This is a genomic window from Flavobacterium sp. LC2016-12 (genome assembly GCF_015351595.1).
GTDB lineage: Bacteria > Bacteroidota > Bacteroidia > Flavobacteriales > Flavobacteriaceae > Flavobacterium.
Genome location: NZ_JADKPT010000011.1, coordinates 1 through 115343, shown reverse-complemented (window position 1 = coordinate 115343; position 115343 = coordinate 1). Strand labels below are relative to the sequence as shown.

The following is a 115343-nucleotide window of genomic DNA, read 5'->3' as shown; positions in this document are numbered from 1 at the left end:
TTTGAATCTATAAACAGCAGCCAGGATTCCTGTTCTGCTTTTTTAGTGATTTGATTGTAAATGGAGAAATTCTGAATGGCTTTTGAGTTAGGATCAATACGGCAGACGCCGCCTTTCCACATCGCAACCCAGATGGCATTATCAGAATCCCTGACGATGCTTGTAACAAAATTGCTCTGAATTTTTCTGCTGGCAGATGAGGTTGTAGAGTAAACATCGTAAGTATTTTGTTTCCTGTTCCAGTATCTCATTCCGGCGCCATCAGTACCAATCCAGATATTTTTCTTTTCATCTTCGCAGAAAGAAAGCATGAAGTTGGCGGCAGGATCTTCATCTTCTTTATTGGTTAGCGGATCTTTGCTTTTAAAATGATTAAAATCGAGCGGTTTTTTGCCCATCATACTTACGCCGCCACGAAGGGTTCCGAACCACATTTCGCCATTTTTGCTTTGGAAGATATCATACAAAGATTTACTGTTAAGTAATGAAACAGGGCCGTTAGCACGATACAGAACAGGAACAGTCTGATTTTTTGTAATGGTATAAAGACCAGCTCCATCAGTGGCAATCCATAGTCTGTTTTCCTGCTGATAAAAATCGCGTACAACCGTTTTTTCCGAAAAGTAATTTTCAGAATAAGTATTTAGATTGTCATTATATAAGTAGGCGCCTTCGTCTGATCCAATCCAGAGTCCTTCATTTGTCAGCTTAATACAATTGGCTCCTGTAATGGTATTATTGAGAAGTGTTATTTTTTTTGATTTAATATCGTACTGGCATAGACCCGTTCCAGTAATAAAAACATAGAAGATTTGTTTTTTCGCATTATAAGCTATTGATCTTGCGATATAATTTAATTTTCCTTTGAAAGGTATCGCTGTTCCAATTTTCTCACCTTCTTTATAAAGTACGATCGCCTCTTTTGCAGCGACGAGAATGATGTGTAGAGAATGTACCGCAATTATTTCGTAGGCAGTAACGTTTAAGGGTTTGATTTTTTTGTTCGTATCATAATATTGCAGCGGACTAAAAGAAGAGCGTTCCGCATTAAAAACTACTGGTCCAGCTGTTGTTCCTATCCACAAATTGTTTTCAAAGTCACCTTCGATGCAACTAATAGCATTTCCCTGAATAGAATTTGGATCAGTGTGAATATGGCGGTAAATTTTAAAATCATTTCCATCATATCGGTTAAGCCCATCAAAAGTTCCAAACCACATATAACCGTTTTGATCCTGATATATAGAGGCAACAGAATTGTTCGAAAGTCCTGATGAAATATCAAGATGTCTTATCGGGTAATTCTGTCCTGATGCATTTATGTGCAAAAGACTAATAACAAGAAAGAACATTAACTTATTCATAGAAAATTTTTTAAAAGCATGCTGTTCTCTGATATATGAAAAATAAAAGGGATGCGATCTAAAAGCGGAATCAATTTTTTAAGTGAATATATTTGAAATCTGATACTTTGCGAAATTAACACAATTATTATCTAATGTTCAAAAACACTACTGGTTTTTTTAGATTAACGGTAACCTGTTCGTTGTGCATAAAAAAATTAATTAAACACGTAGAAACATAGATTTTATGATCTTGAAAAAGGTAAATCAAAAGAAACTAGTTTCTCACACACAGTCCCAAAGTACAATGTAAGTAGGTTAAGCGGAAATCTATAAAATTACTACAGTTTAATCAAAAAAGTAATTAGAAAAATTCGTTTTTATCAGCGTTTTCGCTTTAGCGAATCAGTAAAATCAGCGTATAATTTTGACGCGGATAAAACAGATTTACTTTGTAAAAACGCGGATAAAACGGATTTTATTTACAATAATTCCATATTTCTATGTGTTAAAAATAAAAGCAACCAAGGGTAATTTATATTTCTGATAAATCTATTATTATAAAGGTTAATTATTTATAAAATCATTTTTTTTAAAGCAAAAAAATACAGAATATGCTTTTATAAAGTGTCGTGTGTACACTTTTACGAAATTGTCCCCTTTTATAAATGATTTTTTCCCTGTCTTAATAAGCTGCTCTGTACTTAATTTGCAGACTGCATTGATAAGCGATAACGTTTGAGTAATAGTGTATTATTTTTTTGTTTAGCGTAAGTCAATGAAAACAAACTAACCAATTATCCTAACCAAAAACAATTTAAACATGACCAACATTTCAATTAAAATTGACATCGGGAAACCTTTTCTCATTGTAAAAGAAAGAGCAGACTAATATTCTTTCGATCATTTTGTAACCAACACTTAATAGTAATAAACACTAACTTAAACCAACCCAATTTAAAAAGTATGAAAATAATTAAAACCAAATTTTTACTTTTATTACTCTTACTTCCTTTTTGTGTTTTTGCCCAGAACACAATAGGCGGAGTTGTCCTGGAAAAAGCGTCCGGACAGCCCATACCAAGAGTAAATATAAAAGTAGTAGGAGCAAACATTAGTGCTTCTACTGACTTCGATGGAAAATTTCAATTATCCGGAGTAAAAGCAAATAGTCAAATTACGTTTTCTTATACCGGTTATTCCACTCAAACAATTCCCGTTAGTACACAAAAAAACATGACAGTTTATCTTGAAGAAGATACCAATCTGTTAAAAGAAGTAGTGGTTCAGGTTGGGTACGGAAGCGTGAAAAAGAAAGATGCAACAGGATCTGTTACGGCACTTACGACCAAAGAATTTAACAAAGGAAACAATATTACAACAGAAAATCTGCTTAACGGTAGAGTAGCGGGTTTAACCGTAAATTCAACAGGTGCTCCGGGTTCTAGTTCTCAAATTAGAATTCGAGGAGGAAGTTCGCTTTTTGCAAGTAATGATCCTCTTATTGTTATCGACGGATTACCGCTTGATAATACTACCAATACGGGATCTTCTTCCTTTTTAGCCTCATTAAATCCTGCAACTGTAGAATCTATTACGGTTTTAAAAGATGCATCGGCTTCTGCGATTTATGGTTCGCGAGCTTCAAATGGTGTTATTATTATAACGACTAAAAAAGGAAGCAAAACATTATCGGTAGATTATAATGTTCAATATGCAGCTGGTACATTAACTAAAACGGTTGACGTTTTTAGTGCAGATGAATTTAGAAGTGTTATTGCAGATAGAAGAAGTGATGATCTGAGTAAACTGGGAACAGCAAATACAGATTGGCAAAAAGCAATTTACAGAAACACCGGAACGGTCGATCAAAGTTTAGCTGTTAGAGGAAGTTTATTCAATATTATTCCAACAAGTTTAACGCTGGGAAATACAGATCAGCAAGGATTGCGTTTAACGAATACTTTCAAAAGAAACACAGTTGGTTTAGTCATGAATCCGGCTTTTCTTGACAATCATTTAAAATTAAGGCTTTCAGCTAATTATACAGACGAAAAAAACAGATTTACAGATGCTGTTGAAGGAGCTGCTATTGGTTTTGATCCAACTCAGCCAATAAAAGTGGAAGGCGCACCTTATGGTGGTTATTTTGAATATACTACCGGAATTGATGCCAACGGAAATTATCCATTAGTATCAACTGCGGCAAGAAATCCTGTTTCGCAATTGTTGAATACCAACGACAGAGGAACGAATGACAGAATTTTTGGGAATTTTGAAATAGATTATAAATTTCATTTTTTACCTGCTTTAAGAGCGGTTGTAAATGTTGGTTATGATGAATCAAATGGAGAAAGAACAAGATTGGTTGGTGCTGATGCCGGTTCTGCTCCATCAAACAACAACATTCCATACGGGACAAATGAATATACAGAAGCAACCAGAAAGAATAAATTATTAGATACTTATTTAGTGTATAATAAAACTTTTAGTTCATTGAATTTTGAAGCGACGGGTGGTTATTCGTATCAAAAATTTCAAAGTTCAAGATTTGAAACAGGTAATATCCTAAACCCGGATTTGCCATCAACATTTCCTGAAACCACTCTGGATACAGATGTTGTTTTAATAGGATTCTTTGCCAGAACAAATCTAAATTTTAGAGATAAGTATTTATTAACGATGTCTTACAGACGAGATGGTTCTTCTAGATTTGAAGAGGCGAATCGTTGGGGGAATTTTCCATCAGCAGCATTTGCATGGAAAATCAAAGAAGATTTCTTTAAAGACAGTAAAACATTATCTGACTTAAAATTAAGACTAAGTTGGGGTATAACAGGACAACAGGATATTCCGGAACCAAATGGATACTTGCAAAAATACCAGGTTGGTGGTGGAAATTCTGAATACTACTTCGGCGAAAGCCCGGTTCCGGTTGCACTTCCATCAAAAAGAACAAACAATTTGAAATGGGAGGAAACCACTTCATACAACGCAGGTCTTGATTTTGGTTTCTTAGACAATCGCTTATCTGCCGGACTTGATGTTTATTACAAAGAATCTAAAGATTTATTAGTAAACGCAGCAATATCTGATGGTAGTAATTTTTCTAATCGCGTGTATCAAAACGTAGGTAGCTTTACCACAAAAGGTGTCGAGTTTACGATTAATGCGAATGCCGTTAAAACAGAAAATTTTAATTGGAACATGAACTTTAATATGGCCAAATTCGAAAGAAGAATCAAAAATCTGGTAAACGGAACCGATATCTTTTTAGGAGACAATATTGCAGGAACAGGAACTCCGGGGCAAATTTTCAGAGAAGGTTATACTCCTTATTCTTACTATGTATACAAACAATTATACAACAACGAAGGAAAACCAATTGAAGGCGCTTTTGCAGATTTAAATGGGGATAACACCAAAAACGATTCCGATAAATACATTTATAATAATCCGGATCCTGATTTTACATTAGGATTTGCATCTAACATGAATTATAAAAAATTCGATTTTTCACTCAATTTAAGAGCAAGTGTTGGTAACCGAATTTTTAATGCCGTAGACGCCAGCAGAGCACAATATGATGCTATGGAAAATGGGGGAGTTTTAAGTAATATTCCATCTCAGGTAACAGAAACTAATTTTCAGACTACCTCAAATGTTGTGTTGTCAGATCTTTATATAGAGAATGCCTCTTTCTTAAAAATGGACAATATTACGTTAGGATACACTTTAAACAACTGGGTAAACAGTAAAGCTTCATTAAGAGTATCAACTGGAGTTCAGAACGTTTTTGTAATTACAAAATACAGTGGTTTAGATCCTGAAATCACAAATAACGGTGTAGACAAAACGATTTATCCAAGACAACGATCAATCTTATTTGGTCTTAATCTTAAATTTTAATAACGAAAAGATGAAAAAATATATTTTAATAACAATTTTAGCATTGACTACTGTTTTTCATTCTTGTACTGATGACTTAAACGTAGTCTCTGAAGATGACGACGTTCTCTCTTCTGATGTTTTATTTTCTACACCTGAAGGATACAAAAAAGCATTTGCAGGAGTATACGGAAATCTAACTTTAACGGGAGTATTGGGGCCTGATAATTCATCGCTTGAAGGTGTAGATGCAGGAACAAGCCAGTTTACAAGATGTTTATTGTACTTGCAGGAATTAACTACGGACGAATTGGTTTGGAGTTATGAAAATGACGGAGGAACGGCAGAATTACAACGTAACATCTGGACAGCCGCAAATCCGGTTATTTTAGGAATGTTTAGCAGAACTATGGTTTCTGTTTCTTATGCAAACGAGTTTTTACGTCAGAGTACACCGGAAAAGTTAAGTTCAAGAGGAATTACTAATGCTGCGACGTTGGCCGATATAGCACTTTACCGCCAGGAAGTTCGTGTTTTAAGAGCGTATGCGTATTATAACATGATGGATTTATTTGGAAAAGCACCAATGTATACTGAAAATGATCCAATAAATTTTACAGGACCTGAGTTTAACAGAAAACAATTATTTGATTTTGTTGAAACGGAACTTAAAGCGGTTTTACCCGATTTAAAAGCAGCGAGAACAAATGAATACGGAAGATTAGATCAATCTATGGCGCGTATGATTTTGGCAAAAATGTATTTGAATGCTGAGGTTTACATTCAGGCGGATCGTTTTGATGATTGTATTACAATGTGTAATGAAGTTATTGCAGGCGGTTATACTTTGAAACCAAAATACCTGGACAACTTTAAAGCAGATAACAATACCTCTGCAGAAATCATTTTCGGAATCCAGTCAGATGGAGCAGTTTCTCAAAACTGGGGAGCAACAACTGTTTTAACAAACGGACAAATTGGGGCATGGGAAAACAATGGTGCCGATTTTGGAATTGGCGGCTGGACAGGAGCACTTAGAATCAGAAAAGAATTTGCTCAAAAATTTGACGGAACAAAATTCAGTCAGGATACCAGAAATACAATAGGAAAAGGTGTTCAGGGCGATCCTGCAAAACAAAGATCGATTGATATTGAAGATATTGGGGTGAAAACGCAAGGTTACATTTTATCTAAATTTTCTAATAAAACGTCAACAGGAGTGAACGGAATAAGTTCTACTTATGCTGATACTGATTTTCCATTATTCAGATTAGCCGATGTGTATTTAATGTACGCAGAAGCCACTTTAAGAGGCGGAAACGGAACAACCACTCAGGCATTAAATTATGTAAATGCTTTAAGACAAAGAGCGAATAGTAATTCGACTGTTGGAAACATTGCTCAAAGCGAATTAACGCTTGATTTTTTAATTGATGAAAGAGCACGTGAATTACACTGGGAAGCACACCGAAGACAAGATTTAATTCGTTTTGGAAAATATACCGGAGGATCTTACAATTGGGCGTGGAAAGGAAACTCTTCAAAAGGAATCTCTATTCCTTCTTATATGAGTGTTTTCCCTATTCCGGAAGGATCATTGGGAGCCAATAGAAATTTGACTCAAAATACGGGTTACTAAAACTTTTTTTTAAACACAAACGATACGAAAAATGAAACACATATATAAAATTTTTATAGCTATTGCTTTAGTTACAGGACTTTGGTCTTGTGAAAACGAAACAGATTTGATGATCTTAGAGCCTCAGGAAGCGGCTTTTGCAATCATTACACCTGATAATGGTTCTTCGACTATTTTAAATAAAGACACACCAAACAACACTGCCCTGACTTTTACCTGGGAAAAAGTGAGTTACGGAACACCAACAATTGTTACCTATACCGTACAGTTTGCAGCCAGTAATACAGAGTTTGCAGCGCCGATAGATATTACAACTTCTACAAGTACACATGCGTCTATTTCAGTTGCTGAGCTTAATGCAAAAGCACTTGAATTGGGCCTTACGCCTGATGTTGAAGGAACAATTGATGTTAGAATTAAATCAACGGTTGGAACAACACTTTCAGAGCCAAAACTTTCTACACCAATTACGATTGCATTGACTCCTTACAGAGGTGTATTCCCTAAAATTGATTTGTTTTTAGTAGGACCTGGTACTGCTGCAGGATGGAGTGTAACGAGCAATAACATGCCAATTTACAGAGATACAAAAGAAAACGCAAAGTTCTATTATACAGGATTTTTTAATAAAGACGGTTTCAAATTAATTGAGCAAATTGGTTTCTGGGCTCCGGCTTACGGAACAAATGGTGCCAAAGTACAATACAGAGCAACAGAAAGTGATCCTGATCCGGGTGTTTTCCCAACGACAGCTTCAGGTTATTATAGTTTTGAAATTAATCTTGAAGAACTTACTTATAAAATAGAGCCTTATACAGGACCAATGACAACGTACGCAACAATTACCATGACGGGATCTGTATTAACAGGCGATGATACAGGTTGGGATACAGAAGTTCCTTTAGTAAAATCTGATTTTGATGCCCATATCTGGAAAGTTACTCAAACTTTAAAAGCAGGAAAAATGAAATTCAAAGCCAACAATAGCTGGGATGTTAGTTGGGGTGATAATGGCGGAGATATTATTGTTGAAGCTGGAAAGTATGAAATCTGGTTCAATGATATAGATGGACGTTATATGTTTATACCAACTCCATAAATTGAATTAAAAAAAGAAGAGAAGCCTCAGCTTATTTTGAGGCTTCTTCTAAATTCAAAATTTCAATTACTATAACTCCTATCATGAAAAAATATATAAAAATTCTTGGTTTACTTGCGATAACGGCAATTCAGTTTTCATGCTCCAGTAATGATGCTGCAGACACAGAAGCGGTCAACCCACCAGATGCAAGTGATACTTTTATCAGGGCATCAGATGTTTCTTTTCTTCCACAAATGGAATCGTTGGGAACTAAATTTTATAGCAATGGCAAAGCCGAACCAATGCTTACAACACTAAAAAATGCAGGTTGTAATACGGTCCGAATTCGTTTATGGAAAAATCCTGTAAACGGCCGTTCTGGTTTAAACGAAGTCAAACAATTGGCTCAAAAAGCAAGACAAGCAGGTTTAAGAGTCTGGCTAACTGTTCACTATTCGGATAATTGGGCAGATCCGGGAGTTCAGACTACTCCTGAAGAATGGAAAAATTTATCTTTTGCCGATTTAAAAACGGCAGTTTCGGATTATACGGCGACAATAATTACAGAAATCAAGCCGGATATTATTCAAATTGGTAATGAAATCAATAGTGGATTATTATGGCCACAAGGAAATTTAATCAGTAACGAACAACAATGTATCGCTTTATTAACTGCTGCAAGTACAACAGTTCGCAGTAAAGCACCAAACACAAAAATAATGATTCATTATGCCGGTGTAGATGGCGGTGCTACAGATTGGTTTTTTACCAAAATGAAAAGTGTTGATTACGACTATATCGGATTATCGTATTATCCTGTTTGGCACGGTAAAGATTTAACAGTAGTAAAAAATACTATTGATGCTTTAGGAAAGAAATTCAGTAAAAAAGTCCTGATTGCAGAAACGGCTTATCCTTTTACTCTGTTGTACAATGATCAGACTAATAATATTGTAGGAACAAACGATCAGCTGGTACCCGGCTATCCGGCAACGCCAACAGGACAAAGAACTTTTGTTATGGATATTAAAAACATCGTAAAAACATCAGAATTTGGACAAGGATTTGCGTACTGGGGAGGAGAATGGGTTGCTTTTAAAGGGCCACAATCGGCAAGTGGTTCTACCTTCGAAAATCAGGCTTTATATAGTTTTGATAATAACGCCCTATCTGTAATGCAAGCTTTCAGTAAAGACTAAAACATGAAAAAATCACTTCAAATTGTATCCTTTTTGATGTTAATTATATTTGGATTTACTTCTTGTAAATCAAAAATGATTAGCGAAAAAAACTCCTTTTCAAAAGGAGCAGATGTAGGCTGGCTGCCACAAATGGAAGCAACAGGCTATAAATTTTATGATACAGACGGTTCTGAAAAAGACTGTCTGCAATTATTAAAAGACCGCGGAATAAATACCATTCGTTTGCGTGTTTGGGTAAACCCTAATGATGATAAAGCCAGCGGACACTGCAGCCCTGAAGAAACAGTGGTCATGGCGGTTCGCGCGCAAAAAATGGGAATGCGTATCATGATCGATTTTCATTACAGCGATTCGTGGGCAGATCCCGGAAAACAAAACAAACCTGCAGCATGGGCAAAACATTCTTTTTCGGAATTGTTAACCGATGTGTACCAACATACTTACGATGTTCTAAAACTGTTGAAGAAAGCAGGAGTAACGCCGGAATGGGTTCAGATTGGAAATGAAATTCCAAGCGGCATGCTTTGGCCGGAAGGACATACAGACAATTTTAATCAATTGGCACAATTACTCGATAAAGGATACGAAGCTACAAAAGCCATCGACCCAAAAATAAAAGTAATTGTTCATTTAGACGAAGGAAATAAAAGCGAAAAATTCAGATGGTTTTTTGATAAAGCCACTGAAAATAAGGTCAAATATGATGTAATCGGTTTGTCATATTATCCGTACTGGATCAAAACCGATTACCAAAGCACCATTTTAGATTTAGAAAATAATCTAAAAGACATGGCCTCCCGCTATAACAAAGAAGTAATGGTAGTCGAAGTAGGTGGTGATTATACATTAGAACAAAACACCAAAGAAATGCTTGAAGCTACAATAAAAGCCGTAAAAAGTGTACCTGATAAAAAAGGCTTAGGCGTTATTTATTGGGAACCACAAGGCGAAAAAAGCTGGAGCCATTATCAGTTAAACGCCTGGCTCCCTGACGGAAAACCTTCGCCGGCATTGGATGCTTTCAAAAATTAAATAAACAATTAAATTTTACCATAAAAAACTAAGTTAACCTATTAGGTTTAATTATTTTTAACACATAGAAACATAGCATATTGGACTCAAAAAAGGCGTTTCACTTGCATTAACACACATAGCTATGTGTGAGAAACGAGTTTCTTTTTGATTTACTTTTTTCAAAATAATAAAATCTATGTTTCTATGTGTTTAATTAAATTTTTATGCAGTATACATCCAAAGGGTTAAGGGATTTAACCTCTAGGAGCTTAGTTTTCTGATGGTAAGAGAACAAAACGAAAATGAAATTAATTTTTAAATCAATAGTATTCTTATTTCTACTAGTTTTTTCATCTGGAAAAATGAGGTCACAATCAACTACAGTTACTTTAAAAGATAACTGGCGTTTTTCTAAAGAAGTGAAAGAAGAAGCATCTTCAGTAAAATTCAATACTTCCAAATGGGAAAAAGTGAGTGTACCGCACGATTGGGCCATTTACGGACCATTTGATAAAGAATGGGACAAACAAGTTTCCGCAATTGAACAAAACGGAGAAAAAGTTCCTACCGAAAAAACCGGTCGTACCGGTGCGCTGCCACATATTGGTACAGGCTGGTATCGCAACACCTTTTCTATTCCCGAGTTTAAAAAAGGAAAAAAAGCACTCCTTATTTTTGAAGGTGCCATGAGCGAACCTCAGGTATATTTAAATGGAAAAAAGATAGGAAACTGGGGTTACGGATACAGCTATTTTACCATTGATATTACCAATGATCTACTTGCGGGTTCAGAAAATGTATTGTCTGTGAAATTAACCAATATGCCGTTTTCATCGAGATGGTATCCCGGAGCAGGTTTATACAGAAAAGTGAGTATTGTGGTAAAAGAAGAAGAAAACTTTGTACAATGGGGAACGTTTATTACAACCCCGGACATTACCGAAAATACCGCTGTTGTTGATCTTAAAGCTGAGGTTAATGGCGATAATTTGTCGATGTTAACCGAAATAAAAGATGCAGACAATACTATTGTAGCAACACAGAAAGTCACAGAAATAAAGGATGGAAAATTTCATCAGACTATTAATGTTGCCAAACCTCATTTATGGAGTCCGGAAACGCCTTATTTGTATACAGCAATAACCAAATTATACGCAGCTGACGGAACATTAAAAGACGAACAAAGCATAAAGTTCGGAATTAGATCAATCAAATACGAACCTAATAAAGGATTTAGCCTTAACGGAAAAGTGACAAAATTTAAAGGCGTTTGTCTTCATCATGATCTTGGACCTCTTGGTGCTGCTATAAACAAAGCGGCGCTTCGAAGACAGCTTACGATTTTGAAAGACATGGGATGTAATGCAATCAGAAGCTCTCATAATATGCCTTCTTTTGAACAGCTTGAATTGGCTGACGAAATGGGATTTATGTTTCTGGCTGAAAGTTTTGATGAATGGGCTAAGCCAAAAGTACAAAATGGTTACCACCGCTTTTTTGAAGAATATGCAGAAAAAGACATTGTAAATTTAGTAAGAGCCACACGAAATCACCCTTGTATTGTAATGTGGAGTTCAGGAAATGAAGTTCCGGATCAATATGGAGCCGAAGGTTTGACCAGAGCTAAATTTTTACAGGATGTTTTTCATAGAGAAGATCCTACGCGTCCGGTAACTGTTGGAATGGATCAGGTAAAACAAACTATGGCCTCAGGTTTTGGATCTTTATTAGATGTACCTGGGCTGAATTACAGAGTGCATCTTTATGAAGAAGCTTATAAATCATTTCCACAAGGATTTATTTTGGGTTCAGAAACAGCTTCAACAGTGAGTTCAAGAGGAATTTATAAATTCCCTGTTGTTCAGCAAAAAGAAAAGCAATATGATGATTTTCAAAGTTCATCTTATGATCTCGAAGCGTGCAGTTGGTCGAATGTTCCTGACGAAGATTTTGTGCTTCAGGATGACAAACCATGGGTTATTGGAGAATTTGTCTGGACTGGTTTTGATTACTTAGGAGAACCAACACCTTATGATGAAAAATGGCCTTCAAGAAGTTCTTATTTTGGAATTTCAGATTTGGCAGGACTTCCCAAAGACCGTTTTTATCTTTATAGAAGCAGATGGAATAAGGAGGATAAAACGCTTCATATATTACCACATTGGAACTGGAAAGGAAGAGAAGGAGAGGTTACGCCCATTTTCGTTTACACGAATTATGACAGTGCAGAACTTTTCGTCAACGGAAAAAGTATGGGCGTGCAGAAAAAAAACAATTCTACTCCACAAAACCGCTATCGTTTAATGTGGATGGATGTTAAATATGAGCCAGGAACAGTAAAAGTGGTAGCATTTGATTCAAATGGAAAAATAGCTGCCGAAAGTGAAGTTAAAACGGCTGGAGATCCGTATAAAATTGTTCTCGAAGCAGATCGAAAAGTTATCAAAGCCGATGGCGAGGATATCTCTTTTGTAACGGTTTCAGTTGTAGATAAAAACGGAATTCCGTGCCCAATAGCAGTGAATGAACTGCAATTTAAAGTAACTGGCGCAGCAACTTACAGAGCCGCTTGTAATGGTGATGCAACTTCGTTAGAAATATTTCATCAAAACAAAATGAAACTTTTCAGCGGAAAACTCGTGGTTTTGGTTAAAGCAGTCAAAACTGCAGGTGCTATTCAATTGGAAGTAACTGGTAAAGGACTTCAGAAAGGTAAAATAAATTTGAAATCGGAGTTATGAAAACTGGATTGCTGTTAAATTGAAACAATGTTCTTATGAAAAAATGTGCAAAGTTATTTGCGCATTTTTTTGTTTTGTAGAAATTCTAAACCTGATGGAAGCTTCTTGACTTTACGAATAGTTCTGACTTTTTATTCGTTTAAAGAACAGGAATAGTGAAGTGTTTCAAAATTCAACCAATATTTTTTGTAATTTTTTTCTTTGTTTTTACGTGATAAGTGATATTTTCGTACAAAAATAAATTAGTATGTTAAAAGTTGCAAAATTGTGTAAGAACTTATTTCTTGTAAGTTTTTTATTTTTAATGACAAATTGCTCTAATGAGCAAGTTTTGCAAAATGACACTTCGCAGTATTCTGAAGCTAAATTGTGGTTCAATAATCATAAAGATGATTATAGTGCAACAGTTTTAAAATATGTCAAAAATTTGCAATGGGAAGATGCTATTGTCACTGATGGTAATATTGGGGAGGTTCTAGAAATACCATTTTCTTTTGAAGATAATTTAAGTGTTTCAAATAAAAAGGGAAATTTGCGTAATGTTAATCATCGTTTAATGTTTGTTAAAGACGATGAAAAAGGGTATAAATTATTTTACGTTCAAATATTTACAGATCAGGAAAAGTCTAAAATTTTAGATAAAAATTTCAATTACTACAATATTAAAAATAATTTTGATGGTAAAGTTTTTCTTCAGGAATTAGCCACTAATATTACGAGTAAAATTGAGTTTAGAAATGGTAATAAAATAATGCCTTCATTAACTTCAAGAATGGCTGAAGAAGTAATAGAATGTGTGTGGTTAGGTTATTGGGATGAAAGCGGACATTTTGAACCTATCGAGTTGGTGTATTGTGATGGTGGAGGAAGTGAAGAATTGCCAACTCCTGGCTATGGCGGTTCTGGAGGCGGATCATCAAGCTCGGGTGGAACTACTACCAGTACTACGATAGCACAGAAGATTGAAAACAGGATTGTTAGCGATAATTTGAAGCCATGTCAAAAAGAAATTTTAGAAATGTTAAAAGGCGCTACAAATGCAGATATCGCATCAATGTTCACGAAGCTGGGAACAACCAAAATTTACACTGTAACTTTTAATGCAGAAAATCCTATTGACGGAACGCCTGCATCGACTACGCGTGTTTCACAGTATAATTATAAAATTCAGATTAGTAATGATTATACAAGTGCTACAAACCTATTTCGAGCGGGAAATATGCTGCATGAATTGGGACATGCTTATTTTATGAGTATAAAAGATGATTATTCAAGTACAACTCCACCTAATCCGGCTGTCTTTAATGATTTTCCTACTCTTTTTAAAGGTTATGTTGAAAAAAAATACCCAAACATGTATGATGCGCATCATATAGAAATGGCAAATCAATATATTGATGCAATCGCGGTGACGTTGCGAGAATATAATAGATATGCAGACCCTAATGGTACTGTTCCATACCAGGTTTATACTGATTTGGCATGGGGAGGTTTAAAGGGCACTCCCGTATTTGAAGAAAAATTTCCTCTAGGAACTCCTGAGAGGTTAAGAATTGATAATAGATATGCAGCCGAACAATCAGGAAATCCTGTCGGGTATAGTAGTGGACAGCTCCAAAGCGCAGTTGGAAAACCTTGCAATTGATTTTATTATGAAAAATTTTAAATATTTATTTTTAATCATTTTCTATTGTAGCTGTTCGGCAACAAAAGAAAACAACGCACCTATAAATGATTATCTTGAATCCCAAAAATTAGGAGATCAAAAAATAATGATTATTCAGGAAAAAATAAACAATAATATTACTATTGACATTTTTAAGGGTAAAATTTATTTTGAACCATTGTCACATAAATATGAACGGGATGAAGGTATACAGAAGCCATTATACGATCAAGTGAAATGGGAAAGAATGAAAGCAAAATATGAAAATAATTATATTACAGATTTTTGGATTCGTAATAATAATTGGACTTCAAAAGATTTCAAACTTCAAAATATTCTCTTTTTTGAACGCTCCAAATTCCCAAATCCTGGAAAGTATGAAAAATTTAGTTTGCAAGACTATTATACTATTTTTTCCTTTTCTGATCCTATATATTATAATAAAAAATATGCTGTTTTTACTATACAGAAAACGAACACAAGTGATATGATTCTTGGAAACACTTCGATTTTAGTTTTAGAAAAGAAAAATGGAAAATGGGTTGTCGTAACAGGCGCTGTAGGTGGTGTGTACAATTAATCATTTCAGTGTAATTTATAATATTATCTACAATAAAGTAAAATCTAAGGGGCTTTTTTAAACAAAAATCCCGCGACGGTATTAATTAAAATTATAGATAACCTGACGGGAAAAGCAAAATGTATCAATACATTATTAAATAAAAGCGGGAATTCTTTTGTGCAAAAATTATTAGCTAAATTTGAAGGAAAATCTGAGTTTGATATTGCAATTATTTCTGTGGACAAAGTGATTTCAAAGGAATCAGGATTGGAAATTAATGGAGATACATTCTATCTTGGTTCAGGCAGTCTTATTAATATTCAAATTAGTAATAGCAGAGTAGATGCAACCGCAGGTTTAGAGGGAGCACGTATAATTTTGCACGAATATGTCCATGCTGATATGTATAGAAAGGTATATACTACAGATATGACGGCTGCTGATGCGAAAGACTTTAAAAAAGTATTTGAAAAATATGAGGAAAATTATCATAGCTCAATGGCTACTTTGTATGTGAATAGTATGCGAGATGCTTTAAAAGAGTTTCATAAAAATGTGCTAACAGATGATTATAACAAATATGTAAATTATTATGGTGTTGCGCCAAGTGATGCTTTTTATGAAGCAATGGCGTGGGGAGGTTTAAGAGATGAGAAGGTTAAAGCTTGGACTGATTTGTCAGCCGATAAAAAAGCTTCTATTGAATCACTTGCAAAGGGGGGTACCGCTTTAACTAAAACAGTCACTTGTCCAAATCAATAACTAAATATTTGCTTTATGAAAACTTACATCTATTTTTTACTAACTTTTTTCTTTGTAGGTAATTTACACGGTCAAGAAAAAACTAAAGACACACTTTTTTTTAAATATGATAAATTCTATATTGAAGAATCGACAACTCATTTAAATGAGTTTTATTTAAAGGACAGAAACAGTGATGAAATGTTTTTTTTAGAAAAACTGCAATTCTATATAATTTAAAACCTAAAGAAATCCTTTGTTTAAAGAAAACGATAAGGCAACCGCAGTTTTATAATAAAACAAAAAAGCAAAAATTAAGTAACTATAGATTGATGATGTACTTTAGGGATAAGATATCTTATTTGGTTAGAAAAAAAATGGTAGAACTGAATATCTTGGCATAGAGCCAGTTGTTGTAATCTCAGATTAACTAATAATAATTAAAATTTATGAGTAAGAAAATTGACCCGTTTGAGATTGAAAATAATATTGGCGTTTTTGATAATACTATTAATATATTGTAAATTAAATAATTACTGAAATTTATGGATAAAATAATTAACCAGTTTGAGATTGGATTATTTTTATGGCAAGTCTTTCTTTTTATCATTTTCATAGGAGTAATATACTTTGTTTATAAGCTGTATAAAAAAATAAGTAAATTATAAAAATATTTCCTCAGCATATGAAATACATATTTATAATTTTAACAATCGTGCTTAGTTTGCAAACATTTTCACAGAACCAAAAAACTATTTATGTTTTTGAATTCGATAAAAAAATTGATGGAATTGATTTTAGAGATAACTCAAAAGACAGTTTAATTGCAGGTTTTGAAATTATGCTGAATGGAAAAAAAGTCTATTTCAGTTCTAGTCCAATTGCCAATGGTAAAAGATTAACTGTAAACGTTACTAGAAAAGAGTTAAGTTCTATTATAAAAAATGATAATAAGAATAAAGCTTATTTGTATTTTATTTATTTAAAAGATAAAAAACAATATTATTCCGTAGACTATATTTTCCGGACAATAACCTGTGAATAGTAACAAGTTGTTTGACAAAAAAAGTAGAAGACCCTTCGCTCTCCGAAGTCTTCTCATAGAATACGTAGCTTTACCGGGAAATATTTCGGAGAGCACCGGTTTTATCACACATAAAAATAAGTTAGAGATCATTGCAAATTAATCACATACAAACAACACATCATTTCGTCAACAAATGGAAAGTTTAACAATTAAGGAAAGAGTTAAGAAATATTCGGTTTTGATATGTTTGGTCATTTCCGTGATTTTGCTAGTAATAGCAGCCTTACTTTATCCAGGCGGCTCATTACTTGACAAAAATTCTGTGGGCTTTGACTGGTCAAAAAATTTCGTAAGCAATTTATTTGCAGCAAAAGCGATAAACGGTTCAGAAAATCCGGGCAGGATTTGGGCAATTATTGGAATGGCATTCCACTCGTTTGGTTATGGCATTTTTTTTATCAATATGTCAAAAAAAATACCTTTAAGACAGTGGGCTAAAGTTTTAAAATTAATAGGTGCTGCCAACATATTATTTATTTTCTTAATTGCAACTCCCTTGCATGACCTGGGAACAATATCGATCATTTTAACATTGTTTGGTTTATTTACTATTACCATATTTATCCTAAAGTCAAAACGTCATTTCCTTAAATTCTGCTGTATTATTTGCTTATTGACTTTTTACTGTTTTTTCGCGCTATTTGGTTTTGGTTATTTAGGTTTAGCAATCATAATGCAGAAAGTATATAATGTAAGCGCGATGCTATTAGTTTTAGGGCTAGAGTATTTTATTAATGGTGAAGACTTTATACAAATTAAATTGGGAGAACAAATAGATGAAAATCAAAATCATACTGCTTTACACAAAGAGATTAAATAGTAACTTCTGAAAGAAATTAATTTATGCCAGGTCTTAGATACAAAAATGTTCAATTCTCGTATTCTATTTTAATAATCTTTGTAATTACTTTTTTACTAGTAATTTATCCTTTTACGGATAAAACGAATCTGTACTTTCCTGCTTTATTTTTGATTATCATTTTTATCATTTTTCACAAACTGACCATCACATTGAATGAAAGTAAAATTTCAGCTTATTTTGGATTTGGTTTTTTTAAAAAAGAAATGCCTATAAAAGATATAGATATTGCAAGTATTCAAAAGATTAAAGTTAATTGGTTAACAGGTTTAGGAATTAGAATTACAAACCACGGATGGTTATACAATGTGAATTTTGGAAATGCTATACTTTTAAAATCAAAAGATAAGACAAAGACTTTTTTTGTTGGTACAGCTGATTTCGAAAACCTAAAACGAGTTTTAATAGAAGAGATTCATACGGAAGAAATGCTGTAAGGTTATTGAGTATTTTTTTTAGGCTGTAATTAAGAATAAAGACATATTTCAAAAGCTATAATAAAAAACGAGACTTCTTGGTCTCGTTTTTTATTATAATTAATACATCCCCGCTAGCGATAGCGTCCTTCTTGTGAACGCAATCAAAATCAATAAAAGCAAAGAAATATACTCCTTTTGGAGTATTTTCTGAGACTTTTATTTCTTTTACATTTGATCAAATAATTAAAGAAAAATCTTTTTAAAATTATCGTGATAAAATTCTTTGTGATTTTCCATAAGTAATTATTTTGAAAGTGAAGAATAATTGATTAATAGATAATACTTAGACTGAAAACAATAAAGCCACTAAAAATATAACCAATAAGATAGAAGTAGGTTACAGTATTGAGTGAGCGTTATAAGCCGTTGTAGTAAATCCAAAAATCAAATAAAATTAGGTGTTTTCTCTAAAAATAAAGGATTCTATTTTAGAGAAGGTAAGTATAACTTCAGAATCTATTCTTAAAAAAAATGAAAAAGACTCTACAAAAAGCAATCTTATTGTGTGTACTATCCGTTGGCGTCTTGGGCTGTAGCAGTGAAGGCGGCGATGAAGATATCCCAGTCATCGAAGAAGCAAACGATTATGTAACAGACGCCCCGTCATTGATGGAAAAAATGACAATTTCGGGTGCGGTTTTAAAAAGCGGTGATATTCCGGTTCCAGCTGGTGAACATTCAGACAATATTGCCAGTATACCTAATACGATAATCGTCACTTCGAACAGTTTGTTTACCATACCTATCGGAGCGAACACTACTGAGGACAGGATTCCTAGAATCATGTTTATCAAACTTAAAGGTTCAAGTAAATATTATCAAATTGACCTCGACACGAATGGCAATCCGGTAAATGCAAATGCCAGAAAAGCAAGTACGGCACTATCAGCACCTATTAGACTCAGTTGCTCTGGTCACCCTAACATCGAATTACCTGCAAAAGGAGCAGGATATGAAGCTCCTTCCTATACTAATGAAGCTGAGGTGTATGTTTACTCTCCGCCGCTTCAGTCACCACAAGATCTCTCTTTTCTATCACAACCTCGATATTGGAGCCAACCTCGCATAATTAATTTTAAAGTGTTGGATGTTGGGACCGGAGACCTTCAAGTTTCATTAACTTGGGATACGCAATCCGACGTGGATTTATGGTTGACTGAGCCTAACGGTAACAAAATTTATTATGCCAATGATATTTCGAGTACTGGTGGTGAACTCGATTTTGACAATACTTTAGAATACGGTCCGGAGAACATCTTTTACAAAAATACAGCTCCGTCAGGAACCTATAAGGTAGAAGTTAATTATTTTTCAGGTGCGCCGCTATATACTCATTACAATCTTGTTATCAAAAACGGCAACAAAATTACTTCATATGAAGGTACTTTAAGCTCATATGACCAAATCGATGAGGTGGCGGTATTTAGCAAATAATTCCCCCCGCTAGCGCGTGCGTCCCGCTCGTGATAGCAATCAAAATCAATAAAGTAAAAGCCATTCTATTGAAGGATGGCTTTGCTTTTTTTTTGCTAGTGGATGCCTGTTTTCGAAAGTATTATTGAATCCTAAGACGATTTCGGGTATTGCGGATATAAATTCGACGAATCAATTAAAACAAAAAAGCTCCAGATTTCTCTGAAGCTTTGTCTTAGTAGCCCTAACAGGACAATTCCCGAACCATTTTCATGATGATTTAAAAAGAATAAACAGCGAGTAAATTTTAAAATGTATTACCGTATTAGCTTAAAAGAATTTGTTTTTTTCATAATTTAAAGTTTTATAATATCTGTATAGATGATCATAAATAATAAGTTCATGCATTCTTTGTTTGGAGCTAAATTGGCGGTTAATCATCATATGAATATGACTCGCTAAAAAGTGGTAAAGATCGATTTGAATTGCATTTTTTATTTCTGATATTTTCTCTATGGTTTGATTTTGCTTTTCTTCAATTAATTGGTAAAAGCCTGGAATATTAGTTCTATTTTCTCTTTTTATATAATATTTTATATCGTTAGATAATTCTCTATATTTTTTATCAAGTTCTTTTTTTAATATTTTATCTGCCTCAAATTCTTCCTTAAATGAATGTTGCAAACTATACATCAAGTTAAACTTATCTGAAGCAGATAAAGAAAATGAGTTTAAAAGAGAATCGATTGAGCAAAGACTGAATAAAAGCGCCATTTCTTTTTTCTGAAATGTTTTCTTTACAGAAAGATATTTAATCATCATTTCACTATCCTTCCAAAATAAAAATTCAGAATCTTCCATGGTGGCTTCACCATATCTTTCCAGTTCTCTTTTATAGGTATCCGTTTGAATTTTCCATGCTAAATTTTCCTGAAGCAGATCATTAATAATTGGATAAACCTTATCAATAACTTTTGATAGATCTTTTTTGTTTCCCAGTAAAAATCGGACTCTAAAATGTGTATCGCTATCCTTGTATCGGATAAAGAACCATTTTTGAATAATTTTTCTTTGTTTTAACTGCTGGATAACAGGATATAATTTTTCAAGTAAAATAACATCTGTTGTTTTTGCTCCTGTATAAATTTTATAATACAGCCACTCACTTCCTAAGCAGAAATTTCTTTGCATTTATAATTGTTCTTTAAAAAATGATAATATAAATTGGTTGCTAAATCTTTCTTGCTTATTGTTTTTTACAATAGATTCATCTGTAAATAGAAACTCTTCCAGAATAATTTTGTTTCTCTTTCCAGCAGACTTTAAAAACAATTGAATACCAATTTCTGTTTGAAAATCTAAAAGAAGTGTATTGTCTGAATTGACCCAGTTCACGAGATACGGAATATCTCTACTGCTTCTCCAAAGTGAGAATGCTTCAGATAGATCTTTACCGCTTAATTTTAAAAACGGAACCATTTCTTCTTTAGTAATATTCCATTTCGCTTTCGAAAGTATAATTTCTTTGTATTCCACTCTCGGAAAATAATTATAATGATACTCTAAAATTCCCCAGTTAAAGCTAAATACTGGTTTCGTGTTTTGCCTCTGTAAATCGCATAAAAAGTGATAGACAGGCAACGAATTATTACTAAAGTTATGAGCATTTGAAAGACAAGGCAGAACTTCTTTATTGAGTTTCTTAGAATACAGTTTAATTTTATCGTTTCTCACAGAGACAAATAAATCATTTAACTCAATTGTATTTTCTTTTTCAGTGCCAGTATTCGCCAGAAAGGCAATTTCATAATTTCTTAAAACGGGTCTTCGTAAAATATTTCCTGTTCGTGACTGAGGAATATGAACAATTTCAGCTAAAATTTTATCATGATGATACTCTTGTTCTTTTTTTATAATTTTTTTAGTAAGTTTATGAATATCAGTATTTCCGTTGCAAAATCTACCTAAGAGTTTTGCTGCGCTAACATCTCCTGAAGATTCAATTGACAGCTTTTTATCACTGTAAATCTCAATTAGTGCAGAAAATGTAGCGGGAAGCTGATCCAGATTAGTATCAAAATAAGGAAAATCACTTTCTTGTAATTCTATTTTGTTCAGTTTTTTTGAGTGACATTCCTGAAGTTTTTTTTCTAGAATAGAATCATATGAAGTCCAACTCTGAGTCTCACTTTTGCTCTTTTTACGTTTAAAAGTAAAAGCTTCGAGGATCTCATGCGAGTCATTCATTTCATGATTTACAGGATAGCCTAATCCGCATTCTGTATCTAAAATAGCCATCAGAGGCATTTGCTGTGTTTCATACCTTTCAGAAAACGCTTTAATAAACATCTTGAGATTATGAGGTTCTTTTGCAAGCTGTATGCCATTTAAAAAATAAAGCCCCTTGATAACCTTTTCTGAAATAGAGGCATTTAAGCTATTGGTTATCGAAGCTGTATTTAAATCAGTTTGAAAAAGATATTTATCTTCATATTCAAATCCTTTTTTGAGAATGTTTTCTTTGATTTCTTTGTACTGGCTTTCTGTTGGAATCAGAGAGAAATCCAAATTTGAAACTTGTTTATTCAGGTTCTTTAAAAATTGATATTCTGTTGCCAGATCTGGAATATTTTTTAAAAATGATAAAACCTTGTCAAATTCATTATTGCCAGTTACAGCAGCTTCCAGCTCGCTTATTAAAAACTGGAAATCTATAAGATGCATAATAAATTCAAGAGCTTCTTCTTTTTGAGAATCATCATCTGCTAAAAAAGAAATCATTTCGTTTACGGTTAATCCTGATTTTGTTTTGAGGATTATGTCTTTTAAAGTATCCGTTTTTCGTAAGGATGTAATGCTATGTTCACGTTTGGTCTTTATATATTTGTATTCAATATACCTATAAAAATCACCTAATTCATAAATAGAAGAATTGGGGAAATATTTTAATTTATGAATTGCTTTTTCCCGTTTGGTGATATTTTGCAGCAATGCTACCCAGAACTGCATGTCAAATTGGGTAAATCGTTTGTGCTTTTCAGACAGATCTAATATTACATTGGTGTCAGCAGCATCTATTTTCCCGACCGAACATCCAGCGAAGAGGCCAAAAGGTGTACATCTTGAAGACATTCTTGCAATGTATTTGAGTACTGTAAATTCTAAAGCTGATTTTTTTTGATTTAAAGAATCAGGTTTAGAATTTTCCCATTTGTTAAGCTCATCTACCAATTCTGGCGATGCCAAATTTAAGGCTTCCTTGACTAGTGTATTTTTGTAAACAGAAATTGCTTTTTCACACTTGTAATTTTTGAGAAGATCCAAATAAAACGAAATAGGAAATAAAGGTGTTCTCAGTACATATTGTGAGAAAGACACAATTTTAAAACGTGCTTTCATTTTTTCTCTTTACTAACTTTTTCGGCAAGCTGCATTGCATTATAAACATTTAGAACTTTTCCTGATTTGGATAATTCTGAAAACGGAACTTTTTTATCCTTTGTTCCTGGAACTATAACTTCCAGATTATATGAACTTCCAGAAGCCAAAATAATCTGTTTAACCTGCGCAGCTGTAAGAGATGGATAATACAGCCAGATTAGAGCCGCAGTTCCCGAAACCATTGGTCCGGCAAATGAAGTGCCAGAATCAAATTTATAATGACTATTTTCTGTAGTTGTTGAATAGATTTCATCTCCTGGAGCGAAGATGTCTACATTATGTTTTCCGTGATTGGAAAAATCGGAAACAAAAGTACTGTCAAGTCTATGTGTTGTAGATCCTATATTAAGAAAGTTAGAATTCTTCTCTTTATAATTTTCAAAATCACTGTCATTAGGATAGAACGGGTTTTTATCAATGTCAAATCCATCGTTGCCAGCACAATGAACAAGAAGAACATTATGCTCTTCGGCATATTTAAATGCTTCTTCGACCCATTCTTTGTGCAAAGAAAACTCTTTACCAAAAGACATGTTAATTATTTTAGCACCATTATCTACAGCATAATATATGGCCATAGCAACATCCTTGTCTTGTTCATCTCCTACAGGAATAACACTTAAGGGCATAATCTTTACATTTTGTCCAATTCCTTTAATTCCGATATTATTTTCTCTGTTGGCCGCAATAACTCCCGTGACTTTAGTCGAATGATCCTGTATAGATTGATATTCTGCTTTATTATTTAAAATGTTATTACCATAACCTTTTTCCAAAATATTTGGATTGTCACCGATTAATAGACGATCGTTGAAATTTTTATTTATATTTTTATTCACCACAGAATCAAGATAGCTCTGTTGGTCTACTACATCTTTTAAAGTTTTTTGATCAACTTCAAGATTGACCATCATATAACTGATTAATGCTCCAAGATCTTTATCATTGTCATCCCGTCTTTGTTTGTATCTTTTATCATTTATCTTGTTTTTTTTATACAAACTATCTAATTGATTGTATGTATAATCTTCTTTAGGGAAAAAATATTTTAAAGTATCTTTTACCAAAGGATAAATAGCAACGGAATGATCTAAAGATTTTAGCCAATTCTTATAATATTTATTTTCGCCTTCTAGTTTTGTTAAAGCCCTATTATACTCTTTGTATTTATGTAAGTCTTTAGAATCAATTTGAGGTTCTGTTTTGTCTTTGAATACTGGTTCCCATTCCCGCACTATGCGTGTGTAATCGTAATTACCCCAAACAAGATAGCCTCCATTTTTGGTTCCTTTAAAATTCCAGCCGTTTATGTCGTCGATATAACCGTTTTTATCATCATCGATCCCATTGTTTGGAATTTCTTTGCTGTTTGTCCAAAACTGTCCCTGAAGATCTTCATGATGTAGATCAATTTGCGTATCGATTACGGCTACAATGATGTTTTTTCTTTGTGGTTTCTTTTTATTCGATGCATACCATTTGTCCAGTGATATACCGGGTATTCCATCTAAAACTATATCTTTCTGGTACCATGTCTGCATTTCTTTGGCAGAAAGTTCCTTTTTTGGAGAATGTATTATAGAAGAATTTAAATCTTTTTTGCTTTTACATCCGACAAATAAGAAAAGAAATAAAATGAAAAATAGGGTATGCTTCATTGCTGACTTTAACTTTTTAAGTGTGATTTTAGACCTATTTTTTATTTTTATTGATTTTTTTGGCAAGCTGCATAGCATTATAAACATTTAGAACTTTTCCAGATTTAGATAATTCCGAGAAAAGAACTTTTTTATCTTTCGTGCCAGGGATTACAACCTCTAAGTTATAAGCTGTTCCAGAATCCATAATAATTTGTTTAACTTGGGCAGCTGTAAGATTTGGATAATAGGACCAGATTAAAGCAGCTGTTCCTGATACCATTGGTACAGACATAGATGTACCGGAATCAAATGTATAACCACTGTTTGCAGTGGTGGTATATATTTGATTGCCTGGGGCAAATAAATCAACATTTTGTTTGCCATAGTTGGAAAAATCAGAAACAAAAGTACTGTCCAATTTATGAGTCACCGATCCTACATTGATGAAATTTGAACATACTTCCTGAAAATTTTCAAAATTAGTATCATTTGGATAAAATGGCTCTTTATCTATATCTACTCCGTCATTTCCTGCACAATGAATTAATAGGACATTATGCTCTTCAGCGTATTTAAATGCTTCTGTTATCCATTCTTGATGCATAGAAAACTCTTTTCCAAAAGACATATTAATAACCTTTGCCCCATTATCTACAGCATAACGTATAGCCATGGCAATGTCTTTATCATTTACATCTCCTGGTGAAGAAATGCTCAGGGGCATAATTTTAGCATTTTGGAGGATTCCTTTTATGCCAATGTTATTTTCTCTATTGGCTCCAATAATTCCTGCCATTTTTGTACAATGATATTGGAGTGATCTATGTCCGGCTTTATTATTACTTACATTATTATTGCCATAACCTTTTTCTAAGGTATCGGGATTATCGCCAATTAATAAACGTTCATTATAGTCTAAATTTAAGTTTTTATTTACCGTTGAATCCATTTGTATTTGGTGATCTTTTATTTGTTCTAATTTTTTTTGATTTAGATCCAAATTAATCATCATGCAGCTGATTAAAGCTCCTAAATCTTTATCACCATCATCTCGTCTCTGCCAAAATTCTTTGTCATTAACTTTATAATTTTTATACAGACTATCCAATTGTTTGTATGTGTAATTTTCTTTTGGAAAAAAAAAATTTAAAGTATCTTTTGCTAATGGATAAACAGCAACTCTGTAATTAAGAGATTTAAGCCATCTTTTATAATATGGTGTTTTTTCTTCCAGTATTTTTAGGGCTCTTTGGTACTCTCTATATTTATAGACATCTTTAGCATTTATTTGAAATTCGGTTTTATCCTTAAATAATACTCCCCATTTTTCAATAATACGAACATATTCATATCTGTTCCAAACGACATATCCGCCACTTTTTGTTCCGATAAAATTCCAACCGTTTATATCATCAATATAGCCATTATGGTCATCATCAACACCATTATTTGGTATTTCTTTGGTGTTAATCCATAATTGTCCTTGTAAATCCTCATGGTTTATATCGATTTGCGTATCAATTACTGCTACAATAATTCCATTATTTTTAGGCTTCTTTTTATTTAAATTGTACCACCTGTCCGCTGAAATTCCTGGAATTGTATCAGTATTATAATCTTTCTGATACCAAGTTTTCAATGAGTTTGATGAAAGATCATTATTAGAGACAATGCTATCAGGATTAGATAATTCTTTGGAAGACTTACATCCTGTAAGAATTAATAAAAAGAAAAAAGAAATATTTATTACCTTCATTTTATGGACAAATATTGATAGTTATTTGAAAACTATCTATAGGGAATAGATGCTTTACTTACCGCATTGAATAGATGAATCCTTGCCTTTGCCTTTAGTATCATCGATTGGTGGGTCATCTTGATTCTCTCCTCCACCAATAATTAAATGCATGTTTTTTAATTTAGCCACTTCAAATTTGTCTAGAGAAAATTTATTAGCTTCTCTTTTTATTTTTTTCGTTTTCATCTGTATAAATTTTTATTATTATTTCACAAATATATAATCTGAGTTGTGAAGATTTATAAGACAACTTATTAAGGTTATCGGAATTCAGGAATTTCGAGCTTATTAGTTTCGTTAAGATTCTGTTTGTCAGTTGTTTGTTGTTATGTTGTTGAGTCTAATTCTTTAATGAAATAAGTTGGCTTTATACCTGTTTTTTTATAAAAAGCGGTTGAAAATGATTCGGCGTTGTTAAAACCGAACTCTAATGCAAGCGCCTGAACCGTATACTTTCTTAGTTTATTGTTTTCTTGTAATTGACGAATAGCATGATCAATTCTTAAATCATTTATGTACTGAATAAATGATTTTTCTTTATATATATTAACTATTTTAGAGACATATTTTGTATTAGTTTCAAACGTTGAAGATAAAGTTTGCACTGTAATATTAGGCTTCAAATATTCTTTGTCGTTTTCGAAGTGATTGAGCTTTTCTAAAATCTGATTGATTAACTCTTCCCCAATACCAATATCACCAATTTTAACAGGGACAGTTTCAGTTTCGTTTTCTTTGTTGACCTCGTAATTGTTATTTTGATTTGTTTCTTTTATTATCTTTTCAAACCTTGATCTGTATTGTTTTTTAGTTCGATACTGATGGAATGCAAAACCTCCGAAAGCAATAACAGTTAAGGATAAAAACCCCATTCCCCAATACGTTTTTATTTTGTCTCTATTAAGGGAAGTAATAAGAATTTCTTTGTCAGAAATTAAATGTGGTGTATCATATTCGCTATACACTAATTTATTTAATTCACGATAATTTTTATGTAAAGTACTGTCTATGGCCATATAGGCAGTTATATATTTTAACTGATTTTCCCTGTCTCCTAAATTTTTATAATAGCTAATTAAATACGGATATCCATCCATAAATTCTGTGGTTATTTCTTTTGTTACTTTATAGATAGAATCTACTCGCATAAAATTTTCTACTGCTATTGCTTTTTTCCCCAGTCCATCATATGTTTTACCTAAATAAAAATAAGCTGCCAATACATTACCCGTATTGTCGTATTCAATCATTTTTGGTAATGCTTTGTTAATGCTATCCAGTGCTGCACCATAATTCCTTTTTAGTACTTGGTTTGCGCCTTCATTAAGAATAAAAAGATTTTTATACTCTTCATTATTAGTTGTTTTAGACTCCCTATAGCCTAGTTTATTGTAATATGAAGTGGAGTCTGTATTTTTCAAAGATTTATAACAATCAGCCAGCCCAAAAATGAGATTTAGATACTGTCCAGAATAGTTTGAGCTTCTTGTATCTTTGCTTTTATAATATACATAACATTCTTTATATATATTTAATGCTTCATTATATTCTCCTAAATCTTCAGATTTTGTAATAGCTATATATTCGCGCACTACATAATAATAATCAATATTGGTCTGAAGGGCATTTTTTTCTGCAAAATTATAATTGGCCATCGCTTCTTTAAACTTAAATTGAGTTTTAAGAAAATCAGCTTTTTCGCAATAAGCTGCAGCTGGAAAAAATTTATCATTACTTCCATTCGAATATTTTATGACACTGTCAAGATATTGAATTGCTTTATTTCTATCTGATTTATAATAAAATAGAGCTATTTGATAATTGGCTTTAGCTTTTCTAATATTACTATTTTCCTGTATTGCTTTGGCCATATAGGCATTTGTATACAGTAGTTGTTTCTTTTGATTTCCTACATTTTTAAAATACAAATCGTGTAAATCATCGTATGATAAATTTATAAAGTCTTTTTTTTTTGTCTGAGCAATCAGTAAAATAGGAAATAGTAATAAAAGGAAAGTTCTTCGAGATTTATTTGAAAACATATTTTGGGGCTTTCTTACAAAAATAGAGCATTCGGATAAAATTGTAATGATGTAAGTTACTTTTTTTCATTAGTGTAAAGTGCTGTTTTTTAAATATTTAAATATTGTTTTTTACAAAATTCAGGAATAACATATCGGGATTCCTGAATTTCGATAGACAACATTTGTAAGCACTATGAGGTTTGTCTAGTTTTGGCTTTAACAATTTGTGATAGTTCTGCAGACAAAATTTACCATTGTTAACCAAAATAATTTTTACTAATTTTAAAAAACAATTAACTATGAAAAAAGTTTTATTTACTGCTCTAATGGTAGTAGCATTTAATGCAGCAGCAAATGCTAAAAATGTTGAAGTTAAAAATACGCTGTTAAAAACAGAAGTTGTTCAACAGCAAGAACAAGCTTGCGAACAACGAGCAATTGATGTTTATGAATCCATTATTGGAGGAGGGGCAGATAATATAAGTCTTTTAAATGCATTAATTGGACTGTGCCACTAAAATATTTTATTCAGAAGCTCTTCCAGCAAAATTTTTCTGGAAGAGCTTTAAATTTCTAATATTATGAAGTTATTTTTATTTTTATTAATGCTAACTGCTAGCATACATTCGCAATCATCAGGTACCGTTAGGTATCGCTTTTATCTTCCACTGACAGTTGACGATATTAAAAAAGAAGACACGAAAAATTTCATTACAAAATTGAATGACTTAGCAAATAATCAAGAGTTCGAATTGACATTCAATAAATCAAAGTCTACCTTTAAATACGTTGATAAATTAAATTACGATTCTGAATATGATCGTAAATTAAATAATGTTGCAAAGTTAGCTTATACATCATCTGATACCTATATAGATTTGGGTAATAAAACAGAAGTCGAAATTATGGATGATGGAACATTGATTAAAAGCCCAATTCAATCTGATAAATGGGAAATAAAAAATGACACAAAAAAAATAGGAACGTATTTGTGTTATAAAGCTGTGACGCAAAGAACCTTTGTAAATAAAAAAGGTGAACATAAAACAAGAGAAATAATATGTTGGTTTGCTCCGGCCCTGCCTTATTCATATGGTCCAAAGACTTTTTATAGTCTGCCTGGATTAATATTAGAACTGACAGAAGATAATAAAACTTTTGTAGCATCAAAAATTGAGCTATTTGACAAAGAAATAGACATAAATATTCCTAAGGGGAAAATGATATCCAGAGAAGAATATGATAAAAAGCTTAAGGAAGGTTTAGGAGCAGTAATTAAATCTAAAAGTTAAAAAAAATATGTTGATTTTATAAATCTTGTTTGTTACTACAAATTATAAAATTACACCGTGATCCCACAAGAGAATATTTGGAAATCAAATTATTCTACAAGAAAAGTTCAAATGATCAGACTAATTATCGTTTTTATATTTATTACTTCATTTTCATTCTCTCAGACAAAAACTTTTAGCGGAGTAGTCTCTGATGATATGGGAAAACCTTTAGAGTCGGCTAATGTAATTGCTGTTCCTATTGCAAAGGAAGCGAGCTTGAAATTTGCTATTGCTGATAATAAGGGAAGATATAAGTTGGAGTTGGAAATAAAGCTTCAGTATCAAATTACGATTTCCTATATTGGATATATAGATGAGGTATTTGTTTTGGAGGCGGGATCAGAAATCATTTCACATGATTTTAAATTAAAACCTAGTGGCGAAAGTCTCAAAGAAATTGTTATAAAACATGATTTCAAACCAGTTGTGGTTAAAAAAGATACATTGGTTTTTAATGTCAATAGTTTCGCCAATGGCAATGAAAGAAAGATGAAAGAAATTCTTGAAAAATTGCCAGGCGTTGAGGTAGACAAAAAAGGAACAATTACTGTACAAGGCAAAAAAGTTACAAAAATGCTGGTGGAGGGTAAATCGTTTTTCGGTGGTGCTTCTAAGTTAGCGGTAGAAAACATTCCTGCAGATGCTCTTGACAAAATTGAGGTTATTGATCATTTCAATGAAGTAGGTTTTATGAAACAGGTTTCGGATAGCGATGATCTTGCAATGAATGTTAAGTTAAAGGAAGGTAAGAAAAAGTTTATTTTTGGAGATCTCCAAGCTGGCATAGAGGCTGGGGCCGGAGATAATGGTTTTTATTTAGCGCATGCAACATTATTTTATTACACACCCAAAACCAATATTAGTTTTATTGGAGATCTGAACAATATTGGTAAAAGCACTTTTACATTTGATGATTTAATGCGTTTTGGCGGAGGCACAAGTAGTTTTCTGTCGGGAAGAAAATCATTAGCAAATTTAGACTCTTTCAGAAATGATAATGCAGATGTCGTTCAAAATAAATCTCAATTTAGTGCTTTCAATTTTAGTCATGATTTTTCTTCTAAAATTTCCATATCAGGATTCGGGATACTCTCAAAAAACATTACAGCTTCAAGAATAGATAATAATGTAGAATATCTGAATAATAGCTCTATAGATTATGAAAATAAAATTAGAAAAGCTGATAATACAGCTGTCCTGGGTATTGGAAACTTAAAAATAGATTATTCCCCAACCAATAGAGAAAAATGGTATTATAATGGGCAATATCAGGCAAATAATAATGATTTAAACAGCATTTTGAATTCTGTGACTAATTTAGGGTCAAACATCTTCGAAACTATTAATAAAGCTGATAATTCTTCTTTAAAACAATATATTGAATGGCATAAAAATTATAACGAACATCATACCACGACTTTTGTAGTCAATCAGCTGTATGATAAAATTACACCTCAAACCAACTGGTTTACAGACGAGCCTTTTTTATCAGGTTTAATTCCCTTAACTGAAGATAAAAAATACCATGTCAATCAAGTAAAAAAGTCTGAAGTAAATACAATTGATGCAATTTTTAAACATTATTGGGTGATAAATAATTCCAATCATTTATATACTAATATTGGGAATAATTATGAGAAATCGTATTTTAAAACAGCTGAAAAACAGATTTTGACAGATGGTTCAGTAAATGATTTTGATACTGCTGGTTTTGGAAATAATATTCAATACAAACTAAATGATACTTATGTTGGTCTGGAATATAAATTTAGAATTGGAAAATGGATTAATAAACCTGGATTATATCTGCATTGGTATCAATTGAATACAGTTGAGCAAAATGGTGAAAATGTGATTTCTAAGACATTATTTCAGCCGCAATGGAATAGTGATTATGAATTCAATAAGTCAGAAACTTTAAGCTTTAATTATAAATTGGCAAATCAATTTCCAACAGTAAATCAATTAGCAGATAGATATACGATGGAGTTTTATAATGCCGTTTATAAGGGGAATGCATTACTAGAAAATGAAAAATACCACGCCGCAACTCTCCGTTACTCCAAAATGAATTCATACGCAGGAATTATTTGGAATGGTTTTTTAAATTATTCGAAGAAGGTAAAAGTAATTCGAAATGAAATTAGATTAGACGGGATAAATCAATTTAGCACACCAATATTAACGGATAATCCAGAAACTAATATTGGTTTTACAGGGTATGTTTCAAAAAGAATTTACCGCTTTAATTTGAAATTAAACGCGAATTTATCTTGGTTTGAATATTCCCAAATTTTAAATGATATAACTACGAATAATCAAAGAAATAATCAAAATATAGGTTTAACCTTTAAAACGGCATTCAAAAAATGGCCAGATTTAAGTATTGGGTATAATAAAGGTTTTAGCGAATTTTCCGGACTTACCAAATCAAAATATGAAACAGATTCGGTTATAGCTGCATTTGAAATCACGTTTCTTAAAAACTGGACTTATAAGATGGATTACGAAAGTTTGAAAAATACAAACAACGAAAGGCAATCTAACTTTTATGACTTAGCTAATACCTCTCTTTTTTATCAAAAGAAAAACAAACCATTAGGTTTCGAATTATCGGTTAATAATTTATTTGATGTTAAGAAGAAAAATAGCTATTCTTTTTCTGATTATATGATTAGTCAGCAGGCAATTTACATTTTGCCAAGGGCAATAATGTTTACATTATCTTATAAACTATGATTTTTTTAATTATAAAATTAACCTTAATGTTTCATATGTGTTGTTGGTTAATATCTCTGCTTAACTTTTATGGATAATAAGAGAAGGTCATGTCCTGCTCAGGTGTTCTTATAAAATAATGACGTAAAGAATTGAAAAAGAATATAAAATTTTAATTATTGAATATAAAAAAAGGCGACCTACTAGACTGCACCCAAAAGTTTAGACAAATTTATAATGAAGTTTGATAATAATGAGCTCGATATTGTATCGGGCTCATTCCTTTAGATTAAGTTTGATTCTTTCATTATTATAATAATTTTTCTAGATATTCAACCTTATCTTTCAGCTTGAACTAAACGTTCATACAATTCTACAATTTTTTCTATTGTATTAAAAGTTGGTTGATAATTCATCGAACTTGCAATCAATGTGGAATTATACTGCTAGTATTGTGATAAGTATTCCCAATAATGTTAAATACGGCTTCGTTATTATAATTTTTTATTCCCTCCCAACATATCTTAAATATAGTTAAAGGCAATAATTTTAAAAATGTAAATTAAGGTATATTGCAAGAACTTAGTAACAAAAATATTCTAATTTAATACGACACTAATAAAATGAAAAACCAACTTAAAATAATAGCGCTACTTTTCTGTTCATCTCTAATATATGCTCAGAGTAAAAGCATTCAGGGTAAAGTATTAGACAGTTTAAAAAATCCAATCCAATATGCAAATGTTGGAATTTTAAATAAGCCGATTGGTACAGTTACAGATAAGAATGGTGAATTTAATTTTTCAATAGAAAATGCTTTGGAATCTGATACTTTAAAAATCTCATGCTTGGGATATGACACACAGGAAATAATAATTAAAAACTTAAGCATCTCATTTAAAGAAAAAGTCATAGTATTAAAAAATTATTTTGAAAAACTAGACGAAATAGTAGTATCTAAAAACAATATGAAAGATTACAGTGAAGGCAAAGAAAAAACAGACACTAAACATCAGGTAATTTTTGCTAACCCAAATTTCGAAAATTTTAATTTAGGAACTGAAATAGGGAGAAAATTTTCATTAGGAAACAAAACACCAAGTTTTCTAACAAATTTTAAATTTTTTATTAAAGATAATAATTTTGAAATGGTAAAATTTAGAGTTAACATTTACTCATTAAAAAATAACCGCCCTAATAAAAAAATTAATCAAACAAATATTGTAGTTCAAGTTGATAAAAAACTTACTGATTGGGTAAATGTAGATTTGACATCATTTGACATCAAGGTCCAGCAAGATGTTGTTATTACTGTAGAATGGATTGAGCATTCTAATGATGGCAACAAATTAAATCTTCCAATGATTATTCCTTCATTTGGCTCAATACATTATTATAAGTTTGGAAGTCAGGCAAATTGGGAAAAATATGGGAAAATATCTTCATCAATGATGTTGTATTATAAGCAATAGCATGCTTAAACTTGAAATAAATAAGGATATTCTGTTTGAGCTTAATTCAATAAAAAAGAGCTGGGGGCTACGCATCTAGGTTAGGAGATACGTCATATTGGGCAATACGGGGGAGTGAGCAGATACAGATAGAAAATTGGGACAAAAAGAATATGTCTGGAAATAGTATAAATGGAATCGGTCCAACCAATAGAAATATTAATGAATTTTTGAAATATGGTATTAGATTATTATATTTTTAATTTGAAACAGAAAGATAATGAAAATAGATAAATATAAAGAAGCATCTGAAAATTTAGCAAAAGCAATTGATGTGGCAGTTGAGACTTTAAAAAAAAAGCCACCTAAGGATTTTGATGAAGCACAAACTTTGCATTTTGCTAATTGTTATTTGAAATGGAAAGAAGATGCTTTGAATCCAGAACCTCAATTCCGCAATTTAAGCAGTCTTAAATATGTCGTTGAGGATGTTTTTACATATTTTCAGGAGGGTCATGGTGAATGTGTTGAAGAATTTTGGAAAGAAATTAAAGCACAAAATTTACCATATAAGAGAGAAAACAAAATGATAAAAATCATAAGGAGAAAAAAGATTAAAGATATTCATGAATATGATTTTGTAATTGATGTTATCGTTCCTTATGAGCAGGAAGGGTTTATAAATCATGACGAAGTTATATTACTGAATGACTTAACAGCTCAATTTGAGACCGGTAAAAGGAAATAATTTATTGGCGTGGTGAGTATTGAGGGAGATAATTTGGCTTATCAAAAGTATGATTGTTTATGTTTTAATTTGGGGTTTATTTTATATTTAAGCTTTTAAATGTGTTGTAGAATAATTTAATTCTAAATGGGACTTGGCCCCCCCGCTAGCGCGAGCGTCCCGCTCGTGAACGCAATCAAAATCAATAAAGCAAAAGCCATTCTGTTACGGTATGGCTTTGCTTTTTTAAATCTTTTTTTTGTTACCGTATGTCTACTTTAGGATGTATCATTATAGAATGTCCAACTTTTTATAAGAAGATTTCGAGCAGTGCGGAATAAATCCGTCGAATATGGATTAAAATAAAAAAGCTCCAGATTTCTCTGAAGCTTTTGTCTTAGTAGCGGGAACAGGACTCGAACCTGTGTCCGCCACGGCGGATATGAGCCAGACGAGTTATTGGTTTTGAATAAGATTTTGAATGAACTCTCTTCCAATTCCTGTTTTTAAATATTTTTCTCTTTTCATTGCTTCAGATTTAGAATTAAAAAACTCAACATGAATTACTTCCCAAGGTCTAAATTTTAAGGTGTAACCTTTTGTTGCAAGAAGATTATGAGATTTAAATCTTTCTATTAAATTAGTAGTGTAGCCTGTATAATTTTTATTGTATTTTTTAGAAAAGAGAATATAAACAACAAATTCTTCCATAGTAAAAAGTGCTATAAACGAAAAAACACCAGCTTTTTCAAGTGGTGTTTTTTACTCAGTAGCGGGAACAGGACTCGAACCTGTGACCTTCGGGTTATGAGCCCGACGAGCTGCCTACTGCTCTATCCCGCGATGTTTCGGGTGCAAAGATAAGCAGTAAATACGGTTATGGCAAGAAATTACGGAAATATTTTTTTAGAGCTTTTAAAATTTAATAACTTCTTAATATACAGTTGTTTGAAATGTATAAGAAAATGATTTACCTATTAGAGTCAATTTTATAATGAAGTAATTCCAGGTAAGGATCGTTTTTTAAACCTAATAAAAGCCCAAAAGCAGGTTCAGTTTTGTAACCTTTTTGTTTGAGTTTGATGATTTCTAATCTAAAGTTTTCATCTTTTGATGCCAGAATCTGGTTTTCGATAATCATATGTTTATAGCCATTTTGATTTTTGGTCGGAATGTTTTGTCCGAAGATTTCAATTTCAAAAGGATCAATTTTAAAATTGGCTATAACTGTTTCTAGATTATCAATATGTGTTTCCTGAATTTTGAATTCTTTTTCATTTCCAAAAACAGACTGAATTTTGGTTTTGAAATCCGTTTTGTTTTTCCAGAAACAGATAATATCAAGATCGCTGTTTTCAATGTCAATATTTATCGGAATAGTACCAACTAAAATAGGATCAAATTCATCAATATTCTCTAAGATATTATTTTGGGTTAAGATCTCATAAGTCAGAACCTGTTTTTGATTTCCGTTTTTCAAATATTCGATAGTGCTAAAATCAACCATTTACTTGCTATAATCGGTTACTTCTTTGATTTCTTGTTCTAGTATTTTATTAATATCGACTTTGGCATTTATAAAAGTGAAAATAGAGGTCTTGTATTCTCGTGCATATTTATTCGTTATTTGACCCGCATAGGCTGAAGATTGAAAATGCTGACTGGTTTCCTTAAATTCTGTTTCAGCTTCCTCGTATTCTATAACTCTGATCACATTTTTGTATTTCACATCAAGATTAAACCAATTTACATAATCGGCATTAAAAGAAACAGCCTTGATTCCTTTTTTAGAGTAATAATTGATTGCTCCGGCCTGCCCGTAATTATCGCAAAGTACCAATGTTTTCTCCGGATTTGGAAGAGAAGCATAAACAGAATCTGTTTTGCGGGCCAATTCTTTCCATCCCAACATATCGGCAAAATCCTGAGGCAAAGTATGCTCTTTTCCGTCTTCCCAACGAAGCATTCCCAGATCTTTGTATTTTTCAGGATGTTGCGCTATATATTCAGGACTTTTATTCGGGAAAGCTAAATTGTACATCGGAATAAACAATAATAGTGGAATCAGAATGAAAACAGGTTTTAAATATCTTTTCCATCCTGTGTTTAAAATATTCGAAAGAAAAACAGCACCAAAAGCAATGTAAACAGGGTATAGGCCAATGGCATAATACGCTTTTGCTTTAAAATAAATAAAGACAAGTAATGTTAAAATTATACAAGCAAAAAAGAGCTTATACTTTGCGAACGGTTTGTAAAACAACAAAGCGTATAATCCTGAAAGTATAACGAGAAAGGAACCAATAAAAAATAATAATTGTTCTTTTAAGAAATCAAGGCGATCAACGTTAACAAGTTGTGTTTCTGCTAGTTCTTTCATATGATGCACAATCGGAAATTGATTGTTGTACTGCCATACTAAATTTGGAAGAATCAATAGTAATCCTAAAATCAAAGCGAAATAGAGCTTTTTCTCGGCTAAAATTTTTCTCTGATTAGAAAGTAAAAGAGCAGGCAAAAGTCCGATAAGCAGAAACAGAATATTGTATTTGTTTAGAAAGCCAAAAGCAAATACAACTGCTCCTATATAAAACCATTTCTTTTCTTCGGTAGTTATATATTGAATAAGAACATAGTAAAAAGCAGTCCAGCATAAAACATCTAAGGAGTTTGGCTGGTATAAAGTATTGAGTCGCAATAAACAGGAAAATAGGATACAGGTGGCACCCAAAATTAAAGCATATAAATTGCCTTTAAGTGTTTCGATCGTTTTCCAGACTATTATTAAAGTCAATACACCAAAAAGTGCTGGAAAGAATTTAATCCAGAAAACAGAGTTTCCAAGCAAAAATATCAGATACGAAAACCACGAAGTAACCGGAGGAACGGATAAATATCCCCAGGCCAAATGATGTGCCTGATCGAGATGCAGGTATTCATCGCGCTGCAAGTCATATTCAGGGCTTATAAGTACATATTGTAAAACAAATTTTAAGATAATAAACGCAATTAAAATTATAGTTTTTTTGGTCATAAAGGTTTTGTTGTAAATAACTTAAGGGTTGTGAATTCTTTAGCTAATATATCATTTATTTTGAATTTCATGATAAATTTTATTCTTGGTTCTAGTACTAAAAATTAAGTATCTTTTTCGTAAAAATTATTGGTTTTAGACGGAATAAGCTATAATTTAATAGGAAAGCGTAAGAAATACTGAGAATAGTACTTTATATTAACTGTAAAAAAACGATCTGTTTAAAAAATATTTACAAAATCGTTTTAGTAATTCCATTTTAGTATATATTTGTGTATATTTAACAGATATAAAAAGAACTCTCTCAATGAAAAAGATTACTATAAAGGATATAGCCTTAAAGGCTGAAGTATCAATATCCACTGTGTCTTTTGTCATAAATGGTAAGGGAGAGAAAATGGGAATCAGTGCCGCTGTTGTAAAAAAAGTGCAGGATATAGCGGAGAAACTTAATTATAGGCCAAGCATGATAGCGACCAGCTTAAGAACTGGAAAGACGAGATCTATTGGGCTTATTGTAGAGGATATATCGAATCAGTTTTTTGCAGATTTGGCAAGAGTCATTGAAGATGAGGCTAAAAATATAGATTACAGAGTTTTTTATTGTAGTACGGGTGATGACGATGACCGTTCTGAAGAATTGATACATAGTCTGTTGCAGGCAAACGTTGATGGTTTTATTATTACACCAACACGAAAATTGGAGGACAAAATTGATCTTCTTTTAAAATTGAAAAAACCTGTTGTGTTGGTCGATAGATATTTTCCGGGACAGCAAGTAAGCCACGTTGTAATGGATAATTATGAAGCATCTCATTCGGCTACAAAATTTCTGATTGAGAAAGGCTATAAGAATATAGCTGTTGTTAACATTACCTCTGAAATGATTCAGATGACATTAAGAGAGGACGGTTACAGAGATGCCTTAAAAGAAGCCGGCATGTACAACGAATCACTTGTTCTTCATGTAAATTATCATAGCAATGAAGAAACAAGAATTGAAGAACTTGTGAATTTTTTCAATAAAAATCCTAAGATAGACGCTGTTCTGTTTTTAGCAAATTATATGGGTTTAGCAGGTCTTCAGGCCTTTAGAGGAATGGGAATTAGAATTCCTGAAGATATATCGGTTATTAGTTTTGATGATCATGATAGTTTTAAACTGCATACGCCTACAATTAGTGTGATTGCACAGCCAATTGAAGATATTGCAATTAATGCCATACAATTGTTAATGAGCCAGATGACGGATCTTACAACATTTGTGATTGAGAAACGCCTGAAAAAAGGCAACTTGATTATTAGAGAGTCGGTCTGATTTAGTGGTGCGATTTTAAAAATTAAAAGAAAGCATTTCGTTTTTTTTAATTATTTCACTAAATCGTTTTAGGTAATTTTGAGGATAAATATATAAAGTAATGATTTTTTATTTCAGAAAATAGGAAGGTTGCAAATCAGTTAGTTAAAGTAAATAGCGCCAAGATTAATGATAAATTGGCAAAATACGGTAAGTTTAAAAAGTGGTTAGTTAGTTTGAATTAAGCCGGTAGGAATACCTGTGCCTCCCGGCTTATTTTTTGAATTTAGGTAGTTTCATTAATGAAGTTCATAGTTAAGTTTTTAAGAAAGAAACAGTAGTTTAAATTCGTTTAATCCGCGTTCCATTAAATAAGTCAAATAAAAAATAGAATAGCATATGTTTACAAAATACCATAAAATAGTCTTGAGCGGAATTTTAGCTTTAAATCTATTTTTTACCAATACTTCAATTTCACAGGAAAAAAAGTCAAAAGCAACTTCAGATTATACACAATATGTAAATCCGTTTATTGGATCTGCAGGACATGGCCACGTATTTGTGGGGGCGAATGTTCCTTTTGGGGCAGTTCAGTTAGGGCCTGTAAATATCTTTGAAGGCTGGGATTGGTGCAGTGGATACAACTATGCGAGTAATACCATTTTAGGGTTTACACACACGCATTTGAGCGGTACCGGAATTGGGGATTTAAATGATATCCTACTGCTTCCGGTTTCGGGAATAGTACCTCTCTTTAAAGGTACAAAAGAAGATATGGTAAACGGTTATGGTTCTTATTTTTCGCATGAGAACGAAGTAAGCAAACCAGGTTATTACAGCGTTTTGCTTGATAAGTACAAAATTAAAGCCGAATTAACAGCCAGCGAAAGAGTTGGTTTTCATAAATATACTTTCAATTCGGCATCAGATTCTCACGTTTTATTAGATCTTGCTGACGGTGTGGGATGGGATAAACCGGTAAAAACATTTATCAAAAAAATAAACGAAACGACACTTGTAGGCTATCGTTTTTCTGAAGGATGGGCGACGGATCAGCGTGTTTATTTTGCGATGGAATTTTCTGGGCCAATTTCAGGTTTGGCATTGTATGATGATAAAACTGCCGTTTCAGGTACTGAAGGTGAAGGCTTAAAAATGAAAGCTGTTTTGGATTTTGCATCTTTAAAAAACAAACAAGTTTTAGTAAAAGTCGGAATTTCACCTGTAAGTTATGAGAATGCTGCTGCGAATATAAAAGCAGAGATTCCACATTGGGATTTTGACAAAGCAGTTAAAGCAGCAACATTAAAATGGAATAAAGAATTAAGTAAAATCCAGATTAAAGCCGATGATAAAACAATGAAAGTTTTTTATACTTCATTGTATCACACCGCTTTTGCTCCTTCTATTTTTAATGATGCAAACGGAGATTACAGAGGAACGGATAAAAAAGTATATGAAAAAGCAAACTTCACCAATTACACTACTTTTTCACTTTGGGATACTTACAGAGGTTTACATCCCTTATACACCATCACGCAGCCGGACAAAATTAATGATATTGTAAAATCATTTTTGGCTATTTACCAACAGCAGGGAAGATTACCGGTTTGGCATTTAATGGGGAATGAAACCAATACCATGAACGGAAATCATTCCATCGCGGTTATTGTGGATGCCTATTTAAAAGGGTACAGAGATTATGACGTGGCTTTAGCATACGAAGCGATCAAAAAAACAGCTATGCAAACACGTGACGGAATGGATTACGTGCAAAAATTAGAATATATTCCGGCTGATAAAATGCTGGAAACGGTTGGGAATGCTTTAGAATATGCTATTGACGATTACTGCGTAGCGCAAATGGCAAAATCACTAAACAAGACAGAAGATTATACCTACTTCTCAAAAAGAGCCAATTTGTACAAACTTTATTTTGATAAAGAAACCACTTTTATGCGTGGTAAATTAACTGATGGAAATTGGAGAACACCCTTTAATCCGCTTTCTTCAGCACACCGTAAAGATGATTATGTTGAAGGAAATGCGTGGCAATATACCTGGCTGGTTCCGCAGGATCCTTATGGTTTAATTGATTTGTTTGGAAGTGAAAGTAAATTTTTAGCGAAGTTAGATTCCCTTTTTCTTATAACAGATAAAGTAGAAGGAGAAGAAGTTTCACCGGATATCAGTGGCTTAATTGGTCAATATGCGCAAGGAAACGAGCCAAATCATCATATTCCGTATTTGTATGCTTATGCCGGAGAACCTTGGAAAACAGCCAAATTAATTAGAGAGATTGACGATAAATTCTATTCTACAAAACCAGACGGATTATGTGGTAATGAAGATTTAGGTCAAATGTCTGCCTGGTACGTTTTATCTTCAATGGGATTTTATTCGGTTAATCCTGCAAACGGAATTTATGTTTTTGGAAGCCCGTTGGTAAACGAAGCCGTAATTCATCACAAAAAAGGAATTTCATTTACAGTAAAAGCAATTGACAACAGCGCAACAAATATGTACATCCAAAAAGCAGAATACAACGGGAAACTGTACACAAAATCATATATCACACAGGATATGATTGTAAAAGGCGGCGAATTAAAATTGTATATGGGAAGCCAACCATCAACAACTTTTGGAGTAAAAAAAGAAGACAGACCACAATAAATGTTAAAGGTTAAAGGTGAAAAGTTAGAAGTTAAAACAAAAGAGTCTACAAATTACATTTAACATTTTACAATACACAATTTACAGAATATGAAAATAAAGCATTTAATTTTTTTCGCAGTAACACAATTTTGTGTGATTACAAATGCACAGGAGAAAATCCTTGATCCGGTAGAATATGTTAATCCATTAATGGGAACACAATCGCTACACAGTCTTTCAAACGGAAATACCTATCCGGCAATTTGCAGGCCTTGGGGAATGAATTTCTGGACACCGCAAACCGGAAAAATGGGCGATGGATGGGCTTATATCTATACAGCCGAAAAAATTAGAGGTTTTAAACAAACACATCAGCCGTCACCATGGATGAACGATTACGGTCAGTTTTCGATTATGCCGGTAACGGGTAAATTGGCTTTCGCCGAAGCAGACAGAGCAAGCTGGTTTAGTCATAAAGCTGAGGTTTCAAAGCCGTATTATTACAGCGTTTATTTGGCTGATTATGATGTTACAACAGAAATTACGGCAACAGAAAGAGCAGCACATTTTCAAATTACTTTTCCTGAAAACGAACAATCTTCCATTGTAATTGATGCTTTTGATAAAGGTTCTTATGTTAAAATTATCCCATCAGAAAATAAAATCATCGGTTATACAACGCGCAATAGTGGAGGAGTTCCAACCAATTTTAAGAACTATTTTGTTCTGGTTTTTGATAAACCATTTACATCAAATTCAACCTGGAATGATACAGGCCTGCAAAAAGACAAATTAGAATTACAGGATAATCACGCTGGAGCAGTAGTTGGTTTTAAAACCAAAAAAGGAGAAATCATTAATGTAAAAGTTGCTTCGTCTTTTATTAGTCCAGAACAAGCGGAACTGAATTTAAAATCAGAATTAGGAAACGCTTCTTTTACTGAAACGGTAACAGCTTCTAAAAAAGAATGGAACAAAGTTTTGGATAAAATAGCCGTAGAAAGTAATAATGACGAGCAATTAAAAACTTTTTATTCTTGTTTGTACCGTGCCACTTGTTTTCCTCAAAAACAATACGAAATAAATGCAAAAGGAGAAACGGTACATTATAGCCCGTACAATGGAAATATTCTGCCAGGTTATATGTATGCCGGAACTGGTTTTTGGGACACTTTCCGTGCACTTTACCCGCTACTGAATTTAGTTTATCCTTCGGTAAATAAAGAAATGCAGGAAGGTTTAATCAATGATTATAAAGAAGGAGGTTTTTTACCGGAATGGTCAAGCCCTGGTTTTAGAAATGTAATGGTTGGAAATAATTCGGCTTCAGTAGTTTCTGATGCTTATATGAAAGGTTTACGTGGTTACGACATCAATACTTTATACGAAGCTTTGGTTCATGGTGCTAATAATGAAGGCCCGATGGATGCTGTTGGAAGAACGGGAGTTTCTTATTACAATACTTTAGGATATGTTCCTTATGATGTGAAAATTAATGAAAATGCAGCCAGAACATTGGAATATGCTTATGATGATTTTGCGATTTGGAAATTGGCAAAAGCTTTAAATCGTCCTAAAAAAGAAATTAGTGTATTTGAGAAACGAATGATGAATTATAAAAAGCTATATAATCCTGAAATTGGTTTCATGAGTGGTAGAAATAAAGATGGAAGTTTTCCAAAAAAATTCAATCCGTTAAAATGGGGAGATGCTTTTACAGAAGGAAATGCCATGCATTACAGCTGGAGCGTTTTTCATGACGTTCAGGGATTGATTGATTTAATGGGCGGACCAAAGAAATTCACCGCAAAACTAGATGCAGTTTTTTCAACACCTCCAGTTTTTGACGATAGTTATTACGGATCTGTAATTCATGAAATTCGTGAAATGCAAATCATGAATATGGGACAATATGCACATGGAAACCAACCAATTCAGCATATGATTTATTTGTATAATTATGCAGGAGAGCCTTGGAAAACACAATATTGGTCAAGAGAAGTAATGAACCGTTTGTACAAACCAACTCCTGACGGTTACTGCGGTGATGAAGATAACGGACAAACCTCCGCCTGGTATATTTTCTCTGCAATGGGATTTTATCCGGTTTGCCCGGCAACGGACGAATATGTTTTGGGTGCTCCATTGTTTAAGAAATTAACCCTGAAATTAGAAAACGGAAAACAATTGATTATAAATGCTCCAAAAAATTCAGAAACCAATAAATATGTTCAGGATTTAAAATGGGATAATGCAGGTTATACTAAAAATTTTATCAACCATTTTGATGTCTTAAAAGGTGGTGAATTAAATTTTGATATGACAAGCGAGCCAAATTTACAAAGAGGAACATCGGCAAGTGCCTTTCCATATTCTTATTCAACTTCAAAATAATACTATGCAATCACGTAGAAAATTTATCAGAAACACCGGAATTTTTTCAGCAGGATTATTGGCGCTCCAAACAGATGTTTTTGGAATGCAGTCGGATGCTTTCAATTTTGCACTTAAAGATTTTATTAGCAAGCGACCTCCAATAGCAGAGCGAAAATTTACAAGTCCGGCTATTGAAGCAGCGATTAAAAGAGTTAAAAAACAAATTGCCAATCCGGAATTGGCATGGTTGTTCGAAAACTGTTTTCCGAATACATTGGACACTACAGTCGATTTTGAAATTATAGACGGAAAACCAGACACCTATGTAATTACGGGAGATATCGATGCAATGTGGCTTCGTGATAGTACAGCTCAAATTTGGCCTTATATTCCATTTGTAAAAGAAGATAAAAAACTGGCAGAGTTGGTAAAAGGAGTAATCAATCGTCAGGCGAAATGTATTTTGCTGGATCCTTATGCGAATGCTTTTTACAAAGATTTTACCAAAGAGAGTGAATGGAAAAATGACATGACCAAAATGCAACCTGGAATCCATGAACGCAAATGGGAAATAGACAGTTTGTGTTATCCTATTCGATTGGCTCATGGCTATTGGAAAGAAACAGGTGATTTAAGTTTGTTTGACAGTAAATGGAAAGAAGCAATGTTATTAGTATTGCAAACTTTCAAAGAACAACAACGCTGGCATGATAAAGGACCTTATACTTTTCAGCGTGAAACGGCCTGGGCGACAGATGGCGTACCTTTAGGCGGTTATGGTTATCCTGTTAAACCTTGCGGATTGATTGTTTCAACTTTCAGACCAAGTGATGACAGTACGTTGTTTGGCTATTTGATTCCGAGTAATATGTTTGCAATTGAGGTTTTGGGTTATTTAATCGAAATCTTCTCTTTGCCGGTTATGTTAGACAAGGATTTAGTTGCTAAAGCGAAAGAATTAAGAGAACAGGTTCAGAAAGGTTTAGAAGAAAACGGAATTATTGATCACCCAAAATTTGGTAAAATCATTGCTTTTGAAGTAAACGGTTACGGCAGTTTCCACATGATGGACGATGCCAATGTACCCTCATTATTGTCATTGCCTTACCTTGGCGCAATTGAGCCGGATAGCCCACTTTATCTGAATACCCGAAAAGTAGTGCTTTCAGAAAACAATCCTTTTTTCTACAAAGGAAAAGCGGGCGAAGGCGTTGGCGGACCGCATACCGGAGCAGACACGATTTGGCCAATGAGTATTGTTTTGAGAGCAATTACCAGTGTCGATGAAACAGAAATAAAAAACTGTATCAGCAATTTGATTAAGACAAATGCAGATACTGGTTTTATGCACGAATCATTTCATAAAGATGATGTGACGAAGTTTACCAGAAAGTGGTTTGCGTGGGCGAATACACTTTTTGGAGAAATGATTGTTCATACGAGTATCAAATATCCTCAGATTTTAAAAGATAAGAATATCTAAAAGTAAAAATATAAAATAACTATAAGAGATTAAGAATTGAAGCTTAATTGTATAATAGTACAATTCAGGAAATAAGATGAATAAAGAATATGCCGTTGGAATAGACATTGGGGGAACACATATTACCGCAGCCATAATAGATATTGTAAACATGAAAGTGATTGACTTTTCCTTACATAAAGAATCATTTGATTCTAATTTGCCTGTGAAAGAGGTCATGTCTATTTGGGAAAAAGCGATTCGTACTTCAGTAGAAAATTCAAAAGTAGAAGAAATAAAAGGGCTTGCTGTATGTATGCCTGGTCCGTTTGATTATGCTAATGGACTATGCTGGATAAAGGACCAGTCAAAATATGAGCATTTTTACGGTTTAAATGTTCGTTATTTATTTCAGGGCTCGCTTAATCTTTCCAATGAATTTCCGATTCTTTTTGAAAACGACGCTGTTTGTTTTGGAAAAGGGGAGGTTTTTAAAGACGCCACAAATCTTTCTAAAAAGGTAATAGCAGTAACGCTTGGAACCGGACTTGGAGCATGTTTTATTGATAAAGGCGTTTCAATTGTTTCCGGAGAATTAGTTCCCGCAGATGGTGAAATCTACAATCTTCCTTATAAAGAAGGTATGGCTGAAGATTATGTTTCGGCTAGAGGTCTTTTGTCAGCTTATAAAGGTTTAACCGGAAAAAGTCTCAACAATGGATTAGAACTTTTTAATCTGGCTGTCGCCGATGATGAAGCTGCTATACAAGTATTCGAAAAAATGGGAGAAAATTTAGCCGCAGTAGTAATTCCGTGGTTAGAAAAATTCGACGCTGATAGTTTTATTATTGGAGGAAAGATTGCCAACGCAAGCGAATTTTTTCTAGAGAGTTTCAATAAAAAAATAAAGGAATCAGGTCTTGAAATTACGGTTTCTGTTTCGACAGATAATGAAGTTGCAGCTTTATTAGGGGCGGCAAGTATGCTTTATACAGCGTAGTTTTCTTTAAAAATGACGAAAAGAACCATAAAACTTCTATTGTCTATAACGCCGAAACAGCATCATGGAATGTGATGCTGTCTCAGCTTACCAAAAATAAAAAAAATCAATCCCTATCGTAAGAAAATTGGATTCCTGCTGTGCCTCCTGTTTTAATAAACAGTTGCATAAATTCCTGAGCTGTTTCAGCACGGCTCCAGTCACGCTGCAATTCACAAAATAATTGCGGCACACTCACCAGGATTGCCCCCGCTTGCTCCATTCGTCGTAGTGCTGCATTATGTGCTTCCAGCGAAGTTCCGCCTACAGCGTCGGCAACGATATAAACTTCGTAACCTTCTTTTAAGGCATCAAGTGCAGGAAACGTGAGACACGCTTCTGTCCATAAAGCTGTCATTATTAGTTTTTTCTTTCCCGTTGCTTTAACAGCTTCTAAAAATTCTTTGTCTTCCCAGGAATTTATAGTAGTTCTGTCATAAGATGGTATTCCTTCTAATTCTCTTTTTAGTTGTGGAATCGTTTCTTTGTTAAATCCGGTTTGAACATTCACGGTCGAAAGTACAATAGGTAAATCGTAAACTTTGGCCATTTTGGCAACACCACAAATATTATTAATAAGAATTTGTCTGTCCATTGAAGCAATAGAATTGACTTGTACCGGTTGATAATCAATAATGATTAATGCTGCGTTTTCCGGAGTTAACAGGTGATCCTTTTTTTGATCGCGAATAGGTAAGCTGCTCATAATTTCTAAGTTTTATTATTAATTTGTTTATTATAAAATCATTCCTTTGGGAATTCCCCATCCATTTTTATAAGAACATCGTCCTTAAGTCCGTCGAAAGGCAAAATCAATCCGACCTTAAAATCAGAGCGTTTTAGCGTTGCCAGAACCTGAAATCCGGATGTAATTTTCTTTGAATTTGGATTAAACATTGTTCCTCTGTATATAAAATCAACAATGATTTCTTTTGTATAGCCATGCATGCTCAGATTTCCTGTGACTTTATAACTATTTTTACCGCTCTCTTTAATTGCCGTACTTTTGAAATTTAGAGTAGGATATTTTACTGCATCAAAAAAATTAGGGCCTCGTAAATCTTCGTCTCTTCCTTCGGAGCTCGTAAATACCGAATTTATTTCTGCTGATAATTCAAAAGAAGCATCACTAAAATCTGCTTTGGAAGCGGTAACTGCCAAATCAAAATTGTTAAACTGTCCCACAATGTCATTAATCATCATGTGTGTAACCGTAAAACCAAGCCTTGAATGCTCTTTGTCATTTCTCCATACTGTTTGATTTTCCATTTGTTTTTATTTAGTTATTTTAATAATTTGTTTAGTCCAAATACCCAAATTTCCCCATATTTACATCATTCATTGCCTGAATAACTTCCTGGTGTGTATTCATAACAAATGGGCCTCGGGCAACTATTGGTTCATTGATTGGTTCGCCACTTAAAATAAGTACAACAGCATTTTCAAGTGCCTGAACAGTGAATTTTTCGCCCTCGTTTGCGAACAGTAAAAAATGATCTGCAGGTACATTTTTACTATCATTGACTCTTATACTTCCTTCAATTACAAGAAGAGCTGTATTATAATTTTCCGGAAAATTAAAAGTTGCCGATGCGTCCTTGTTTAGTTTTGCGTTGAACAAATTCACTGCAGTAAAAGTTGTTGCTGCTCCTAAAGTTCCTTTGTATTCTCCAGCGATAACTTCTATTAGACCTTTATCATTGGGCAGTTTATGTTTATTGATTTCGTCATTGGAAATACCCTGATATTTAGGTTTTTTCATTTTATCCTTCGCCGGAAGATTTACCCAAAGTTGTACCATTTGAAAATCGCCGCCTTCTTTACTAAACTGCTCTTCGTGATACTCTTTATGTAAAATTCCAGAAGCGGCAGTCATCCATTGTACATCTCCTTCGCCAATCACACCGCTGTTTCCAGAGCTGTCATGATGTGCTACTTTTCCTTTATAGGCAATAGTAACGGTTTCAAAACCCCGGTGAGGGTGTACATCAACACCTCTTAATCTAGTGGTGGGAGGAAAATAAAATTTAGAATTATAATCCATCATTATAAAGGGACTCATTCTTTCCATGCTCATTCCGAACGGAATAAAATTGTGTACTCTAAATCCGTCGCCAACCATATGTGGCGCTGGCGGTGAAAATATTTTTTCTATTTTTTTAGTTTTCATTTTGATTATTCTTTATTGTGAAACAATGAATTGGCTTGATATTGAGGGTGTTTGTCGATGTAAGCTTTTATGTAAGGACAATAAGGTTTTACTTTAAGATGATGTTCTTTTGCATAATCCAGAACATATTTTGCGATATACGATGCCAGACCTTTTCCTGCCAACTCAGCCGGCACTTCGGTATGGATATAAGAAATGCTGCCATCAAATAATTTGTATTGTTCAAACGCTATTTTTCCATCTAAATGAATCTCAAAACGTTTGTCTTTTTCATTATTTATAACTGTGTATTCCATGATGTAATTTTTAGTATTGTAAAATTACTATGGATAAAACACGAAGCACTTGATCTATGATAAGAAATGCAAAAGAAGAAAACCTATGAATAGATAAATCAGTTCAATGTTTAATGTTGCGGAAAACCATAACGAGTATAATAATTGTTTTTAACCACACAGATACACAAAGATTTAACGCAGTGTTGAGCGGAAAAAAATACGAAGCTGTACCACAGAGCTGCGCAGAGATTTTACGCAGAGTTACACAAAGAAAATTAAACATTGCGCTTTGTATCTCTTTGGTATTCAGTTACGCAGATTTAAAGTAGAGACCACAAAGCGAAATTAGTGCAAAGCTTTGCGAGCTTAATAAGATATCCTACAAACACAACAGAAAAAAAATACTTTGCGTACTTTGCGGTAAATTAAAAAAGTTATAGGGTAAAGTAATTTAGTATTTGAAGTTTTTTCTGGCCAGTTCTTTTCGAACCCTGCTTAAGCTTTCAGGTGTAATGCCGAGGTATGAAGCAATCATTTGAAGTGGTAATCGATAAGTAATTTCACGATGCGTTTCGATAAAGTCTAAATATTTTTTTTCGGCAGTGGCCGCCAATAAATAATTTATTCTTTTCTGCATTTGTCTAATATTTTTCTGCAGGGCCAGGGCATTAAAAGAGGCAAAGTTTTTAGAAAGTTTTTCTGCTGTTTTAATAAAATCCTTATGAATATAAACGATTTCAGCATCTTCAATTACATCTATAAATAAGTCTGAAGGTTCATCAAAATAAAAACTGCTCCTGTCTGCAATCCACCAATTTTCAGAAGCAAACTGAATAATATGATCTTTTCCCATTTCATCTACCGTATAGGACCTCAACATTCCTTTGCAAACAAAAAAAGCCCTGTTGCAAATTTGATTTTCCTTTAATAAAACAGTTCCTTTTTTTGATTCAAGCGAATAAACCAAATGCTCTAATTCTTTATATTCGTTTTCTGAGATACCGGTATTTTCCAGGATGTAATTTTTAAATTGTTCCAGCATTTTTATAAAGATTAGAAGTTTTAAATTACAAAAAAAAGTTTAATAAATTTGATTTAGATTCCGAATTAAAAAGAAGTAAAGTTGCCAAAAAAAAAGCTTCAAATTTCTTTGAAGCCCTTCTTACTAAATATTTAAAAAGAATTAGTGTTTAAAGATTGATATTTACCGTATCTCCATCTTTAATGACCTTATTAAAAACTGTTTCTTTGCCATAAGTTATCGTTATTTTTAATTTCTGATTCACCCTTTCAACCGTAATATCAAAATCCCGTTCGAACGCAAATACATGACGTAACTTCATAACGGGCCATGATTTAGGAAGACGAGGAGTGAAATCAAAACTATGTAAACCTGTTGGTCGAATTCCAAATAATCCTTCAGTAAAAATTCTGCAATACAAACCACTTTCTGCCGAAAGATGGCGTTGATCTCCTTCCGGATAAGCTTCTACAGGATAAGGAACGTGGTCACCCAATAAACGGCGGTTCGAATAATAATGTAAAAAGTCTAAAGCTTTGTCCGTTTCTCCGGCAGCCAATACACCTCTCAGCGCATATAAAGTAGAACGATCCCAAAATATCTTGTCGCCTGCAACGCTGGCAAGACCATCCTTTGTCCATAATCTTGGTGAAAATAAAGCGTCTATAGTTCCTTCTTTTCGATCATAAATTCCCATCGTAAGCGGCGTACAGATCCAGGCTCTCAGAATATCATTTCCTTTATAGTATCTGTAGGTTTCAAAACCTTCGACTTTAGAACCAAAATATTTTTCTATCGCTACTTTTAATTTTTCAGCCTCGGTTTTGTATCCTTTAAGTTCTGCTTCGTTTTTCCCTAAAGCTTTACCCAAATAAACGGCCGAATTAAGTGCGTCATAGTACAAAGAAGAAGTATTAAGATTGGCTTTTCCTGCCGGAAGACGTCCTTCGAGCTCATCAGAATCTGAAGTTACCACACCATCCGAATTTAGTTTTCGATGACAGTATTCCAGACACCATTCAATTAACGGCCATAATTGTTGGGCTTCATTTGCATTTCCTCTCGAAAGCGCATAACGTGAAGCGCCATAGGCAATCATTGCTCCATCGCCACGATCGCCGGCTCCGTCCCAAATATCAGTTCCTTCTGCAACAATCGAACTCGGAATAGGTTTGTATTCTTTGTTCATGAATTTAGCAAATTGCAAATATGCATTAAGTGATGCTTTATTACCATATTCATATCCTAGATAAGGAAAAAAGGGACCAATATATTCTGCCTGATCATTGGCCCAAATGGCAGCATAATAGGATTCTCCGCCCGGGCCATGCATAGGACCGCCTTTGGTTTCGAAAATACTTTCAGAAGCCCGAATTTTCGCGAAAGCAAATTCGGTATTCAAAACAGGATCAGGAGTTTCTAATACAAGCTTATCCCATATTTCATGGATTAAGTTTATACGCTTGTTTTTTTCTTCTTCTGCATTTACAGCAGGAACTTGTTCGTTTGCTTTAACGCCGGAATAGAAAACAGAAAAGCTAATGGTTTCATTTGCCTGAAGATTAAAATTCCCCGAATTAAAAAGGTTCACATTCACAGCATAACTGCCTTCTGTTCCTTTCGCAGGATCAGAAGTATAAACCGTATTTAATTTTGGAATTTCGACAACGCAGGTTTTATCAGAGGTATTTTTAAGCGTATAAATTTCAAAATAGCCTGCCAAAGTTGTTGATGGAAAAAATTGTCTGGTTAGTTCAAGGGCATTATCAGCTCTACTTTTAACAAGCAATGTTCCGTTAAGCGCTAATGAAACTACTTTTTCTGAAGCAATAGGTTTATAATTTACTGTAACCAGATCAAAAGCATCTTGTGCAAAACGACGTGTAAAACTGGCGTGCGTATTGTTCGGAACTGTTCTCAGCATAGGCCAGACCAGACTGCGGGTTGCGTGGAAAGAACCATCTGCTGCGACACCATATCTTAGAACACAGGAGATCTTTTTGCCACTCATTTCGATATGATCGTCATGCGGAATGTTGTTGTTGATTTGCCAGGAAATAGAACCATCAGTATCAATTTTCCAACGGTTGTCTTCTTGCGAAAATGATTTACTTGTGATGAAGCAAAAAGCGACAACGGCAAAGAGAATAGGTTTTCGACTTTTATTAAATACGATCTTCATTAAATTTATTTTTAGATTGCTTTTAGTTAGTGCTCTGTTTTGTATTATATAATTAATTACCGCCAACAATTATTTATCTATCCTCTTAGTAGCTTTGTTGTGTTGTTTTTTGATAAATATTTTTCGTGTTTTAAAATTACGGGAAAGATGCCTTTATTTTTTGTCCCGGATTTACCGGAACATCAATAAAGGTATAGGATTTCCCGTTATCATCTTTCTTGTGATTGGCGGTAATTTTTTTGTTGTTTATAAAGATAACATCATGATTTCCAGTAAACATAATCCTCCATTGTATTGGATTGTTGCCTTTGTTTTGAAGCGTTGTATTTTGCTTTTCATGTTTTATAAATAACACTGTATTTAAAACAGGTAAATGGTCAACTTCGGATATAGTTTCACTCTTTCCGCGATACAAAGTTGTTACTATATTTTTTGTAGCGTCAGGTTCTATTCCCATATAACCATGTACAATGCCTTCGATTACGCCGTACGAAACCTCAGGATATTCTCTTCGTTTTGTTGCCGGATCGGTAAGGTGTAAAATATATTCATATCCTTTTTCTTCAAAACCATATTTGTACAGCAAAAAGGGTAGATAGGATAGACTTTCGATATTGGTTTTTTCTGAAATTAGATGTTCAATTGTTTTTTGGGTTCGTTCTGTATTTGTCAAAGCGTCAAACCATAATAAAAAAAGTTCGCCTCCGTCTTTGCTGAATTTTCCATCACTTGTATAAATGACATTATAAGTTGAGGTTGTATCATCCCACCAAATTTGTTCTATTTGTTGTTGGTATTTTGCGGCTTTTTTTTCGAAAATTTCGGCTTTTTGAATGTCTCCTTTTTGTCTCAAAATAGAAGAATACGTTAGAAGTCCGCGGTAAATTGCAGCGACTAAATCTACCCCCATTTTTAAACCGTTTATCCCTTCTGAATAAGAGGCAAGTCCACGACATCTATGGAAATCATCTTTTATATTAAAAGGAAAAGAAGGATTTGGAAATTCCGGTCTTGTTAATAAGGAATCCGCATCAAGTACCCAACGTTCTATATAGGCTGTCGTCGATTTTTCGAAGAAATTTTCAAACTCCGGATTGTCTATATAAGTCCTGTCACCTGTCCATAAATACAGCCTCCAGCAAGCAAACATTACATCAAAATTACTATTAAGATTGTACCAAAATTCCTTGTCATTTCTGTAATCCTCGGGTGCAGGTTTTCCGTATTTATTAATTTCCCAATACGAACACCAGTCTTTGTTTTCGGAAATGTTTTGGGCAAATAGAGAAAGCATGTTTTTGTTTTCTTTGTTTAATCCGAGTATTTCGGCACCAATACTTTGATGCGATACATCACGCATACAAAAAGCAGATCGGGAAGGAAGAGCTGCTTCATACCAAGGGCCAACGGGATCATTTGAGTTTCCTTTATAACTCAGAGCCATTTTTTTCGCACAGTTAAAGGCCAGTTCTATTGCCGGATCAGATGATTTGAAAGTTGTTGTATTTTGGCCAAATGCATTAAAAAAGAAACAGCAATTAACCACTATAATTATAAATGCTTTTTTCATGTAGCTTGTTTCTATTATTTAAATAAATTTTAAAAGCAAACCCACGCAATTAAAATGGTGGGTTTGCTAAGTTTCTAATAAACTAACATTTTATGTTTGGGGCAAAAAAGGGAAACAGTTAATTATAACCCGGATTTTGAACGAGACTTGTCCTGTTCGTTTCATCTCTTGGAATTGGCAATAAATAATGTTGAGGTTTAAAAATTCTGTCCTGAACTTTTGTGTAAGTATAGGTTTTTGTACCGTCACCATTTTTGGTAATAATTACGCCCATCAAAGGTTTGTTTTCTGTAACGTCTGCAATTTTCCAACGACGAACATCATAATAACGGAAACCTTCTAAACATAATTCAACTTGTCTTTCGTTGCGAATTTTATTCTCTAAAGCTGTACCGGTTAAACCTGTCAATGGAACTGTAATCCCAGCACGTTGTCTGATTGCGTTTAAATATTGAATAGCCGTTCCTTCGTTTCCTAGTTTGAATTCGGCCTCAGCATAGTTCAGATAAATTTCACCTAAGCGCGAAATAATCCATGTTTTATTGGTTTGCGTCTCGCTGTTGTAATTGTATGTTGTGTCGCAATATTTACGGAAAGTGTAACGTGTTTTACTCGCATTCCAGGTATCCCAACCCTGAGGAGAATCTAATCCGCCTTCATAAAATTCTGCTTTGTTTGAACTTCCTGCGTCATAACGATCCTGGCAGAACTCCGGTTTTCCGTAAGCACGTCCATCGTATACGATATTTTTATAAAAACGTGGATCTCTGTTTACATAAGGTTTTTGTGGATTGTAACCCGATGTAGGGTCCGTAATGTCTTTTCCGTCTGCGGTTCCGTAAGCGTCGATATGACTCTGACTTGGCGCAAAGTTTGCCCATCCGTGAAAACCACTCGGAGAATTGAACATTTCTACACCATTAAAAGCACTCCACTGCGGGTCTTTACTAGATAAACGAGAGCAGATGATCTCTGAATTATTAGTAGTAAAAAGATCAGCATAGCTTTTGTCATAAAGTTGATAGATGTTTAAATCAATAACCGCTTTTGCAGCATCAGATGCTTTTTTCCATTTAGAAATATCATTAGTAGTATTCCATTGTGGGCTCGCAGCATAAAGTAATGCTCTTGATTTGATGGCAAGTGCAGCACCTTTTGTAATTCTTCCAAGGCTGGAAGTTGTTAAGGGTAATAACTCAGCAGATTTGTCTAATTCGGTAACAATAAAATCAACGCATTGCTCATAAGTACTGCGGTCTACTTTAAAATTACTGTTTAGATCAAAAGGAACTGTAACCAAAGGAACTCCTCCGTAATCACTCGTAAGTTTGAAATAAGCATAGGCTCTCAAAAATAATACTTCTCCTTTTAGTCTGGCGCGCCACGCATCATCACCCGGAACATCATCAATTCTGGATAAAAAGATATTACAATTTTGAATCGTAGCATAAGTAGGTTTCCAGACATCAAAATTACCTGCATTATCTGGAGTCAGAGCGCCTGAATTTAATGTCCAAATGTCATAATCGTTAAAATTATTAAAAGCTTCGTCGCAGGCCGTAGACAAAACCCAACTTCTGTTTGTCCTGTCATTCCAGTTGTGCTGTGTGCTAGGCAATACGGTGTACAGATTGTTTGCGAAAGCTTCAGCAAGTTTCAGGTCGGTCCATACGGATGCATCTGTATAAGAATCCAAAGGAACTTTGTCCAGAGGATCTTCGCTACAGGAAGTAAAAGATAGAATGGTGATCAAAGAGGCAAGGAGGAATGCCATCTTTTTAATTAGTTTATTGGTTTTATGATTTTTCATAATCTTTATTTTTTTGCGATATTATAATTGAATACTTACGCCTATTCTGTAAATACGGGTTTGCGGATAATTTACTCCTGTGGTATTGTTCGTTTCTGGATCAAGGTTGTATTGTTTCATGTGGTCGAAAGAAAATAAGTTTGTTCCTCCGGCGTAAAACCTCACGTTTGATACTCCAAATTTTGAAAGTGCATTTTCAGGTAAAACATAAGATACTTCTAATGATTTTAATCTAAAGAAAGATGCATCTCTCAGCCAGAAATCAGCTGGAATATTGTTTCTGTTATCTGAATCATTGAATGCTACCGGATATTTAGAATTCGGATTATCTGCGGTATATCTGTCATTGTACAACCATGTTGGTGGTGCTACGATAGCTCCTTGTGCCTGCGGAAGAATCATTTGTTTTGCTTTTGATTGTCCCGTCCAAAGCATGTCTATTGAGAATCCTTTATACTCCGCTCTCATCGGAATACCGTAAGCGATTTTTGGCGTAGCCGATTCCGGAATTCTAACCTGGTCATTAGTCGTTATACTACCATCTCCGTCTGTATCTTTTACCCAAAGATCTCCAGGTTTGGCTCCTTCAAAATGTGCTGAATTGTCAACATCTGCCTGTGTGCGATAAATGCCATTGGTTTGGTAAACCATCCAGGAATCAATAGCTTTTCCCGTTGATTTTTGCCATTGAGGGATATTAGGTGCTTCGTCGCGAAACAACACTTCACTTTGTGCATACGTAAAGTTTAAACCAATACTGTATTTGAATTGGTGACTCATATCGGCATAATTTACAGACCAGTCAGTACCTCTGTTAACCGTTTCTCCAATATTCTCTTTAGGAAGCGCCAATCCTGTATAAATTGGAACAGATGCATTTCTTGCTGTTAAAATATCAGATCTTTTATTGCTGAAATAATCAAAAGTAGCAGTCAGTTTATTATTGAAAAATCCAAAATCAAACCCGATGTTTTTTGAATCCTGAACTTCCCAGGTAATATTAGGATTAGGAGTTGCTGAAAGATAGATACTATTGTTTAACGTATAATCTGAACCAAAATAACTGTACAGCTGTTGATCTGTAATTAGCTGATATCTTGTTAAGAAAAGATATTGATTTAGCTGATTACCGCTTCTCATATCATCATTACCCATTTTCCCCCATGAAGCTCTAATTTTTAGCTGATCGATTGCTTTGATATTATTCTTGAAAAAGTCTTCTTCAGATATTTTCCAACCTGCAGATACAGAAGGAAACATGCCCCAACGGGTAGAAGAAGGGAAATTAAAAGATCCGTTGTAACGGGCAGAAACTTCAGCAAAATATTTGTTATCAAAATTATAAGCAACGCGTCCTAAATAACTTTCTCTTCCGTCCTGATAAGCACTGCCTGTTGCGTTTTGCCCTTTAGTACTTCCTGTGAAAATTTGGTCTAATTTATCGCTCAGTAAATCTCTTCTGTAAGCATAAGTTTCTGTTTTGTCTGTTGTAGTTTGTTCGTAACCTACAAACGCATTAACACTGTGCTTGTTGAATTTACGATCGTAGGCTAATTTCGCGAAATAGGTATTTTGATTGGTAATTTGCTCGTCCTGCATAACGCTTGTTATACTAGTACTGTTTTTTACATTATTGTAACTATCATTTGTTTTGTCGTAAGCATAAGCATCCCAGGGTTTTGTAAATTTCTTTTCGCTGCGAACATTGTAGTCAAATGCTGCATATCCGCTTAGAGAAAGGCCTTCCGTAATTTTTGGTAATTTTAAATCAAAACCTATTTTTGGGTTTACGATCAGATTAATTACTTTGTCATAACCTGCGGCTGAAGAAGACATTAAAATAGGGTTTCTTCCGTTTGAAATTCCTGAAGATGGTAGGCCATTTTTCCAATAAGCCGGAATAAAAGGATACATACTAACAGTTTCGTGCATGATACTTCCTATACTTACCGCCGGGTAATTTCGGTCTTCTCTTCGTGTCGCAATATCAAGGTTTACTTTTAAGTTGGATGAGATATTAACATCAATATTTGATCTAAGATTGAACTGTCTGTAGCGCTCATCGCTGTTTCTAAGATTACTTTCTTGGTTTAAATATTGACCAGAAAAGAAATATTTCACTTGTTCCGTACCACCATTTACGGACATAGAAACGTTCGATTGCGGTGCATCTTTTCTATAAACTTCCTTAAGCCAATTGGTGCTGGTATAATTAGGATCATTTCCGGCTTTGTATTTGTCTATTTCAGATTGTGCATATGGAAGTGTGGTTCCCTTGTGAGCATTAAGTTCGTTGTAATACGTCATGTATTGCCATGAATTTACTTTTTCGTCCATACGGGTTAATTGCTGAATTCCATAAGAACCATCAATTTTGATCGTTGGCGCACTAACTTTACCTCTTTTCGTCGTCACTAAGATTACTCCATTTGCAGATCGAACACCATAAATTGCTGCCGATGCATCCTTCAAAACAGTAACCGATTCAATATCATCCGGATTGATTCTGTTTAAATCGCGATCCGGAATACCATCTACGACTACCAGAGGGCTGGTTCCACCTCCAAAAGAGTTAAATCCTCTGATCAAAAGGCTTGAGCTGTCATCACCAGGTCTTCCGGAACGATTATTGGCAATAACACCAGACATACGTCCTGCGATACCATTTGAAACGTTTGCAGATGCATTTTGTGTTAATACGCCTCCTTTGATAGAAGCAATTGCACCCGTTGTAGAGGCTTTTTTCTGAGTACCGTATCCCACAACAACGACCTCATTTAAGGTTTGATTTTCTTCTTCCAGTTGAATGTTTAAACCGTCTGTGGCTCTAACTTCTTTAGTTACAAAACCGGTAAATGAGATAACAAGAATGCTATTAGAGTCCGGAACATCAATGGAGAATTTACCGTCGAAGTCTGTAGTCACGACGTTATTAGTCCCTTTTACAAGTATATTAACGCCAGGCAGGGGTTCTCCTTTTGAGCCCGTTACGGTACCTTTGACCGTTTTTTGAAAGTTTGATAAAATAGTTTCATTCTTTGTTCCTGTTTCTGTGCTCCCCGTGGATGGAGTGTTGTTTAACCTCAGGAAAAAATTGCTGTCTTTTGATTCTGTTGCTGCAGAAACTTGCAGGGTCATAGCTAACAGAAATCCAGGTGTCAATTTGGTAAACTTCCAGATTTCAGAAGTAAGCCAAACGGTTTTTGGTTTGTCTTTGATTAATAATTTCATGTTTTGTAATAATGGTTTTTGGTTAGTAATTTACTTTCTCGTTTTCGTGAAAGATGGATAAATGTGAAAACCAAAATTAGAAATGTTTCTTCGTCAGCACATACCAGTACCTACCAGTTTTTTAAAATATGCATAAAAAACGGTTGTGTTTTTGGGTAATATGGAAATAAAAGTGGGTAATATATGAATATAAGGCAATAATGATAGTTTTTAGAAAGTAATGGCCTTTATTCAATATTTTATTTATCAGAATAAAATATTTACGCCAAAAGGATCACTTTTTAAAATTTCAAAAGTGGATAAGATAGTATCAGAATTAATTTTTCAGAAAATTTTATTAGCAATAAAAAAAATAGTGCTCTGATGACCATACCAGTAATCAAATTAGGTTTTATATGTAAGACTAAGCTTGCTTAAATTTTATGCGCCTAAATTCAAATCTGATTTTAAATCTATAAAAAGAAAGATTTCTGGAAAAAGGAAAGAAAAATGTCAATCATTAAACGAAGTTTTTTGTTCTAAAAATTCAATTTCTCGTGTGTAAAGATTGTATTTATTTGATTTTTAATTAATTACATTTGATTTGAAAAGGTTTGAAAAAAACTCCAGATCTCTCTGAAGTTTTATCTCACTAGTTAATGAATTCCCATTCTTTAACTTGTACGGGAGTATGCTCTTTCTTTACTATTTCTTCAAACTTTTTTACTAATTCGGGATGTTGTGTAGCAAGATCTACAGCTTCTCTTTCGTCAGTTTTAAGATTGTAGATTTCCCAAGGAGCATTTTTGTTTTTCTTCATGTTGCTTTTGACACCTTTCCAGTCTCCGAGGCGAACAGCAACCTGACCTGTTTTTTCTGAGAATTCAAAGTACAGGTATTCGTGCTTTTTTTGATTTTTTGATGTTCCTGTTATTTCAGGTAAAAATGAAATTCCATCAGTATCGGTTTTCTTCTGACCGTTTAAATCAGCCATTGTAGCAAAAAAATCAATTTGAGAACTAATCAAATCACTCGTTTTGCCAACCGGAATTTTGCCTGGCCATTTTGCAATAAAAGGGATACGTATTCCACCTTCGTACAAATCGCCTTTTGTACCTCGTAATCCGCCCATACTGTTGAAATAGGCCGGATCGAAACCACCAGTTTTAAACGTTGCGCCGTTATCACTGCTGAACATTACAATTGTATTATCGTCTAAGCCAAGCGCTTTTATTTTTTCGAGAATTATTCCGACCTGAGCATCCAGATAAGAAACCATTGCTGCATAAGTCGATTTTGGATATAGCGTAGGAGCGTAGCCATTGTTTCCATAATAAGGCTGTTCATCAAATTGTCCTTTGTATTTATTAATCCATTCAGCCGGAGCTTGCAAAGAAACGTGAGGGAGCGTATAAGCCAGATACAAAAAGAACGGTTTCTCTTTGTTTTTATCAATAAATCCGATTGCTTTCTCGGTCATTTTTTCAGGAGCATATGCTTTTCCTTTGAAAGCATCAAAATCAGCAGGAGTAGCCATTTTTGGATCTAATGCTTTGCTGTGTACATAGATGTAAGGTTGTCCTAAATCATCTTTCACCGTATAACCCTTTGTATTTTGGTTTAGATAAGCATCACCAAAACTTTCCCAAAGATGCGAAGGATAAAAATTATGAGATTGCTTTTGGTCAAAATAGCCATAGAAATAATCAAACCCTTGTTTGGTTGGCATTCCTTCGGTCTCATTATATCCTAAACCCCATTTACCTACAAGAGCAGTTGTATATCCTTTTAATTTCAATAATTCGGCAACCGTAAAAGCTTTTGCTTCTAAAGGCAATTGTCCTTTTTCATTTTCATCGGTAAAATCACCAAACTCAAAATTACCACGAATATACGCATGACCGGCATTTTTACCCGTCATTAACATACATCGTGAAGGAGCACAAACAGGTGCACCGGCATAATGCTGTGTAAACTTTATTCCTTCTGATGCCAGTTTATCAATATTGGGAGTCTTAATTACTTTCTGACCGTAACAGCCTAATTCTCCATACCCCAAATCATCGGCATAGATATAAATGATATTTGGTTTTTGCTGGGCAAAGAGTACACTTGTTATCAAGCAAGTCAGTATTGTTTTTAAAATGGTACTCATAAATTTCTAATTTATAAAATAATTATTCCTCTTCTTTTATAGCCTGAATTTGTACTTCAGATAAGATTTGATTGAATACTTTTAAGTCCTTCATTTTTCCAATAAAGGAATTCTTACTGTCGCCAATTTGATCTAATGGAAAAAATAAGGTCTTCATTATGTAAATCGAATCGGTTTTGGTACCCACTTGAATTTTTTCTCGTTCTAATTTTTTAACCAGCTTACCATTTAAATATAAAGTGGTTGAGTTATTATCTCCAGAAACCGCAATGGTGCTCCATTTCTTTTCAGGAATTGCAACTCCAAAATCATAATCTTTTCCCTCATGCGAAAAACCAAAATTAGACGTTTTGCCTTGTTTTAATTTTACAGATGCATGATTCGATTGAAAAATTACCGAGTCATCAGTATTGTTTTCTGATGGATTAATTTTAAAAATGACGGTGTAATTATATCCAATTTCGGAATAAGGAAGTTTTGCCTGACTGCTATTGCTCTTAAAATTTAAAACTTTCCTGTCTCCCTCTTTTTCATAGGCAACTTGGTTTATAATTTTAATATCCTTGTTGTTGCCTCTCATTTCGTAATTGACAACCAAAGCATCTTTACCGGAAATTTCCCCTCTCAAATTCACTCCCGGACCTTCATTTATAAATTTAACTTTATCTGAAAAATTTTCGAAGCTTATCGTTTTATTTTCTCCGCTCCACATTTTTTCACTTAATACTTGCAGCGCCGGAAAAACCCTGTCTGTAACATCCTGAGCCGTAATTCCATTTGTAGGGATATCATTCCATACCGCAAACATTCCACCTCTAATAAAAGGGTCTCCCATCTTGAAAACTACATCGCCAACGGCTACCGGTTCCCATTTTTCATATAAATATTTCAAATTCAGATAATCGTAATAATAGCCTGCAGCAGGTACAATATACAGAAAACCATCTGGTGTACTGATAAGCGGATAACCCAATTCTTTCATTTTCAAAGGATCAGCATAACCGTTGTACCAGGCATTCATGGTTACGCCTTTGGAGGTAACCGGGGTAACCCCTTCAGCATGTGTCAAGGCGCCCCAAACCCTTACATCTTTACCAAACGTTTGTACATATTTTATAAAATGATCTGTGAATTTTCTGAAGGGTTCAGCTTCTTTTTTGGCATACTCATCTGTTCCAATGTGCACTTCCTTAAAACGGAATACAGGATTTTCTCCTTCCAGATATTCTCTGAATATATTTTCTACAATGGTATACGTTTCGGGATTTTTGATATCCAAATGATCCTTTCCAAATTCTTTACTGGCAATTTGTGGGAATGCTTTGGAAATGGCTAGAGAATGCGCAGGAACGTCAATTTCAGGAATAATATTTATTCCGTAATGCTCGGCCAATAGTTGTAAATCTATAAATTCTTTTTTGGTGTAGAATTCTCCTTTTGTAGGCAGATTTGGATACCGTTCATTTTCCAGCCTAAAGCCACTGTACGTACTATCCCAGTCGTTGTTAAAATGTTTTGCAAAGCCATTATCACTCAAATGAATTTGAAAATCGCCCATTTTATAGTAGGACATCAACTTTACATAATCTCTTAAAAACTCAATCTTAAAATATTTTCTTCCAACATCTAATAAAAAACCTCTTACTTCATATTTTGGATAATCTCTTGAAATCCCTTTAGGCAGAGAAGAATGTTTTGCATCTTGTTCTAATATTTGCAAAATAGTACGTGTTCCCCAAAAAGCACCTTTATATTGAGCAGCATTTATAGATACATAATCGCGAATAGAAAGAGAATAACCTTCCGCTCCCAATTCGTCATTCTTTCCATCTAACGAAATAAAAATATCCCCGGCTTTTGGCTTGCCTACAAGAATTTTTGGTTTTATAGCGCAAAGTTTATCTAAATCGTCCTGAAAGATTTTTGCAGCCTGTGTCAATGTTGCTTCCTGTTTTGCATCGATTACAATTCTTGATTTTGTAGTCAAAGTAAAATTTCCTTCATCACCATGCCATTCCCTCAAGGACGGAATCACAAAAGGTTTGGCATTCTTTCCCTGATTATTATGAGTTCCTTCAACGTTTACAGCATATGGGATTTCCATAAAAGAACCGTTGTCTTTTTTAATTGCTTTAAATAAAAGATGAACCGTCATGTCATGCAACGGAGTAAAAATAGTTCCTGATTTGGTTATAACCGAAAGATTATCTGAGCCTATCAATTCCAAATTAAAACCTTCAGGACATATTGGCGTTTTGTACGTTGAGGTTGCTTTTGAAATGCCAGGAACAAACACAGTTTTTTCGACGAAAAAAATCGAATCTGACTTCGTCATTTTAGATTGTGGAAGTGCCTGCATTGACACGAAAAAAAGGCTTATAAGGATCAGAAAATGTTTGTAATTCATCTTTAATTTTTGTTTTGACAGCTTAGTTTTGATTTCTATTATTACAACTTAAATAAATTTCGTAAAAAGTTAAAAATTGAATTAAAATCATGGTTTGAGTCCTTTTAATTTGAAAATAAAGCAAGGATATTTGGATTTTGATGACGAATATATAGGTTATTTTTCAATAAAAAAACGAAAATGAATAAAAATGTGTTCGAGCACACTAAATTTTTCATGCAAATTAAATTTACTAACTATAAATTGCTTTTAACACTTGCCATTTTTTTTATTTGTAAATTCAACATTTATTTTCCTTAATTTTGAAGCCATCTTTATAGTTTACCGCGATGGCTCGTTTATTATCACTCCTTCTTATTTTTTTTACTTTAATTTCTTATTCTCAGTCTTCAACAAAAGAATTAATCGATAAGTTAAACACCATTGATGACCATGAGAAAAAGGTTGATCTGTGCCTTAAAATTGCCGTTAAACTTCAGGATTCTGATTGGAACAGAGCAGTAAAATATGTGGAATTAGCAGAAGCGGAGGCAAAAAAAACAACTAATTCAGACCTTCTTTTAGCTCAGGTTTATAAAACTGCCGGTAGTATATATAGTTCCAAAGATGTGTTAGATGTTACACTTCAATATTACTTAAAAGCCTATGAAATTTATAAAAGCAGCAATAAAACAGAGGAAATTTTTAAGATGGAGAATAATCTTGCCATTGTTTATGCAGGAAGTAATAATGAAGAAAAGGCACTCCGGTATTTTTTGAATGTATATCATTACCAAAAATCTAAAAAGGAATCGGACAAATTGTTAAAGATTTTAAACAATATCGGTACCATATATCTGGGGAAAAACGTAGATTCCTCTTTATATTATTTTCACAAGGCCGATTTTATAGCAAAAAGATTAAAAAATAATACTTTAACAGCGTATGTCTATACCAATCTGGCGAGGGCCTATGCTTCAAAAAAAGATCAGAAAAATGCCAATATTTACTTTGAAAAAGCTTTTTCTTTAATCAATACTCCAATTGATAATTCATTAAGATCTTTTATTCACGGGTCTTTTTCAGAATACAAATTACAAGAAAAAAATCTTGATGATGCTATTGTAAATGCAAAACAGGCATTGGAGTTTTCAAAAGAAAATGTATTTAGTTTTTCGGGTTTAAGATTAAATAAAATACTTTATGAGGCTTACTTAGAAAAGCTGGACTATAAAAATGCTGTTTTTTATTTTCAGAAATACAATACCATAAGCGATAGTATAAATATTGAGCAGAAGGCTGTAAATCTGGAGAGAATCAGATTGGAGCAAGACTATAAAGTTCGTACCCAGATAAGATCGTTAGAGGAAGAAAAAAAGCGATTTAAATATTATGTAGTGGGATTGATAATGGTTGTAGGTATTTTGGTTTTGATTATTTTACTAATAAGATATCGAAACAAGAATATAAAAAATCAGCTCGAAAAAGAAAAATTAAAAGCCAAGCAGCAGGAATTAAAGCAAAGTCTTGAAGCAAAAAATATGGTTTTGGTCGGAAAAGCGATGTCGGAAATTAATCGTACAGATAATATCAATGAGATTTTGACTGATCTGAAAAAGATAAAACTCCAAACAACAAACAAAGAAATGCAGCATGCAATTGACATTGTTTTGAAACGTTTGGAAAAAGATTTAAATACTGATATCTGGAAAGAATTTGAAATAAGTTTTGAGCAGGTCCATAAATCTTTCTTTGATAAACTTACCGTCGATTATCCTTCACTTACTCCAAAAGATCGCAGACTTTGTGCTCTTTTATATTTGGATTTAACTACAAAAGAAATTTCTCAAATTACCGGGCAATCTTTTAAATCTATTGAAAATGCCCGAACCCGACTTCGCAAAAAGTTTGATTTAACGAACGAAAAAGTAAATCTCTCTACTTATTTGAACACTTTTAAGCATGATTAATTTTAAAATAATTTTAAAATTAACCATTTGATTACTTTATGATTACATTGAAATGAGTGTTTTATAAGTAGTCCTTTTTTAGCACTGAGTGTTTTTGCATTACTCCTTTTTTTTAGTGCCCGATACTGTCATTCTATATTTACCAAATCTATTATAAATACGGTTTGATGAATACGAATAAAAAAAAGGAACCCGTTAAAAGTTTGGAAGAACTTTTAGACGAAGCACAAACAAAAAAGAGCGCACTCTTAAAAATCATACAAAAAATAACGAAAGCAAATTCAAGGAATCAGCCTCCAAATTGATTCTTGGGATTTGCTTTTGTGCCTTCTTATTTAATCTATTAAACGCATTTAATTATAATTCAACAACCTTAATATTAACCTTAAATTAAAAAAATGAACCAGATTTACTCTAAACCCAGGTATTTGTTTCTTTTGTTAGGTTTTTTGATCTGTTCCGCAGGAATGGCTCAGTCTCCTTTGCAAAAAAGCAAAAGTGGTAATGTGCAAACGGCAATACAATCGCCTGCAGCAATTCAAAAAAAGGATCAGTCTTCTAAGAAAACAACTGATCAAAATGTCAATCAGGATGATGAGGCCGGTCTTCCATTAACTCAAAAAAGCATAAAAGGCCAGACGCTTTCTCAGGAAGAAAGTGATGCTGTTTATAAACAATTAAAAGCAAGTCAAAAACTTTTTGATAAAAACTCTGGTAGTTTAACGGCTAAAAGTGCTCAAAGTAAGGATACTACAAAAGTTAGGTCTTTTGCTAAGTCTTCAAATTTAACGATTCGAAATGTATTTGAGGTTAAAAAAGCCGATTTTGAATTGGCTGGTACAGACAGAATGCAATTGAAATCAGTTTCTGATAAACATGGCAGAAGTTTGGCGACTTATCAGCAAATCCATAATTCTGTTCCTGTAGAGGGTGCAGTTTATAAGGTTAGAGAAAACAAAACAAAGATTGATGCATTTGGTGAGATCAGCAAAAATTTGCCAACAAACAGCAAATACAAAGTAAATGCTTCTCAGGCTCTTGAGAATGCCCTTAAAATGGTAAATGCAAAAGAATATGTATGGCAGAGTAAAAAACTATCTGCTTTAGTTCATAAAGAAATAAAAACAAAACCAGAAGGGGAATTGGTTTACGTTGGACCAAATTTTTCTTCTGAATTGAAAGAATATCACCTGGCGTGGAAATTTGATATTTTTGCTACTAATCCGCAATCAAGTCAGACAATGTATGTAGATGCTGATTCAGGAAAAATAATCCTGAAAATTGATTTAAGCAGAGATGTTCATATTGCAGGGCAAAACATTGGTAAAGGTAAAGCTCGCTACGCTGGAAATGTCACTTTTAATACCAAACAATATGCTGATGGGTATCATTTAGAGTCTTTGCAAGGTAAGTATGGTGTGCCAATTTATACTTTAAATATGAATCATGCAGATTTTCCTTCAGATGAAATACTTACAGAATATGTTGATGAAGATAATAATTGGAATGACTTATATAATAAAGATCACGATGAAGCGGCAATTGACATTCATTGGGGATTACAAAAATCTGTAGAGTATTACGAAGAAAAATTTGACCGTAATAGTGTCGATGACAAAGGAATGACCATTTTTGGTCTTGCGCATTTAGGAAATAAAGTTGAAAACGCTTCATGGACTGGAGGATGGACACAATTTGGAGATGGTGATAACACGCCTTATGTAAGTTTAGGTATAACAGGTCACGAATTAACGCACGCTGTAACACAGTTCTCTGCCGGATTAATTTATCAGGGAGAATCAGGTGCAATGAACGAATCGTTTAGTGATATTTTTGGGGTTTCGATAGAATTTTATGCTGGAAAAGACTCTAAATATGATATTTGGTTATTAGGAGACGAATTATATTCACACGGAAGTTTAAGAAGTATGTCTAATCCAAAAGTTCAGGGTCAGCCTGATACTTATGGTGGAACAAACTGGATAAGTCCGGCAAATATTAATTATGATAATGGAGGTGTTCACATCAACAGCGGAATTACCAATTATTGGTATTATCTTTTAGTTGAAGGAGGTGAAGGAGTTAATGATCTTAATAACAGTTACAGCATAAAGCCTATTGGTCTTGCTAAAGCTGAAAAATTGGCCTATATAACGCTTACAGAATATTTATCGCCATCTTCAAATTTTAGCGACATGCGTATGGCCACTTTAATGGCTGCCGAAGATTTGTTTGGCTTAGGTTCTGAAGAGTATAAACAAATTACAAATGCATGGTATGCAGTTGGTGTTGGTACAGCTTATTCTGATAATCAGATAGCAGTTATTTCGGTTGAAAACCCTTCAACACTTTGCGGACCATTAAATGGAGATGAACCTTTTTATGTAACCATTAGAAATACTGGGGCTACCGTTATTAAAGCGGATGAAGTTCTGAATTTTAAATTAAGAGCAATGGCAAGTGCCTTAGGAAGAATGATAACTTTCTATGAAACTGATGGTAAAATATCTTTTGCTAAAGATTTAGCGCCAGGCGAAGAAACAACTCTAAAAGTTCAAGCTACAATTCCTTACCAAAAAGGCGGAGCTATCAATTATGTAGAAGTAAAACTTGATTTAAAACCTATTGAAGAATTTGGTGCAAAAGACGGATATTCTTTTGTTTCAAATATCGTTGTCCCAATTGCAGAGAAAGATTTTGATATCAAAGTAACAGCACTGGATCTTCCAATGTATACAGGTGATGCACTTACAGCAAATTATACACCAGCCATTACTTTTACTAACTTAGGTTGTCAGGATATTCCAGCCGGCACTGTTTTAAAAGTTGGTTATACAGATACAAAAGCAGGAAGTGTTACAGTGTGGAAAGATGTTACACTGGAGGCCGCTTTTAAAGGGAAATCTGAGATGACAGTTACTTTTGATACATCTATTGATTTATCAGCACTTGGTCTGCATACTTACGAAGGGTATGTTACTTTAACTCAGGATCCAATAACTACAAATAATAGTATCTTAAATGCGGCATATAGCGGTATAGTAACACAGCTTCCGTATTCTGAAGGATTTGAAAGAACTCCAGGAGGCTGGAATACAAAGGCATTAAGCGGAACTCAGAAATATTTGTTCCAGAATTATCCTGTTTCGTTTAGAACTACGAAATCACAGTATATCTGGGCAACTACAGACATAAGAGGAAATGGTAAAATGGCTCTTAATTCTGATTTTGTGTTAGAATCTCCAATCTTTGACTTTACAAATGTTGTTTCTCCCTATATTGAGTTTGATTTATATTATCTATTTCATAAGGGTTATGATGGTTTAATTGTTGAATATTCTGAGGATAAGGGTACAACATGGAAAAAAGTGGAGAATGTTAATTATCCTGAAACATTGCATTATGATGATACAGAAGGCGGCTGGTTTACAGGTGTAAATACACAACTGAAGAAAGATCCTTACCAAATGCGTTTAAATGATCTTGCCGGAAAAAAAGTTGCAATTCGTTTCCATATAAAAACAGATGACTATAACGATGGCTTTTTAGGAGGATTCGTTGATAATATTCTAGTTAGCGATGCTCCTTACGATTTAGAAGTTTTATCTGCAAAATTAGATGCAGGCAAATGTTCTGTTGACAATACCAACGTAACGATAAGTGCTAAAATTACAAACAATTTCGCTACAACAAGTCAGGTGGTGAATGTTACAACTAAAGTTCTTGATGCTTTGAAAAACGAAGTTTTTTCAAAAACAGAGAAAACAACTTTAAATTTCGCAAAGTTTAAAGATACTTTAACGTATTCTATTTCAAATATCAACCTGCAAAATGTGGGACAGCATACCATTAGTATTTCTGTTTTCCCGGAAGACATGACAAGGGATGTTAAACAAGGCAACAATGCTGTAACTTTTGCATACGATAATTGGAACAATGAAGATATGAAAGTCGCTGTACTTCCGTATAAAATGGACTTTGAAGATGCAAGCAAGTATAAAGGCTGGAGAACTTCTGAAAACAAGGGATCTGCGGGATGGCAGCAAGGATTACGTGCTGATTTAGGATCTCCGGGATGGTTTCTTGATGATCATACTCATTTTATGGCTAGTAATGATGACAAATGTAATTGTGATGCTGCAAATGATATGCTGGTTTCGCCGGTATTTGATTTAACAAATTACAAAGAAGCACATCTATCTTTTGATGGTTATGGAGACTCACAGCATTGGTCTGACGGTTATGTAAAAGTCAGTACCGATGGAGGAGAAACCTGGACAGAAGTCTTTCATATGCCCTATTATGGCGCGTGGTGGGAATATGATGTAGATTTAACGCCATACGCAGGAAAATCATGTGTGCAGGTTGCATTTCAACATAATGACAATGGATTGTTTGCTAATGGTTTTGCTGTGGATAATATTGAAATTAAAGAGAAAAAAGATTATTTACGATTATCTGATTTTAGTGTTGCAGAAACTGTTTATGAGGATGCACCTTCAAGTGAATTTTTTGTAAGTGTTAAGAATTTAGCATACAACACAATTAATAAAGTTAAAGTTGAATATCAAATCACTCAAAACGGAACAGCTGTCGGTGCTCCGGTAATATTAGAGAAAAACGATGAAATTTTGGTTGGCCAGACTATTGTTTATAAAATAAATGGTCTTCCAAAATTAGCAGCAGGGAATTACGAAATTAAAGTAAAAACACTTGCAGATGGTGCAGCAATTGCACAGGCCATGACAGGTTCGTTTCAGGTAGTGGAAAAAGCTTCTGAATTGAGCACAGAAAATTTTTCAACCGTAACTCAGGGTTCAATATTTGGATCAAAAGGATTCGTATCCAATAAAAGTGATGAAAATTATCCTTGGAGAGCTCTTACTACGACTGATAATATTTATTTGACCCTTCCTATGAATGATCGCACGGGAGATACTAATGGACAACTTTTATACAGTCAATTAGAAGGTTATTACTATTACTCAGAATTGGTTTCACCACTTTACAAGTTATCAGCAAATTCTACAGCTTTAGAATTTTATTATGCAATGCAAAGCAATGTCAATGATGTTTTAATTGTTGATGTTAAACCGGTAGATGGAGAATGGACTGAAATTTGGAGAAATGTTACCCAGGGAACTTATGAAGATACGGAGTGGCAAAAAGGTGTAGTTAATATTAGCAAATATGCTGGTCAATCAGTAATGCTACGTTTGAGACACGCTAAATCTGATGGTTACTCTTACCTGGTTCTTGATGATTTAAAGGTAATAAGTGAAAAAGTTTTGGATGTCTCATTGCAAATTTTGTCCCCAAAAGACATTTGCGGCAATAGCGAAGTAAAAGTTAAGCTGAAAAATGAAGGACAAAAGCCGATCGCAGAAAATTCAATTCAACTAGATTTAGATTATTCTAATACAGGAGAAGCTATTTCAGAAATTGTAACATCAGGAATTCCTGTTGGAGAAAGCATTGAATATACTTTCAAAAAACAGCCTAAATTAGATGAAAGTGGAGATTCGCATGTATTTACGATTAATGCAAAATTGGAAAATGATATTATCACACAAAATAACATCGTTAAAAATTATGCTTATCAGGGAGTATCTTCAGATTTCAAAATATTTGACACTCCTGTTATTCATGGATATGCAGATAAAACCTTGTATATCGACGCAGAAACTAATTTTTTAGACCGTGAGTTGGTAGTTGCTTCATATAAATGGAATACTGGTGCTGCAACAAATGACATTGAAGTAAGTACAGCAGGAGATTATACTGTAACTGCTATATTAAAGAATGGTTGTACGGTTTCTGAAACTGTAAAAGTTGTATTCGATACTTTTGAATCTGAATTGGCAAGTGGAGATGTTTGTGGTCCGGAAGTGGTTTTAAATCCAGGTAATTACAAAGCTTACGAATGGTTTGATGGTTCTACAGAGCCAACTTATACTACTACAGAAAGCGGAGATTATTATGTAACCGTTTACAATGAAAGCGGATTAGGTAAAATCTTCAAAACTAGTATTTCTATTCTTGAAAATACTGTTCCGGAGATTCAGCTTTTAGATGAAAATAAATTAGTGGCTTCAGCAGATGCAGCAGGCTATCAGTGGTATTTAAATGGAAGACCATTGCCAAATGCAACTCAAAAAACAGTTGCCACAATTTGGGAAGGAAGCTATACTCTTCAGGCGACAAACAGTAACGGATGTAATAGTATGTCGGCACCAATTGAATCTAAAGGTTTGATTATCGGAAAAATAACTAATGCTTTTAGAGTTTTCCCAAATCCAGCTGCAGATAACGTAAATATCTTTTTAGCAGATCAGGTTGAAGGTAAAACAGAAATTAAAATTTACTCAACGGATGGTGCTGCTTTATGGAGTAAAAACTATACTTCAATGCCATCAAGTATAGATGTAAGTCAATTGATTACAGGTGTTTATGTTTTAGACTGTACTGTGAATGGAAAAAGATATACAGCTAAGATTATTAAGAAATAACATAATTACAGATAGAATTGGCAACTCTAATTTTTAGAGTTGCCAATCTTAAAAACAAACAAGTATCATGAAAAAATCCATGCTAGTTTTATGCACACTCATGTTTTGTGCAATCGTTACAGCTCAAACCGACAAGGTAAAATTGGGTGTAAAAGCAGGTTTAAATATTTCCAGTCTTACTTCTGATGAAAGTGAATTAGATTCATCTGACAGAACAGGCTTTACCGCTGGATTAATGGCAGAAATTCCTTTAGCAAAAAACTTTGCAATTCAGCCCGAAGTATTATACAGCCAACAAGGAATGAAATTTTCTTATTCAGATATAGATGTTGTCAATTCACACTATAAAAGCACAATCGAATTAAATTATTTAAACATTCCGGTAATGTTAAAATATTATGTTGTAAAAGGATTAAGCGTGCAGGCTGGGCCACAAATCGGAATTTTATTAAAAGCCAATAACAAATATCAGGATAACTTTTTGGGTTATGAAAATCATGAATCTTTCAATTTGTCTGATTATGCAAATGGTATCGACACTTCTGTAAATTTTGGACTAGGTTATCAGTTTAAGAATAAATTTTATGCAGATTTAAGATATAACATTTCTTATTCGGATATATTTAAAGATGCTAGTGCCAATACATATGTTATTAACAGTGATATGAAGAATAGAGTTTTTCAAGTAACAATCGGTTATTTTTTTAAATAGAGTTAGTACTCTTCATATTCGATTAAAGCCACTCATTTAAAGAGTGGCTTTTTTTTTAAGTGGTAACCAATGAAGTAAATGTGTTATTTTTCTTTCAATTGATAAAAGACGAAAATTTTCACAAAATCAAAAAATAGTGGCTAACTCCTGATTTATATGTGTTCGAGCACATTAAATTAATGTGCTCGAACACATATATTTGTCTTTTTCTTTTTTTATTAATAAAAAATATATAGTTTAGCTGCTAAATAGGAGTATATTCTTATGTTTTGTTATGATAAATATGGTTTTAATGAGTTTTTATTGCGGTTTTACGATATTTTTAAAATAGAAATAAATACGTAGAAGGCTGTTGTTTTGAGGTCGTCTTACAATAGGGTTGTTTACAGGAAATGTCTATGGAGAGAGAAATAAAAATAGGGATATTTAAATAGAACTTTAAGAGGTTTTATGGGGCGTAGAGTAAAACAAATAAAATATAGCTGGGGTACATAATTACAATTTTATCGTCTTCAGTGTTATACGTTTTTTTGAAAAATAATGAATTGTATTTTTTTATGCATTAATAAAATAATAGTAACCATTAACAAACCTTAAAACTATGAAATTAACCATTTTTTTTCCGCGGCCTTTGACGGCTCTGTTGTTTCTTTTTTGCACTTTGATGTCTTGTCAGGAAGACAACACACTTAAAAGCCTACCACTAGCCGAATCGGGCCAAAATGCAGCCAAGACCGCAAAGGTAAGTGGCGAGAATGCGGCTCCATCAGAACACCTTTATTTTTCTTTTGCCTCAGATGCTATTCTTAAACTGCACAAAGTAAAAATCACACAATCGGCCAATACAGAATATTTCTCAGTTCATAATTATTCAGGAGGTTATGCCGGGCTGCAACAAACACCCGATACTTCTTTTGGAACCCCAAATATTCTGATTTCTTCGCTTTGGGATCCCAACACCCTGGGAGGAATTTATTCTGAAGTGGCTTACACCGCTGATGGAACTATAAGCAGCAGATTTGGTGGAGAGGGTGATGGGTACAAAACCATTAATCCTTACCAATGGACTCTTAATACCTGGTATAATATCGCTTTAAGAGCATGGAAATTAAATGGAAAATTGTACATCGGTACCTTTATCCAAAATCAAAGCACCGGAGTCTGGTTTCATACTTCTACATTGGCTATTCCTGAGCGTACCACTTTTTTAGGAGCGGGCAACGACGCCTTTTTAGAGAATTGGGATGGAACTAATACAGCTCATGATGGTAGTTTTGTGAGGAAAGCTTTTTTTAAAGATTGCTGGAATCTAAGCATAAACAATACCTGGGAAAAGCACACCAGTAGAAGTTTTAGTGCCAATGCCGGTGATGAAGGCAGAAATGGTATATACGACAGGGCCTTCAACTCGGGCTATGATGCGACAGAAGATGCTTATTTTATGGAGCATGGCGGGAATGTCCAGCCCAGCGCAGCATTTGGCACAGGACGTACATTATCACTTCCGGCGCAAAGCAATCAGGGCACCGCTCCTGTTTTAACTGTTGGCCAGCTGCAAGGAGCCACAGCCATTAGTAGCGGGAATACCGTAACGGTAAACTGGACCAACGTTTCAACCAAGAGCCCGCAATTCTCTTCGAAAGTAGAATTGCTTGATCCTTCGGGAGTGGTAGTGAGTGCGGTGAATGAAGTGTTACCTCAAAAAAGATCCGCTACCATTAACAGTACACTAGGTTCGGGTACTTACTCTGTTAGAATTACCCTTACAGATATTTTTAACCAAGTTTCTCCAGCTTTAACAGTACCGGTTACGCCTGGTATATCGGGAAGTACATGGTATAAAATTAAAAATGCCTCGAGCGGTCTTTACCTGGCCATTGAAAATAATAGTACTGCCAACAGTGCTTTTCTTGTCCAAAGCACCAGCGTAAGCACCAACGGACAAAAGTGGAAATTTACTACCGTGGGAACGGCTTATACGATCGTCAATGCTAATAGCAATAAGGCACTCGACATATCAGGTGGAACACAAACTTTAGGCGGGAATATTATTCAGTACACACTAACAAGTGGTACTAATCAGCAATGGAAGTTAATTCCTGCTGGCACCAATAAATATGTAATTCAAAGTAATCTATCAAATCATTATGTACTGGATAATCCGGGAAGCAGCACTACAAGTGGAACTAAGATTGTTCAATACAGCATTAATGGCACAACGGGAAGTCCAAACCAACAATGGATACTCGAAGCGCAATAAAGGAACAAAATTTACAGATGCAAATATTATTAGTGATATGAAGAACAAAGTTTTTTAAATAATAGTTGGTTCTTTTTTTAAATCGAGTTAGTACTCTTTATATCCTATAAAAGCCACTCATTCATAGAGTGGCTTTTTTTGAGATTAAGCAGACATGAAATTAGATTAAATTTATTGCATAAAAAAAGCTTCAGATTTCTCTGAAGCTTTTTGTTAGCTAGTAGCCCGTAGCGGAATCGAACCGCTCTTACATGGATGAAAACCATGCGTCCTAACCGATAGACGAACGGGCCTGCTTTGCTATTGCGGGTGCAAAAATGCAAATAATTTTAGAATACGCAAAAAAAATTTTTCAGGAAATTGTTTTTAGTTGTTCCGAAATTATCATCTTTCGAAATTTCTATCGTACACAAATTTGGGAAATTAAAATGTATTTGTTTGATTAATAATTCGTTGTTTTGGATGAAAAATGGAAGTAAAGCAGTTTTTTTTCATTTTTTTATTCAAAAGAAGAAGTAAAAAAAATAATAATTATTTTCCTTTTGAGAGAATATTCTCTAGGTTTATGCCGTTTTCAGAAGCGCCTTTAATGAAAATTTGCGTAAATTTTAATTAGTAAAAAAACATCCAGAAAAATATTAGTTTTGAATTACGGACCTTATCAGGTCTTTATTTCTCAATTATATAATTGTGTGAAATGAAGCAAAGTCAATTCCGAAAATCTTCGGGATTGTTCAGTATGAATAAGGAGCACTCAATAGAGCAGGGGATTATTATATTAACGATAATATCAGCCCATAATTCTAAAGTTTTTATAAGTGGTAATTCTTATAAAAACTTTAGAATTAGAAACTGAATTCGTATATTGTTCTGCTAAAATTAACTATGCCGGATATATACATTTTAAAATATCTGCCCTCAAACGTTTTCAGTTCATTTTAATAGAAATAATCTAGATTATGAAAAATTCATTAATACTATTCATCGCGTTCTTAGCTTTTACATCGTGTTCAAAACATGAAGGAAAAAAAAATATTGCTATCACTGGAATAGATTCCACATTGCGACCTGGTAATGATTTTTTTAAATATGTAAATGGCAAATGGTATGATTCTGTATCAATACCCGCATCTCAAGCCGGAGTTGGTGCCTATATGTTTATGAATTACCCACAACGAATGCATCTGCAAGGAATATTGGACAGTATTTCACAAAGCAAGAATCCAGCAGGAAGTATTGAGCAAAAGGTCGGAGACTTTTATGCATCAGGTATGGATACAGTAACCATTGACAAACGCGGTTATGCACCTATCAAACCCTTGCTTGCCAAAATTGAAGCAATTAGCGATTTACCATCATTAATGAATTTTGTAGTTAATGAAGAAAAAGTAGACAATTCTTCTATTATAGGTTTTGGAGTGGGACCAGATGATAAAAACAGCAGTATGAACATTGCCCAAATCTATCAAACGGGTATTGGTTTGCCTGACAGGGACTATTATTTCAAATCAGATTCATCAACTGTTGCCATACAGGGAGCGTATAAAAAATACCTTACTACCTTGTTTCAACAAACCGGCAGCAATGCCATAGAGGCTAAAAAGAATGCTAATTTGGTTTACGATATTGACAAACAACTCGCCGTTTCACATAAAACAAAAGTTGAACTTCGGGATGTGCAGGCAAATTATAATAAATTGGCTGTGACAGATCTTGTAAAAAGACATCCTAACATAGACTGGACTACATTTTTGAATAATTTAGATGCTAAAACAGATTTCATTAATGTTGCTCAACCTGCCTATTATGATGCCCTTAATAAGCTGCTAAAAACGATCCCCATTAATAATTGGAAAATTTATTTAAAGGCAAGATCTATAGAAAGATATGCAGATGATTTAAGTAAACCTTTTGTAGATGCCTCATTTGAGTATACCAAAGTGCTTTCTGGTCAAGCTGTTCAAAAATCACGTGGCGAGAAAATGGCTAGTGTCCTTGATACGTACTTAGGCGAAGCATTGGGTCAATTGTATGTAAAGAAATATTTTTCAGAAGATGCTAAAAAACGTATGTTAATCCTCGTGAATAATTTGCAAAAAGCGTATGCCAAAAGAATTGATAAATTGGAATGGATGAGTTCCATTACGAAACAAAAAGCTAAAGAAAAATTGGCAGCCATGACGAAGAAAATAGGATATCCGGATAAATGGAGAGACTATAGTAATGTACATGTAGCCAGAAATACTTATTTTGAGAATATGGTTTCGGCCGCTACAGCTGCATATCAATTTCAATTGGCAAAATTGGGTAAACCGGTCGATAAATCAGAATGGTACACTACAGTTCCAACAGTTACGGCCTACAATAACCCTACTGCAAATGAAATTGTTTTTCCTGCAGGTATTTTACAAGCCCCATATTTTGATAATAATGCAGATGATGCACTTAATTATGGAGGTATAGGAATGGTTATAGGTCATGAAATTACCCATACTTTTGATGATCAGGGTGCTCAATATGACAAAGATGGAAACTTAAAAAACTGGTGGACAAAAGAGGATTATGCACAGTTTAAGTCAAGAATACAACAGGTTATCAATTTGTACAGTACTTATACCGTTTTAGGCGATCTACACATTAATGGCGCAATGACAGTTGGCGAAAACACGGCTGATATTGCCGGAATAGCAGTTGCTTATGATGCTTTTAAAATGACTAAAGAAGGGCAAGGGAATACAAAAATTGATGGTTTTACTCCAGACCAACGCTTCTTTATTTCTATAGCCAAAATATGGAGGGTAAAAATGAAAGACGAGTTCCTGCGTTTGTGGATTAACAATAACCCACATTCTCCACCAAATTGGCGTGTTAATGGCCCTTTAATGAATACTACTCCTTTTTATGAAGCATTTAACGTACAACCTGGAGATAAAATGTTTTTGCCAAAGAAAGACAGAATAACAATTTGGTAATACTCTGGCTTTCCGAAGTTTTTTCCTTGAAAAAATGCGCAAATGTCTATAGGAACTTTGCGCATTTTTTTGTTTAGTAACCTATTATTCTATTCATACCTACTCAAATCCAAATTAAGAATAGTACCAACTCTGCTAAACTCTTCATTAATCTTTGCGTTCAGGATTAGTGGTTCGTTTTTTATGGGATGATTAAAAATTAATTGATGTGCATGAAGCATCATTCCCTTCAGGTCATGATTCTCCAGCCATAACTTATTTTGTTTGTTACAACCATGCGGACGGCTCCCTAAAATGGGATGAAAAATATGTTTAAAATGTTTTCGTAATTGATGCATACGTCCCGTTTCAGGAATCGCTTCTACCAAACAATATCGCGATGTTGGTCTATTATTAAATTCTAGTTCAACTTCGGCATTTTGTAAACGATGAAAGTGGGTTATTGCATTTTGTGTAATATCATCATCATTAGTTAAATCATAATCAATCGTTAGTTCTTCAGGTGACCAGCCACGTAAAATGGCTAAATATTTTTTTTCGACTTCGCGTGTGGCAAAACGATCATTCATAATTTTCAAAGTCTCCTTATCCAAGGCAAATAACAAGACACCAGATGTTTTGCGATCCAGACGATGAATAGGATAAACATGTTGCCCTATTTGATTTCTCAGTTCCTGAATAGCATACACTTTTGCATCGCGCGCATAAAATGATTTGTGAACCAGCAGTCCACTTGGTTTATTAATTGCTATAATATATTCGTCCTGGTAAAGAATTTCTAACATTTGGCAAAAGTAGACGAGATTTCGATTAAAATCATTTTTATGACTTATTTATTCTATACTTTCTTTTTTTATTTTAGATCGAACAAAAAAAATGACTTTACGTGAAACCGTAAGGCTTCCTTGTTTTTTTTGAGTAGTATTGTAACCTTACATTATAAAAGAAAAGTTCGTACACAATGTAAAAAACGAATAAAAACTTATCTCTTTAATTGCAAACTGTGTAATACTAGTACGTTGTGTGTGACTTTCGAGCGATAGAAATAACTAATCAACATTTGGTAGAAATTTGGGATAATGACAACCATAAAAAATAATCTAAAAAAAATGACTTTCCTTAAAACACTTTCTACATTTTTAATTACGCTTTTAATTGTAACAACAACTTTTGGACAGCAATCTAAACAAAAAACTAAAATCTTATTAATAGGGACAATTCACTTCGAAACACCTCATTTAGATACGCATGAATTAAAGACAGATGATTTTTTAGCTCCTAAAAGACAGCAGGAACTGGAAGAATTGACCGAAACTTTAAAACGAACAAATGCTGATAAAGTGATGATAGAAAAACCATTTAAGCAGCAAAAGCAATTTGATAGTTTGTATAATGCATATTTAGAAAACAGGTATAAATTAACCGTTTCTGAACGAGAGCAAATTGGTTTTAGATTAGCTAAAAAATTAAATTTAAAACAGATTAATTGTGTTGATGTTTTGTATCTAATGAAACAGGACAGTTTACTAGGTGTAACGGCTAAAGAAAAAAATCAGTTGTATCTATTAAATGAATTAGGTACTACTGCTAAAAACTTTATGGCTGAAATAGATGGTGTCGTAAAACGAAATTCAATAACCGGAATACTAAAATATCTAAATACAAAAGAACTTTTGCAGAAAAATTTATCATTGTACTTAAAATATATGGTAAAAGTTGGAGCAGGAGAGAATTATATTGGTGCGGAAGCAGTTTCTGAGTGGTATTTAAGGAATTTAGCGATTTATGCTAATGTAATTACTCAAATAAATGCAAATGACAAATATGTTATACTAATATTTGGACAAGGACATATTCCTATATTAAAACACTTACTGCAAAATAATGATGATTTTGAAGTCGTTGAAGTAAATAGCGTACTAAAATAAACTTTCACCAATAGCCAGGTTAAAATTACAAAACCAAAACATGCAAGACGAAATAATAAAACACTCAAAAAAAATCTATTCAGAGATGAACAATAAAAACCATTCTTTTAAAGAAAAAGCAAAGGAAGTACTTGCTGAAATTTTAATCATCGTATTTGCAGTTTCACTTTCAATTTGGCTTCACTCCTGGAGCGAAGAAAGACATGAGCATAAAGATGCGCAAACATTTTTAATTGGGTTGAAAGAAGATTTGCAAAATGACATTTCAAACCTAGAAGAGACCAAAAAAAAATTAGATAAAACACAGCAACAAATATCATTTGCTTTGCATCTTACACCAAAAAAGATAGACAGTATTAAAGCGAATCATCAACAGATTCAATCCGGTACAAATCTCATTAATACAATAGTAAATAATGGGCGATATGAAGGCTTTAAATCTAGTGGGAAAATAAATACTATAGAAAATCAAAACGTAAGAAATCAGATTTTGAGTTATTATCAGCAAACTATTCCACAGATAGTGCATGTCGAAGCATCATACGACAAACTCACTTCAAAATATGTAGATTTATTACTAAGTGGAAAAGAAGATGAAGATATAAATACAACTGTGCTAAAACAGAAGACAAAGATAATTTTGTCAGGTATTAATGATTTTACCAAATACAATCAAAAACCTTATGAGGATGCTATTAAGCAAGCGAGGGAAATTATAAAAGAAATTGACAAGGAAGAGAATAAATAAAAAAAAGAACGCACAACCAGTGTTTGGTGAGCGTACAACTTTAACAGAATAACATTTTACAAAAAACAAAATGCAAGAAGAAATAACGGAACATTCAAAAAAAATTTACAAAACTGTGAAAAACACAGAACACACATTTGGAGAGAAAGTAAAGGAAATTATAGTAGAAATATGCATAATCGTTTTTGCTGTTACTATTTCTATTTGGTTTCATAGTATGAGTGAAAAAAGTCATCAAAGAGAAGAGGCAAAAGAATTTTTAACAGATTTGAATCAGGATTTGAGTCAGGATATTCTTCTTATGGAAACGTATTCAACAAGGCTGAAAAGTTTTAATAAAAATTTAGAAATAGTCAATCAGTATAAATCAAATTATGAAGAGTTAAAAAAGATAAAAATCAACCCTTTGCCTCCATTTATTAATAGAGAAACGTCCACTGGTGATTATGATGGTTTTAAGTCAAGCGGAAAAATAGGCTATATAGAAAATAAAAAATTGAAATCATCAATTCTTAAATACTATCAACAAAACATGCTTAGATTAGCTAATGCCGAAAAATTTTTCGGGAATTTATCTGTTGAAACATCGTTAAGAGTAACTGATAAGGGTATGGAATCTGTAATTGATGACTCAAATATTACCAGATTAAATATACTAGGAGGAATGTCAACCGAAATTGTACAAGTTTATGACCAACAGATAAAAGCGGCTAAAGAAATAATTAAAGAAATAGAAAAGGAAACTAAGTAAAAATAGTCGCTGTCAGCTCGAGCGTATCGCTCATGAAAGCAAAGTTGTTTTTAAAGTAATCCAAAAAAAAGCTCCAGATTTCTCTGAAGCTTTGTCTTAGTAGTTCGCCGCGGCGAAGACTCGAACCTGTGTCCGCCGCGGCTGATATGAGCCCAACAAGCTATTAGAATTTAAAATAAAAAAAAACCTCTGCTGGCGCGAGCGTCCCGCTCGTGAACGCAACGGATGTTGTCAAAGATAGTTGAAAACAAAAAAGCTCCAGATTTCTCTGAAGCTTTTGTCTTAGTAGCCCTAACAGGACAATTTTCGAACCATTTTCATGGGGATTTGGCAATGTTAAATATAACTTAATCAAGTGATGCATTTACTGTATAAGGAATAGAATACAAACACTTTACTTTTTGCCCATTTTTTATTGCGGGATTCCACTTTTTAGACAGTTTTAAAACTCTTATAAGTTCGTCTCCAGTTCCATATCCAATATCGCGAAGAATTCTTATTCCGGATAATACGCCATTTTTTTCAACTACAAATATAGCATATACTTTACCTTTAAGCCCTTCTTCGGTTGGTACGCGATATTCTTTTTGTACAAATTTATAAAATTCATCGATTCCACCAGGGTAGTCCGGTTTTGTATCTACATTTACTGAATTATATATATCATTATCAGTAATGTATTTGTTTTCTTCTCTAATTCTGTCCCATTTAGGATCATACATTTTTCCTAGAAAATTATATGATATAATAGTACTTGAACTTTTTATTACCCAATATCCTTTGTTATTTTTTAATATGTAATAATTTGAAGGTGAAAAGAAACGTTCTGTAGTATTTTTGACTGGAGGTTCTTCATATTGTATATTGTCCAATATTAATTTCAAATTCTGACTTCTAATTATTTTTAAGGTCTTTAAATACAAAAAGTTTTTATCTGCTAAAAAAGAACCTAAAATACGTAATGAATTTGGATCAACATTCGGAATCTTCTGCAACCCTAAATCTGTGCTGTAATAATAGACATTATTATTGTTTTTATAATAATTTAGTCCCAAACGCTGAAAACCGTTGGCATCAATATTTGTTAATTTGTTTTGACAATATATATGATTATCCTTTTTATAAAAATCATAATCGTAGTATTCTGCATGAGGTTCACTAAAATAACCCATAGCACAGATTCCGGAAATTTCTTTTGATTTATATCTATAATAGCCTTCAGGAATTTTTAAAGTAATATCTCTTACTGCGGTATTAGTTTTTTGATTTTGACCGTTTGCAATTGAAAAAAGACTTAAGAATGTTAAAATTATTGTTTTCATGAATTTCTTTTATTGTTTCAAATCAAGTAAATTGTTTTGTTTTTTTTTAATCAAACAATCATAAGAACTTTTTTCATCTAATTTAATTATTTTATGATGCCAATTTCTTATAATTCTATTATTGAATTTTCTGTCATTATTTTTTTAAAATTTTTGACCTAGACATTTACTAAGATTTTCATATTGATCTAGTATTCCTAAGCCAGTACTTGGTTCGACTTCAATTAATCCTTTTGCACACTTAAGACCTGACACATTCTTATTGTCAACATGATTTTGTTCATTTAGAATATTGGATTTATATTGTATCAGAAATTCGTTTGTAACGGGATAATATGATCCTAATCTCATACCGAAACGATCCTGAGTTGGAATCATCATTGCTTTCAGATTCAGGAAATTATTGTAAAAGAAAATTTTAGAAGAATCTATTCTAGTAAATTGATTTTGTTCGTCTAGTTTATTTGTGTATTTGTTTTTGTAATGTTTTTTTTTATTTGTGCTTTCATACATATACTTTAGATAAATTAATGAAGCTGTATTTATTCTTTTAATTAATCTTATTTTTTTTAAAATGGGATCATTGAAGCGCTTAAACTTTGCGCCATTTTTTTTTCTAAAATAAAAGGCTACTTCTTTTGCAGTAATTTTATATCTCCTATCGTCACCATAATAATATTCTTCAGTACTATAACCTCCAATTAAAGGTAGTATGAAATCATCTGTAGTCCTTAAGTTAAAGGTCTTAATTTTGGGATAAGGCTCTTTTTGCTCTAAAAAATGATTGTTTCCAAATGGATAGGGACTATTCTTATCTTTATCAGATTCTAAATACGGATTGACAACTTCTATATCTAATTTTAGTTTGTTTAATTCATTATAGAGATAATCTTTAAAAAGATTATAGTCTTCCTGATCATTTGAAAATATCGCAATTTTGTATGGATCTTCAACAAAAATATCTTGTTTGCTTTCTTCGTAAGTATTCGATTGATATTCATAAGAAACATTCAAAGGGTCATAAAGCCTCAATTTCAATTCTCCTGGCAATCCCTCTAAATTCTGAAATCCCTTTTCATTGTATTTTTTATGATAAGCCATGATAGTATTATACCCAGTAGGTATTTTATCAAAATAATAGAACTTACCTTTTTTGTCATATTGACCAATGATTACCGGAATTTCAAAACCTTCAAGAGTTACTTTTGCATCATCAATATTTCTCCCTCTTTCAGCATCTTCCAGATAAATTTTTATTGTATGGTTATTTTTTTGCTGAGCGCAGATACCTAATGATAGGAATGAAAAGACAAGCGTAAATAACCATTTCATAATAATGTGGTATTTATTAAATTGATTTGAGATAAATTCTGCTTTACCGGAGAACTAATCCGGGAGTAATAAAGGAATTGATTTCATCAAATTAACAATAAAAAAAAGTATTTTGATGAGTTAATTTCCGTTTATACTTTAGATGTAATAAAATCGAAAAAGGTTGGGATGGATTGATTTTTTTTTGAACTATTTGCTTTAATATAAAATATAATAGATTTCACCTTTTAGATATATCTAAGATAAACTTTCAATTTGATTTTTTTCAGTTAACTTAATGGGACTCGAACTAAATTCACCTGAAAATACAGGAGTTTTAAATTTTAAGAAATTGAAACAAGATTTTTCGAACCACTAAAAAAGCCGAGAAATCTAGATTTCTCGGCTTTTAATATTTACTAGTAGCGGGAACAGGACTCGAACCTGTGACCTTCGGGTTATGAGCCCGACGAGCTGCCTACTGCTCTATCCCGCGATGTTTCGGGTGCAAAGATACGTCGTTTTTTGAGAAATCCAACGAAAACTTTAAAAAATGTTTTATTTTCTGTATTGAGTTGATATGACTACCTTTGCACAATAAATATTTCACAAATGTCACATAAAGCAGGTTTTGTAAACATCATCGGGAATCCAAACGTTGGAAAATCAACATTGATGAACGCCTTTGTTGGAGAAAGATTATCGATCATTACATCAAAAGCACAAACAACTCGTCACCGTATTCTTGGAATCGTGAATGGCGAAGATTTTCAACTTATATTATCAGATACCCCAGGAATCATCAAACCGGCTTATGAAATGCAGGAGTCGATGATGAACTTCGTAAAATCGGCTTTTGAAGATGCTGATATTTTGGTTTACATGGTCGAAATAGGGGAGCAGGACTTAAAAGACGAAGCTTTCTTTAATAAAATCATCCATGCTAAAATACCGGTTTTATTATTGTTGAATAAAATTGACAATTCGAATCAGGAACAATTAGAGGAGCAAGTGGCGTTTTGGACGGCAAAAGTTCCAAATGCTGAAATTTTCCCAATCTCAGCTTTACAGAATTTTAATGTACCGGAAGTTTTCAGCAGAATTATTTCTTTATTGCCAGAATCTCCGGCATATTATCCTAAAGATCAATTAACAGACAAACCAGAACGTTTTTTCGTAAATGAAACAATTCGTGAGAAAATCTTGTTGAATTACAGCAAAGAGATTCCGTATGCAGTTGAAATCGTTACGGAAGAGTTTTTTGAAGACGAAAAAATCATCAGAATCCGTTCCATCATTATGGTAGAACGCGAAACTCAAAAAGGAATTATCATTGGACATAAAGGTGCCGCTCTTAAGAAAGTTGGAACCGATGCGCGTGCTGATTTAGAGAAGTTCTTCGGAAAACAAATTCACATTGAACTAGTCGTGAAAGTGAACAAAAACTGGAGAAGCAACGCGAATATGTTGAAACGATTTGGATATAATCAATAGTTTTAATGTTTCAGGTTTCAAGTTGAGCATAAGTGCTTAAAACTTAAAACTTGAAATCTGAAACCTGAAATTTGAAACAAAAATCTTAGGTACTTAGAAACTTAGTGGCTTAGCCACTTTTTTTACCTACCTTTGCAAAAAATTAAAATAAAGCATTTTGGATTATAAGTTATTGATTATAGGATACTAAAATCAAAAAATCTAAAGTCTAAAATCAAAAATTCAAAAAAATGAATAACATTGTTGCGATAGTAGGAAGACCTAATGTAGGGAAATCAACCCTTTTTAATAGGCTGATACAAAGAAGAGAAGCTATTGTAGATTCTGTATCTGGGGTTACCCGTGATAGAAACTATGGTAAAAGCGAGTGGAACGGAAAAGAGTTTTCTGTAATTGATACCGGCGGTTATATCCGTGGATCTGATGACGTATTTGAAGGTGAAATTCGTAAACAAGTAGAGCTTGCTATCGATGAGGCTGATGTTATTATTTTTGTGGTTGATGTAGAAGAAGGAATTACACCAATGGATGAAACGGTGGCAAAATTGTTGCGTAAAGTAACAAAACCAGTTTTATTGGCTGTAAATAAGGTTGATAACGCAATGCGTGAAAAAGATGCTGTTGAGTTTTATAACCTTGGTTTAGGGGAGTATTTCACATTTGCAAGTATCTCAGGAAGCGGAACAGGAGATTTATTAGACGCTTTGATTGACTCTTTCCCAGAGAAACCAGAGCCAGTTCAGGAAGAAGTGGTTTTACCTCGTTTTGCTGTTGTAGGTCGTCCAAATGCCGGTAAATCTAGTTTTATCAATGCTTTAATTGGTAAAGAGCGTTTCATGGTTACAGATATTGCTGGTACTACACGTGATGCAATTGATACAAAATTTGACCGTTTTGGTTTTGAATTTAACTTGGTTGATACTGCGGGAATCCGTCGTAAAGCTAAAGTGAAGGAAGATTTAGAATTTTATTCTGTAATGCGTTCTGTTAGAGCGATTGAACATGCAGATATTTGTATATTGGTTATCGACGCAACCCGTGGATTTGAAGGTCAGGATCAGAGTATTTTCTGGTTGGCCGAAAAAAACCGTAAAGGTGTTGTAATCTTGGTAAACAAATGGGATTTGGTTGAAAAAGATACCATGTCGACTCGTGATTACGAAGAGAAAATTAAAAAAGAATTAATGCCTTTTACTGATGTGCCAATTTTGTTCGTTTCGGCTTTAACGAAACAACGTTTATTGAAAGCATTGGAAGCTACGGTTCAGGTTTTTGAAAACAGAAAACAAAGAATTGCGACTTCAAAATTCAACGAATATATGTTGAAAGTAATTGAAGCTTACCCGCCACCAGCTACAAAAGGTAAATATGTGAAAATTAAATATTGTATGCAGTTGCCAACATTGACACCTCAGTTTGTGTTTTTTGCCAACATGCCACAATATGTTAAGGAACCATACAAAAGATATCTTGAAAATAAAATTAGAGAAAACTGGGACTTTGCAGGAGTGCCGATCGATATTTATATTAGAGAAAAATAAAAAAAAATCCCCGTTGAGACGGGGATTTTTTTTTGAGATAATAGAAGTTTTATAAATGTTTAAACTAAAAATTAAACCTTTGCGTTCTTTTTTGGTCTTATAATTATTAACCAGCTATTTATGACCAAATTTCTCTCTCTTTTATTGATTTTTCTTTTTTGCTACACGGCAAATGCTCAGAACGATATCATAATCAAAGGAACTGTTATTGACATTAATACACAGCTTCCTCTTGAAATGGCAACAATTTATTTTACAACCGTAAAAGATTCTACAGTAATTGAATATGCAACTACTGATAAAAATGGCGTTTTCCGAATCAATACAAAAAAAATCGACAAGCCTGTTTATTTGAAAATCAATTACATGGGTTATCAAACTTTGGTCGAGGAACAGAAATCACTTTTGGAAAGCAAAGATTTTGGAAAATTGTATTTGCTTGAGAATGTAAATGCTTTAGAAAATGTAATTATTAAAACGGAAGCTCCGCCAATTGCAGTTAAAAAAGATACATTAGAATTTAATGCTTCGGCATATAAAGTCCGCCCGGATGCCAATGTCGAAACTTTATTAAAGCAATTACCTGGGGTTGATGTTGATAACGACGGAAAAGTTACTGTAAACGGGAGGGAAGTGACGCAGTTTTTAGTCAATGGAAAAACTTTTTTTGATAAAGACGGCGCTATGATTTTAAAAAATTTGCCAGCTGAAATTATAAAAAAGGTTCAGGTTTCGGATTTCAAAACAAAAAAAGAAGAACTGGCGAAACAAGAATCGAGTTCAGATAATTCTACCATAAATTTTACAATAGACGAAAAGAAAAATAAAGGTTTCTTTGGGAAAATGCTTGGCGGTTATGGTTCAGATGATCGTTATGAAAGTAGTCTGATGCTGAATTTCTTCAATAATAAACAAAAAATAAGTGTTTTGGCTTCTTCAAATAATATCAATTCGACCGGTTTTTCAATGGACGATGTGTTTGATAATATGGGAGGCGGCAGAAATAATAACGCCAATAGAGAAAGTACAACGAGCGGAAAAGGAATTACGCAGTCTAATCTGGCTGGTATTAATTACTCAGACGATTGGTATAAAGATTTGGCAGTTTCAAGCAGTTATAATTTTTCGAACACAATCACTAATAATGATAGTAAAGCGAATCAGCTGAGTTTTTTGCCAACAGGAAATATTCTCACCGAATCTGATGCTAAAACAAGGAATGAGAATACGGGAAATAAGATTAATTTCGAGTTAGAATACAAACTCAATCCGACTACGCGAATTGCTATTACGCCAAAATTTAATCAAACCCGTGTCAATAGCGATTCGTCTTCGTCCAGTTTTTCTGAAGATGAAAATGGAGCTTCCTTAAACGAAAGTACGGCAGAATCGCACAGAGAAAATAATACTTTGAATTTCGCTAATACACTTAATTTTAATAAAGTTTTTGAGAAAAAAAATAGAAACTTAAGTTTTGTATTTGACAATAATAATACAAAAGCCGATACAGATGCGCTGAACATTTCGGAGACTATTTTTTATCAGGATAATAAACCAAATGATGAACGAAACCAGACAAGTAGTAATAGAAATACGAATGATGCTTATTCTTTAGATATTGAATATACAGAACCTATAACAGATTCACTCCGAATTCGATTTGGATCTGATTTTGATTGGAAAAACGAAATTAAAGATCAAAAAACCTTTGATTTTGATGCAGGTTCACAATCTTATTCTGATATAAATGAATCTTTGACGACTTATACCACTTCAAGACAAAATTCGGTTAGCCCAAAATTTGGGATTACGTTGCAGAAAAATAAGTTTACAGTTAATCTGGACACTAAAACTTCGATTATTGCTTATGATAATCATGGTTTGTATTTAGGCAAAGAAACGGATCTGAATAAGAAATATGCGTTGCCTTTTGGTACCGCTCAATTTAGGTACAAGTTTAGCCGTTCTAAAAATTTGGCTTTTAAATATGATTATTCAAATACACTTCCGGCATCCAGCTTTTTATTACCAATTGCCAATTTGAGTAATCCACTGAATACAATTATAGGAAATCCGAATTTGAAACCCGTCGAAAAGAGTACAGCCAATTTTAGTTTCAGAAATTTTGATTTCCGCACACGTTCAGGATATAGTTTAAATGCTAAAGGAGATTATTATAGTACAGATATTTACTCAACTTCTTTTTATGATGAGAGTGGAAAAAGAACAACAACGTATGTAAATACAAGCGGAACATATACGTTTTCTGTTGGTGGAAACTGGAACCAGTCTGTTAAAAAAGATGCTCATGTTTTACGATATGGCTTGGCGCTAAACGGAACGTATACATTTGATAAAGGTTTTACAAACGCGGTTATGTACAATGCTAAATCTACAGCAGTAACGCCAAAAGTTTATTTGTCTTATGAATATGGCGAGTTACTGGTTGTTTCACCTTCTTATAGTTTATCTTATAATGAAACAAAATATGAGAATTACACACGTGATGCAACCTCAAATGTAGTTCACAGAATTAATTTGCAAACAACATCTTATTGGCCGGCAAATTTGATTTTCGGAAATGATTTTGGATATACTTATAATTCTAATATTTCCGGCGATTTCAAAAAAGATTTTTTTCTCTGGAATACGAGTTTGTCTTATGGATTTTTAGATAAAAAACTGTACGCCAAAATAAAAGTTTATGATGTTTTAAATCAAAACCAAAGTGCAACCAGAACAATTTCTGCGACATCCATCCGTGACGAAGAAAATACGGTTTTAAAGCGTTATATTATGTTTTCAGTGGCGTATAAAATTGGAAATTTTGCAGCTGAAAAGGGGTCTAAAAGAAAACAAAGAGAAAGAGAAGAATAATTATTTGGGCGTTCCCTTCGGTCGGGCTTTCGGCTATATCTTTTATTCCGTTTCACTTCATAAAAGGATACCGCCTCAATCCCTAACGCAAAAGCACCTTAGGTTTTAGTAAAATATTTGAAGAGTTAGAATTTTAAAATTTATTTATTTTAGGCTTCCTATTTATCCGATGATAAACGGTAAAACGAATAATATCCCGATCATAAAAATCAACACCACTAGCGCGTCTTTGAAAACTTTTCAAATAACCAGCTTCTAAACCAACATTCGGATTGAAGTGATAACGTAAAGCAGCATAAAGTCGGTTTTGATCGAAAGTATTTCTCTTGTTGTCTTTTCCGAAATTAAGGAGAATTTCATCAGAAATAGTACCCTTTAAGCTTCGGTTTTCTTTTTTCCAAAGATCAAAAGTAGATTGTAATCGGTACCTAAATCGGAAAGCAAAAGAAAAATCATCCAATAATTCCGTTCTAGTTGCTTTCTGAATAAAACGCTCTTCTAATTGAAAACGATTATGAAATGTAATCTTAGCAATATCATTGATCAGTGTAATGTCTTGCTGGGCACGATATTCCGGAACTGAAAAATCAGGATCAAAATGCGGATCTTGAGTGTTGACATTAAAAAAGGCAAAGCCGCCACCTAAATCGACTAATTTAGTTGCTCTGTATCTTCCCTGAACTCTGATCACAAATAAGTTTTCATGAATAGGATTTAAAAAATTTCTATTATCAAATTCAGAGTGTAAAGCCCATTTTTCAGTTAAGGGTAAAATATTGTAATACCGAATCCAGGTCAGCGTTTGCTGGTCGATATTGCGTTTATTTTGCGCAATTCCCACTTGACTTAAGAGGCCAACAAAAAGAAATATTCTAAGAATTTTCATTTACATAAATTCAGGCTGCGAATATATACAAATCAAAATGTATTTCAGGAAGATTAAAATGGGTTTAAAATGCTTTTTTGTGATTATAAAAAAGCGAGGCAAGTTCTTAAACTTGCCTCGCTTTGTATTTTGGAATTTAAATAATTTCTTATAATGAATATTTCAATGTAACTCCATAAGTTCTTTGATCTCCAATTACTCCTGCATATTGTCCTGAGTTTCCTCCGGCCGGTAATAATTGCTCATAGTAATCTTTGTTTAAAAGGTTACGTCCCCAGAAGTGAACTGATAATCCCTGAGATGCACGGAAACCTAAACGAGCATTGAAAATCGCATAACCTGGAACTACTAAATATTTTGAAGCAGAAGGACTAGATGAGAATTCAGAACGAGCGTAGGAATCAAGTGCCAAGAAAATCTTTCCAGCATTACCAAAGAATCTTGCATTATCTGAAAGTTCACCTCCTAAAGATCCTGCCCATCTTGATACACCCGGTAAATCTGTTCCTGAAACATCTTTATAGGCAACCTGAACTCCTCCAACAGTAGTTCCTGTTTCTTCCAGAGGAAGTGGTGCATTTGTAAATTTCACATAAGTACCTTCGGTATAAGTTGCAGCACCATTAATTGTCAGGTGTTGATTCACTACAAAACTTGCATCTAGTTCAGCACCTCTTACACGTACTTTATCTGCATTAGCAAGATAACCACGGTTAACACCTAATTCAGCTGCCTGAACGTTTGTTTGGTAATCTTTAATTTCTGTATTAAATAAAGCTACGTTCAATATAGAATTTCTGAAAGGCGAAGTTTTTACTCCAACTTCATAATGATTTACTTTTTCAGGTTTGATAACCGCAAGATCGGTTAAAGGCTGTCCTTTTGAATCTGTTGGTAATCCGGCAACATTCACGCCAACTGGCTTGTAGCTTTTCGCATAAGTTGCATAAGCATTAATTTTGTCAGAAGCTTTATACGTTAGAGTTAAGTTTCCGGAAAAGTCAGTATTATCAGTACTAGAATCAAATGCCTGATCGGAGTAAACTGATTTTTTCAAAGCTAATAACGCAGGATCTGTTGTTTGCAGACCTCCATATGTTGTACGGGCATAATGCGCATCTTTTTTATCGAAGTTATATCTTAAACCGGGTAAAACGTGGAAGCGCTCTGTAATAGCCCAGTCTAATTGGCCAAATACTGCTGCACTCGATGCTCTGATGTTGGCATCTGTTTTGATTCCGTATCCTTCAAAAAGACCAGGAGTTTTCCATAATGGACTAGTTGAACTTTGTGCAAATCTCCATTGTGCATTACCGGATTCTTCTGTACCGTCTGTTTGAGAAGTTTGATCGATGAAGAATACACCTGCAACTCCGCTTAATTTTGATGTTAATTGACCAGCATAACGAACTTCCTGCGTAATCTGAGTTTGTCTTGTTGGATTTTGTGATTTTGCTAATACTTGTAATCCCGTAAAGTCTCTGTCATTTGATGGATCCCAGTTCCAAAAACGCCAAGCAGTTGTTGAGGTAAGTGTACCGCCACCAATTTTGGTGTCAATATTAAGGGAAATACCTCCCATATCCTGATTTGAACGCCATGGTGTATCGTGATCAATTTTGCGATCAAAAGCATTTAAACTTGGCAATTGATAATTTAAATCTTTAATAATTGCATCAAACTGGCGGTAAGCAGCTCTTTGAGTAGGAGCAACACCAGCAACAACCTGTGCATATCCGTCAGGACGCTGTGTTGTTATATCGGCTGCTAATATAATATTGGTATTTACTGTTGGTGTCCAAAGTAATTGACCTCTAATTCCCTGATTATTTAATGTGTTAGTTGGTCTTCCTGTAGCGACATTGTCAATTAAACCATCACGTTGTGTTCCTGAAAAAGAGATACGTCCTGCCACTTTTTTGCCTAAAGCTCCTGTTACAGATGCTTTAGCCTGCAAAAAGTTGTAATTTCCATAGCTTACTTCAAAGTCAGCACCAGTAGTAAAACTTGGTTTACGAGTTGTAATGTTAAAAGCTCCAGACGTTGTGTTTTTACCAAATAAAGATCCTTGTGGTCCACGTAATACTTCGATTTGTTCTACATCAATAAAGTCTAAAGTTGTAGCGGCCGGACGAGCGTAATAAACACCATCAACATAAAAACCAACTCCCGGATCGATTCCGTCATTTGTTAACCCGAATGGAGAACCAAGGCTACGAATGTTAATTCCTGTATTTCTTGGATTTGATGAATATAATTGCACAGATGGAACTAATTCTTTAATACGATTTACGTTAAAGGCACCAGTTTGTTCCGCTTGTTTTCCTGTTATAACAGAAATGGCAATTGGCACATCCTGAACTTTCTCGATTCTACGTCTTGAAGAAACCACAACTTCTACAAGTTCATTTTCTTCTTTTAAAGTTACTGATAATGGAGTTGCTGGTATAGCGTCCAATTCTATTTCTGTAGTTTTATAGCCAACGTATTGAACTAGTATTGTTACCGGAAGTTTTCCTTTGGTATCGATTGAGAATTTTCCGCCTGGATCAGTACTGGTACTGAAAGTTGTTCCTTTAATAACAACGTTAACAGCTTCTAATGGAATGTTTTCTGATGTTGTTACTACACCTTCGATATTTTGTGCGTACGATGTTGTAAAGGCTAGTAGTAAAAAGATACTTGTAAGTGATATTTTATATAGATTTTTCATTTTTATATTAAGTATATGTAATTAGTAGAATTTAAATTAAATTTTTTTTACCAACACATGCACATCATAAATGAATTGTTTTTCACAGTTGTGAATGGACTATAATTACTTTGCAAAAGATTTTTTGTTACACCTGATTTACTTGAATGTACTTTCATGGGTTAAAAATTTGTAAATGATTTGTTAATTATTTTTGGCAAATATATACAAATTCTATTAAATCGATAGGGTTTAGGGGATATTTTTTTATTTCTTTACCAATGAGGCGATTGTAATGCCTTCCATTGCCTTCAAAGTTTTGTCTCTAATAAGAAGCAAACCGTGTCGCAGACTGCATTCCGACTCGGTTTTACAATCAGAACAAGGTTCGTAGAAATTTAAAGAAGCACAAGGCAAAAGCGCAATTGCACCATCAAATAAACGGTGAATTTCGGCCAAAGTGATCTCATTTTTAGATTTTATCAGGTAATAACCGCCAAATTTTCCCTGCTTACTACTCACAAAACGTCCTCGTTTTAGATCCAATAAAATTTGTTCTAAAAACTTTTTAGGAATGTTAGCGCCATCAGCAATTTCGATCGTTCTCGAAATGTGATTTTCGTCTTGTTCCGCTAAATAAAGTAAGGCCTTAAGGGCGTATTTTGCTTTATGTGATAACATCTATCTTTAATTATGAATTATAAATTGTGAATTATGAATTTTAAAACTGAAAACTAATTTTCAGCATAAAACCTGAAACCTGAAACAAAAGAAACAAAAAGCGTTACCAGCCTCCGCTAGAGCCTCCACCTGAGAATCCGCCTCCGCCAAATCCTCCACCGAAGCCACCGCCTCCGCCACCAAAACCACCTCCTGATGATCCTCCACCGAAACCGCCAAATCCTCCGCCGCTTCTTCCAAGATTACTTAGAATAATAACGTCAAGGAGGCTAGGGCCGCCACCGCCGTTGTTGCCCGAATTTCCTCCACCGCCTCTTTTGTTTCGAGACAGTAAAATTAATACAATTACCACAATAACAATGAAAGGTAATATTGGGAAACTTTTCCCTTTGGTTTGTTGTTTTCTTTCACCTTTAAATTTTCCTTTAAAAACATCAATTATAGCGTCAGTTCCTTTGTCGAGTCCGTTATAAAAACTTCCTGCTTTGAATTCCGGAATAATGATATTTCTAATTATAGTTCCACCAATTCCGGCTGTTAAACGATCTTCAACTCCGTATCCTGGATTAATGGCAATTTTTTTCTCATTTTTCGCCAATAGAATTACAACACCGTTATCGTCTTTTGCCGTTCCGCCAATTCCCCAGGTTTGTCCCCATTTTGTAGCCAGTTGACTTACGTCTTCACCTTTTAAACTTTCGATGGTAATGATTACAATCTGAGTTGTAGTGGAATCTGAATAGCGAACTAGTTTTTCTTCTAATTGTGCTTTTTCAGTAGAACTTAAAATGTTGGCATAATCATAAACCGAAGTCTGGAAACTTGGTTTTTCAGGAATTGTAAACTGCGCAAAAATGCAATTGGTGGTAAAAAGGGCTATTAATAGAAAGGATAATGTAAAAATTCCTTTTGACTTAGATATTTTGTTTTTGGAAATTTTCATTATTTATCCTTTTGAGATTTCGTTAGATAATTCATTTGTGTCTTCTTCAGACCATGGAAAGTATTTTTTCAATTGTTCACCGGCGTTTAAAATCCCGTCAACAATCCCTTGCTTAAAGTTTCCTGCTTTAAATTGTGCTGTCATTGCGTCTTTGGTACAATCCCAAAAATCATCAGCAACAGCATCATTTATGCCTTTATCGCCACAAATAGCAAAGGCTTTATCTTCAACAGCAAAATAAAATAAAACACCATTTTGCAATTGGGTTTCATCCATTTTTAATTCATGAAAAAGTTCTAAAGCTCTATCAAAAGGAGCTTTAGAACTTGTTTTTTCTATATGTACTCTAATTTCGCCAGAAGTATTTTTTTCAGCCACGCGAATGGCTTCAACAATTGCTTGTTCATCTTCTTTGGATAAAAAATCTTCTACTTGTGACATTGGAGTTATTTTAGATATTAGATTTCAGATTTTAGATTCCAGACTAACTGAAATCTAAAATCATCAACCAAAAATATTATTTTTTAGAATTTTACTTCAACTGGTTTATCAGCGCCTTCAACCGCATTAAAGTATGCTTTTTCTTTGAAACCGAACATACCAGCAAATAAACTATTTGGGAATGTTTTGATGTGGTTGTTGTAAGGAGCCACAGCTTCGTTGAAACGTGTTCTTGCCGTCAAAATTTGATTTTCAGTACTTGCTAATTCATCTTGTAACTTCAGGAAATTCTCATTTGCTTTCAATGTTGGATATTGCTCAACTGAAACCAATAATCTTGATAAAGAAGAGGATACACCGCTTTGTGCTTTGTTGAACTCAGCAAGTTGTTCAGGTGTGATATTAGAAGGATCTACAGTTACACTTGTAGCTTTTGCACGAGCTTCGATTACAGCCGTTAAAGTTGATTTTTCGAAATCAGCAGCACCTTTTACAGTGTTTACTAAATTTCCGATAAGGTCATTACGTCTTTGGTAAGCAGTTTGAACATCTCCCCAAGATTGCTCTACAGTTTGATTTAATGTTACTGCAGTATTGTTAATTCCTTTAACCCAGCTGTAAATGATAATGATAAGGACAGCTCCAATAATCCAAGGCAAAAATCTTTTCATGTGTATTTAATTTAAGTTTGTTAGTTTTTGATTTATTATTATAATTCGTTCTTTATTTCGTTTAATTGTGTTTTTATGGTCTCTAATTTACGTATTATTTCGAATTTATCTAGTGTTTTCTTTTGTCCTTCTTTTAAATGTGTTTTCGCACCTTCTAACGTAAAACCTCTTTCTTTAACCAAATGATAGATCAATTGCAGGTTGGTTATGTCTTCCGGCGTAAACATTCTGTTGCCTTTGGCATTCTTTTTAGGTTTCAAAATATCAAATTCACTATCCCAAAACCTTATCAATGATGCATTGACATTAAAAGCTTTGGCTACTTCGCCAATGCTGTAATATCTTTTATCTTTTGAAAGCTCAATATGCATGTTTCTTAATTTTCTATTTTATTCCAAAAATACTACTTTTTAAAGTATTAATCTAATGACTGGTTTTCCTGGTTCGCCATTTGTGAAATTGTGACATATTCTACAGCCGAAATATTGCCGTAATAAAAGTTTAGCGGATTCACGACTTTTCCGTCTTTATGTACCTCATAATGACAATGCGGGCCTTCCGATCTTCCGGTACTTCCCACATAACCAATGACAGCACCTCTTTTTACTTTTTGTCCCGGTCGGCAGTTGTATTTGCTTAAATGAGCATACAAACTTTCATAGCCAAAACCATGCCTGATTACAACGTGATTTCCAAATCCCGAAGCCGAATTATCAGCTCTTGCCACAACGCCATCCCCTGTGGCATAAACGGGAGAACCGGTGTTGGCAGTAAAATCCATTCCGTTGTGCATTTTTCGCACTTTCGTAAAAGGATCAATTCGATATCCAAAACCTGAAGCAATACGTTTTAAATTCTCATTCTGAACGGGCTGAATCGCCGGAATGGCCAATAATAAACTGCCTTTTACGCTCGCCAATTTCAAAATTTCATCCAATGATTTCGATTGAATCGCCAATTGTTTCGAAAGTTTATCAATTCGTTTTGTAGTATTCAAAACCAATTGCGAATTGTTGTAACCTTCTAAATCTTTATATCTTTTTGGATCTCTGAATCCCGCTTTTCTAATCGAATCCGGAATTTCTGTTTTATTAAAATAAACTCTGTAAATATTATTGTCTCTGTTTTCTAAGGCTTCGGTTACATCGTCAATTTCATCCATTTTTTTATTTAAAATTGCATATTGCAATTTTAAATTCTCAATTTCACGTGCCTGCAAACGGTCTTTTGGTGTTTCAAAAAAAGGAGTGTTAATTAAAAGAACAAAAACTAGGAAACCAAACAGTGCCGAGGCTAATAAAAATAGCAATCCATAGCCAATTTTCGCCCTTTTTCTGGTTTTTATTTTTGTATAAGCCAGATTTTCTGAGTCGTAATAATATTTTACTTTCGCCATATTTTAAAATACCCTATTTTTGCAGCTTGTAAAATAAGTTAGTCGAACAAATTTAGTAAATGTTTCAGTTGTTCGCCTCTTTTTTTCAAGTTAAAAAAGCAATTAAATAATTAGATAATTGAGTCAATTAGATAATGTAGTAATAGGGTAATTTATTGTTGACGGAGATAAATTTTAAATAAGAATTATCTAATTGACACATTATCAAATTGGCACATTCATAAATTGACCCATTAATAAAAAAGATACATTTTCTTAATTTAAATATGAAATCACAAGACGTACGTAAACAATTTTTAGACTTTTTTAAAAGCAATGGACACTTAATTGTTCCATCTGCTCCAATCGTTCTTAAGGACGATCCAACACTTATGTTCAATAACTCGGGAATGGCCCAGTTTAAAGAATATTTTTTAGGAAACGGAACTCCAAAAAGCCCAAGAATAGCCGATACGCAAAAATGTCTTCGTGTTTCAGGAAAACATAATGATCTTGAAGATGTTGGTTTTGATACTTATCATCACACTATGTTCGAGATGTTGGGCAACTGGTCTTTTGGTGATTATTTCAAAAAAGAAGCAATCAACTGGGCTTGGCAATTATTGACAGAAGTTTATAAAATTCCAAAGGAAAATCTTTATGTTTCTGTTTTTGAAGGAAGCAAAGAAGATAATGTTCCTTTCGACCAGGAAGCCTGGGATATCTGGAAAACATTAATTGATGAAGACCGAATTATTCTTGGAAATAAAAAAGATAATTTCTGGGAAATGGGAGACCAGGGACCATGTGGACCATGTTCTGAAATTCACGTTGATTTACGTCCGGAATCTGAAAAAACTATTGTTTCCGGTAAAAGTTTAGTAAATAACGATCACCCGCAAGTAGTTGAAATCTGGAATAATGTATTCATGGAATTCAACCGTAAAGCAGATGGATCGTTAGAAAAACTTCCTGCACAACACGTTGATACCGGAATGGGATTTGAGCGTTTGTGTATGGCTTTGCAAGGAAAAACATCAAATTATGATACTGATGTTTTTACACCGCTTATCGAAAAAGTAGAGCAAATTACAGGATTAAAATATACTTCGGATGAGGTTAAAAACATCTCAGAAGAACAAAATAAAACCAATATTGCGATTCGTGTTGTGGTGGATCACGTTCGTGCCGTTGCTTTCGCAATCGCTGACGGTCAGTTGCCATCAAATACCGGAGCTGGTTATGTAATTCGTAGAATTTTACGTCGTGCGATTCGTTACGGATTTACTTTCTTGAATACAAAAGAACCTTTTATCAATAAACTGGTAGAAGTTTTGGCAAATCAAATGGGAGAATTTTTCCCTGAAATCAAATCGCAGCAACAATTGGTTACTAATGTAATTCGTGAAGAAGAAGCTTCTTTCTTAAGAACTTTGGATCAGGGATTACAATTGTTGGATAATGTAATTGCACAAACTTCTGGTTCAGAAGTTTCCGGTGCTAAGGTTTTCGAATTGTATGATACATTTGGTTTTCCAAAAGATTTGACAGCTCTAATTCTAAAAGAAAAAGGTTTCTCCTATAATGAAGAAGAATTTGAAGTTGAATTACAAAAACAAAAAACACGTTCACGTGCCGCTTCTGAAGTTTCTACAGAAGACTGGTCAGTTTTAATTCCAGGAAATGTTGAAACTTTCGTGGGCTATGATAAGACTGAAAACGAAGTGAAAATTACAAGAATCCGTAAAGTTGATTCTAAAAAGGATGGTATTTTGTATCAAATCGTTTTAGATAATACGCCATTTTATCCAGAAGGTGGAGGACAAGTTGGAGATAAAGGTACTCTAGTTTCAGCAAATGAAACGATTGAAATCATTGATACAAAAAAAGAGAACAATTTGATTTTGCATTTTGCAAAACAATTGCCGGAAAATATTGAAGCTGGTTTTGTAGCAAAAGTAAATAACGATTTAAGAGGTTCAACTTCTAAAAATCACTCTGCTACGCATTTAATGCATTTGGCTTTGAGAAACCTTCTTGGAACTCACGTAGAGCAAAAAGGTTCATTGGTAAATCCGAACTATTTGCGTTTTGACTTTTCGCATTTTTCTAAAGTTTCAGATGAAGAATTACGTCAGGTTGAAGCAAGTGTAAATGCACAAATTGAAGCACAACTACAATTGGTAGAGCACAGAAACATTCCGATTAAAGAGGCATTAGATAAAGGTGCAATGGCTTTATTTGGAGAGAAATATGGAGATAATGTTCGTATGATTGAATTTGGCGATAGCAAAGAACTTTGCGGTGGAATTCATGTGAAAAACACGGCAGAAATCTGGCATTTCAAAATCATTTCTGAAGGTGCGGTAGCGGCTGGAATTCGTCGTATTGAAGCAATTACAGGTGATGCTGTAAAAGATTTCTACCAAAATCAGGAGAATACTTTAGCTGAAATAAAAGAGACATTAAAAAACCCACAGGATATTTTAAAATCAGTAGCTTCTTTACAGGATGATAATGCAAAATTGAAAAAACAAATTGAGCAATTATTGAAAGAAAAAGTAGGCGCTTTAAAATCAGAATTAGAGAAAGATTTTCAAGAAATAAACGGCGTAAATTTCCTTGCAAAAAAAGTAGATTTGAGCATGGCATCAACTAAAGATTTGGCTTCTGCATTAGGAAGTTCAAAAGCTGATTCATTTGTGGTTTTGGCTTCTATTGAAGATGGTTTGCCAAATATTCATTGTTATATCGCTAAAGAATTGGTTGCTTCAAAAAGCTTAAATGCAAACGCAGTGATCAAAGAATTAGGAAAATATATTGAAGGAAATGGAGGAGGGCAGCCTTTCTTCGCTTCTGGGAAAGGTAAAAATACTGCTGGAATTGCGGAGGCTTTGGCTAAGGCTGTTGAGTTTGTTAAATAAGGTACTAAGATTCTAAGGAACTAAGGTTCTAAGTTTTTATAATATTCAAAAAGGAAAGCCGAGAGATTTTAAAAATCTCTCGGCTTTCTTATTTTTTTGCCACTGATTAGAAGGATTAAAATGATTTTTCTCATTTTATGTCATTTCGACAAAGGAGAAATCCTCGCGAGAAGCTCGACAAAGATTTGATTTTCGTTACGGAGTTACTTGCGAGGATTTCTCCTTCGTCGAAATGACAAATAGGGCGTTTAATTGATTGTTGAAAAAACTTAGAACCTTAGTTCCTTAGCATCTCAGAACCTTTATTTACGCTCCCCAATTTGCTGACGCCACATAGCATAATACAAACCTCGTTCAACGATTAAATCTTCGTGTTTTCCCTGCTCGATGATTTTACCTTGTTCCAATACAAATATCTTATCTGCGTGCATTACAGTTGATAATCTGTGCGCAATTAAAACTGTGATTCTGTTTTTATCTGATATATTTCTGATTGTCGCATTAATTTCTTCTTCCGTAATAGAATCTAATGCAGAAGTTGCTTCATCAAAAATTAATAAATTCGGGTTTCTTAAAATAGCTCTGGCAATAGATAAACGTTGTTTTTCTCCACCGGAAACTTTAATTCCACCTTCTCCGATAGTAGTGTTTAAACCGTCTTCGGCGCGTCTTAATAATTTTTCACAGCTTGCCCTTTTTAAGGCATCATATAAATCATCATCGGTTGCGTTTGGTTTTACAAACAATAAATTTTCTCGAATTGTTCCTGAGAACAACTGTGCATCCTGCGTTACAAAACCTAGTTGTTTTCTTAGATCCAATAAATCAATTTCAGTTGAATCGATATCATTATATAAAACCTGACCTTCAGCTGGCGTATATAATCCTACCAATAATTTTACTAAAGTTGTTTTTCCAGAACCAGATGGTCCTACAAAAGCAACGGTTTCGCCTTGTTTAATGTCGAAATTAATGTTTTCAACCGCTTTGAATTTAGCTGTTTTATGTTGGAAACTTACATTAGAAAAAAGCAATGACTGAATTGCTCCAACGTGTTTTGGATTTTTTGGGCGGAATTCCTTCGGTGCACTCAATAAAGTTTTGAAGTTTTCCATAGAAACTTTGGTCTCATTTAAAGCAATAATGAAATTCCCCAATTCCTGTAAAGGACCAAAAATGAAAAAAGTAAAAAATACCATCGTCAATAAATCTCCCACAATAATTTTATTTCCGAATAAGAAATAGTAAAGAGTAAAAACCACGCAGGTTCTTAAAAAGTGAACTGTAGTTCCCTGAATAAAACTTAAACTTCTGATAAAACGAATTTTCTCCAATTCCAAATGCAGAATTTTAAAGGTATTTAAGTTCAAACGTTTCTCTTCCTGATAAGTTAATCCCAAACTTTTTACAAGTTCGATATTTCGTAAACTTTCAGTTGTTGAACCCGCTAAAGCATTGGTTTGGTTAACGATTTTCTTAGAAACAACTTTAATCTTTTTTCCTAAATAAGAACTTACCAGAGCAATAATTGGAGCCGTAATTAAAAAGATAATTGAAATACGATAATCGATTCGGGCAACGTAAACGATAACGAATACAAATCCGATTACGGTTTGAAAGATTAAAGAAATAGAAAGGGTAATTAATTTTTCAGAATCAGAACGTACTTTGGTTAGTTTACTTAAAGTTTCGCCACTTCGTTGATCTTCAAATTCTGCAAAAGGCAAATCAAGCGATTTTTTAATACCGTCGGTATACATTTGAGCACCAGTTCGCTGTATAACGACATTGGTAAAATAATCCTGAAAGTTTTTGGTAATTCTGGAAACCATTGCAGCACCAAGTGAAAGCCCAAGCCAGAAAGATAAAGATTTGATAAAACCAGTTGGATTTCCAGCATATTTGTGTAATCCGACACCGCAATCCTGCATTAATTTACCGGTAATAATAGAGTCTGATAAACTGAAACAAATGTTTATGGAAGCCATAATCAACGCAAAAAACAAAAGCATTTTGTGTTTGATTATATAAGAATATAATAATTTCATATGATTTTTTAGAAAAGTGGAAGATGCAAAAGTAAGCAATTGTTTGGGTTTGTGAAGTTGATTTTTGTTATTAAAAATGTAATTTTTTTTAAAGGTGAAAATTATCAGTGTTTTTTTTAGTCTTGAAAGTTTTAATTCTTATGGCACATAATTTCAAATACTAAAGCAATTAATAACAAGAAAAAGACTATATTATTTGCGAAAATTATTTGCTTTGGTTATTTTTACTCAGCTACTTGTTTATTTATGTTGTTTATTTTCAATGTGTTAATAAGTATTTGAGTTATACTAAATATTTTGTTGTGGAATCCCGTAAGGTTTTGATTTTATGTTGTATTACTTTGCGGCATAACCAAATTTAACCTAAATTAAAATGAAAAAATTTTTATGCCTATTTAGTGCTTTGTCAATGATGCTTATTGCTTCTTGTTCAAGTGATAATTCTTCATCAGATTCTGGTATTGATACTACCATTAAACCAACAAAAATTATTCATCTTACTTCTGATAATTCTCCAATTTATACTAGAGAGGTGAAATATGTTGGGAACAAAATAGTAAGCGAGATTGATGATGATGGTTTTGAAATTAAATACACTTACACAGGAAATTTAATTACAAGAGTTGAAGTATTTCAATCACCTACAGTTCTCAAAAATACTATAGAATATACATATGTTAATGGGAAAGTTAGTGCTGAAATTTTAAGATGGCCGAATGTAACAAGTTATTCGGAAACAAAATATACACATAACACAGATAGTACAATTTCTTATGAAGAAAGACAAATTAATCCAACACTTGACGATATTGTTTTAGCATCTGGAAAACATACTTACAAAAATGGTAATTTAATAAAGACTGAAAGAAAAGATAATGAGGAGAATATTAAAACGGTATTGTATGAATATGATACAAAAAAAAATCCAAGGAGAAATATTTTAGGTATAAATCTTATAATGTATAGTGTATCTGATTCATCATTTAATAATTTAGTTAAATGGACTGATAGTTCATTTGGTGAATCAACATTTTCTTATTTATATGATAATAATGGTTTTCCGACTGAACATAAACATTATATAAATGGAGTTATTTATGAAATAGTGCAATATTTTTACTAATCATTAGTATTTTAAAATTTTTACTTAACCAAATCCTTCTGTATTTGGTTTTTTTATTGGTGAAAAATTCGTGATTCAATAAAAACCCATGCAATTCATAACCCAATCCCATTATCAAAATAAAATAATGTGATTGATTATAATTCGAAATTATTGTCTTTTAGTTATTTTTTGTAAGTAAATATTTAATTTTATTACCCATAATAATTTCAATTATATTTGCAAACCGAAAACAAATACCAAAATTAATGAAAAAACTTTTATTACTTTTTATTGCTTTAAATTTAGTATTTACATCATGTTCTAATGATGATAATTCTACTAATAGTGATAATTCTCCACAAGATGCCTTAATCTTACCTAAAACAATATCATATTCATATTCTAATTCACCAGAAAGGAATTATAAGTCAATAATGACTTATGATGGAAATAAGGTTGTAAGTATAGATGATGGAACTTCTAAAAGAAAATTTATTTATGATGGAAATTTCATTGTAAAACAATTGAAATTTAATGTAGATTCTCAAGGAAAAGAAACTAAAGTGAGAGAAACAACATATACTTATTCAAATGGGAGGTTAACGAGTAAAATTTCCAGAGTTTCCTTTTCTGAAAGCGAACCAAACGGAGCAGATTTTGTTAAATGCGATTATACTCATAATCCAGATGGGACAATTTCTTGTATTTCATATATGCCTAATTCTACTGAAATAGATTATACCGGAATTCTTATTTATAAAGAAAATAATTTGATTAAAAGAGACATCGATGTTGTTTCAATTCCTGATTATGGACATGAAGTTGATATTTATGAATATGATACGAGAAATAATCCTTTTAAAAATATTTTAGGTTTTAATCTAATCTTGCAGGAAATAAATGGGTATGGTAGTAACAATGTTATAAAGCTGACAAGAACTATTAAGAATACACCATTTTACATTGTACATAAGGCAAATTATTTATACAATGATAGTAATTATCCAATAAAAGACAACTCGGTAAGTAATATATCACAACAAGAAGGTGAGTACACATTAGATATAAAGTATACCTATTAGACTTAGACATAAATTTTAATTGTCTAAATACTTGTGTATTTGGTTTTTTTATTGGTAAAAATTGGTAAAATTCTTGTCTCAATTCAAAGCCATGCAATTCAGAACGCAAATCCCACTATTAAAATTCAATAATCCAATTGATTATAATTCGGAATTATTGTCTTTTACTTATTTTTTGTAAGTAAATGTTTGATTTTTATTACCCATAAAAATTTCAATTATATTTGCAAACCGAAAACAAATACCAAAATAAATGAAAAAACTTTTATTATTTTTTATTGCTTTAAATTTAGTGCTTACATCATGTTCTAATGATGATAATTCTCCTAATGGTGGTACTTCTACAGAAGATACCTCGATTTTGCCTAAAACCATTTCTTATATATATCCATCGGTCTATTTGGGTACAAATAGTAAAAGCACTTTAACTTATGATGGCAATAAATTACTAAGTAGTATTAAAGACGGTTCAAAAACGATTTTTACTTATAACGGAAATGTAATTGTAAAACAAGAAAAATTTAATATAGATACAAAAGGTGTTGAAACAAAAGATACCGAAGTTTTATATACTTATCAAAATAATAGATTAAAGACAAGAATCATTAGGGAAGAATTTAGCACTCAATTTCCAGATGGGCAGTTTATTGATAAAACAGTATATACTCATACTTCTCAGAATTTAAGCTCGTTTACAAGGTATTCAGTTGATCCTGGTACTAAGAAAGAAACAAAAGGGAGTGAAGGAAATTTGACTTATAAAGATGGAAATCTGGTGAAAATTGAACAAATTAACGATTCTTCAACTGCTACAAGAACTTATGAATATGATACTAAAAATAATCCGCTCAAAAATATTTTAGGATTTGATTTGTTATTAAATGAAATCAGTGAGTTTGGAAAAAATAATATTGTAAAAACAACTGCAGGAACTGTAGATACTACAAGTTACTTAACGACATATATTTATAATGATAAAAACTATCCAACTAAACATACTTCATTTGCAGGTGATGGTAAATCAATAGAATATGAAATTGAATACACTTATTAAGTAAATAAAATTTTGAAATAAATTAAAAACCAAATACTTCTGTATTTGGTTTTTTTATTGGTGAAAATTGGTGAAATTCGTGTCTCAATTCAAAGCCATGCAATTCAGAATCCAAATTCCGCTATCAAAATCCAATAATCCAATCGATTATAATTCGAAAGTGCTTTCATTTGGTTCGTGCTTTGCAGAAAACATGGCGGAGAAATTTGATTATTTTAAATTTCAGAATGAAACCAATCCGTTTGGGATAATCTTCAATCCGGTTTCGATAGAGAAAGTAATTGAAAGAACGGTTTCTGAACGCTGGTTTGCAGAAAAAGACGTTTTTTTTCATAACGAACGCTGGCATTCTTTTGAAGTACATTCGGATCTAAGCAATTCCGACAGACAGGAATTACTCGAAACTTTAAATAAAGCTATTTCAGAAACCAACAAGCAATTAAAAGAAGCGACACACATTATCATCACATACGGCACATCCTGGATCTACAGAAATCTGGAAAGCGATGAAATTGTTGCTAATTGCCATAAAGTCCCTCAAAAGCAATTCTCAAAAGAATTATTGCCGGTTGATGTGATTCAGAAAAGCATCGAAAACACAATCGATTTAATTCAGACTATAAACCCCAACATAAACTTCATTTTTACCATTTCGCCAGTACGACACATCAAAGACGGCTTCGCAGAAAATCAACTAAGTAAATCACATTTGTTTACAGCGTTGCATCAGGTTTTAAAAATTTACAATTCACAATTTACAATTCACAATTATTTCCCTTCGTACGAAATCATGATGGACGAACTTCGTGATTATCGTTTTTATGCGGAGGATATGTTGCACCCAAACCAAGTTGCAATTGATTTTATCTGGCATAAATTCAGTGAAAATTATATGGCAGAAGAAAGTATTTCTCTAATGCAGGAAGTCTCAGAAATTCAAAAAAGTCTCCGCCACAGAAGCTTCAATCCCGAATCAGAACAACATCAAAAATTCCTTGCCAATCTTCAGAAAAAAATAAATGCGTTAGGCGAAAAATGGCCCAACATTAAATTTTAAAAAAATCTTCGTGCCTTAGCACCTTCGTGGCAAATCTCAAAAAGTAGGAAAATAATTATTTGTTCGTAAAATTCTGGAATAATTGAGCGAAATTATGTAAATTGTTAAAGTTTAAATTTTTCAATTTTGTAAACTGTAGAAATACAGCCTTATAATAACGCAATTTTAATCTAACGTGTTTTATTGACGTATGAATACCAAAACAATTCATTTTCTAAAAAAAACACTACGTATACTGCTTTGGTGCGTGGGATCTATAATTGCACTTTTATTACTTCTCATTATTTTAATTCAGGTTCCTTCAGTACAGAATTTCGTTAAGGATAAAGCGATAACCTATCTGCACGATAAGATTAAAACCAAAGTTGCATTAGATCATATTTCAATTAAATTCCCAAAAGATGTAGTGCTGGAAGGTTTCTATTTTGAAGATCAAAAGAAGGATACTTTGCTTGCTGGTAAACGTTTAGTTGTAGATGTCGATTTGTTTAAATTAGTAAGCAGTGAATTGGAAATCAACTCGGTTTCCTTAGAAAATACGACAGCCAATATTTCCAGAAATAAAAACGGCGTTTTCAATTTCGATTATATCATAAAAGCTTTCGAATCAAAAGAACCAGAAGAACCAAAAGATCCGGATAGCAAGCCATTCAAGATATCGGTCGTAAAAGTAAATCTCGATAACATAAAATTCAATTTTAAAGACGATTATTCTAAAAATGATGTTCGTGTAAAACTGACGCATTTTGATACGAAATTCAATGAATTCGATTTGGATCAAATGAATTTCGATATTCCGAATATTGCTTTAAATGGATTACGGGTTGTTTTGAATCAGGATGTTGTAGAGAAGATCGCTGAGGTTTCAGTAAAAACAGTTGATACAATTTCAAAAAGAAAAGACTTTAGTTTAAAACTCGGAAAAATCAGTTTATCGCAAATTGATCTTTTATATGATAACAAAGATTCCAAATTAGACTCAGGGATTAAACTCGGTAATCTGGATTTATCAGTCAATAAAATTGATATGAACAATCAGTTTTTAGATTTTAATACTTTCGAAGTGAAAAATCTAAAAGGTAATTTGCGTTTAGGGGCAAAAGACAAACAAATTCAGGCGCCAAGTTTGGATACAACTTCAATCAAACAATCGGGCTGGAAAGTAAAACTGGCTGATGTTAATTTAGAAAATATCGCTTTCAAATTTGATGATATGCAATCTAAACCGCTTTCAAAAGGAATCGATTACAGCCATATGGATTTGGATAAATTCAATTTTAAAGCCGAGAAATTGTATTACGGAAATGATACGATTTTGGGAAATATAAAAGCACTTGCCGTAAATGATAAAAGCGGTTTGCAAGTTCAGGCTTTAAAAACCGATTTTTTCTATGGGCCTAAAAATGCTTCTTTAGAGAATTTGTATTTAAGAACACCACAAACCCTTCTTCAGAATAAAATTAAAGTTGCCTATCCTTCGCTTGAGGCTTTAAAAAAGGATATTGCGAATTTGAGCCTGGATGCAAATTTAAATCAATCGAAAATCGGATTTAAAGACATTTTATTATTTGCTCCGGATTTACAGAAAACAAATCCGTTTAAAAGTAATCCAAACGCAATTTTATATTTGAATACACGCTTGAGCGGAAAAGTAAAAGATTTGACTATTCCACAATTCGAAATGAGCGGAATCGGGACGACAAAAGTTTCCCTTTCGGGGAAAATAAAAGGTTTGCCTAATGCTCAAAAAGCGTATTACGATTTAGATATTAAGAAACTTTCAAGTACTTCAAAAGATATTTATGGATTTGTGCCGGCGGAAACCATTCCGAAAAATATTCAATTGCCTTCTCAGTTGAGTTTGCAGGGAAAATTCAAAGGTTCGGTGCAGAATTTCAAAACGAATCTGGCTTTAAACAGCAGTTTTGGAAATGCAAAAATTGATGCTTTATTTGACCAACGCGTTAAGAAAAGAGAGAAATACGATGCAACCGTTTATTTATTGGATTTCGATTTAGGCAGATTAATCAAAAACGATTCGATTGGAAAAATTACGCTTAAAGCGAAAGTAAAAGGCAAAGGTTTGGATCCGAAAACAGCTCAGGCTGATTTTGATGGTTTGGTTCAGAAAGCTGTTTTCAATAAATATACCTATAGAGATTTAGCTTTAAAAGGAAATATCGAAAACGGTTCATTCGCAGTTAAATCAGGAATGAAAGATCCGAATTTGAATTTTGATTTAGTTGCTAGTGGAAATACAAAAGATAAATATCCGGCCATTCAATTAAAATTAAACCTGGATATAGCCGATTTAGAAAAACTGCATCTGCATGCGGGCCCAATGAAACTGCGTGGAAATATCGATGCGGATATCGCCAATAGTAATCCTGATTTTTTAAACGGAAAAGTGTTTCTTTCCAACATTCAGGTTTTACAGGACAAAGAACCAATTGTTTTAGATTCCATTAGAGTAATTGCTTTTTCAGATGAAAGCAGAAATAACATTAAAATTTCTTCTCAATTTTTGAAAGCGGAAGTGGATGGAAAATACAAATTGACAACTTTAGCATCGGCCATAAAAAAATCATTGTCAAAATATATCGATTTAAAAAATCCGAAAGTAAATGGTGAATCAGATGAACAACGTTTGGCTTTCACATTGACCGTTGACAACGATCCAATTCTTTTTAAATTAGTTCCAAAATTAACAGGTTTAGAACCTCTTAAAATCGAAGGGAAATACAATAACGTAACTGATTCTTTAGAAATTAAAGGAACGATTCCGAGAATTGTTTATGCCGATAACACAATCGCAGACGGAAAAATAAATATCGAAGCAAAAGAAAATGCATTAGAATATCAAATTTCCGTAGCCACAATTGAAAGCGGTTCTTTGAAAATTCCGTTTACGAGTTTATCAGGAAAAATCGAAAATAATATTCTGGATTATGCATTAGAAGTAAAAGATGCAAAAGACAAACAACAGTATTTTATTGCCGGCGTTTTTAAAGCTGAAGATTCTAAAAACATCTTCAAAATCGATGCAGAGAATTTCGTACTGAATTATGACAAATGGAATATTGATCCTGAAAACGCTATTGAATTTGGCGGAAAAAGACTTTATGTCAATAAATTCTTTATAGCGAATTCAGGAAACGAACTTAAAATTCAATCACAGGGAACTCAGGATAACGCACCACTGCAAGTTGATTTTGTAAACTTTAAAATCGAGACGATTATGAATATCGTCAAAAAAGATAAATTGTTAATGCAAGGTTTGATTAATGGAAATGCTGTTGCCGAAAATGTAATGACAAAACCAACTTTTACTTCAGACATAAAAATTGATGATTTTGCTTTTAAAGGGGAACCGGTTGGTGATATTGCAGTTAAAGTCGATAATAAAACCAATAATGTACTGAACGCTAATGTCACACTGACCGGCGAAGATAACGACGTAAATCTAACAGGAACATACGCCATTGCCGATGGAAATTTGGATTTTAATCTCGATCTGAATAAACTCAACATTAAAAGTATTCAGGGTTTCAGTATGGACAATATTAAAGAAGGAACAGGTTATTTATCAGGAAATTTCAAAATTACAGGAAATGCCAGCGCACCAAAAGTTAATGGGGAATTGAATTTTAATGATGCCGGTTTCAGAGTGACGAAATTCGATTCGTATTTTAAAACAGGCAATGAAAAAATTACACTTCAAAATGATGTAATTACTTTTGACAGTTTTACCCTTAATGATGAAAATGATAATAAGCTGACAATCAACGGAACAATTAAATCAGCAGATTATACCAATTTTGATTTCGGATTAACCGTCGTTGCGGATGACTTTAGAGCGATACATTCTAAAGAAAAAGATAACGATTTGTTTTATGGAGATTTGATTTTAGATACCAAACTGAACATTAAAGGAACACTTGAAAATCCTGTTGTTGGCGGTAGTATCAAAATCAAGGATGAAACTAAATTTTCAGTTGTTTTGCCACAGTCAGATCCATCAATTGCAGATCGAGAAGGAATTGTTGAGTTTGTAGACGAAGATAATTTGTATCTAAAACAAACGGCTGCGATGAAAGAAAAACTGGATCAGTCAGAGTTATTAGGTATGGATGTGAATGTAGCAATCTCAATAGATAAAGAGGCTGATCTTACGTTAGTAATCGATAAAGGAAACGGTGATTATCTGAATTTAAAAGGGGAAGCGGAATTGACAGGTGGAATTGATCCGTCAGGAAAAACAACTTTAACGGGTAAATATGAATTTTCAGATGGTGCATATGAAATGAATTTCAATATGATCCGAAGAAAATTCAACATTCAGAAAGGAAGTTATATCATCTGGAATGGGGAACCAACAATGGCGAATGTAAATATTACAGCGATTTACAAAGTAGAAGCAGCGCCAATCGATTTACTCGGAAATCAGTTAGGGAATGACTCTCAAACTGTTAAAAACACCTATAAACAGAAAATACCGTTTCAGACTTTATTGAAAATGAATGGCGAACTAATGAAGCCGGAAATCACGTTTGATATTGTCCTGCCGGATGGAAATTATGATGTTTCATCTGCGATCGTAGAAACTACACAACAAAAATTGGAACAATTGCGACAAGAGCCAGCCGAATTAAACAAACAGGTTTTTGCCCTTTTATTGTTGAACAGATTTATTGGTGAAAATCCGTTTGCAAGCGAAAGCGGCGGAACGAGCGCCGAATCATTGGCCAGACAAAGTGTGAGTAAAATTCTGTCTCAACAGTTGAATGACCTTGCTGGAGAATTGATCTCCGGTGTTCAATTAGAATTTGATTTGGAATCTACAGATGATTATACAACAGGAACGAGAGAAAACAGAACAGATTTAAATGTTGGAGTTTCTAAAAAATTACTCGATGACCGTTTAAAAATTACGGTTGGAAGCAGTTTTGCCGTTGAAGGTCAGGAACGCGCCAATGAAGAAAGTACCAATATTGCCGGCGACGTGGCACTTGATTACCAATTAACAAAAGACGGTCGTTATATGCTTCGTGCTTATCGAAAAAACGAATATCAGGTTGCAGTTGAAGGTCAGGTTATTGAAACCGGAGTTGCTTTTATTATTACGATGAGTTACAATAGATTTAGAGAGCTCTTTCATAGAAGTTTGGCAGAAAAAGAAATGATTAAAGAAGAAAAACTGCGCAAGGAAAAGAGAAAACTCAAAGAAAAAGAAGAGAAAGAGAAAGACGAAAATCAATTAGAAGGAGATGAGCAAAAAACATAGCAATATAAAAACGAAATATATCAGGTATTTTATTGCGCTGTCCTTATTTTTTGTTTTTGGATGCAGTAATACAAAATATCTGCCAGAAGGCGAATTATTGTACACAGGCGGTTCTGTGACGGTAAAAGATTCGGTTATTAAAAAGAAGGACAGAAAAGAACTGGAGAAAGAACTGGAAGATTTGTTGCGTCCTAAACCAAACAAACAATTTTTAGGATTACGTCCTAAATTATGGATATATAACATTGCCGGCGAACCTAAAAAAGAAAAAGGCTTTCGATATTGGCTTCGAACAAAAGTGGGAGAACCTCCTGTGCTTTTTAGTAAAGTTGATTTAGATTATAATGCATCCGTTTTGCGAAATTTTACCGAAAATAGAGGGTACTTTAAAACACGTGTCAGCGCCGATTCAACAGCTAAAAATAAAAGAGCTACAGCAGAATATACGGTAACGCCAAAACAACAATACATCATTAAAAGTGTGACTTTTCCGGATGATTCTCTGGCCATGTCAAGAATAATTGGAAGATCAAGCCGAAGGAGTTTATTGAAAGTAGGTAAACCGTATGATTTAGATGTCATTAAAGCGGAAAGAGAAAGAATAGATGCCAGACTTAAGGAAAAGGGATACTATTACTTTAATCCGGATTATATTTTAGCTCAGGTAGACAGTACAAAAGGCGATCATGAAGTAAAAGTCAGACTGGTTATAAAACCTGATACACCGCCGAAAGCGCTTACAGCCTATAAGATTAATAAAATTATTGTGTATCCGAATTTTTCGATTTCGAAAGACAGTTTGAAATATACCAAAGAAGATGTAGTTCAATACAAAGATTTTACGATTATTGATACCGCAGATACTTTTAAACCAAGAGTTTTTGACCGCGCCATTTATTTCAAAAAGGGGGATTTATATAATAGAAAAGATCACAATTTAACGCTGAATCGTTTTGTGAATTTGGGAACTTTTAGTTTTGTGAAAAATGAATTTAAACCTTCTGACAGTTTGCCGAAAACTTTAGATTCTTATTATTATTTAACGCTATTACCGAAGAAATTTATTCGTGTTGAGGTTTTGGGAAAAACCAATTCGGCCAGTTATACAGGAACAGAAGTTAATGTCAATTGGAACAACAGAAACTTATTTCGTGGTGCCGAATTGTTGACAGTTTCTGTTTTTGGTGGAGCCGATTTTCAACTTTCCGGAACCAATAACGGTAAGAATATTTATAAAGTGGGAACAGAAACCAGTTTAACCTGGCCAAGATTTATTGTTCCGTTTTTTCATGTTGAAGGTTCGAGCGAATATGTCCCAAGAACCAAAGCAACAGTGAGGTATGAATATCAAAACAGAACACAATTATATGCTTTGAATTCATTTAAAGCGTCATACGGTTATTTATGGAAAGAGAATGTTCGAAAAGAGCATCAATTAAATATAATGGATGTTACCTATGTGAGTCCGAATAATGTAACACAGGAATATTTGGATGATATTAAAGACGATGCATCGCTGGGAAAAGTAATTGAAAAGCAATTGATTTTTGGTCCAACATATACTTATACGTACACCAATACAATGCAAAAGCGTAAAAAGAATACGTTTTATTTTAGCGGAGAAGCTGATTTGGCAGGAAATGTTACGGGTTTAATTACCGGAGCAAATGTCAAAAAGAACGATACAATCAAAATATTTGATGTTCCTTTTAGTCAATACGCAAAATTTAGAGGAGACTTCAGGCATTATTTAAAACTTGGAAAAGAAAGTCAGTTGGCTAGCAGAGTTATTCTTGGTGTTGGAATTCCGTACGGTAATTCAGGTGTGTTGCCAACATCGAAGCAATTTGTAGTAGGTGGAACCAATAGTATTCGAGCCTTTAGAGCAAGATCAATTGGACCCGGAAGTTATTTGAATACTGAAACTTCAAACAATTATTTGCCAGATCAGTCAGGAGATTTGAAGTTGGAATTCAGTACCGAATACAGAGCGAAGCTTTTTAGTATTGTAAAAGGTGCTGCATTTATTGATGCCGGAAATATTTGGTTGATGAATAAAGATCCGGATAAACCAGGAGCCGAAATATCTAAAGATTTTATGAAAGAAATCGCAGTAGGGGCAGGTGTAGGTTTACGATTTGATGTTTCTTTCTTTATTCTAAGAACCGATTTGGCTTTTCCACTAAGAAAACCTTATCTACCTGACGGCGAAAGATGGGTAATCAAAGACATTGATTTTGGAAGCGGACCCTGGCGAAAAGAAAACCTGATTTTGAATATTGCTATTGGATATCCTTTCTAGAAAATTTATAAAAATTAGCCACAAATTGAGCGATAGTGAACAGTCGAAGCAATTCGCGAATTTAATTTTTGTGTAATTTGACGTTAATTTATCCATTTTGCATTAAATAAAATTCGTGAATTCGTGGCGAACTTTTGATTTACATTATTAAAAAAAGAAGTAAATTAGTCTAATAAAATAAAGTAATGCAAAATACACTCAAAAGAATTTTAGTTTTAGCTTCAGTCGTTTTCTTAATCATTTTGGCTTTCAAATTTTGCCAATTTAAAAAAGATGATGATAAGGATATTGAGTACAATACCAATTTAATTCAACAACAAATTCTAAATGTGGGTAAATTAGTTGTTACCGAAGGGCATTTTTCAGAAGTAATCACGTATAAAAATCAGCAGAAATATTTTTTGGATATGGTTTCTTTTGAGAAGAAAGCATTAGTAGTTGTCAATGCAAATGTTACGGTTGCCTACGATTTGCACAAAATGAAATACGACATCGACGAAAAAAATAAAACAATCACGATTTTAAATATCCCAAAAGAAGAAATTACCATCAATCCTGATATTAAGTTTTATGATGTTGAGCAAAGTCAGCTGAATCCATTTACTGGAGACGATTATAATAAAATCAATAAATCAGTAAAAGCGAATCTGGCAAAGAAAATTGAAAAATCATCCCTAAAAATAAACGCTCAAAACAGATTAATAAGTGAATTGTCTAAGATTTTGATTTTGACGAATTCCATGGGTTGGAAATTGCAATACAACGGCAAAACGATAGAATCTGAAAAAGAATTTAATCAGGATTTGAAATTGTAAAAGGAGGTTCAAAGGGGCAGAGATCCAAAGGTTCAAAGGTATTTTTGCAATCTTGTCATTTCGATTTCTATGATAAAACCAAATCTTTTTGATAC

General features: G+C 33.4%; 75 protein-coding genes, 3 tRNA genes and 1 pseudogene (1 of these 79 running past the window's edge). 42 read left to right on the top strand and 37 right to left on the bottom strand.

Annotation, left to right across the window (positions count from 1 at the left end; genetic code table 11):
- Positions 1–1364: the 5' end (the start) of a hybrid sensor histidine kinase/response regulator transcription factor gene (locus tag IRZ99_RS16475; protein ID WP_194658306.1), read on the bottom strand. 2707 nt of this gene lie to the left of the window's left edge; only the first 1364 of its 4071 coding nucleotides appear in the window; it begins with the start codon at positions 1362–1364; its stop codon lies off the left edge, out of view.
- 945 nt (positions 1365–2309) lie between these two features.
- Here IRZ99_RS16475 and IRZ99_RS16470 point away from each other — a divergent pair.
- The 13 genes from IRZ99_RS16470 (at position 2310) to IRZ99_RS16410 (ending at position 19736) form a co-directional block, all read left to right on the top strand.
- Positions 2310–5252 (top strand): SusC/RagA family TonB-linked outer membrane protein, encoded by a 2943-nt coding sequence (locus tag IRZ99_RS16470; RefSeq protein ID WP_194658305.1) that lies wholly within the window; start codon positions 2310–2312, stop codon positions 5250–5252.
- Positions 5253–5262: 10 nt separating this feature from the next.
- On the top strand, positions 5263–6870 hold the full coding sequence (locus IRZ99_RS16465; protein ID WP_194658304.1) for a RagB/SusD family nutrient uptake outer membrane protein: 1608 nt from the start codon (positions 5263–5265) through the stop codon (positions 6868–6870).
- A 31-nt stretch (positions 6871–6901) separates the two neighbouring features.
- Positions 6902–7969, top strand: a complete 1068-nt coding sequence (locus tag IRZ99_RS16460) for a SusE domain-containing protein (RefSeq protein ID WP_194658303.1) — start codon at positions 6902–6904, stop codon at positions 7967–7969.
- A gap of 83 nt (positions 7970–8052) precedes the next feature.
- Complete coding sequence (locus IRZ99_RS16455) at positions 8053–9150, top strand: glycosyl hydrolase 53 family protein (protein ID WP_228519110.1); 1098 nt, start codon at positions 8053–8055, stop codon at positions 9148–9150.
- A gap of 3 nt (positions 9151–9153) precedes the next feature.
- Positions 9154–10185: a glycosyl hydrolase 53 family protein gene (locus IRZ99_RS16450; RefSeq protein ID WP_228519109.1), complete on the top strand. Its 1032-nt coding sequence runs from the start codon at positions 9154–9156 to the stop codon at positions 10183–10185.
- Positions 10186–10469: 284 nt separating this feature from the next.
- The gene (locus tag IRZ99_RS16445) at positions 10470–12908 is read left to right on the top strand and encodes a DUF4982 domain-containing protein (RefSeq protein WP_194658302.1); all 2439 of its coding nucleotides are present in this window, start codon (positions 10470–10472) and stop codon (positions 12906–12908) included.
- Between the two features lie 247 nt (positions 12909–13155).
- Complete coding sequence (locus tag IRZ99_RS16440; protein WP_194658301.1) at positions 13156–14553, top strand: hypothetical protein; 1398 nt, start codon at positions 13156–13158, stop codon at positions 14551–14553.
- Positions 14554–14560: 7 nt separating this feature from the next.
- Entirely contained in the window at positions 14561–15154 is a 594-nt protein-coding gene (locus tag IRZ99_RS16435) for a hypothetical protein (protein ID WP_194658300.1), read from the top strand.
- Between the two features lie 159 nt (positions 15155–15313).
- Positions 15314–15898 carry a hypothetical protein gene (locus IRZ99_RS16430; protein ID WP_194658299.1) on the top strand — a complete coding sequence of 195 codons (585 nt, stop codon included), beginning with the start codon at positions 15314–15316 and terminating at the stop codon, positions 15896–15898.
- A 664-nt stretch (positions 15899–16562) separates the two neighbouring features.
- A complete protein-coding gene (locus tag IRZ99_RS16425; RefSeq protein WP_194658298.1) occupies positions 16563–16922 on the top strand; it encodes a hypothetical protein in 360 nt (119 codons plus the stop codon).
- A 175-nt stretch (positions 16923–17097) separates the two neighbouring features.
- On the top strand, positions 17098–17784 hold the full coding sequence (locus IRZ99_RS16420) for a hypothetical protein (RefSeq protein WP_194658297.1): 687 nt from the start codon (positions 17098–17100) through the stop codon (positions 17782–17784).
- Positions 17785–17807: 23 nt separating this feature from the next.
- Positions 17808–18260 carry a hypothetical protein gene (locus IRZ99_RS16415; RefSeq protein WP_194658296.1) on the top strand — a complete coding sequence of 151 codons (453 nt, stop codon included), beginning with the start codon at positions 17808–17810 and terminating at the stop codon, positions 18258–18260.
- Positions 18261–18773: 513 nt separating this feature from the next.
- Positions 18774–19736 carry a YfaP family protein gene (locus tag IRZ99_RS16410; protein WP_194658295.1) on the top strand — a complete coding sequence of 321 codons (963 nt, stop codon included), beginning with the start codon at positions 18774–18776 and terminating at the stop codon, positions 19734–19736.
- Positions 19737–20045: 309 nt separating this feature from the next.
- Here IRZ99_RS16410 and IRZ99_RS16405 read toward each other — a convergent pair whose 3' ends face one another.
- The 6 genes from IRZ99_RS16405 to IRZ99_RS16380 form a co-directional block, all read right to left on the bottom strand.
- Complete coding sequence (locus tag IRZ99_RS16405; protein WP_194658294.1) at positions 20046–20906, bottom strand: thiopeptide-type bacteriocin biosynthesis protein; 861 nt, start codon at positions 20904–20906, stop codon at positions 20046–20048.
- The gene (locus IRZ99_RS16400; RefSeq protein ID WP_194658293.1) at positions 20907–23114 is read right to left on the bottom strand and encodes a lantibiotic dehydratase family protein; all 2208 of its coding nucleotides are present in this window, start codon (positions 23112–23114) and stop codon (positions 20907–20909) included.
- Complete coding sequence (locus IRZ99_RS16395) at positions 23111–24814, bottom strand: S8 family serine peptidase (RefSeq protein WP_194658292.1); 1704 nt, start codon at positions 24812–24814, stop codon at positions 23111–23113. The genes IRZ99_RS16400 and IRZ99_RS16395 overlap by 4 nt, the downstream gene beginning before the upstream one ends.
- A gap of 34 nt (positions 24815–24848) precedes the next feature.
- Complete coding sequence (locus IRZ99_RS16390; RefSeq protein WP_194658291.1) at positions 24849–26552, bottom strand: S8 family peptidase; 1704 nt, start codon at positions 26550–26552, stop codon at positions 24849–24851.
- Between the two features lie 54 nt (positions 26553–26606).
- The gene (locus IRZ99_RS16385; RefSeq protein ID WP_194658290.1) at positions 26607–26780 is read right to left on the bottom strand and encodes a hypothetical protein; all 174 of its coding nucleotides are present in this window, start codon (positions 26778–26780) and stop codon (positions 26607–26609) included.
- A 140-nt stretch (positions 26781–26920) separates the two neighbouring features.
- Entirely contained in the window at positions 26921–28636 is a 1716-nt protein-coding gene (locus tag IRZ99_RS16380) for an AraC family transcriptional regulator (RefSeq protein WP_194658289.1), read from the bottom strand.
- Positions 28637–28917: 281 nt separating this feature from the next.
- On the opposite strand from IRZ99_RS16380, the gene IRZ99_RS16375 reads away from it, so the two are divergent.
- The 3 genes from IRZ99_RS16375 to IRZ99_RS16365 all read left to right on the top strand — a co-directional run bounded on the left by IRZ99_RS16375 (position 28918) and on the right by IRZ99_RS16365 (position 32691).
- Complete coding sequence (locus IRZ99_RS16375; protein WP_194658288.1) at positions 28918–29136, top strand: hypothetical protein; 219 nt, start codon at positions 28918–28920, stop codon at positions 29134–29136.
- Positions 29137–29199: 63 nt separating this feature from the next.
- On the top strand, positions 29200–29910 hold the full coding sequence (locus IRZ99_RS16370) for a GLPGLI family protein (RefSeq protein WP_194658287.1): 711 nt from the start codon (positions 29200–29202) through the stop codon (positions 29908–29910).
- 111 nt (positions 29911–30021) lie between these two features.
- Positions 30022–32691, top strand: a complete 2670-nt coding sequence (locus IRZ99_RS16365; protein WP_194658286.1) for a hypothetical protein — start codon at positions 30022–30024, stop codon at positions 32689–32691.
- 289 nt (positions 32692–32980) lie between these two features.
- On the opposite strand, the pseudogene IRZ99_RS21220 reads toward IRZ99_RS16365, so the two are convergent.
- Positions 32981–33184: pseudogene (locus IRZ99_RS21220) on the bottom strand (transcriptional regulator); the annotation flags it as partial.
- A 109-nt stretch (positions 33185–33293) separates the two neighbouring features.
- Here IRZ99_RS21220 and IRZ99_RS16360 point away from each other — a divergent pair.
- Both IRZ99_RS16360 and IRZ99_RS16355 read left to right on the top strand, forming a co-directional pair.
- Complete coding sequence (locus IRZ99_RS16360; protein WP_194658285.1) at positions 33294–34142, top strand: carboxypeptidase-like regulatory domain-containing protein; 849 nt, start codon at positions 33294–33296, stop codon at positions 34140–34142.
- Positions 34143–34401: 259 nt separating this feature from the next.
- Complete coding sequence (locus IRZ99_RS16355) at positions 34402–34869, top strand: hypothetical protein (RefSeq protein ID WP_194658284.1); 468 nt, start codon at positions 34402–34404, stop codon at positions 34867–34869.
- Positions 34870–35304: 435 nt separating this feature from the next.
- Here IRZ99_RS16355 and IRZ99_RS16350 read toward each other — a convergent pair whose 3' ends face one another.
- The 4 genes from IRZ99_RS16350 to IRZ99_RS16335 form a co-directional block, all read right to left on the bottom strand.
- Positions 35305–35559: a GIY-YIG nuclease family protein gene (locus tag IRZ99_RS16350; RefSeq protein WP_194658283.1), complete on the bottom strand. Its 255-nt coding sequence runs from the start codon at positions 35557–35559 to the stop codon at positions 35305–35307.
- A gap of 59 nt (positions 35560–35618) precedes the next feature.
- A tRNA-Met gene (locus IRZ99_RS16345) sits at positions 35619–35691 on the bottom strand.
- Positions 35692–35818: 127 nt separating this feature from the next.
- Positions 35819–36355 carry a DUF4269 domain-containing protein gene (locus IRZ99_RS16340; protein WP_194658282.1) on the bottom strand — a complete coding sequence of 179 codons (537 nt, stop codon included), beginning with the start codon at positions 36353–36355 and terminating at the stop codon, positions 35819–35821.
- A complete protein-coding gene (locus tag IRZ99_RS16335; protein ID WP_194658281.1) occupies positions 36356–37882 on the bottom strand; it encodes a glycosyltransferase family 39 protein in 1527 nt (508 codons plus the stop codon).
- A 307-nt stretch (positions 37883–38189) separates the two neighbouring features.
- Between IRZ99_RS16335 and IRZ99_RS16330 the strand changes: the two genes are divergently transcribed.
- The 5 genes from IRZ99_RS16330 (at position 38190) to IRZ99_RS16310 (ending at position 46672) form a co-directional block, all read left to right on the top strand.
- Entirely contained in the window at positions 38190–39200 is a 1011-nt protein-coding gene (locus tag IRZ99_RS16330; RefSeq protein WP_194658280.1) for a LacI family DNA-binding transcriptional regulator, read from the top strand.
- A 378-nt stretch (positions 39201–39578) separates the two neighbouring features.
- On the top strand, positions 39579–41852 hold the full coding sequence (locus IRZ99_RS16325; protein WP_194658279.1) for a GH92 family glycosyl hydrolase: 2274 nt from the start codon (positions 39579–39581) through the stop codon (positions 41850–41852).
- Positions 41853–41942: 90 nt separating this feature from the next.
- Positions 41943–44228, top strand: coding sequence for a GH92 family glycosyl hydrolase (locus IRZ99_RS16320; protein WP_194658278.1), 2286 nt, complete (start codon positions 41943–41945; stop codon positions 44226–44228).
- Between the two features lie 4 nt (positions 44229–44232).
- Positions 44233–45693: a glycoside hydrolase family 125 protein gene (locus IRZ99_RS16315; protein ID WP_194658277.1), complete on the top strand. Its 1461-nt coding sequence runs from the start codon at positions 44233–44235 to the stop codon at positions 45691–45693.
- A gap of 76 nt (positions 45694–45769) precedes the next feature.
- On the top strand, positions 45770–46672 hold the full coding sequence (locus IRZ99_RS16310) for an ROK family protein (RefSeq protein WP_194658276.1): 903 nt from the start codon (positions 45770–45772) through the stop codon (positions 46670–46672).
- Positions 46673–46778: 106 nt separating this feature from the next.
- Here IRZ99_RS16310 and IRZ99_RS16305 read toward each other — a convergent pair whose 3' ends face one another.
- The 11 genes from IRZ99_RS16305 to IRZ99_RS16255 all read right to left on the bottom strand — a co-directional run bounded on the left by IRZ99_RS16305 (position 46779) and on the right by IRZ99_RS16255 (position 63514).
- The gene (locus IRZ99_RS16305; protein WP_194658275.1) at positions 46779–47417 is read right to left on the bottom strand and encodes a hydrolase; all 639 of its coding nucleotides are present in this window, start codon (positions 47415–47417) and stop codon (positions 46779–46781) included.
- 38 nt (positions 47418–47455) lie between these two features.
- Positions 47456–47980, bottom strand: coding sequence for a YceI family protein (locus IRZ99_RS16300; RefSeq protein WP_194658274.1), 525 nt, complete (start codon positions 47978–47980; stop codon positions 47456–47458).
- A 31-nt stretch (positions 47981–48011) separates the two neighbouring features.
- Positions 48012–48881, bottom strand: a complete 870-nt coding sequence (locus IRZ99_RS16295) for a pirin family protein (protein WP_194658273.1) — start codon at positions 48879–48881, stop codon at positions 48012–48014.
- A gap of 5 nt (positions 48882–48886) precedes the next feature.
- Complete coding sequence (locus tag IRZ99_RS16290; RefSeq protein WP_194658272.1) at positions 48887–49177, bottom strand: GNAT family N-acetyltransferase; 291 nt, start codon at positions 49175–49177, stop codon at positions 48887–48889.
- A gap of 433 nt (positions 49178–49610) precedes the next feature.
- Positions 49611–50201, bottom strand: a complete 591-nt coding sequence (locus IRZ99_RS16285; protein WP_194658271.1) for a Crp/Fnr family transcriptional regulator — start codon at positions 50199–50201, stop codon at positions 49611–49613.
- Positions 50202–50349: 148 nt separating this feature from the next.
- Positions 50350–52362, bottom strand: a complete 2013-nt coding sequence (locus IRZ99_RS16280) for a hypothetical protein (protein WP_194658270.1) — start codon at positions 52360–52362, stop codon at positions 50350–50352.
- Between the two features lie 136 nt (positions 52363–52498).
- Positions 52499–53932, bottom strand: a complete 1434-nt coding sequence (locus tag IRZ99_RS16275) for a hypothetical protein (protein WP_194658269.1) — start codon at positions 53930–53932, stop codon at positions 52499–52501.
- Between the two features lie 118 nt (positions 53933–54050).
- Complete coding sequence (locus IRZ99_RS16270; protein ID WP_194658268.1) at positions 54051–55742, bottom strand: RagB/SusD family nutrient uptake outer membrane protein; 1692 nt, start codon at positions 55740–55742, stop codon at positions 54051–54053.
- A 21-nt stretch (positions 55743–55763) separates the two neighbouring features.
- On the bottom strand, positions 55764–58973 hold the full coding sequence (locus IRZ99_RS16265) for a TonB-dependent receptor (RefSeq protein WP_194658267.1): 3210 nt from the start codon (positions 58971–58973) through the stop codon (positions 55764–55766).
- Between the two features lie 631 nt (positions 58974–59604).
- Positions 59605–61107, bottom strand: a complete 1503-nt coding sequence (locus tag IRZ99_RS16260) for an arylsulfatase (protein ID WP_194658266.1) — start codon at positions 61105–61107, stop codon at positions 59605–59607.
- A 22-nt stretch (positions 61108–61129) separates the two neighbouring features.
- Complete coding sequence (locus tag IRZ99_RS16255) at positions 61130–63514, bottom strand: family 20 glycosylhydrolase (protein ID WP_194658265.1); 2385 nt, start codon at positions 63512–63514, stop codon at positions 61130–61132.
- Between the two features lie 329 nt (positions 63515–63843).
- On the opposite strand from IRZ99_RS16255, the gene IRZ99_RS16250 reads away from it, so the two are divergent.
- From IRZ99_RS16250 to IRZ99_RS16235, 4 genes are all read left to right on the top strand, one after another.
- Positions 63844–65463, top strand: a complete 1620-nt coding sequence (locus IRZ99_RS16250) for a hypothetical protein (RefSeq protein WP_194658264.1) — start codon at positions 63844–63846, stop codon at positions 65461–65463.
- 398 nt (positions 65464–65861) lie between these two features.
- Entirely contained in the window at positions 65862–71972 is a 6111-nt protein-coding gene (locus IRZ99_RS16245) for a M4 family metallopeptidase (protein ID WP_194658263.1), read from the top strand.
- A 67-nt stretch (positions 71973–72039) separates the two neighbouring features.
- Positions 72040–72684, top strand: coding sequence for a porin family protein (locus IRZ99_RS16240; RefSeq protein ID WP_194658262.1), 645 nt, complete (start codon positions 72040–72042; stop codon positions 72682–72684).
- Positions 72685–73285: 601 nt separating this feature from the next.
- Entirely contained in the window at positions 73286–74944 is a 1659-nt protein-coding gene (locus tag IRZ99_RS16235) for an RICIN domain-containing protein (RefSeq protein ID WP_194658261.1), read from the top strand.
- Positions 74945–75165: 221 nt separating this feature from the next.
- Here the strand turns inward: IRZ99_RS16235 and IRZ99_RS16230 are convergent.
- Positions 75166–75237, bottom strand: a tRNA-Glu gene (locus IRZ99_RS16230).
- Between the two features lie 666 nt (positions 75238–75903).
- Between IRZ99_RS16230 and IRZ99_RS16225 the strand changes: the two genes are divergently transcribed.
- Positions 75904–77916 carry a M13 family metallopeptidase gene (locus IRZ99_RS16225; RefSeq protein ID WP_194658260.1) on the top strand — a complete coding sequence of 671 codons (2013 nt, stop codon included), beginning with the start codon at positions 75904–75906 and terminating at the stop codon, positions 77914–77916.
- A gap of 89 nt (positions 77917–78005) precedes the next feature.
- On the opposite strand, the gene IRZ99_RS16220 is transcribed toward IRZ99_RS16225, so the two are convergent.
- A complete protein-coding gene (locus IRZ99_RS16220; protein ID WP_194658259.1) occupies positions 78006–78701 on the bottom strand; it encodes a pseudouridine synthase in 696 nt (231 codons plus the stop codon).
- Positions 78702–78995: 294 nt separating this feature from the next.
- Between IRZ99_RS16220 and IRZ99_RS16215 the strand changes: the two genes are divergently transcribed.
- The 3 genes from IRZ99_RS16215 to IRZ99_RS16205 all read left to right on the top strand — a co-directional run bounded on the left by IRZ99_RS16215 (position 78996) and on the right by IRZ99_RS16205 (position 81343).
- Positions 78996–79844, top strand: a complete 849-nt coding sequence (locus IRZ99_RS16215; RefSeq protein ID WP_194658258.1) for a DUF5694 domain-containing protein — start codon at positions 78996–78998, stop codon at positions 79842–79844.
- A gap of 40 nt (positions 79845–79884) precedes the next feature.
- Positions 79885–80592 carry a DUF6090 family protein gene (locus tag IRZ99_RS16210; protein ID WP_194658257.1) on the top strand — a complete coding sequence of 236 codons (708 nt, stop codon included), beginning with the start codon at positions 79885–79887 and terminating at the stop codon, positions 80590–80592.
- 70 nt (positions 80593–80662) lie between these two features.
- A complete protein-coding gene (locus tag IRZ99_RS16205) occupies positions 80663–81343 on the top strand; it encodes a hypothetical protein (RefSeq protein WP_194658256.1) in 681 nt (226 codons plus the stop codon).
- A gap of 347 nt (positions 81344–81690) precedes the next feature.
- On the opposite strand, the gene IRZ99_RS16200 is transcribed toward IRZ99_RS16205, so the two are convergent.
- From IRZ99_RS16200 to IRZ99_RS16190, 3 genes are all read right to left on the bottom strand, one after another.
- A complete protein-coding gene (locus IRZ99_RS16200; RefSeq protein ID WP_194658255.1) occupies positions 81691–82665 on the bottom strand; it encodes an energy transducer TonB in 975 nt (324 codons plus the stop codon).
- Positions 82666–82809: 144 nt separating this feature from the next.
- Positions 82810–83997, bottom strand: a complete 1188-nt coding sequence (locus IRZ99_RS16195; RefSeq protein ID WP_194658254.1) for a hypothetical protein — start codon at positions 83995–83997, stop codon at positions 82810–82812.
- Between the two features lie 402 nt (positions 83998–84399).
- Positions 84400–84472 (bottom strand) — tRNA-Met (locus tag IRZ99_RS16190).
- 116 nt (positions 84473–84588) lie between these two features.
- Here IRZ99_RS16190 and era point away from each other — a divergent pair.
- The 3 genes from era (at position 84589) to IRZ99_RS16175 (ending at position 89888) form a co-directional block, all read left to right on the top strand.
- Positions 84589–85470, top strand: a complete 882-nt coding sequence (gene era, locus IRZ99_RS16185) for a GTPase Era (RefSeq protein WP_026985744.1) — start codon at positions 84589–84591, stop codon at positions 85468–85470.
- Positions 85471–85700: 230 nt separating this feature from the next.
- A complete protein-coding gene (gene der, locus IRZ99_RS16180; RefSeq protein ID WP_194658253.1) occupies positions 85701–87011 on the top strand; it encodes a ribosome biogenesis GTPase Der in 1311 nt (436 codons plus the stop codon).
- 120 nt (positions 87012–87131) lie between these two features.
- The gene (locus IRZ99_RS16175) at positions 87132–89888 is read left to right on the top strand and encodes an outer membrane beta-barrel protein (RefSeq protein WP_194658252.1); all 2757 of its coding nucleotides are present in this window, start codon (positions 87132–87134) and stop codon (positions 89886–89888) included.
- Between the two features lie 133 nt (positions 89889–90021).
- On the opposite strand, the gene IRZ99_RS16170 is transcribed toward IRZ99_RS16175, so the two are convergent.
- The 8 genes from IRZ99_RS16170 to IRZ99_RS16135 all read right to left on the bottom strand — a co-directional run bounded on the left by IRZ99_RS16170 (position 90022) and on the right by IRZ99_RS16135 (position 97598).
- Positions 90022–90774, bottom strand: coding sequence for a DUF2490 domain-containing protein (locus tag IRZ99_RS16170; protein ID WP_194658251.1), 753 nt, complete (start codon positions 90772–90774; stop codon positions 90022–90024).
- Between the two features lie 148 nt (positions 90775–90922).
- Positions 90923–93487, bottom strand: a complete 2565-nt coding sequence (locus tag IRZ99_RS16165) for a TonB-dependent receptor (RefSeq protein ID WP_194658250.1) — start codon at positions 93485–93487, stop codon at positions 90923–90925.
- 246 nt (positions 93488–93733) lie between these two features.
- Positions 93734–94147 (bottom strand): Rrf2 family transcriptional regulator, encoded by a 414-nt coding sequence (locus IRZ99_RS16160; RefSeq protein WP_056195014.1) that lies wholly within the window; start codon positions 94145–94147, stop codon positions 93734–93736.
- A 103-nt stretch (positions 94148–94250) separates the two neighbouring features.
- Positions 94251–95090 carry a YgcG family protein gene (locus tag IRZ99_RS16155; protein ID WP_194658249.1) on the bottom strand — a complete coding sequence of 280 codons (840 nt, stop codon included), beginning with the start codon at positions 95088–95090 and terminating at the stop codon, positions 94251–94253.
- A gap of 3 nt (positions 95091–95093) precedes the next feature.
- Complete coding sequence (locus IRZ99_RS16150) at positions 95094–95531, bottom strand: TPM domain-containing protein (RefSeq protein ID WP_194658248.1); 438 nt, start codon at positions 95529–95531, stop codon at positions 95094–95096.
- Between the two features lie 83 nt (positions 95532–95614).
- Positions 95615–96202, bottom strand: a complete 588-nt coding sequence (locus tag IRZ99_RS16145; protein ID WP_026985752.1) for a LemA family protein — start codon at positions 96200–96202, stop codon at positions 95615–95617.
- A 38-nt stretch (positions 96203–96240) separates the two neighbouring features.
- Entirely contained in the window at positions 96241–96573 is a 333-nt protein-coding gene (locus IRZ99_RS16140; RefSeq protein ID WP_026985753.1) for a MerR family transcriptional regulator, read from the bottom strand.
- 47 nt (positions 96574–96620) lie between these two features.
- Positions 96621–97598 (bottom strand): peptidoglycan DD-metalloendopeptidase family protein, encoded by a 978-nt coding sequence (locus IRZ99_RS16135; protein ID WP_194658247.1) that lies wholly within the window; start codon positions 97596–97598, stop codon positions 96621–96623.
- A 266-nt stretch (positions 97599–97864) separates the two neighbouring features.
- On the opposite strand from IRZ99_RS16135, the gene alaS reads away from it, so the two are divergent.
- Positions 97865–100501 carry an alanine--tRNA ligase gene (gene alaS, locus IRZ99_RS16130; RefSeq protein ID WP_194658246.1) on the top strand — a complete coding sequence of 879 codons (2637 nt, stop codon included), beginning with the start codon at positions 97865–97867 and terminating at the stop codon, positions 100499–100501.
- A gap of 302 nt (positions 100502–100803) precedes the next feature.
- On the opposite strand, the gene IRZ99_RS16125 is transcribed toward alaS, so the two are convergent.
- The gene (locus IRZ99_RS16125; RefSeq protein WP_194658245.1) at positions 100804–102549 is read right to left on the bottom strand and encodes an ABC transporter ATP-binding protein; all 1746 of its coding nucleotides are present in this window, start codon (positions 102547–102549) and stop codon (positions 100804–100806) included.
- A 373-nt stretch (positions 102550–102922) separates the two neighbouring features.
- On the opposite strand from IRZ99_RS16125, the gene IRZ99_RS16120 reads away from it, so the two are divergent.
- From IRZ99_RS16120 to IRZ99_RS16090, 7 genes are all read left to right on the top strand, one after another.
- Complete coding sequence (locus tag IRZ99_RS16120) at positions 102923–103672, top strand: DUF5004 domain-containing protein (RefSeq protein WP_194658244.1); 750 nt, start codon at positions 102923–102925, stop codon at positions 103670–103672.
- Positions 103673–104088: 416 nt separating this feature from the next.
- Complete coding sequence (locus tag IRZ99_RS16115; RefSeq protein ID WP_194658243.1) at positions 104089–104736, top strand: hypothetical protein; 648 nt, start codon at positions 104089–104091, stop codon at positions 104734–104736.
- 253 nt (positions 104737–104989) lie between these two features.
- A complete protein-coding gene (locus IRZ99_RS16110) occupies positions 104990–105790 on the top strand; it encodes a hypothetical protein (protein ID WP_194658242.1) in 801 nt (266 codons plus the stop codon).
- Between the two features lie 97 nt (positions 105791–105887).
- The gene (locus IRZ99_RS16105) at positions 105888–106847 is read left to right on the top strand and encodes a GSCFA domain-containing protein (protein WP_194658241.1); all 960 of its coding nucleotides are present in this window, start codon (positions 105888–105890) and stop codon (positions 106845–106847) included.
- 190 nt (positions 106848–107037) lie between these two features.
- Positions 107038–112131: a translocation/assembly module TamB gene (locus tag IRZ99_RS16100; RefSeq protein ID WP_194658240.1), complete on the top strand. Its 5094-nt coding sequence runs from the start codon at positions 107038–107040 to the stop codon at positions 112129–112131.
- The gene (locus IRZ99_RS16095) at positions 112115–114433 is read left to right on the top strand and encodes a BamA/TamA family outer membrane protein (RefSeq protein WP_194658239.1); all 2319 of its coding nucleotides are present in this window, start codon (positions 112115–112117) and stop codon (positions 114431–114433) included. Before IRZ99_RS16100 ends, IRZ99_RS16095 begins: the two co-directional genes overlap by 17 nt.
- A gap of 185 nt (positions 114434–114618) precedes the next feature.
- Positions 114619–115248, top strand: a complete 630-nt coding sequence (locus tag IRZ99_RS16090) for a DUF4230 domain-containing protein (protein WP_194658238.1) — start codon at positions 114619–114621, stop codon at positions 115246–115248.
- The last annotated feature ends 95 nt before the right edge of the window (positions 115249–115343 follow it).

What these genes read in the sequence shown, in the direction of transcription:
- IRZ99_RS16415 (WP_194658296.1), top strand. Translation starts at nt 17,808, where the DNA reads ATGCCAGGTCTTAGATACAAAAATGTTCAATTCTCGTATTCTATTTTA.
- IRZ99_RS16365 (WP_194658286.1), top strand. Translation starts at nt 30,022, where the DNA reads ATGATCAGACTAATTATCGTTTTTATATTTATTACTTCATTTTCATTC.
- IRZ99_RS16410 (WP_194658295.1), top strand. Translation starts at nt 18,774, where the DNA reads ATGAAAAAGACTCTACAAAAAGCAATCTTATTGTGTGTACTATCCGTT.
- IRZ99_RS16240 (WP_194658262.1), top strand. Translation starts at nt 72,040, where the DNA reads ATGAAAAAATCCATGCTAGTTTTATGCACACTCATGTTTTGTGCAATC.
- IRZ99_RS16215 (WP_194658258.1), top strand. Translation starts at nt 78,996, where the DNA reads ATGACAACCATAAAAAATAATCTAAAAAAAATGACTTTCCTTAAAACA.
- IRZ99_RS16460 (WP_194658303.1), top strand. Translation starts at nt 6,902, where the DNA reads ATGAAACACATATATAAAATTTTTATAGCTATTGCTTTAGTTACAGGA.
- IRZ99_RS16275 (WP_194658269.1), bottom strand. Translation starts at nt 53,932, where the DNA reads ATGAAAAAAGCATTTATAATTATAGTGGTTAATTGCTGTTTCTTTTTT.
- IRZ99_RS16225 (WP_194658260.1), top strand. Translation starts at nt 75,904, where the DNA reads ATGAAAAATTCATTAATACTATTCATCGCGTTCTTAGCTTTTACATCG.
- IRZ99_RS16330 (WP_194658280.1), top strand. Translation starts at nt 38,190, where the DNA reads ATGAAAAAGATTACTATAAAGGATATAGCCTTAAAGGCTGAAGTATCA.
- IRZ99_RS16355 (WP_194658284.1), top strand. Translation starts at nt 34,402, where the DNA reads ATGAAAATAGATAAATATAAAGAAGCATCTGAAAATTTAGCAAAAGCA.
- IRZ99_RS16465 (WP_194658304.1), top strand. Translation starts at nt 5,263, where the DNA reads ATGAAAAAATATATTTTAATAACAATTTTAGCATTGACTACTGTTTTT.
- IRZ99_RS16290 (WP_194658272.1), bottom strand. Translation starts at nt 49,177, where the DNA reads ATGGAATACACAGTTATAAATAATGAAAAAGACAAACGTTTTGAGATT.
- IRZ99_RS16170 (WP_194658251.1), bottom strand. Translation starts at nt 90,774, where the DNA reads ATGAAAATTCTTAGAATATTTCTTTTTGTTGGCCTCTTAAGTCAAGTG.
- IRZ99_RS16160 (WP_056195014.1), bottom strand. Translation starts at nt 94,147, where the DNA reads ATGTTATCACATAAAGCAAAATACGCCCTTAAGGCCTTACTTTATTTA.
- IRZ99_RS16245 (WP_194658263.1), top strand. Translation starts at nt 65,862, where the DNA reads ATGAACCAGATTTACTCTAAACCCAGGTATTTGTTTCTTTTGTTAGGT.
- IRZ99_RS16315 (WP_194658277.1), top strand. Translation starts at nt 44,233, where the DNA reads ATGCAATCACGTAGAAAATTTATCAGAAACACCGGAATTTTTTCAGCA.
- IRZ99_RS16140 (WP_026985753.1), bottom strand. Translation starts at nt 96,573, where the DNA reads ATGCATATTGAGCTTTCAAAAGATAAAAGATATTACAGCATTGGCGAA.
- IRZ99_RS16395 (WP_194658292.1), bottom strand. Translation starts at nt 24,814, where the DNA reads ATGAAGCATACCCTATTTTTCATTTTATTTCTTTTCTTATTTGTCGGA.
- era (WP_026985744.1), top strand. Translation starts at nt 84,589, where the DNA reads ATGTCACATAAAGCAGGTTTTGTAAACATCATCGGGAATCCAAACGTT.
- IRZ99_RS16300 (WP_194658274.1), bottom strand. Translation starts at nt 47,980, where the DNA reads ATGGAAAATCAAACAGTATGGAGAAATGACAAAGAGCATTCAAGGCTT.
- IRZ99_RS16165 (WP_194658250.1), bottom strand. Translation starts at nt 93,487, where the DNA reads ATGAAAAATCTATATAAAATATCACTTACAAGTATCTTTTTACTACTA.
- IRZ99_RS16105 (WP_194658241.1), top strand. Translation starts at nt 105,888, where the DNA reads ATGCAATTCAGAATCCAAATTCCGCTATCAAAATCCAATAATCCAATC.
- der (WP_194658253.1), top strand. Translation starts at nt 85,701, where the DNA reads ATGAATAACATTGTTGCGATAGTAGGAAGACCTAATGTAGGGAAATCA.
- IRZ99_RS16385 (WP_194658290.1), bottom strand. Translation starts at nt 26,780, where the DNA reads ATGAAAACGAAAAAAATAAAAAGAGAAGCTAATAAATTTTCTCTAGAC.
- alaS (WP_194658246.1), top strand. Translation starts at nt 97,865, where the DNA reads ATGAAATCACAAGACGTACGTAAACAATTTTTAGACTTTTTTAAAAGC.
- IRZ99_RS16270 (WP_194658268.1), bottom strand. Translation starts at nt 55,742, where the DNA reads ATGAAAAATCATAAAACCAATAAACTAATTAAAAAGATGGCATTCCTC.
- IRZ99_RS16100 (WP_194658240.1), top strand. Translation starts at nt 107,038, where the DNA reads ATGAATACCAAAACAATTCATTTTCTAAAAAAAACACTACGTATACTG.
- IRZ99_RS16435 (WP_194658300.1), top strand. Translation starts at nt 14,561, where the DNA reads ATGAAAAATTTTAAATATTTATTTTTAATCATTTTCTATTGTAGCTGT.
- IRZ99_RS16125 (WP_194658245.1), bottom strand. Translation starts at nt 102,549, where the DNA reads ATGAAATTATTATATTCTTATATAATCAAACACAAAATGCTTTTGTTT.
- IRZ99_RS16135 (WP_194658247.1), bottom strand. Translation starts at nt 97,598, where the DNA reads ATGGCGAAAGTAAAATATTATTACGACTCAGAAAATCTGGCTTATACA.
- IRZ99_RS16405 (WP_194658294.1), bottom strand. Translation starts at nt 20,906, where the DNA reads ATGCAAAGAAATTTCTGCTTAGGAAGTGAGTGGCTGTATTATAAAATT.
- IRZ99_RS16440 (WP_194658301.1), top strand. Translation starts at nt 13,156, where the DNA reads ATGTTAAAAGTTGCAAAATTGTGTAAGAACTTATTTCTTGTAAGTTTT.
- IRZ99_RS16150 (WP_194658248.1), bottom strand. Translation starts at nt 95,531, where the DNA reads ATGTCACAAGTAGAAGATTTTTTATCCAAAGAAGATGAACAAGCAATT.
- IRZ99_RS16110 (WP_194658242.1), top strand. Translation starts at nt 104,990, where the DNA reads ATGAAAAAACTTTTATTATTTTTTATTGCTTTAAATTTAGTGCTTACA.
- IRZ99_RS16155 (WP_194658249.1), bottom strand. Translation starts at nt 95,090, where the DNA reads ATGAAAATTTCCAAAAACAAAATATCTAAGTCAAAAGGAATTTTTACA.
- IRZ99_RS16400 (WP_194658293.1), bottom strand. Translation starts at nt 23,114, where the DNA reads ATGAAAGCACGTTTTAAAATTGTGTCTTTCTCACAATATGTACTGAGA.
- IRZ99_RS16380 (WP_194658289.1), bottom strand. Translation starts at nt 28,636, where the DNA reads ATGTTTTCAAATAAATCTCGAAGAACTTTCCTTTTATTACTATTTCCT.
- IRZ99_RS16335 (WP_194658281.1), bottom strand. Translation starts at nt 37,882, where the DNA reads ATGACCAAAAAAACTATAATTTTAATTGCGTTTATTATCTTAAAATTT.
- IRZ99_RS16280 (WP_194658270.1), bottom strand. Translation starts at nt 52,362, where the DNA reads ATGAAGATCGTATTTAATAAAAGTCGAAAACCTATTCTCTTTGCCGTT.
- IRZ99_RS16470 (WP_194658305.1), top strand. Translation starts at nt 2,310, where the DNA reads ATGAAAATAATTAAAACCAAATTTTTACTTTTATTACTCTTACTTCCT.
- IRZ99_RS16210 (WP_194658257.1), top strand. Translation starts at nt 79,885, where the DNA reads ATGCAAGACGAAATAATAAAACACTCAAAAAAAATCTATTCAGAGATG.
- IRZ99_RS16145 (WP_026985752.1), bottom strand. Translation starts at nt 96,202, where the DNA reads ATGAAAAGATTTTTGCCTTGGATTATTGGAGCTGTCCTTATCATTATC.
- IRZ99_RS16350 (WP_194658283.1), bottom strand. Translation starts at nt 35,559, where the DNA reads ATGGAAGAATTTGTTGTTTATATTCTCTTTTCTAAAAAATACAATAAA.
- IRZ99_RS16340 (WP_194658282.1), bottom strand. Translation starts at nt 36,355, where the DNA reads ATGGTTGATTTTAGCACTATCGAATATTTGAAAAACGGAAATCAAAAA.
- IRZ99_RS16115 (WP_194658243.1), top strand. Translation starts at nt 104,089, where the DNA reads ATGACTTATGATGGAAATAAGGTTGTAAGTATAGATGATGGAACTTCT.
- IRZ99_RS16310 (WP_194658276.1), top strand. Translation starts at nt 45,770, where the DNA reads ATGAATAAAGAATATGCCGTTGGAATAGACATTGGGGGAACACATATT.
- IRZ99_RS16090 (WP_194658238.1), top strand. Translation starts at nt 114,619, where the DNA reads ATGCAAAATACACTCAAAAGAATTTTAGTTTTAGCTTCAGTCGTTTTC.
- IRZ99_RS16285 (WP_194658271.1), bottom strand. Translation starts at nt 50,201, where the DNA reads ATGCTGGAACAATTTAAAAATTACATCCTGGAAAATACCGGTATCTCA.
- IRZ99_RS16425 (WP_194658298.1), top strand. Translation starts at nt 16,563, where the DNA reads ATGAAATACATATTTATAATTTTAACAATCGTGCTTAGTTTGCAAACA.
- IRZ99_RS16095 (WP_194658239.1), top strand. Translation starts at nt 112,115, where the DNA reads ATGAGCAAAAAACATAGCAATATAAAAACGAAATATATCAGGTATTTT.
- IRZ99_RS16420 (WP_194658297.1), top strand. Translation starts at nt 17,098, where the DNA reads ATGGAAAGTTTAACAATTAAGGAAAGAGTTAAGAAATATTCGGTTTTG.
- IRZ99_RS16250 (WP_194658264.1), top strand. Translation starts at nt 63,844, where the DNA reads ATGGCTCGTTTATTATCACTCCTTCTTATTTTTTTTACTTTAATTTCT.
- IRZ99_RS16375 (WP_194658288.1), top strand. Translation starts at nt 28,918, where the DNA reads ATGAAAAAAGTTTTATTTACTGCTCTAATGGTAGTAGCATTTAATGCA.
- IRZ99_RS16265 (WP_194658267.1), bottom strand. Translation starts at nt 58,973, where the DNA reads ATGAAATTATTAATCAAAGACAAACCAAAAACCGTTTGGCTTACTTCT.
- IRZ99_RS16260 (WP_194658266.1), bottom strand. Translation starts at nt 61,107, where the DNA reads ATGAGTACCATTTTAAAAACAATACTGACTTGCTTGATAACAAGTGTA.
- IRZ99_RS16325 (WP_194658279.1), top strand. Translation starts at nt 39,579, where the DNA reads ATGTTTACAAAATACCATAAAATAGTCTTGAGCGGAATTTTAGCTTTA.
- IRZ99_RS16220 (WP_194658259.1), bottom strand. Translation starts at nt 78,701, where the DNA reads ATGTTAGAAATTCTTTACCAGGACGAATATATTATAGCAATTAATAAA.
- IRZ99_RS16450 (WP_228519109.1), top strand. Translation starts at nt 9,154, where the DNA reads ATGAAAAAATCACTTCAAATTGTATCCTTTTTGATGTTAATTATATTT.
- IRZ99_RS16305 (WP_194658275.1), bottom strand. Translation starts at nt 47,417, where the DNA reads ATGAGCAGCTTACCTATTCGCGATCAAAAAAAGGATCACCTGTTAACT.
- IRZ99_RS16200 (WP_194658255.1), bottom strand. Translation starts at nt 82,665, where the DNA reads ATGAAAACAATAATTTTAACATTCTTAAGTCTTTTTTCAATTGCAAAC.
- IRZ99_RS16370 (WP_194658287.1), top strand. Translation starts at nt 29,200, where the DNA reads ATGAAGTTATTTTTATTTTTATTAATGCTAACTGCTAGCATACATTCG.
- IRZ99_RS16455 (WP_228519110.1), top strand. Translation starts at nt 8,053, where the DNA reads ATGAAAAAATATATAAAAATTCTTGGTTTACTTGCGATAACGGCAATT.
- IRZ99_RS16175 (WP_194658252.1), top strand. Translation starts at nt 87,132, where the DNA reads ATGACCAAATTTCTCTCTCTTTTATTGATTTTTCTTTTTTGCTACACG.
- IRZ99_RS16205 (WP_194658256.1), top strand. Translation starts at nt 80,663, where the DNA reads ATGCAAGAAGAAATAACGGAACATTCAAAAAAAATTTACAAAACTGTG.
- IRZ99_RS16320 (WP_194658278.1), top strand. Translation starts at nt 41,943, where the DNA reads ATGAAAATAAAGCATTTAATTTTTTTCGCAGTAACACAATTTTGTGTG.
- IRZ99_RS16295 (WP_194658273.1), bottom strand. Translation starts at nt 48,881, where the DNA reads ATGAAAACTAAAAAAATAGAAAAAATATTTTCACCGCCAGCGCCACAT.
- IRZ99_RS16445 (WP_194658302.1), top strand. Translation starts at nt 10,470, where the DNA reads ATGAAATTAATTTTTAAATCAATAGTATTCTTATTTCTACTAGTTTTT.
- IRZ99_RS16255 (WP_194658265.1), bottom strand. Translation starts at nt 63,514, where the DNA reads ATGAATTACAAACATTTTCTGATCCTTATAAGCCTTTTTTTCGTGTCA.
- IRZ99_RS16390 (WP_194658291.1), bottom strand. Translation starts at nt 26,552, where the DNA reads ATGAAGGTAATAAATATTTCTTTTTTCTTTTTATTAATTCTTACAGGA.
- IRZ99_RS16195 (WP_194658254.1), bottom strand. Translation starts at nt 83,997, where the DNA reads ATGAAATGGTTATTTACGCTTGTCTTTTCATTCCTATCATTAGGTATC.
- IRZ99_RS16120 (WP_194658244.1), top strand. Translation starts at nt 102,923, where the DNA reads ATGAAAAAATTTTTATGCCTATTTAGTGCTTTGTCAATGATGCTTATT.
- IRZ99_RS16235 (WP_194658261.1), top strand. Translation starts at nt 73,286, where the DNA reads ATGAAATTAACCATTTTTTTTCCGCGGCCTTTGACGGCTCTGTTGTTT.
- IRZ99_RS16360 (WP_194658285.1), top strand. Translation starts at nt 33,294, where the DNA reads ATGAAAAACCAACTTAAAATAATAGCGCTACTTTTCTGTTCATCTCTA.